Genomic DNA, 113,633 nt, shown 5'->3' with positions numbered 1-113,633 from the left:
ATGGGCCGCGCCGGGAACCGCCAGCGTAAGTTGCTGTCTGTCCATACGGGCCACCCGGCACACCTGCCGCAAGGCGGGAGGCAGTATTTCGCCGGCCGCCTGCTCTATGGCAAGCAGCATACGGGCGGTCGTCAGCACGCTTGCGGCGTGCTGGTCGCTACCCAACCATCCGATCGCCGAAAGATCGGCGTCGGGGGCTGTTTTTTTTCGCGATCGACGCTCGGCGGGCGTAGGCAGCATCTATAGATTTACAGAGGTATCGATACAGTGACATCCACCATTATGCACGGCCCCGCCGGCGAATCCAATTCCGCGTCCAGCCCGAACAAGCCGGCCCGCCTGTTGCGCTCGTTGGCGATGGCCACCGCGCTGGCGGCATCGGCGCTGGCCGGGGCGTGGGTCCAGTCGTATATGGACGCGCCGGCGCACGCCGATACCTTCCAGACCCAGGCGCTGAACAGCCGGCTGACGCGCGATTCGGCCCAGATGCGCGACACCCTGGCCCTGCTGGCCGGCAAGGTGGGCGAGCTGCAGGCCCGCCTCATCGCCATGACTTCCCTGAGCCGGCGCATCGCCAAGCAGGCCGGCATTGCCTATACCGACCCCGAGATCAAGGCCGGCATCGATACCGCCGCGCCGCCCATGGACGACATCGCGGGCGCCTATCCGCAGCCGGATTCGGGAGAAAGCCTCGGGCGCACGCTGGACCGGATGCAGCAGCGCATGACCGAGCAGGGCGAGCGCCTTGCCCTGCTGGATCTCGCCTTCACGCGGCGCGCCGGCATCGAGGCGCGCCTGCCCGATCTGACCCCGGTGGCCTATACGCGCCTGAGCTCGCCCTTCGGCTGGCGCGTCAATCCGGTTACCCATCGCCGTTCCCTGCACGAGGGCATGGATCTGGTGGCGCCGCGCGGCACGCCCATCTATGCGGCTTCGGGCGGCGTGGTCACCACGGCCGGGCGCGAGGCCGGCTACGGCAATATGGTGGAGATCGATCACGGCAACGGGCTGGTCACGCGCTATGCCCATGCGTCCGAGCTGGACGTCAAGGCCGGGGATCTGGTGGAAAAGGGGCAGATGATCGCCCGCGTAGGCACGAGCGGCCGATCCACCGGGCCGCACCTGCATTTCGAGGTGCGCATGGCGGGTACGCCGCTGGACCCCAAGTTGTTCCTGGCCCGGCCCGGGGTCTCGGGGCGCCTGGTGGCCGATGCCTCGGCGCATGCGCAAACCGCGGCTCCCGAGGTGCGTTAAACTGTCTTGTTTTCCCGCGGGCATCGTTTACGCCGCTGCGGGCGTTTCCGTCAACATCAACAGACAGCTTCGGGCTTTGCGCGCAGGCTAGCCGCGGCCCGGCAGCGACGACACGAGAATGGTTCCACTGTTAAAGAAACTGATAGGCAGCCGCAACGACCGCTTACTCAAGCAGTACCGCAAGCAGGTGGCGCGCATCAACGCGCTCGAACCCTCCATGGCCGCCCTGAGCAACGAGCAACTGGCTGCCAAGACGACGGAATTTCGCGAGCGCATCCAGTCCGGAGCCTCGCTCGACGATTTATTGCCGGAAGCCTTCGCGGTGGTGCGCGAGGCCAGCAAGCGGGTCTTCGGCATGCGGCACTTCGACGTCCAGATGCTCGGCGGCATAGCCCTGCACAACGGCAAGATCGCCGAAATGCGCACAGGCGAGGGCAAGACCCTGATGGCGACCCTGCCGGTGTACCTGAATGCGCTGGCCGGGCGCGGCGTGCACGTGGTCACGGTCAACGACTACCTGGCGCGGCGCGACGCCGACTGGATGGCCCGCCTGTACAACTTCCTGGGCCTGACGGTGGGCGTAGTGGTGCCGCAGCAGGAAAACGAGGAAAAGCTCGCTGCCTACCGGGCCGACATCACCTACGGGACGAACAACGAGTACGGCTTCGACTACCTGCGCGACAATATGGAATACCGCGCCGAGGACAGGCGCCAGCGCCCGCTGTCGTATGCCATCGTGGACGAGGTCGACTCCATCCTGATCGACGAGGCGCGCACTCCGCTGATCATTTCCGGCCAGGCCGAAGACAATACCGAGCTGTACGTGCGCATGAACGCCGTGCCGCCGCTGCTCACGCGCATGGCTTCCGAGCCCAAGCCGCAGGAACCCGAGCCCGAGGGCGATTTCTGGGTCGACGAGAAAGGGCAGCAGGTATACATGTCCGAGGCGGGCCACGAGAAGGCCGAGCAGATCCTGGTGCGCATCGGCGTGCTGCCCGAGGGCGAATCGCTTTACGACCCGCGCAATATCACGCTGATGCATCACCTGAACGTGGCCTTGCGCGCCCACAACCTGTATTTCCGCGACCAGCAGTACGTGGTGCAGAACGACGAGGTCGTGATCGTCGACGAATTCACGGGGCGCCTGATGGTGGGACGCCGCTGGTCCGACGGCCTGCACCAGGCGGTGGAAGCCAAGGAAGGCGTCAAGATCCAGAACGAGAACCAGACCCTGGCCTCGATCACCTTCCAGAACTACTTCCGCATGTACGACAAGCTGAGCGGCATGACCGGCACGGCGGACACGGAAGCCTACGAATTCCAGGAAATCTACACCCTGGAAACGGTCATTATCCCGACCAACCGGCCGATGATCCGCAAGGACCAGAACGACCAGGTATTCAAGACCGAAAAGGAAAAATACCAGGCCATCCTGACCGATATCCGCGATTGCCAGGAACGCGGCCAGCCGGTGCTGGTGGGCACTACCAGCATTGAGAGCTCGGAACTGCTGTCGGGCCTGCTCAAGCAGGCCAAGCTGCCGCACGAGGTGCTCAACGCCAAGCAGCACGCGCGCGAGGCCGAGATCGTGGCCGAGGCGGGCAAGCCCGGACGCATCACGATCGCCACCAATATGGCCGGCCGCGGCACCGATATCGTGCTGGGCGGCAGCGTCGACAAGCAGGTCGACCTGGTGCGTGCCGACACTTCCCTCAGCGAGGAAGAAAAGGCGGCGCGCGTCGATTCCATCAAGGCCCAGTGGGTGCCGGACAACGAACGCGTCAAGCAGGCCGGCGGCTTGCGCATCATCGGTACCGAGCGCCACGAGTCGCGGCGCATCGACAACCAGTTGCGCGGCCGTGCCGGGCGCCAGGGCGATCCGGGCTCGTCGCGCTTTTATCTGTCGCTGGACGATTCGCTGATGCGGATTTTCGCCGGCGACCGGGTGCGGGCCATCATGGAAAAGCTGCGCCTGCCCGAGGGCGAGCCGATCGAGGCGCGCATGGTGTCGCGTTCGATCGAGTCGGCGCAGCGCAAGGTCGAGGCCCGCAATTTCGATATCCGCAAGCAGCTGCTCGAATACGACGACGTTGCCAACGAGCAGCGCAAGGTGTTGTACGGGCAGCGCAACGAGGTGCTGGAATCGGCCGATATCGGCGATGTGATCCACAATTTGCGCGACGCGGCGATCACGCAGCAGTTCCGGTCTTATATCCCCGAGCAGACCATGGAAGAGCAGTGGGATGTGCCGGGCCTGCAGGTGGTGCTGGAGGCCGATTGGCAGATCGACATGCCCTTGGTCGATATGCTCGAGAAAGAGCCGAATCTTACGGACGAGGATCTGCTGGAGCGTGTGCTGGGGCAGGCGCGCAGTCTGTACGAGGCCAAGGTGGAACTGGTGGGCCGCGAGAATTGGGCACCGTTCGAGCGCTCGATGCTGCTGCAGGCGATCGATACGCATTGGCGCGGGCATTTGTCTTCGCTGGATCATTTGCGGCAGGGCATACATTTGCGCGGCTATGCGCAGCAGGATCCGAAGCAGGCGTACAAGCTGGAGGCTTTCGAGTTGTTCTCGGCGATGCTGGAGCGCATCCGCGATGATGTGATCAAGGTGCTGATGACGGTGAAGATCCAGTCGCCGGAGCAGGTCGAGACGGAGGAGCCTGCGACACAGCTGGAGAATGTGACTTATCATCATTCGGACTATGACGCGGCTTTGAGCGGCACGGATCCGGGGCTGGACGAGGCCGACGGCCGCGGGGTTCCGTTCGTGAATGCGATGCCGAAGGTGGGGCGCAATGATCCTTGCCCTTGCGGCAGCGGCAAGAAGTACAAGCACTGCCATGGGAAGTTGAGTTGATGTAGTTTTTTCTTCGCGCGTTGTGGCGCGAAGGTTTGATGGGTCTTGGGGCGCTGCCGGGAACGGTGGCGCTTTTTCTTTGGCGGGGTGGTGGGTTTTCGGGTATTTGGCGTGAGTTTGGTATTGGTGCGTCGTTGGGCTGGGTTCTTCTGGCGCGGCCTAGAACGGGGTACCTCCCTGCGGTGCGATACCCCACGCACCTCCGGGAGGTGTCCCGTTCTCTCCGCTTGGGGTGTAGACGGATGGAGGCTATTCGTCGAGGGGCAGAGGCTCTTCGCTTGTATTGTGGGCTAATGCTGGGGGTGGTTTTGGCCGTCGTTGGGCTGGGTTCTTTGGGCGCGGCCTAGAACGGGGTATCTCCCTCCGGTGCGGTACCCCACGCACCTCCGGGAGGCACCCCGTTCTCTCCGCTCGGTGTGTAGGCGGATGGAAGATTTGGGGGCTGGTGCTGGTGCCGGTGGGATTGCCGCTACAGCAGGAAGACGGTGGCCAGGCCCAGGAAGATGAAGAATCCCAGGGAGTCGGTGGCGAAGGTCAGCAGGACCGATGAGCCTACGGCGGGGTCTTTGCCGAAGCGGTCGCGCAGCAGGGGGATCATTACGCCCAGGGCGGCGCCGATCAGCATGTTGCCTATCATGGCGGCCATCATGACGGCGGCGATGGCGGACGAGCCGGAGATGACCCAGGCGAAAATGCCGGTGACGATGCTGCCGCAGGCGCCCACCATGAAGGTGACGGACAGTTCGCGCTTGATGAGCTGCCAGATGTTGGCGCCGGTGACGCGGCCTACGGCGAGGGCGCGGATGATCATGGTCATGGTCTGGTTGCCCGAGTTGCCGCCTATGCCGGCGACGATGGACATCAGGAAGGCCAGGATCACGATGTGGCTGACGGTGTCTTCGAAGCGCGAGGCGATGAAGGATGCGATGGAGGCGGTACAGAGGTTGACGAGCAGCCAGGGGGCGCGGTTGCGCAGCGCGCTGACGACAGGGGCGAAGATGTCTTCTTCCTGCAGGCCGGCGCGCGACAGGGCTTGTTCCTGGGAGTCTTCCTGGATCACGTCCACGACTTCGTTGATGGTGACCCGGCCGATCAGCCGGCCCTGGTCGTCGATGACGGGGGCGGAGACGAGGTCGTAGCGCTCGAAGGCGCCGGCCGCTTCGGCGTCTTCGTCCAGGGGGCCCAGGGTCAGGTAGTCGGTGTTCATGACTTCCGAGACGTCGCTGTCGGGCTCGCTGACCAGCAGCGTGGTCAGGGGCAACACGCCTTGCAGGCGGTCCTGGCGGTCGACCACGAAGATCTGGTCGGTGTGGTCGGGCAGTTCGTGCAGGCGCCTCAGGTAGCGCAGCACGACTTCCAGGGACACGTCTTCGCGCACCCGGACCATTTCGAAGTCCATGATGGCGCCGACGCTGCCTTCGGGGTAGCCCATGGCGGCGATGAGCTGGGCGCGTTCTTCTTCGGTCAGGCCCTTCTGGACTTCGGCCACGACGTCGGGCGGCAGGTCCGGCACCAGGTCGGCGATTTCGTCGGCATCCATGGTGCCGGTGGCGGCCACCAGGTCCTGGCGGTCCATGGATTCGATGAGCGATTCCCGCGCCCAGTCGTCGACTTCGAGCAGCACGTCGGCGGCCTGGTCGGAGGCGACCAGGCGCCACACGAGTTGCCGCTGTTCGACGGGCAGGGATTCGAGGATGAATGCGATGTCGGCGGGGTGCAGGCCCTGGATGACGGCGCGTATTTCGTTTTCGAGCTGGCGCTGCAGTGCGCCGTCGAGCAGATTGGCGCGCTCGTCGTCTTCCGCCCTGTCGGCCTTGTCGGCCAGGGCTTCCACTACCTCTTCGCGTTTGAACAGGGCCTGCAGTTTTTGCAGCGCCTGTTGTGCGTCCTCGGGGTCGAGCCTGCGGGGAATGGTGATGGGTATGGGCTCGGCGTTGGCGGGGGTTTCCTGCATCTATCTACGCGTCCTGCTCAGGCGGTGGGCAGGGGGCGACTGTGGCGCTGCGCGTCTGTGGCCACGTAGGTGAGGGTGGCTTCGGTAACTTTGACGACCTGGGCTTCCAGGCCCTGGCGTTCCGAGTAGACCTCGACGGCGACCGTGACGGAGGTGCGGCCCACTTTGACGATTTCGGCGTAGAAGCTGAGCAGGTCGCCGACGAAGACGGGCTGTTTGAAGGTAAGTGCGTTGACTGCGATGGTGGCGACGCGGCCGCCGGCCCGCCGCGCGGCGGGGATCGAGCCGGCGATGTCGAGCTGCGCCATGATCCAGCCGCCGAACACGTCGCCGTGCACGTTGGCGTCGGCGGGCATGGGCATCACGCGCAATACCGCGTGGCGATCGGGCGGGGGGAGAGGGGTGGAAGTGGCGGTGCTCAAGACGACTGCTCCGGTAAGCTCGCGGCGGCGACCCTGCGCGGGGCCGATGGGTGGGCGTGCCTGTTGGCGAGGCTATTTTACGGCAAGGATGTTACGGCAAGAATGTTACGGCGGATGCGGGCCTGTATCCCCTGTGCGGCTGGAATCGGACGAGGCGCCGGGTAGGCGGCGCAAAGGAACACGGCAAGTGGGGTGGGAGCCGGGCAGCGGGGGACAGGGCGCAGGAAAGACGCGACGGGTAAGCGCGATGGCTGGGGGCGGCAATGCGGGCCGCCGAATCGAAATGCAGTTGGCGCGAGGCGCCAGGGCGGCGGGGGCCGGCCCGGCGGGAAAACGGGGCGGGTTTCAGCGGGCGGCGGCCGCGGCCAGCCAGCGCCGTGCCAGCTCCACCCAATAGGTGGCCCCGAGCGGGATCAGTTCGTCGTTGAAGTCGTAGCTGCCGTTGTGCAGCATGCAGGGGCCCATGCCGTGGCCCGCGTCGCGGTGGTCGCCGCTGCCGTTGCCGATCCAGACGTAGCAGCCGGGTTTTTCCTTGAGCATGAAGGCGAAGTCTTCGGAGCCCATGGACGGGCGTATGTCCTGCAGCACGTTTTGTGCGCCGACGATGGATTTCAGTACTTCGGCGCTGAAGGCGGTTTCTTCGGGGTGGTTGACGGTGGCGGGATACTTGCGGTTGAAGGTGAACCCGATCTTGCAGTTCATGGCCTGGCCGCCCAGTTGCGCCACTTCGGACAGGCGGTTTTCGATGAGGTCGAGCGCCTGGTCGGAGAAGGTGCGGACGGTGCCGCGCATGACGGCGCTGTTGGGGATGACGTTGTCGGCCGAGCCGGCGTGGATCTGCGTGATGCTGAGCACGGCAGGGTCGAGCGGGTCGAGGTCGCGCGTGATGATGGTCTGGAACGACTGGGCCAATTGCACGGCGGCCATGACCGGGTCGGTGCCCAGGTGCGGCATGGCCGCGTGCGCGCCCTTGCCCTCGATTTCGACCTCGAAGGTATTGCTCGATCCCATCATCGGGCCGGGCAGCACGCCGAAGCTGCCCACGGGCATGCCGGGCCAGTTGTGCATGCCGAACACGGCTTGCATGGGAAACAGCCGGAACAGCCCGTCTTCGATCATCTTGCGCGCGCCGCTGAAGCCTTCTTCGGCCGGCTGGAAGATGACGTGGACAGTGCCGTCGAAGTCGCGGTGCTGCGCCAGGTAGCGCGCGGCGGCCAGCAGCATGGCGGTGTGGCCGTCGTGGCCGCAGGCGTGCATCTTGCCCGGGTTATGGCTGGCGTGCGCGAAGGTGTTGAGTTCCTGCATGGGCAGCGCGTCCATGTCGGCCCGCAGGCCCAGGGCGTGGCCGTTTCTGGATTTTCCGTGTATGGTTCCCACCACGCCGGTGACGCCCAGGCCGCGATGGGTTTCGATGTCCCAGGACTGCAGTTTCTCGGCCACCACGTCGGCGGTGCGCACTTCTTCGTAGGCGAGTTCGGGATGGGCATGTATGTCGCGCCGGATCGCAGTGATTTCTTCTTGCCAGGCGACGATGGATTCGACGAGCTTCATGATGGATGTCCCATAATTTATAGTAGTGTCGATGAAACTGTACGCCCTCGGGAAATTATGAACAAGTCGGCCCGGCAGGGGGTAGCGCATGCGGGCTTGTAGCCGGAACGGCGGGCGCGTTGCGCGGGCCCGGCGCGCAAGCCGCAGCGGGTGCCGGACAGCATGTGTTGCCCTACCGCGGCTCAAATGGCGCGGTTATTGTCGTGATCGAAAATCCGTAGCAGGAGCCATATATATATGGAAAATCCGGACAAACCCTGGCTCGCGCATTACCCTCAAGGGGTGCCGGCGCAAGTCGATATGGGGGATTACACCTCGCTGGCGGATCTGCTGGATCGCGCCTGCCGCAAGCACGCGCAGCGGCGGGCGCTGGCCTTGATGGGCGGCGGCCTGAGCTACGCCGAACTGGACCGCCAGGCCGACGCGGTGGCCGCCTGGATGCTGGGGCGGGGCCTTGCGCCGGGCAGCCGCGTTGCCCTGATGATGCCCAATGTGCTGCCCTATATGGCGATTCTGCTGGGCACGCTGCGCGCCGGCATGGTGGTGGTCAATGTCAATCCCTTGTACAGCGCGCGCGAGCTGGAATACCAGTTGCGCGACAGCCAGGCCAGCTTGATCTTCATACTCGAGAATTTCGCCGCCACGCTGCAGCAGGTGCCGGCCGAGGCTCGGCCCGCCGGGATAGTCCTGGTCTCGGTGGGCGATTTGCTGGGGCTGCGCGGCAGGCTTATCGACCTGGCCGTGCGCTATGTAAAACGGCAGGTGCCGGCGTACAGCCTGCCCGGCGCGCTGCGCCTGCGCGGCCTGCTGGAACAGGCGCCGCCCATGCCGGCGCAGCGCCCGCGCCCGTCCATGGACGACGTGGCTGTGTTGCAATACACGGGCGGCACCACCGGCACCCCCAAGGGCGCCATGCTCACGCACCGCAATCTGGTTGCCAATGTGCTGCAAATGCAGGCCGTGGCCCGCCCGGCGCTGGGCGATCTGTCCGGGCCGCCGCTGACCATGCTGGCCGCCCTGCCGCTGTACCATATTTTCGCCTTGACGGTCTGCGGCCTGTTCGCGATGCACGCGGGCATGTGCGGCGTGCTGGTCGTCAATCCGCGCGATCTGCGCAGCGTCATCGGCGCCTGGCGCCGCAACCCCGCGCACATCTTTCCCGCGGTCAACACCTTGTTCAATGGCCTGGCCGGCAAGGCCGAGTTCGCCACCCTGGACTTTTCGGCCTTGAAGCTGTGCCTGGGCGGCGGGGCCGCCGTGCAGAAGGCGGTGGCCGAGAAATGGCAGGGCATTACCGGCAAGCCCATTATCGAAGGCTACGGGCTGACCGAGACTTCGCCGGTCGCGCTGGTGAACCCCACCAATGCCGACACTTATTCGGGTGATATAGGCTTTCCGCTGCCTTCCACAGAAGTGCGGCTGGTCGACGAACATGACCAGCCGGTGGCCGTGGGCGAGCGCGGCGAGGTGGTGATCCGCGGGCCGCAGGTAATGAAGGGCTATTGGCGCCGCTCTGAAGACACCGCCGAGTCTTTTACCGACGACGGCTACTTCAAGACCGGCGATATCGGCATCATGAACGAGCAAGGGCGCTTCAGGCTGGTCGACCGCAAGAAAGACATGATCCTGGTATCCGGATTCAATGTCTATCCCAACGAGGTCGAGGAGGTCGCGGCTTCGCACCCCGACGTGCTGGAATGCGCCGCGGTGGGCGTACCCGACGCCCGCAGCGGCGAGGCGGTCAAGCTGTTCGTGGTGCGCCGCAACCCCGGCCTGACCGAGGATCAACTGCGCGAGTGGTGCGCCGCACGCCTGACGGGCTACAAGCGCCCGCACCTGATCGAGTTCCGCAGCGAACTGCCCAAGAGCAATGTGGGCAAGATATTGCGGCGCGCACTGCGCGACGAGGCGCAGCCGCCCGCGGCTTGAATCCGATGGCCGAGGCCCCTGCGGGCGCAGGGCAGTAGCTCCGCATCGGCAGGCCTGAAAATGGCGGCCGGGTAGCGGCGGCCTCGGGAAACTGCAGCCGAGGGCGCAACTCCGAAGCGGAGGCCCGGTCAGGGCTCCCGTGGGGTTTTCCTCAGGCCGCGGGGCCCAGATGCGGCTGGATCATGGCGTCCAGCGCCACGGCGGTTTGGGGGTTGCCGGCATATACATAGCCTTTCATCGGCCAGGGGTCCTGGTGATGCATGTCTTCAGCCACGCCGCCGGCCTCGCGCACGATGACCGTGCCGGCCGCCACGTCCCAGGGCGCCAGCCCCATTTCCCAATAGCCGTCGTAGCGGCCGCAGGCCGTCCAGGCCAAGTCCAGCGCCGCGGCGCCGAAGCGGCGCACGCCGCGTGAGCCGCGTATGGCATCCTGCAGGGTCGCCATGTACGAATCGGCGAAGGAAAAGTCGCGGAACGGCAGGCCTGTGGCCAGCACCGATTCGGACAGTTCGCGTGTCTGCGAGCATGCGATGCGCCGATCGTTGAGCCAGGCGCCGACCTGGTGCATGGCGGTGAAGATTTCCTCGCGGTTGGGGTCATAGACCACGCCGATCACCGGCTGGTCGCGCTGCAGCGGCTCTTCTTCGACCGCAGTGCCTGCGTGCGCCACCAGGGCCACCGACACCGCGTAGTGGGGAATGCCGTGCAGGAAATTGGTGGTGCCGTCCAGCGGGTCTATGTACCAGGAGGCCAGGCCCGAGGCACTGCCGCCCGATTCTTCGGCGACGATGCCGAATTCGGGCGTGCGCTCGCTCAGCAGGCTGATGATGGCCTGTTCGGCCTCGCGGTCGGCCTGCGAGACCAGGTCATTGCGGGCTTTCTTGTCGATGATCAGTTCGCTGCGGTCGTGGGCATAGGCTTGCAGCACCGCGGCCGCGGCATGGGCGGCGGTGACGGCGGCATCGAGGCATGCGCTGAGATTGAGTTGATTATGGGCCATACGGATTAAGGCAGATTTAGGGTCGGTCCGGAAAAGAACTGGTAAAAACGCCAGTGTACGCAACCGTAGTGTACGCAACATTGCAGCCGGCGTCGCAGCGCCGGCCTCGGAGCCCGGCCGCGCCGGCGCGTGGAGGCGGCAAACGGGCGCTGGACGGCGGGCATGCGGCCGCAGGATTTATGATGCGGGCTTTACAGCAAAGGCGAGCGGCATGTCCTTCGAACCCCTGGTTCCGGCCGTCCTGGCGTACGACGAGGCCGGTACGCCGGTCAGTGAGCGCTATGGCGACGTCTACCACGCCGAAATGGGGGCGCTCGCGCAGGCCGAGCATGTATTCCTGCGCGGCAACGGCTTGCCGCAGCGCTGGCGCGGGCGCGATGTTTTCACGGTATGCGAGACGGGCTTCGGGCTGGGCCAGAATTTCCTGGCCTTGTGGCGCGCCTGGCATGAGGACGGCCTGCGTCCGGCACGCCTGCATGTGGTGTCTTTCGAGGCACATCCGTTCGCGCGCGCCGATTTGCAGCGTGCGCTGCTGCCGCGGCTGCCGGCCGAACTGCAGGCCCTGGCGCGCCGGCTGATCGAGGCCTGGCCGCCCCTGCTGCCGGGCTTGCACCGGCTGGAATTCGAGGGCGGGGCCGTCACCCTGACGCTGGCCTTCGGCAAGATCGAAAAACTGGCGCGCCAGGTCGATGCGCGGGTCGACGCCTATTTCCTGGACGGGTTCGCGCCGCGCAAGAATCCCGAGATGTGGACGCCGCGCCTGTTCGGCCAGATGGTGCGCATGGCCAACCCTGGCGCCACCGCGGCGAGCTGGTGCTGCGCCGGCAGCGTGCGCCGCGACCTGGCCGCGGCCGGCTTCCTGGTGTCCCGCGTGCCGGGTTTCGGGCGCAAGCGCGAAATGATGACCGCCGTCCTGCGCCCGAACTTGTACCGGGACCGCACCCCGCTGTGCCAGCGCGTGCCGGTGCTGGTGGTGGGCGGCGGCCTGGCCGGCGCGGGCATGGCGCACGCGCTGGCGCTGCGCGGGCACGCGGTCACCGTATGCGACCCGGCTTTCGCGGCCGGCCCGGGCTCCAGCCACCGGGGGCACGCCGCGGCGGCGCTGACGCCATTGATTTCCCGTGACGACGACCCGCGCGCCCGGCTCTCGCGCGCCGGCGCGGCACGGGCGCTGCAGCGCTGGCAGCCTCTGCCGGAAGAGGCCCGGCCCTTGCGCTGCGGGACCTTCGAGCCCTGCGCCGACGCGGCGCATGCCGAGATGCGCCGGACAGCCTTGGCGGGCCTGGATTTTCCCCGGGACTGGGTCGAATGGCTGGACGCGCCCGAGGCCGGGCGGCGCGCGGGCCTGGCGCTGCCGCGCGGCGGCGTCTTCTTCCATGACGGGCAATTGCTGCGCCCGCCGCTGCTGATCGAGGCACTGCTCGATCATGCCGCGATCCGGCGCCTGCCCGTCTCCGTAGGCCGCCTGGAACCCCTGCCCGCCGGGGGCTGGCGGGCACTGGATTCTGCGGGACGGGAGCTCGGCAGGGCTCCTGTCGCCGTGCTGGCCAGTGCCATGGGCGTGCCGGCGCTGCTGCGGCAGTTGCCGCAGGCGGCACCCTTGCTGCGGCCGCGCGCCATGCATGCGGTGGCCGGACAGGTGGACTACTACGCCTTGCCGGCAGGGCTCGCGCCGCGGGTGATCCTGGCCGGCGACGGCTATTGCCTGCCCGCAGCAGGGGGCATCAACGTCGCCGGCAGTACGTATGTTCCCAATGCCTCGTCCTGCGCCGCCAGCGCCGAGGGCAGCCGCGAGATACGGGACAAGCTCGGCGTGCTGCTGGATACGTCAGGGGAGTCTCTGGCGGGGCTGCGGCACCCGGCCGGAGGCTGGGGGGGATGGAGGGCGGTGGCGGCGGGGCGCATGCCCCTGATCGGGACGGTGGCGGCCTTGCCGGGGCTGTGGCTGGCCTGCGCATATGGTTCCCGCGGCCTGACCTGGTCGGCGCTGGCGGGCGATGTCGTGGCGGCCACCCTGAACGGCGAACCTTTACCCGTAGAACGGGATTTATTGGGGGCGATTACCGTCCGCTAAAGAGGCTCTCGCGCCCGACAACGGGGCGGCGATTTTATTTTATAGCGTAAATCCGTCAAAATAACACCTTTTGATGCGCCAGGGGCTAGAGCCCGAGGATTGCACTGTGCCGCCCAAGTCCAACCTTGCTCATGTAATGCCGCTTACTTCCTTGAAATTCCTTACCGCGAAAGCGAACCGCGCCGACTTTGCGGTGGACGACCTGCAACTGCAGATCGAGGCACATGCCCCGGGGGTATATCGCCTGCGTTGCGGCGATGGCGCTTCCCTGGAAGAAAAGCCAGCGGGCAGGGGGCGGGCTCCCGCCGCCGAAGCCCTGCTCGCCAGGCCGGAAGCCGTCGGCGAACTAGCGGTCAGTTCCATGGTGCGCGAAGGCGCGCAGGGCTGGCGGCTGGAACAAGGCGACATCGCGCTGGAAATATCTCCGTCTCCCTTGCGGTTTTCCTTGTACAAGGGCGAACACTGCGTGCTGAGCAGCGAGGCCGAAGCCACGCTGGCGCGCGAGGCGGCCGATGATGCATGCCTGTGGCAACTGAGCCTGGAGCTGGATTGCGACGAAGCCCTGTGCGGCCTCGGCGAAACCGCCGGCGATCTGGATCGCCGCGGCCAGTTCCTGGTGTCGGACCTGCCCGCCATGCGCGTGTTGCCGCTGGCCTGGAGTCCGCGCGGCTGGGGCCTTTATGTGAACACCGTGGGGCGGGTCGAGCACGACCTGGCCCATGAATATCCCGATTACTACACGGTCTGTGTCCACGACCGCTTGTTCGATGTGTTCCTGTTCGTCGGCGAGCCCACCGAGATCTTCAACCAGTATTCGGCGCTGACCGGCCGGGCCGGGCAGCCGGGCTTGTGGCCTATGGGGGTCTGGCTTGAGCAGGGTCCGCAGCAGTCGCTCGACGAACTGGGCAAGGCCGCGAGCCAGTTCCGCGCCGAAGGCTGGGCACTGGATGCCGTCAGGCTGGCCGCGCCGGCCCTTTGCGGCTTCCAGGCGGACAAGCCGGTATTCGAATGGGACGCGCACCGGGTTGCCGATCCTCGCGCGCTGGTCTCGAGCCTGCAGGCCTTGAACCTGCAAATGGCTGCGCCCACTTTCCCGGGCGTGCTGGCCGGCACGCCGCTGTTCCACGAATGGGAAGACCGGGGCTGGCTGCTGATCGAGGACGACAGCGGCGAGGCCTACCGCTGCGCGGGCAACGAATATAGCGCGGGCAAGCCTTTCGGCCTGCTCGACCTGACCAACAAGGACGTCTACAAGCTGTGGTCCGAGCGCCAGCGGCAATGGGTCGACGAAGGCCTGGGCGCCCCGGTTTGCGATGCCCAGTACGACATCCCCGACGGAATCACTGCCCGCAGCGGCGAAACGGGCGCCGCCTTGCGCACGCTGTATCCGCTGCTGGCCAGGCGCGCCTTGTTCGATGCGGTGGCGGGCCACAAGACGCCGCAGGAAGGCGTCATTTTCAGCAACGACCTGTTCCCCGCCGCGCAGCGCTTTCCGTGGCAGGCGGGGCCGCGCGTCACGAACGACTGGGCCGGCCTCGAGCACACGCTGCGCACTGCGCTGTCGCTGGGCGCCAGCGGGGTGCCGGTGCAACTGCATGGCCTGGGCTCGGCGCACCATTCCGCCGCGGGCATGACGCCCGAGCTGTATGTGCGCTGGCTGGCCATGAACGTGTTCTCGGCCAATTTCGCGTTCCAGGGCGCGCCGGGGCTGCTGCCGGGCGATTTCGACGAGACCACGCGCGAGCTGGTGCGGCATTGGCTGCAATGGCGCTATCGCCTCGTGCCGTACGTGCTGGGCATCGTCGAGGATGCCGTGCGCACCGGCCTGCCGGTGCAGCGCTCCATGGCGCTGGCTTTTCCGGGCGACCCCCTGGCGCATGCCTGGGATACCCAATACCTGCTGGGGCCGGCCTTGCTCGTCGCCCCGGTGCTGCAGCCGGGCAAAGAGGTCAAGGTATACCTGCCGCACGGCGATGCATGGTGGGACTTGAATACCGGCTGGCGCTATGAAGGCGGCACCACCTGGACGGTCGAGGCCGGCCTGGATACTTTGCCGGTGTTCGGCCGGGAAGGCCACATGCTGTGCCTGGGGCCCACGGCCCAGCATACCGGCGAATTCAATTCCGCCCGCATCCTGGACGAGGTCTGGATGTTCGGCATGCCCGAGCACAGCCCGGTGGTGATGCGCAACAAGATACGCGTCATGCAGATGCAGGGGTCGAGCTACATCAAGGGCCTGGAAGGCTTGCGGATCCTGCCTTCGGAAGGGCTGGAGGTCAAGCGCCGCGGCGCCGAAGTGCGCATTTCGCGGGCCCGCTGAGCATAAGATCGGCGCGCGGCCCGGCGCGTCCGGGCTCCGGCTATGCTGATGCCGGTGCTGGTGCCAATGCCTGCCGATGCTAATGCCGATAAGGGCGTGGGGCGGGCGCAGGCCGGGGGCTCGATTCCTCAGGCGGCCACGTTCCGCTCTATGTCTATGACCAGCCCCGGATCGAAGCGGGGATTCTCGTTCACGCCGTCGCGCGCATAGCCGCGCGGATTGCATACCACCCGCGTGCCGCTTACCCGGTAGTCGAAGCTGTCATGGGTATGGCCGTGTATCCATAAGGCCACGCGATCGCGATCCATGAGGCTGCTCAGGTCCGACACGAAGCACGTGTTCAGGGGGGATTGGGCATAGCGCGGATGAACGCTGCCGGGGGCGGGCGCGTGATGCGTGACCACCACCGTGGGCAGGCCGCCAGTCTCGTCCAGCCTCTGCGCCAGCCAGTCGCGCGATTGCCGGAACAGCGCCTCCGCGTCGCCAGGCGCAAAGAGACGTCCGGCATCGTCGTCCCAGTGGATGCGGCTGAAATCGCGCAGCATCGCCTGCGCCTCGCGATGGGCCTGCTCGCGCACTTGCGCGCCGTACAGCATGAAGTCCGTCCACAGCGTGGCGCCCAGAAAGCGCACCCCGTCCAGTTCCAGCGACTCGTCGTCCAGCACATGGATGGACGTGCCGCGGCACAGCGCCTTCAGCTCGCGCAGCGTACCGCGTATCGAGCCGCCGTAGAACTCGTGGTTGCCGGCCACGTAGACCACCGGCTTGTCCAGCCCCGAGGCCCATTGCACGGCTTGCTGCGGGCGCGCAATGTCGCCGGCCAGCACCACTACGTCGGCATCGGTGCGCGGCAGCGTGAAGCCATAGACGCTCAGGTGCAGATCGGAAAGTATGTGCAGGCGCAGGGGGGCGGGGCGGTGCATGGAAGCTTCCTCGGTATGTGTCCCGCCGGTTCGGCACGTGTCGGGACGGCGGCCGGAACTGGCCGCGGCCGGGCCCTTCCATATTAGCGCCTTGCGGCCGCTCGTAGCCGGCACGGGGCGCGGCGTTAGAATGTTTGTTTCTTGTCTTGTGCCGGCGGGCGGGCGCCCGTGCTGCACAGGCTTCCCACACTGGACACGAGGGGCCCGCGAGGCGCGGCGCCCCGGAGCGATCGATGAACGGCACCATCAATTCGGCAACAGCCAACTGGAACCTGGACGCCATCGTCTCGGACCTGCGCAAGGCGCGCACTCAATGGCGCGAACCGCGCGGGCGCCTGAACCGCCATCCGGGCGGGCGCGAATTCCCTTCGCAGGAAAGCCTGCGCGAGATCATCAAGAGTCTTTCGGGCGCCTTGTTTCCCATGCGCCTGGGGCCGATAGACTTGCGCGAAGAGGTCGAAGACTTCTATGTCGGGCAGACGGTGGGCACGGCGCTCGACGCGCTGCTGCACCAGGTATGCCTGGAACTGCACTACATGCATCGCGAACAGCCGCTGCCCGCCGCGCAGATCGAACAGCAGGCAGTGGACATCGTCCGCGAGTTCGGCGCCAAGCTGCCCTCGGTGCGCCAGGCGCTGGACCTGGACGTGACCGCGGCCTACCAGGGCGATCCGGCCGCGCGCAGCGTCGACGAGGTGCTGCTGTGCTATCCGGGCGTAATCGCGGTGCTGTACCACCGCCTGGCCCATGAACTGTACCTGCTGGGCCTGCCGCTGCTGGCGCGTATCGTGGCCGAGATCGCGCATGCCGACACCGGCATCGACATCCATCCGGGCGCCACCATAGGGCGCAGCTTTTTCATCGACCACGGCACGGGCGTGGTGATCGGCGAAACCGCCATCATCGGCGACCGCGTCCGCCTCTACCAGATGGTGACGCTGGGCGCCAAGCGTTTTCCGCCGGGCGCGAACGGCGAGCTCAAGAAGGGCCTGCCGCGCCACCCGATCCTCGAAGACGATGTGGTCGTGTATGCGGGGGCGACCATCCTGGGCCGCATCACCATCGGGCGCGGATCGACCATAGGCGGCAATGTCTGGCTCACGCACGACGTGCCGCCGGACAGCAATATCACGCAGGCCGGCGCGGTCGACGTCGAGGTGCCCAACTGCGGGCTGGGCGGATAGGATGCCGCGCCCTGCGACATGCGGCTTGCTGCAAGCGCATCGGGCAGGCGCGGGACATTCGATGCGTCGGGGGCCGCCCGGCAAGCCGGCGTCATGCCATGGGCCTGGCATGCCGGCCCCACTTGCCGTTTCGTGCCTGGGAGCCTGGGCAAGTGGCTGAGCTCCCCGACCTGAAGTCCTTTGTCGACAGCCATGAAAGGCTGTTCGTGCTTACCGGCGCGGGCTGCAGCACCGATTCCGGCATCCCCGATTATCGCGATGCCGGCGGCCTGTGGAAGCGTCCGCCGCCCATGGACTTCCGCTCATTCATGGACTACCCCTTGCGCCGCGCGCGCTATTGGGCGCGCAGCATGATAGGTTGGCGCCGCTTCGGCGCGGCGCGGCCCAATGCCGCGCATTTCGGTCTGGCGGAACTGGAACGGCGCGGGCGCGTGGCGCTGCTGGTCACGCAGAACGTGGACGGCCTGCACGAGGCCGCCGGCAGCCGGCGCGTGGTCGATCTGCACGGCCGGCTGGACCAGGTGCGTTGCATGCAGTGCGGCCTGCTGCGGGACCGCGGCGCCGTGCAAGGCGAGCTGGAACAGCTCAATCCGCGCTGGCACGGCCTCGAGGCCGACGATGCGCCCGATGGCGACGCCGATCTCGAAGGCATGGATTTCTCGGACTTCGGCGTGCCGCCTTGTCCGCGCTGCGGCGGCATCCTGAAGCCCGACGTGGTGTTCTTCGGCGAGAACGTGCCGCGCACGCGTGTCGAAGAAGCCCTTTCGGGGCTGAGGCGCGCCGACGCGGTGCTGGTGGTCGGCTCGTCGCTGATGGTGTATTCGGGCTACCGCTACGTCAAGGTCGCGGCGCAGGCCGGCTTGCCTGTCGCGGCCCTCAATCTCGGGCGCACGCGCGCCGACGACATGCTGACGCTGAAGGTGGCGCAGCCATGCACGGCGGCGCTCGCGTGGCTCATGGGTCCCGGCCTGCTGCCCGGTGCAACGGGGCCGCAGGCATCCGCCGCTCTCGTGGCCCGTTCTTGACCGCGATAGCCAGAGGCTTGTTATTCCAGGCGTTTTCGGGAATGTCCGCAGACTATCCCAAGGCTTGTCCACAGAAGCTGGGGACAACTTCGGGCTCGTGCGGCGATTCGTGGCAAGGACGCTGTCCCATAGCCGGGCGGGCGAAGCTCTCTTGCAGGATGATCTCTCTGCCCGATCCCGGGGCGCGGCGCCAGGCGCGGCCGCCATATGCAAAGACCGGATAAGCAAGCACGGATATATTCGTTTGCGCTTGCGGGCTTCATTTTCATAATGGCATTCCCGGGCGGCAAATCTTTGCCGCACATGCAGTACGCCGCGCCCAGGCGCCCGTACTGGCCGATATATGGAGTCCGATATGTCCCCTCGAACTATTGCGCTGCGCCAGCCCCGGCCAGAGGCTGCTGCGCGGAATTTCACAGTACGGCCTTTCCCGGAAGGGTTCGGCGCCGAGATTCTGGGGCTGGATCTGGGGAGGGAGCTCGATCCCGCGGAGTTCACCCGTGTCCGGCGGGCCCATCTGGATCATCACGTGCTGGTATTTCGCGGCCAGCGCATCACGCCGCAGCAGCATATCGATTTCAGCCGGCGTTTCGGCAATTTGATGGTCCACGTGCTGCATCAATTCCATCTGCCCGGGCACCCGGAAATACTCACGGTCTCGAATATCCTCGATGAGGGGCGCCCCATCGGGCTGGGCGATGCCGGCAAGTATTGGCATTCCGATATTTCCTACAAAAAGATTCCCAGCCTGGGCTCGCTGCTGCACGCGCAGGAATTGCCGGCGCAGGGCGGCGACACCTTGTTTGCCGACATGCACCGCGCCTGGGACACTTTGCCTGTCCGCTTGCGCAAGATCATCGCCGGGCGTCGCGCCGTCCATTCCTATCTGGCCAAGTACGAGGATCTGCAGAAAGAGGGCAAGTGGAGGCCGGTCTTGAGCGCCCAGCAATTGGCGCAGGTGGGCGAAGTGTCCCATCCCGTGGTGCGTACGCACCCCGAAACCGGCCGCAGGGCCTTGTTCGTGAGTGAAGGCTTCACTACTCATATCGAAGGCTTGCCCGAGGCGGAGAGCCGGCAGGTACTGCAGGAGTTGTTCGACCACAGTACCCGTCCCGAGCATATCTACCGCCATCGCTGGCGCGATCACGATCTGGTGTTCTGGGACAACCGCAGCGTGATCCATCTGGCCGCGGGATGTCCGGCGCATCTCAGGCGCAAGCTGTACCGCACGACGGTGGAGGGCGACGAGCCTTTCTGACCGGCGCCGCGGCCGCAGGCGTTTCCCGGCAGTTTGTCCCATGTCTCCGGTTTGCGGAGCCAGGCGTAGCTTTGCCCGGCGGCTGGAGATCGCGCCCCGCCCATGCCGTGGCGCTACCCGATATGGCAGTAAAAACGCAGGAGCTTTTTTGATGAGTTTCAACAATATGCACGTGAATAAGAGTAAACGCCCGCGCGTCCTGGGCGCCGTGGCTGTGGCGCTGGCGATGTTCGCCGGCGCATTCGGGCAGGCCCGCGCGGAAGGACGCATACGCATAGCTGAACAATTCGGCATCGTCTACATCCTGTTGAACATAGCCCGCGACCAGGCCTTGATCGAAAAATACGGCAAGGCCGAGGGGCTGGACATCAAGGTCGACTGGGTCCGGCTATCCGGCGGAAGCGCCGTCAATACCGCATTGCTCTCCGGCGCGATCGACGTCGCCGCGGCGGGGATAGGCCCATTGCTGACCATTTGGGACCGCACTTACGGCAAGCAGGACGTCCGCGGCATAGCCTCGCTGGGAGACTTTCCCAATTATCTGGTGAGCAACAATCCCGAGGTGCATACGATCGCCGACTTTACTTCCAGGGATCGCATAGCCTTGCCCGCGGTCGGCGTGTCGGTGCAGGCCCGTTTCCTGCAAATGGCTGCCGCGCAGAAGTGGGGGCTGAAGCAATACGGCAGGCTCGACGGCTATACCGTCGCCTTGCCGCATCCGGATGCAACCGCGGCTATCGTCTCGGGCGGCACCGAAATCACCGCGCATTTCGGCAACCCGCCCTTCCAGGAAGAAGAGCTCGCGCGCAACCCGAAGGCGCATATCGTGCTCAAATCCTACGATGTGCTGGGCGGACCGGGCTCATCGACCGTACTTTTCGCCACCCGGAAATTCCGTGACGACAATCCCAAGACATACAAGGCCTTCATGCAGGCGCTGGCCCAGGCCGCGGAGTTCGCCCGCAAGCATCCGCAGGCGGCAGCCGACGCGTATGTGCGCGTGACCGGAGCCAAGACCGATCGTGCCTTGCTGTTGAAAGTCATAGAGAGCCCCGACGTCCAGTTCAAGATCACGCCGGAAAACACATACCGCCTGGCGCAGTTCATGCATCAGATAGGCGCCATCCGTCGCCTGCCTCTATCGTGGAAAGATTATTTCTTTGCCGATCCCGATACGGCTGGGGGTAGTTGAATGACAGCGCAGCATCCCGGCATAGTGAAGCAGTCCGCGTTGGCTTCCGGCGCCGTCGAGCGGCTGCGCGGCCCAGCGCTGCTGCAAGTCGACGACGTCACGCTCGAATATCGCGGCAAGCAAGGCATTGTCCGTGCCACGCAGCGTGTCAGCTTCGAAGTGGATACGGCGGATCGCTTCATACTGTTGGGCCCTTCGGGTTGCGGCAAATCCACCCTGCTCAAGTCCATCGCCGGGTTTTTGAACCCGGTGCAGGGCAGCATCCGGCTGGACGGACGCCAGGTGGCCGATCCCGGGCCCGACCGGATCGTAGTGTTCCAGGAGTTCGACCAATTGCCTCCCTGGAAGACGGTCAGGCAGAACGTGGCGTTTCCGCTGCGGGTGGCGCGCTCGCTCAAGCGCAGCGAGGCGGACGAACGAGCCATGCACTATCTCGAAAAAGTAGGCCTGGCCTCGTTTGCGGACGCCTACCCGCATACCTTGTCCGGTGGCATGAAACAACGCGTGGCGATCGCCCGTGCGCTGGCCATGCAGCCGCGCATCCTCTTGATGGACGAGCCCTTTGCCGCGCTCGATGCGCTGACCCGCCGCAGGATGCAGGAAGAGTTGCTGCAATTATGGGAAGAAGTGCGCTTCACATTGCTGTTCGTCACGCATTCCATCGAGGAAGCGCTTGTCGTCGGCAACCGTATCCTGCTGCTGTCGCCGCACCCCGGGCGGGTGCGGGCCGAACTGAATGCCCATCAGTTCGGGCTGCACAGCCAGGGAAGCGCGGAATTCCAGGCCGCCGTGGCGCGCATACACGGCCTGCTTTTCGGTACGGCCGCCGAGGCCGGGCCCGACAGGCGCGTGGCATAGGTGCATAAATGACTCGAGCTATTCCCTTGTCCGCAAGTAAGCCGCTATCGGCGGACCTGCGTCCCGAATACGAACTGCAACTCGAGCCCATGGACGGGCGCCGGCTGCCCGAGGGTGGCGCGACGCTGCCCCTGGCCCGCCGCATCTTGGAAAACGGCCTGGCGCGCAAGCTGCTGATCCTGGCAGCATTGATCGCCGCGTGGGCGGGACTGGCTGCCGTGCAGAACAATGCCTTGCTGCTGCCGGGCCCGCTGGACACTTTGCTTGCCTTGTACGGCGACCTGTCCGGGGGCGAGCTGGGGCGGCGCATCTATGTGTCGCTTTCCGTGCTGCTGCGGGCATATCTGCTGGGGGTCTTGCTTGCGCTGGTCCTGACGTCACTGGCGATTTCCAGCCGGATAGGGCGCGACCTGCTGGCACTGCTCACGTCCATGTTCAATCCCTTGCCGGCGATTGCGCTGCTGCCCTTGGCCTTGCTGTGGTTCGGTCTGGGTCAGGTGAGCCTGATTTTTGTCATCATTCATTCCGTGCTGTGGGCGCTGGCCCTGAATACCTATTCGGGTTTTCTCGCGGTGCCGGCGACGCTGCGCATGACCGGGCGCAACTATGGCTTGCGAGGGCCGCGCTACGTGGCGCTGGTGCTGGTCCCCGCCGCGCTGCCGTCGATCCTGGCCGGATTGAGGATAGGCTGGGCATTCGCATGGCGCACGCTGATCGCGGCCGAGCTGGTGTTCGGCACGTCCAGCGGCCAGGGCGGCCTCGGTTGGTATATCTACCAGAATCGCAATGAGCTCTACACGGATCGCGTATTCGCCGGCTTGATTACTGTCGTGCTCATAGGCCTGCTGGTGGAGAACGGGATTTTCGACATCCTGGAACGCTATACCACACGGCGCTGGGGCATGGCCTGACACGGCTTTGCGACGTGCCGGATCGCCCATGCTGCTTCATTTTCCCTGCGACAGGGTCTCGCGGATTTCGTCGCGCGACAGGCGCGGCGCTATCCGTGAAATGAAGTCGTAGGCATACGAACGCAGATAGGCGCCGCGGCGGACTGCCAGCCGCGTGACATTGGGCTGGAACAGGTGAGCGCCGCTGATGGCATGGAGTTGGTGCGCGTTCACGCGCTCCATGGCCATGGAGGCTACCAGCCCGACCCCCATGCCGAGCGCGACATATTGCTGGATCACGTCCGAGTCCATGGCAGTGAGCACGATGTCCGTGGCGATTCCCGCCTTGGCGAAGGCGGCGTCGATATGCCCGCGCCCGGTAAACCCCACGTCATAGGTGATCAAGGGGTAGCGGCTCAGGTCGGCCAGCGAGACTTCCGGCAGCGACGACAGCGGATGGCTCGGCGGCACTACGATGGAATGGCTCCATTCGTAGCATGGCAACGAAACCAGTTCCTCGAAGTCTGCGATGCCTTCGGTGGCGATGCCGATATCGGCCTTGCCGGAAATCACCCATTGCGCAATATGTTCGGGAGAGCTCTGTTGCAGGGCGATGCGCACTTGTGGATAGGCGCTGCGGAAGGCCTGGACCGCGGCGGGCAGCGCATAGCGGGCTTGTGTATGCGTCGTGGCGACGGCCAGCGTACCGTGCGTCTCGTGGGCGTATTCGTGCCCGGCCCGCTTCAGGTTTTCCGCCTCCAGCAGCAGCCGTTCGATGATCGGCAGCATGCCCTTGCCCGGCTCGGTCAGGCCGACCAGGCGCTTGCCGTTGCGCTCGAATATTTCTATTTCCAGTTCTTCCTCGAGTTCGCGGATCTGCCTGCTGACGCCGGGCTGGGACGTGAACAGGGCATTGGCGGCTTCGGTCAGGTTGTAGCCCCGGCGGACGGCTTCGCGCACGGAGCGCAACTGTTGGAAGTTCACGGCGAAAAATGACTCTGGACTATTCAGGGGCTGTACACATAAAAAGGGGCGCCGCGCTCGCTTGCCTGGCCCGGCACACGGAAGCGGCGCTTGCGGCACAGGCGGCAAGCGCCGGCGGCAATCACTCATGTTTGCATTGCCTGCGTCTCGCGGGGAACGATTTTTTTCCCATTTTCATAGATGAGAGAGGCATAAACGGCGCACCCTGCCGGTGTCGCGGTGCATATTTATTTTTCACCTAACCATGCATGTTCTTCTTCGTTGTGTTGTGTGCACCGCATGTTCAAACTTGTTTTTGTCGAGCGGGGAGGCCGTGGTCCGGCATCTCCGCATGCAGCAACGTTCGGACATGAGGAACAGCAAGATGAAGAAGTATCGCAGCGATATGACGCAAACCCCGGATGGCAAGGCGGCCGGCATGAATGGGACTGCCTCGCAGGAGGGCGCTGCGCGGCAGGACGACAAGCCGATCACCAGGCGGCGCTTGCTGCGAGCCATTCCTGGCATGGCTTCGGCCTTGGCCTTTCCGGGCCTGGTTGCGGCCGCCGGCGGCGCCAAGCGATTTTCCGGGACAACCTTGAATGTATCGATATTCAGCCAGGCGTTCCCTACTTTGTTGCGGCGATGGATACCCGAATTCGAGGCGGCCACCGGCGCCAAGGTGAATTACGACACTCCCGCATTTCCCATCTACAACCAGCGCGCCGATCTGGAGTTGTCCACGCACGGATCGGCATACGATGTGCTCAACGTCACGTTCATCTATTCGAATCGCTGGATCAGCGCGGGCTGGTTCACGCCGCTGGACGACTATCTGCATGGGCCGGATACGCCCTCGGACTGGGGCCTGGACGATATCCTGGCCGGCGCGCGGGCGCCTGAGACGGGCAAGGATGGCAAGCTCTATGGCATTCCGTGGAATGTAGAGGTGGTGCTCGGCGGGGCCGCGCGCTTCGACCTGGTGCGCAAGGCGGGCCTGGATTTTCCGCAAACCACCGACGATTTCGTCAAGGTGCTTCGGGCGGTCAACGGCAAAGACGACACGGCCGGCTTCATTGCCGACAACCATTATGGATGGACGTTCCCTCCATACCTGCACGCCTTCGGCGGCGATGTATTCAGGAATGCGCCGGATGATCTGCTGCCCGCATTGGATACGCCCGAAGCGATCGCAGCCGCGGATTATTTCTCGGGCCTGCTGCGCCATTATGGGCCCGACGGCGCGGTGTCCTATACGGCCGACCAGACCTTGCAGGCCTTGAAGACGGGCCGCGTCAATTTTTCCACCATCGGCCAGACCTATCTCGCGCAATTGGGAACATCCAGGAGCGCGGCCACAGCGGCGTTCGGGCTGGTTCCCCAGGGGCCCAAAGGGCGTTTCCCGGGGGTGGCGGTGCATGGGCTGGGCATACCCGCCGGCTCGAAAAACAAGGCGGCCGCGTGGGAGTTCATCAAATGGGCGACCTCCAAGGACATCGTGGCCCGCGCGGTGGCGCAAGGCTATGGCTCCCCGGCCCGGCGCTCGGCGCTGGAATCGCCGCAGTTCAAGCGCAGGCAGGACATCAACGGCTACGACTTGTCCCGGCTCTCGATCGAGTCCGTGGAATTGGCGGGCAAGAAGGGATACATGAAATACCGCACGGTCTCCATCTATCCCCAAGTCGACCAGCAGATCAACAAGGCCATAGAGCTGATCGTATCGGGACAAATGTCCGCCGCGCAGGCCATGAAGCATGCGCAGCAGGAGACTGTTGCCGAGTTGAGGCGTTCCGGAGTGCGTATCTGACATGGCCACGATATCTTCATCCGGCGCGCTTGCCGCGCCACGGATTGCGCGGGGATGGCCGGCACAGCGCAGATTTGCGCTCTCCCTCGGCCTTGCTCCTTCATTGACGGTGCTCGTGGCGATCACGCTGCTGCCCGCGGCGGCGCTGCTCTTGCTGAGCCTCACTCCCTTGAGCCTGCTGGACCCGGTCAAGACCTTCACCTTCGCCGATCCGCTGGTCAATTACCGGAACCTGCTGCACGATCAGCGCTTTCTGCATTCCATCTGGGTGCAGGCCCGGCTCTCGCTGTATAGCGTTACGCTGCAATTGCTGGCCGGCTTGGGAGTCGCGCTGCTGCTCAATGCCAGACAGGCGCTGTTCGGTTTCATACGTTCGGCCTTTCTGATCCCCATGGTGCTGCCGCCCATCGTGGTCGCCCTGATCTGGAAGATCCTCTATACGCCGGACGTCAGTCCCATGCACCGCCTGCTGCGCAGCCTGGGCATGCCGGTGCATTCCTTGATCACCAATCCGGACACGGCACTGGGCGCGATCACCGTCGCCGAGACCTGGCAATGGTTTCCCTTCACGATGCTGATGGTGCTGGCGGCTTTGCAGATGATTCCCGACGATCCGCTGGAAGCCGCCCGGATCGACGGGGCCAGCTCCTGGCAGGTGTTCCGCCATGTCGTCTTTCCGTATATCCGTCCGGTGCTGGCGATAGCCGCCTTGTTCCGCCTCATCGACAGTTTCAAGGCTTTCCCGCTGATATATGTGCTGACCAATGGCGGCCCCGGTTCGGTTACCGAGGTCACCAACTACTACGGCTTCTTGCAGGCCTTCAATTTTTCCTATTGGGGCTACGGCAGCGCCATTGCGGTGCTGATGCTGGCGGGTGTCTTTCTTTTGAGCTGGCTGATAGGACGTCTTGGGGGTGAATCATGACGAATGCCGGTACCATGGCCGGTACGGCCGCGAGCATCGATGCGGTGCTGCAGGATCCGGCGCGGGCCGCGAGCCGTCGCCCGAGACTGCGCCTTCCCCGCGGATTGAGAGCCGCGGCTGCCATATTGCTATTGCTGGCCGTACTCTTTCCTTTTTTCTGGATGGTGCAGCTGGCCCTGCGGCCCGAGTCAGATCCGTTCGGCAGGTCTTTGTTCTTCACGCCGACGCTGGCCTCTTTCGAGGCGCTGCTGCATGGCGACTTCCTGGGCTCGTTTCTCAACAGCCTGATCGTAAGCGCAACATCGACTTCTTTGTCCTTGCTGATAGGCGTTCCGGCCGCCTACACGCTTGCGCGTTCGCGGTCCCGGTCGCGCGGCAGGCTGGCGCTGTGGATACTCGTCACGCGCATGGCTCCGCCTATCGCATTCACGATCCCGTTCTTCCTGGCATTCCGCTGGCTGGGGCTGCTCGATACCGTGGCCGGCCTGTCTATTGTCTACCTGACATTCGATCTGGCCATCGTGATCTGGCTGATGCGGACATTCTTCGAGGCTATTCCGCAGGCGCTGGAGGAGGCCGCCTATATCGACGGTTGCGGGGTGTGGACGGCGTTTTTTCGGGTCACCTTGCCCCTGGCAGGCCCAGGCCTGGCCGCGACCGCGGTGCTGTGCTTCATTTTTTCATGGAACGACTTCTTTTATGCCTTGATCCTGACCCGGACCCATGCGGTGACGGCTCCGGTAGCCATCGTGAACTTCCTGCAGTACGAGGGCTGGGAATGGACCAAGATTGCCGCCGGAGGAACGATGGTGATGCTTCCGGTGGTGTTGTTCACGCTGCTTGTGCGCAGCTATCTCGTCCGCGGCCTGACGGCCGGCGGCGTCAAGGACTGATTTCATGGCTTCGATCACGATACGCAGACTCGAGAAGAATTACGGCGCCGCGCCCGCCTTGCGCGGCATTTCCCTGGATATCGCCGAGGGCGAGTTCATGGCCCTGGTGGGCCCTTCGGGCTGCGGCAAGTCGACGCTGCTGCGCAGCGTAGCGGGGCTGGAGACCGTCGATGCCGGGGAAATCCGGCTGGGAGACGACTTGATCAACGAGGTCGCGCCCAAAGACAGGAATATCGCCATGGTGTTCCAGAATTACGCCCTGTACCCGCACATGACTGTCGCCCGGAATCTGGGCTTTTCCCTGCGGCTCAAGGGTGTTGCCCGCGGGGATATCGAGCGCCGCGTCGCGGAGGTTGCGCAGATCCTGGGGCTTGCCTCCTTGCTGGAGCGCTATCCGCGGCAATTGTCGGGAGGACAGCGTCAGCGCGTAGCCATGGGCCGCGCAATTGTGCGCAGTCCGCGGGCGTTCCTGTTCGATGAGCCGCTGTCCAACCTGGATGCCAAGCTGCGCGTGCAGATGCGCACCGAAATCAAGGCGCTGCACCAGCGCCTGGGCGCCACCATGCTGTACGTCACTCATGACCAGGTGGAGGCCATGACGATGGCGGACCGGGTGGCGGTGCTGCGAGACGGGCGCATCGAGCAGGTCGGCGCGCCGCTGGACTTGTACGACCGGCCGGCCAATGCCTTTGTGGCCGGTTTCATCGGTTCGCCGGCCATGAATTTCATGGACGGGCGCCTGGACCTCAGCGGACGCCACAGCGTCGTGACCGACGACGGTTTGCGCTTGCCCATTACGCGCGCGCCCGAAGACGCGCATGGGCGCAGGGTGACCTACGGCGTCAGGCCCGAGGATTTCCTCATCGTAGCGGACGGCGGAGTCGGCGGGGAGGTGCAAGTGGTCGAGCCCACCGGCTCGGATACACAGATCTCCGTGCGCATCGGCCGCCAGGACGTGGTGGCATCCGTGCGCGACCGCCGTCCCTTGCGGCCCGGCCAGCATCTGGCACTGGCGCCTCGCGAGGGCGGCGCGCATTTGTTCGATGCCGATAGTGGCCAGAGAATCAATTGACGGCGCTTTTATAGAAATCGATTTTCTTCGCATAGCCGGGGAGCCTGCGGGCCTTGCGTCTTATTTGGATCGGCACGGCCGATTTAAAGCGCGCGGGTTCCCGGGCTGCCTGCCCGTGCGGATTTTTTTACCTTTTTACCTTTTGCATGAAGGATGAATCATGACCACCGATACATTGGATTTGATCCCACAAGCCCTGCAGTCCGCAGCCGAACTGGATATTGTCCCCCTGGCTACGCGGATCGGCGCGGAAATACGCGGCGTGCGCCTGTCCGGCTCGCTTTCCGCCGAAGTGTTTCTTGCCATCAAGCAGGCGCTGTTGCGGCACAAAGTCATCTTCTTTCGCGGCCAAGGGCACCTGGACGATGCCGGGCACGAGGCTTTCGGCCGCCTCTGGGGAGATACCGTGCCGCATCCCACGGTGCCGCCGCCGCAGGGCACGACCCTGCTCGAGCTGGATTCCGAACATGGAGGGCGGGCCAATTCCTGGCATACCGACGTGACCTTCCAGGCCGCATATCCCCAAGTGGCGATATTGCGTGCAGTGCTGATTCCGGAGGTGGGCGGCGATACGGTCTGGGCGAACACCGGGGCCGCATACGAGCACCTGCCTCCCGATCTGAAGGATCTGGCCGGCCGGCTGTGGGCCGTGCACGGCAACGACTACGATTATGCCGCCACGCGCAGCGTCGAAACGGAAGACGCGGGCGTGAAACGCTACCGCGAGGTCTTTACCTCGCGCCTGATCGAGGCCGAGCATCCTGTCGTGCGCGTCCATCCCGAGACCGGCGAGCGCACGCTGGTGCTGGGGCACTTCGTCAAGCGCCTGCTGGGATACTCGACCCAGGATTCCCTGCGCCTGTTCGATATCTTCGAGAGCCATATCCTGCGGCCCGAAAACACAGTGCGGTGGCGGTGGCGGCAGGATGATGTGGCGATCTGGGACAATCGGGCAACGCAGCATTATGCAATCAATGACTACGGCGCGAAAAAACGCGTGGTGCGGCGTGTGACCATAGCCGGGGACGCGCCTGTGAGCCTGGACGGCAGGCGCAGCCGGGTGTTGCGGGACGGTATCTGAGCGCCGGCGCCTTGCTGCTGTATCAGGGGTTTTGCGCCGGGAGTTCGATGCGCTGGGACCGCCCGCCTGCCGGGGTGTATTCCACGGCGTGCGCGAATACGAGTATCTGGCTGCCCGCGGGCACGAGGTGCGAGGCCGCTTTCGGCTCCGCTTCGAGCGTGCCGCTTACCCGATAGTCCGCGGCGAGCCTGCAGCCGCGCACGCTGCCGTCGTTCCACAGCGTGGCATCGCCCTGCGCACAAGGCCAGCCCTGGACCGGCTGGCTTTTCGTCAGGCGCACCTGCCAGTATGTATGCGCATGTTCGGCGCGCTGCATGTGCCCGTCCAGCGTTGCCCCGCGCCAAGTCATATCGCCCGGAAGCCGGATCTCGTCCATGTCTTCCTGCGTGACTTTGTCATGGTCCTGCGGCGCACTGAGATAGAGATAGACGACGGCCCCGGCGGGCAGCTCGAGTTCGCCGAACCGCTTCGGCTCGGTCAGTTTCCAGACTGGCCGGCGGGACCGGAATTGCTGCTGTTCGCGGGCGTCCATCAGCGGCCGGGCCGGCAGCGCCAGGACCGACACGGCGAGCGCCGGCGCGCATGCCAAGGAATTGGAGGACGACGAATCCATGATGTCGCAGCTGCCGCAGCCGGCGAGCAGCATCGCTGCCAAGCCTGGCACGATGAATTTGTACATTAGCGCAAGTGGCCGCACTCGGCATGCAAGCCCGTGTTTGATGAGCTTGCCATTATAGGTTGCCGTGCGTAGAGAGGGCGCAAGCCGCACCCATGCCGGCGGCTGCCCATAGCCGCGGCGGCCGCGCAAATCCCGGCGCGCCGGTTGCCGGGGCCGGGCCGAGCCGAGCCAGCCGCGCTGCTTTTTTATTTCTGTTTGCCCCCGCCGAATTGCACGGCCGGCATGGGCTGTTCGTTGACGTGCAGCGAAAAGACATCGGGGCGGGCATAGTGGCCGACGGTGTCCAGGTCGAACTTGCCCTTGACGATGTCGTCCAGGTCGATGTCGGCATACAGGATGGTTTCTTCTTCTCCGGCCGGCCCGGCGAGAATCTTGCCCAGCGGATCGACGATCAGGCTGCCGCCCTTCATCAGGACGGTGGCCGGGTCGTCGCCCAGCTTGCAGTCGTAGTCTTCGGGGTAGGCGCCGCGCGTGATGTACTGGCATGCCGAGAGCACGAAGCAGCGGCCTTCCAGCGCGATGTGCTGCATGCTGGAGGGCCAGACGGGCCTGTCGTCGGCAGTGGGGGCGCAATAGACGCCTATGCCTTTGGCATACATGGCCATGCGTAGCGCGGGCATGAAGTTTTCCCAGCAGATGACGGCCCCGATAGGGCCGACCTCTGTTTCGAGCACCGGCAGCGTAGAGCCGTCTCCGAACCCCCATATCAGCCGCTCGGTCCCGGTGGGCATGAGCTTGCGGTGCTTGCCCAGCACGATGCCGTCGGGCCCGATGAACAGGGCCGTGCAATAGATGGTGTGTTCGCCGCGTTCCATCACGCCGATGACGACATGGGTGCCCGCTTCTTTGGCCGCCTTGCCCAGCAGCGCGGTTTCGGGCCCCGGGACCACGATGCTGCCCGCGTGGTATGCAAAGTATTCTTCGCGAGCTTTTTCGGTCCGGTACCCCACGGGGGTGTCGAAACTGCAGGCTTTCGGGTAGCCCGATATGAACGCCTCGGGGAAAACCACCAGGCGGGCGCCGGCCTTGCCAGCCTGCGCGATAAGCGCGCACGCCTTCTGCACGCTTTTTTCACTGTCGAAGGGAATCGACCCCGCCTGTACTACTGCAGCTTTGTATGTCATGACGTCTACTCGTTGATGAATTGCTTGCCCGATAACTTCCAGCCATGCCGGCAGTCATGCCCGGCCTTGCTTTCAAGTGTACGAGCCCAGCTTGCATCCGAACAGCCCGGGCGGCGGCAGCACGCTCTGGCCGTCGATAATGTCGACGATCTCGCACAGATCGGCCGGGTTCTGCATTTCGGAAGGCTTCTTGCCGCGCACGATGGGGAAGTCGCTTACGCCCTGGTGGTCTTCGGCACGGAACCAGACATCGCCGATCAGTCCCTTGCGCTTTACCTGCTGTTCGTAGGCCTTGATGACGTCCGGCGGATAGAAAGTGCCCGCGCGTTCTACCGCATCGGCCCACAACGCAGTATTCATATAGGCCATGTAGGCTGAGTCGTGCGGCTTGCTGCCGAATTTCTTCTCGAATTCGCTGACGAAATCCTTGACCATGGGGTAGCGGTCTTGCAGCGTCCACCAGAAAGCCATGGTGCCATAGGCCCCCTGGAAGGTTTCCGCGCCCAGTTCCTCGGCCAGGAAGGGCGACAGCACGGGCACCACCAGCGCCATCTTGTCGAGGATGCCGAACTGCTTGGCCTGCTTGATGGAATTGGCGGCGTCCGCGCCGTAGTCGATCACCACCAGGGTGTCGGCGCCGCTGTTGGCGATATTGATCAGGTACGAGCTGTAGTCCTTGGCGCCCAGCGGGTGGACCTGCTGGCCGACGGTCTTCCAGCCTTCTTTTTCGGTGAATTCCTTCATCGAGTCGTAGGTGGTGTGGCCGTAGGTATAGTCGGGCACCAGGTAGACCGCCTTGCGGTTCTTGCCCAGCGATTTCCCCAGCACGGGGGCGATGGCCTTGGCTACGGAATAAACGTAATACCACAGGCGGAAGGCATAGCGCTGGCAGTCCTTGCCGCTGATTTCGTTGGAGCCGCCGATGGCGACCAAGTACAGCGTTTTCTCGCGATTGCAGACTTTCTGCAAGGCGATGGCCACGGCGCTGCTGACGCTGCCCGATACCATCATGGCCTTGTTGCTGTGGATGAAGCGCATTGCCGCCTGCACTGCCGAATTGGGCTTGGTTTCCGAGTCGGCCACTTCATACTTGATTGTCTTGCCCAGCACCCCTTTCTTGGTCAGCGGGGAAATCTTGCGTATTTGTTCCGCGCCGCTGTTCAGTTGTTCGATGGCAAGCTCGTAGCCCTTTTGCTCGTCGGCGCCTTCCGCGGAGTACGGACCGGTGAGATCCAGCGTCAGGCCCACGAAGACGGAGTCGCCCTCGACGCCCTGGGGGTAGTTGCCGATAGGCGGCTTGTCGCCGGCCGGGGCGGCCAAGGAAACGCCGGGCAGCGCCGAGGCGCCGGCCGCCCCCAGCCCGATTTTGAGTAATGAGCGCCGCGTGCGGCTGTTCTGCGGGTGCTGGTCGATCTGGGTGTCTTTCATTATCCTCTCCTGGTCTGGATGTCTGGTCTGGCCCGAAGCCGCCGGGCGTGCGGGGGCGCATCGGCGCAAGCGTGGCTTGCGTTCCGGCCCTGGCAGTGCGTTGCGGGGTTTATCGGGGGCTGGCCTTGCGGTCGGGCTTTTGTTCGTCGGCGCCGGTGGCCGTCGCGCTTTCGCTCGGTATCGGTTCGGGCGCGGCGGTGCCGTCGGCATATTGCAGGGGCTGCTGCGTGCGGCGATTGATGCGCAGGTCGAAGATGTCGAAGCGGTTGTAGTGGCCGACGATATCGTGCATCTGGCGCGGCTGTATGCAGCGGACCAAGTCCACGTCTGCGTAGACGATGCCTTCGTCGTCGATGAGCGGCTCGCCCACCACGCGGCCGTCCGGCCCAATCACGCCGGAGAAGGCGCTGTTCTTGCGTTCGAATTGTTCGCGTATGCCGGGATGGGCGGGTTCGAAGGCCCTGATGATTTCTTCGGAGATCGTGGAGCACGACACCACCGTGTAGACCTTGCCCTCGAAAGAGTGCGCCATCGATCGTACTTTGATGGCTTCCGACATGTCGTAGTCGGGAGGAGCGACGGGCAGCGCGATGTAGGCGGCGACATGCAGCAGTTCGCCCTGGGCCAGCAGGCTGAATCGCGCCAGGGTATTGGTGTTTTCTCCGCAGGCCAGGCCGCCCAGCTTGCCGACCGTGGTGTCGAACACGCGCAGCGACGAGCCGTCGCCATTGGCCCACGTCAGTTTCTCGGCCCAGGTCGGCACCAGCTTGCGGTGCTTGCCCAGAATGGCGCCGTCCGGGCCGATGAACACCAGCGTGTTGTAGAGCGTGCCTATGCCATGCGGGCTACGTTCGTTGACGCCGATTACCACATGGACGCCGTGCTGCCGCGCCGCCTGCGCGACCTCGTTGATCTCGGGGCCGGGGACTTCGATCGAGGCCATGCACAGTTTCTCGAACCAGGGGCTGCCCTGGACGGGAGTCATGATCCAGTTCCAGTAGGGATAGCCGGGCACGAATACTTCCGGGAACGCGATCATCTGCGCCCCGTGCGAGGCGGCTTCGGCGATCAGCGCGCACGCCTTGGCAATGGTGGCCTGGGTGTCCAGGAATACCGGCGCCGCCTGTACGGCTGCGACCTTGACGGTGGGCAGGTTCAGCATTGCTTCCTCTCTTTGCCGGGCGCGAGCGTGGGCCGGCGTGCCCGGCAAAGAGACCGGCCGGGTCGTGGCCAGTGCTGCGGGCGATTTTATGGCTTGTTGACGAAAATTTTAGACACTTCTAGCTCTAGTCTAAGGAGATATTTTTTGTAAAAAAACTAGGGTTAATACTGATAAAAATTGGATTTTTCCGGAAATAAGCTGGTGAGAATGATAGATTTCACGTAAATATAAAAATATATGTCTATAAAAATAGACATAAAACTGAAGAAGCCAGGGCGAGAGCGAGGCCAGATTAAAATAGGCCGCTGCATACACACGAGGCGGTCTGCCCCTGCTATGGACATCGCAAACAAACTCGCCAAAATCGGCATATCCGGGGTTCTCTACAAGCTGTACGCGGCCGCCATCGAACTGGGCGTGGCGCCCATTTCAACGGTCGCGGCACGTGCCGGAGTCGTGCGCACTTCGGCCTACAACGCCTTGGGCCGGCTGGAACAGGAAGGGCTGGTGACGCTCGAAACCCGCGATGGGCAGCGCTGCGTGATCGCGCACGACCCCACCGTACTGCTGGAACGGGTAGAAGGGCGGCGGCAGATGCTCAACGAGCTCATGCCGCAACTGCGCTCGATGTACAACCGGGCATTGGGCAAGCCCCAGATACGCTTCTACGAAGGCGAGCAAGGCATATTGACGGCCCTCTGGGACACGCTGACCATCACCAGCGAGCCCAAGGTGCTGCGCGGCATATTGTCCATGGACGAACTCATGCAGACGCCCGGCATGGCCGAGATGGATCGCTTCATCGAGGGCCGCGTCAAAAAGAATATCTGGCTGAATGTGATTCGTTCCGAGCAGAAGGACACGGAACCCACCTGGCCCTCGACGACCAGCCAGTTGCGCGAATTGCGTTACGCCCCGCCCGACATGCTGTTGTCCATGACCACCTTCATCTACGACCACCGCGTGTGCTTCATTTCGTCCAGGAAAGAGAACTACGGCCTGATCATCGAAAGCGAAGAGTTCGCCACGCTGCAGACGGTGATGTTCGAGGGCATCTGGAAGCTCAGCCGGCGTACTTCGGGGGCATGAGCCGGACGGGCTGTGCGATAGCCCATGCAAGACGGGCCGTCCGCGGCGGGCGGGAGAGGGCATGCCTGCCGCAGGCAAGGCCCGCTACGGCCGGGCATCCCTTATAGTCTTGCACAGGCTTTCAATTTGACAGCCCTGGCCCGATTGAGCATAATTTCGCTCTTTCGCCCAGTTGTTTCTCTGGCACCAGGGGTCGTTAGCTCAGTTGGTAGAGCACCGGACTTTTAATCCGTTGGTCGCGCGTTCGAGCCGCGCACGACCCACCAAAAACACCGGCGGAATCAAACATCTAGCCCACCATTCGGTGGGCTTTTTGTTTTTCGATGCTGCGCTTTGCCCGCGCCCGGTCAGCGCGATACCCGCAGGGTGCGGGTCGCGCTCAGGCGCTTGTTGCTGTCGGTCAGGCGCACGGTTACCTGACGGGCGGTGAAGGCTTCGGGAAGCTGGACGCTGCCGCGCACGAATACGTATTGCTGCAGGCTGGTATCGCCGATGGGCAGGGTGATGTTGGCGTGCTTGCCGCTAGGATAATTGCCGGCCACGACCAGTTCCAGCGTGCCTTGGTAGGTAGCTGATTTTTTCGACGGATCCTGCATGAGCAGGATCTGGTAGTCCAGGTTGCCGGCGTTGTTCTTGAAGTCGGCCGAACGTATGCCGGGCGAGGTGCCGCGCGGGTCGGGCGGCATGGCGTTGATGAACATCTGCAGGTCGCTGGCGGCCTTGGTGGACTGGGCCTGGGCCTGTTGGACTTGCGTCGACTGGGCGGTGATCTTGGCGCGGGCCTCGTTCAGGTCGTGCGTGGCCTGGTTCAGTTGCGATTGCAGGCGTTGCTTGTCCAGATTGATGTTGTTCAGGTCGTTGTGCAGTTGTTCGGACTGCTCGACCGTGAGCCGCGGCGGCCCGTAGTTCTTCTGCAGGAACAGCAGGCCGCCCGCGCCCAGCACGACGCCCGTCAGCAGCAGGACCAGCCAGCGCGGCACGCGGCGCGGCCGGCGTGTGCTGCCGTAGGCGGTGGGTTTGAAGACGGGGCGCTTGGAAGAACCAAAACCGGGCATTGTAGAAATCCTGTATTGCTTGCGGCATGCCCGTCCGATGGGATGCCGAAAAATTTTTGAAGCATAGTCTGGAATTGGGCGCGCAGGCAGCGGCAGATGGCTTTGCTTGCGCTTTGCCGGATTTCGATACATCCCGGCCGGCCGCAATCCCGCCAGTTTAGCGTTGCCGGCGCGCGAGATCCACCTTTGCGCCCATGCTGTCGACTTCGCGCAGCCGTTCGGGCGTGCCGACGTCCATCCAGACCCCGTCATGGACCCGGCCTGCGACCCGGCCGGCCTGCATGGCCTGCCTGAGCAGCGGGCCGAGCGGCGCCGGCTGGCCTTTTTCCATGCCGGCAAAGAGTTCCGGCCGGTAAACGCCGATGCCGGAAAAGGTGTATAGCGGCGTGTCCGGCCCGGCGCCGGCTTGCGGCGCCAGGGCGCCGGGGTCTCGCAGCGAGCCGTCGGGCTGCAGCGCGAAATCGCCCCGGGGATGATGCGGCGGATTGGGCACCAGCAGCAGCCAGGCCAGCCGGCCCTGCGCCGCCAGCTTGGGGCCCAGGCGCAAGGCCTCGGCCGGGTTCCAGTCGCACCAGATGTCGCCGTTGACGACCAGGAATGGCTCGCCGCGAAAGAAATCCAGGGCCTGGACGATGCCGCCGGCGGTTTCCAGGGCGCGGGTTTCCGGCGAATACGAGATGCGCGCACCGTAGCGCCGGCCGTCGCCCAGGTGTTCTTCGATGAGTTGCCCAAGCCAGGCATGATTGATGACGATGTCGCGGATGCCGGCGGTCACCAGCCGCTCGATGTGCCAGGCGATCAGGGGCTTGCCCGCCGCCGGCAGCAAGGGCTTGGGCAAGGTGTCGGTCAGCGGGCGCATCCGTTCGCCCCGCCCTGCGGCGAGGATCATGGCACGCATCAGAAGCTGTACCCGGTGGTGACTTGGCGTTCGTCGATGCGGTCGAGCAGGCGCAGCAGGGGAAAGAAGGTGCTGTAGCGCGAGGCGACCTGCCGCACGTAGGCGTTGACGCGGTCCATGTGCTGCAGATAGTGGCGCTTGCCGTCGCGGTATGCCAGTCGCGCGAAGACGCCGAGTATGCGCAGGTTGCGCTGCAGGCTCATCCATTCGTAGGCGCGATGGAAGTCGGCGAAATCGGCGGCGACGCCGAGGCCGGCCGCCCGGGCGGCTTCCCAGTAGCGGATCGCCCAGTCGAGCTGCTGCGGTTCTTCCCAGGTGGTGCGCGCGTCCATGACCAGCGAGGCGATGTCGTAGGTGATCGGGCCCGCCAGGGCGTCCTGGAAATCGATGATGCCCGGGTTGGCGCCGTGGCGCGGTTCTTCGCACACCATCAAGTTGGGGGAATGGAAGTCGCGGTGCACCAGCACGCTGGCCTGGCGGGTGTTGTCGGCGATCAGCGCGGCAAAGGCCTGCTGCAGCACTTCCTGGTCTTGCGGGCCGAGTTCTGCGCCGCAGTGCCTGGCCGCATACCATTCCGGGAAAATGGCCAGTTCCTGGGCCAGCCTCTGGTCGTCATAGGCCGGCAGGCCGGTGGTGGCCGCCTGCTGCATTTGGGCCAGCGCCTGCAGGGCCTGCCGGTACAGCGTTTGCAGGCGCATGTCGTCCAGGCCGTCCTGGATGGCCTGGTAATATGTTTTTTCACCTAGATCGCTCAGCAGCAGCAGGCCCTGCTGCAGATCTTGCGCTAAGATGTGGGGCACATTCAGGCCGGCATCCCGCAGCAGGCCGTCCACGTGCAGGAAGGGGCGGCAGTCTTCGTGTTCGGGCGGCGCGTCCATGACGATAGCCGTGCGTCCGTCCTGTCCGTGGACGCGGAAGTAGCGGCGGAAGCTTGCGTCGCTGGAGGCCGGCTCCAGGCTGTCGGCGTTCATGCCGTGGGCCGGGGCGACATGCCGCAGCCAGTTCTTTACGCCGGCGAGTCGTGGGTCTGGGCTGGAATTCAAAGTCACTCCAAAAAAGGGACGCCCTCCAGCGGGAGGCCGCAGCCGGGGTCGGCTGGTCCAGGGCTCCTCTGGGGCGCGTTGTTCTCTATAATACCGGGTCGCCGAGCGTTGCGGGCGGTGCCGGGGCCGCGGCGGGTGTCGGTTCATTCTTGGAGACGTTAGGCTCGTGCGTTGGGTTTGGTGGATGCTATTTTTTGCCCTGGCGGCCCTGCCGGCGGCGCGGGCCGAGTCGCCCGCGGCCGGGGGTAGCGGGGCCGCCACGCTGCCCGAACTCGCCGTCTCGCCCGATCTGCAACTGCACAAGAAGCTGAACGAAGACCAGATGTCGGTGTTCCTGGTGGGCGACAAGGTCGAGTCCGATCCCGACGGCAAGGTCACGCTCACCGGCGCGGCGGAAGTGCGCCGCATCGATTCCGTGGTCAAGGGCGACAGCATCCAGTACCAGCGCTCGACCGGCGAGGTGCATGTGGTCGGGCACGGCCTGATCATGCGCGATGCCAGCGTCGTCACGGGCCCCACGCTGAACTACAACGTCAACAGCAAGACCGGGCAGGTGAACGATCCGAATTTCTGGCTCGGCGCCAACGGCGGCTCGGGCACCGCCGAGCGCGCCGACATCCTGAGCCGCAGCAAGATGCGCCTGGCCCACGTCGTGTACAGCGGCTGTCCGTGCCCCGATCCGGCCTGGTACATCAAGTCGCCCAAGGTCGACCTGGATTTCGACGCCAACGAAGGGGTTGCGCGCAACGGCGTGCTGTACTTCAAGGACGTACCCATACTGGCTTCGCCCTACCTGACCTTTCCCATCAAGAAAGAGCGCAAGTCGGGCTTCCTGCTGCCGACCTACGGCACCACCAGCAACAGCGGCTTCCAGTTCTCGCTGCCGTATTACTTCAACATCGCGCCCAACTACGACGCGACCGTGACCCCTAAATACATGAGCAAGCGCGGCCTGCAGATGGGGGGCGAATTCCGCTATCTGGGCAATAGCTACAGCGGTTCGCTGACAGGTACATACCTGGCCAAGGACCAGGACACCGGCAATCCGCGCTGGATGTACATTGCGCAGCACACGCAGAACCTGGGCGGCGGCTTCAGCGCCATGTACGATCTGCGCCGCGTGTCGGACGACAATTATTTCCGGGATTTCACTTCTTTCGGCCTGAACGACGCCATCACCAACACGGTGCCCAGCGTCGCGCAGATCAACTGGAGCGGCCTGAAATACTGGAACGCCTACCTGCAGACCTACACCTACCAGACGCTGCAGGATTCCACGGCTTCCTATACGCTGCCGCCCTATGACAAGCTGCCCGAACTGCATGTGCAGGGCGCGCGCTACGATTGGGGCGGTTTCGACGTGCAGTCGGACAACTACGTGACGAAGTTCCGCTCGCCGGTGTATACGGGCGACATCGCCGCGTTCGGCAGCGCTTATTACAACGGCCGCCAGATCTACGGCAACCATGTGATGCCGGACGGCACGCGCTTCACCTCGTACGACACCATCTCGTATCCGATCGTGCATGCGGGCTGGTATCTCACGCCCAAGGTCGGCCTGCACATGAGCCAGTACAACACCGATTGGTACGGCCTGGCCGATTACCCGCGCACGCAGTCGCGGATCCTGCCCATCATGTCGGTGGACGCCGGCATGACGTTCGAGCGCAATACCAGCCTGTTCGGCCACGATTCGATCCAGACCCTGGAGCCGCGCATCTATTATCTGCGTGTCCCGTACCGCGACCAGTCGCAGCTTCCCGTGTTCGACACGGCGCTGGCCACCTTCAACTTCGCGCAGGCCTTCAGCGAAAACCTCTACAGCGGCGGCTGGGACCGCATCGCCAACGCCAATCAAGTCACCCTGGGCCTGACCTCGCGCTGGCTGGACGAAAAGACCGGCCTCGAGCGCCTGACCTTGCAGGCGGCGCAGCGCATCTATTTCGAGGACCAGCAGGTCACGCTGCCCGGCGAAACCCCGCGCACCAACACCAAGTCCGATTTCCTGCTGGGCGCAGGGGCCGCGCTGACCGACACCTTGAGCACGCGCTTCGATGCTCAGTTCAGCCCCTACACCAGAGAGCGCGACGAAATGTCCGCGGGCTTCAAGTGGCAGCCCAAGCGGCTGGCCATCCTGACGGCGTCGTACCGCTACCAGCGCGACCCGGCCCAGGTGACCAACCCCAACATCGTCAATTCGCTCGGCTATGTGGACAACAGCACCCATCAGTTCACCGTGTCCGGCCAGTGGCCCATCACTAGTAAAATCTACGGACTGGGGCGCTGGGATTATTCGCTGCAGGACAAGCGCACCACCCAGGCGGTCGTAGGTCTGGAATACAAGGGCGACTGCTGCTGGGCGGCGCGAGTCGTGTTCCAGCGCTATGCGATATCGGCCGGCGAAGCCAACACGGCCTTGTTCTTCCAGCTGGAATTGTCCGGCCTGGGCTCGCTGGGCACCGACCCCATGAGCCTGCTGGGCAAGACGATCAACGGGTACCAGCCTGTCACTCCGCCCATTACACCAAAAACCACCTTCGAGAGGTATGAATGATGCATAGTCCGGATACGAGGCGCTGGCTCGCGGCGCTGTGGATCCCGGTGCTTGGGGCGTTGGCTTGCGGGCCGGCGCAGGCCGCCACGCACAAGGCGGCCGCGCATCATGCGCCGGCCAAGCCCGCCCAGCAGGCTCCCCAGTCCGAACAGTTCGTCGACGGCATCGCGGCGGTGGTGAACAAGAGCGTGATCACGCTGGGCCAGGTCGATCAGCAGGTGCAACTGGCCGCCGCGCAGCTCAAGCAGCAGAAGATCGCCGTGCCCGACTACAAGACCTTGCAGAAGCAGGTGCTGCAACGCATGATCACCGACGAGCTCCTGCGCGAAGAGGCCAGGAAGGTGGGTATCAGGGTTACCGATGCCGACTTGCAGGCGGCCCTCGAGACGGTGGCCAAGCGCAACAACATCAGCGTCGACCGTTTGCGCCAGGAAGTGCCCAAGGCCGGCATCCCTTGGGACCAGTACATCGTCAACCTGCGCCAGGAAATCCTGGTCGACCAGTTGCGCCATCGCGAGGTCGACTCGAAGATCGTAGTGTCCGACGCCGACGTCGATTCTTATCTGCAGAACCAGGGCAACCAGCCCATCCCGGCGAGCCCGCCCGTGGCGCCTCCCGCCGCGGCGCCCGCACAGCCCGAGCCCGCTCCCGAGCCGCCGGTGCAAAAGGGGCCGCGCGTACTGGGCCTGGCGCAGATACTGGTGGCGGTGCCCGAAGGGGCCTCGGCCGAGCGCGTGGCGCAACTGCGCCGCAAGGCCGAATCCGTACTCGCCAAGCTGCGTTCAGGCGCCAATTTCGCCAACGTCGCGGCCGCTTCGTCCGACGATGCCCAGGCCATGCACGGCGGGGTCCTCGGGGTGCGGCCAGTGGACGGCTGGCCCGACCTGTTCATCAATGCCACCAAGGGGCTGCAGGTGGGCCAGATCAGCGGCATCATCCAGAGCGGCAACGGCTTCCACATACTGAAAGTATTGACGCGCGGCCCGGTCGGACAGCGGCCCAAGAGGGCGGCGGCCCCCGCGGCGCCCGAGCCCGCTCCCGGCCCCGGCCCTGAACAGGCCCAGCCGCAAGCCCTGCCCAATGGGCCCATGATGGTGACGCAGACGCACGCGCGGCACATCCTCATCAAGGTCACCAAGGTCATGTCCGACGCCCAGGCCCAGGCCTTGCTGGAGCGCCTGCGCCAGCGCATCGAAAGCGGCGAGAAATTCGCCGATCTGGCGCGGCTGTATTCGCAGGACGCCACTGCGCCGCAGGGCGGCGACCTGGGCTGGCTCAGCCCGGGCGAAACCGTGCCGGCCTTCGAGCAGGCCATGAACGCCTTGCAGCCGGGCCAGGTCAGCCAGCCGGTGCGCTCGCCCTTCGGCTGGCACCTGATCGAGGTCGAAGGCCGCCGCAGCAAGGACATGTCCAAGGAATACCGGCGCATCCAGGCGCGCCAGATCCTGTTCCAGCGCCGCGAAGAGCCCGCCTACGACGATTGGCTCAGCCAGTTGCGCGGCAAGGCCTACATCGACAACAGGCTCGATCCCGAATCGAGCCGGCGTCCCGGCTGACGGCAGCGTGGCCGGGCACCAGGCGCGCAAGCGCTTCGGCCAGCATTTCCTGGTCGATGACGCGGTGGTCGAGTCCATCGTGCGGGCTATCGCCCCGCGGCCGGACGATGCCATGGTCGAGATCGGCCCGGGCCTGTCCGCGCTCACGCGTCCGCTGCTGCAGGCCCTGCCGCGCCTGACCGTGGTCGAAATCGACCGCGACCTGGCGGCGCGGTTGCAGCGCGAATATCCGCCTGACCGCCTGCATATCGTGCTCGGCGATGCGCTGGCGGTGGATTTCTCCGCCCTGGGCGCCGGCCTGCGCATCGTCGGCAATCTGCCCTACAACATCTCCAGCCCGCTGCTGTTCCATCTGACGCAGTTCGCCGACGTGGTGCTTGACCAGCATTTCATGCTGCAGAAAGAGGTCGTGGATCGCATGGTCGCCGCGCCCGGCTCGGGCGACTACGGGCGGCTGTCCGTGATGCTGCAGTCCCGTTATGCCATGTACAAGCTGTTCGACGTGCCGCCCGAGGCCTTCGACCCGCCGCCGCGCGTGCAGTCCTCGGTGGTGCGCATGAAGCCCCTGGGGCCGGAGCGTCCGCAGCCGTCCAGCCAGGCGGCTTTCGAGACCGTGGTAGCCAAGGCCTTCGCCCAGCGCCGCAAGATGCTGCGCCGCGCCTTGGGCGACTGGACCCAGAGTCTGGATTGGGATGCCCTGGGCATTCCCGCCACTGCCCGTGCCGAAGAGCTCTCGGTGGCGCAATTCATTGCGCTGGCCGACCGGCTGTGCGCCGATGGGGTGTTGCGGGGCTGAAGGCTCGCATTGTTCCTCGCTGCGAGCCGGGGACCCCGTAGGAGTCCGAAGCGCAGGCGAGTCTGCCGAGCATCGGAACTCCGCAGGGCAGCCCCGGCGGCTCAAGAACCAACCATCGCTGCAATACACCGAATCCTTGGGTCACAGAGTGAACTCTTGGGCTACTGGGTGCAGTTTTTAAGCCGCTGAGGCTGCCCTGCGGAGTTCCGATGCTCGCCCAAACTCGGGCTGTGCTTCGGACTCCTCCGGGGTCCTCAGCTCGCGCCACGGCATGCAGCGGGTTTAATCCGTTTTTAAACCACGGCTGGTTTAGAAACGGGATAGCAACCGTACAGGATGTCTGGTTGCGAGCCGGGGAACCCGTAGGAGTCCGAAGCGCAGGCGAGTCTGCCGAGCATCGGAACTCCGCAGGGCAGCCCCGGCGCCTCAAGAACACAAAATGAACACCAAATCACTGCCAAGTAAACTCGACACGCACGCTGCCTCGATCACTACTGCAAGGCCGCATCAGCCGAAGAACCAATAACTGACCCCGATCGAGGCCAGCACCCCCGCCACATCGGCCAGCACCGCACACCCCACGGCATGCCGCGCCCGCTGTATGCCCACCGCGCCGAAATACACCGCCAGCACGTAGAACGTAGTCTCGGTGCTGCCCTGGACCGTCGCCGCCAGCAAGGCCGGGAAACTGTCCACCCCGTAATGCTGCATAGTCTCGATCAGCATCGCCCGCGCAGCACTGCCCGAGAAGGGTTTGACCAGCGCCGTCGGCAGCGCGTCCACGAAGCGCGTATCCAGGCCCGCCGAATGCACCGCCCAGCGTATCAGGTCGAGCGCCGCATCCAGCGCCCCCGAGGCGCGCAAGACCCCCACCGCGCAGAGCATCGCCACCAGATAAGGCAGCAAGTCCCGCGAAATCGCGAAACCTTGCTTGGCGCCTTCCACGAAAGCGTCGTACAGCGGCACCTTGCGGCGTGCGCCCGCCAGCAGGAACAACATGATGATGCCGAACATCGTCAGATTGCCCAGCAGCGACGACAAGGCCTCGACTGCTTGTGCCGACAGCGTGTAGAGCAGCGCCATGAAACTGCCCAGGCCCAGCACCAGGGCGCCCAGCCACGCCAGTACCACCGGATCGCGCAGCCGCAGCTTTTGCATGAACGCGACCGCCAGCAGGCCCGCCAGCGACGATGCCGTGGTGGCCAGCAGTATCGGCAGGAACACCAGCGTGGGGTCGGTTGCGCCTTGCTGCGCGCGATACATGAAGATCGTCACCGGCAGCAGCGTGAGTGAAGACGAGTTCAGCACCAGGAACAGGATCTGGGCGTTGGTGGCCGTGTCGGGCGTGGGGTTGAGCGTCTGCAGCTCGCGCATGGCGCGCAGCCCTATAGGCGTGGCGGCGTTGTCCAGGCCCAGGGCATTGGCGGCGAAATTCAAGGTGATCAGGCCCAGGGCGGGGTGGCCGCGCGGCACTTCCGGCATGAGGCGCGTGAACAGCGGGGCCAGCAGCCGGGCCAGGCGGTCTATCAGCCCGGCCAGTTCGGCGATGCGCAGGAAGCCCAGCCACAGCGTCAGCGTGCCGAACAGCAATATCATCAGGTCGACCGACAGCTTGGCCATGTCGAACAGGCTTAGCACCAGCCTGGAAAAGACCTGGGGATCGTGCAGGAACAGCCAGTGATACAGCCCCGACGCGCAGGCGACCAGGAAAAATCCGAACCAGAGGGGGTTGAGCATGGGTCGAACCAGGCGTAAGCCGTTTCTCGGGTAAAGCCAGATTGTCGCAGAGTCCGGCCGGCCGGGCACGCCGGCGGCGATGCCGAGATGATGGCCGGCATGTGTTGCGGCGCGCTTGCCGTCACGGATACCCGCGCGGATTGCCGCGGATTGTCGCGGATTGTTGAACGGCGCGCCTGTGCGCGATAATGGGCGGGCGCGCCCGCGCGATCTTTCTTTTGCGGTGCCGGCGGCCCTGCGGGTTTGCGCCGGGCCGCCGCGAAGCAAGCCGCGGTCTCGCATGCACGAACAAACGGCTGTTGCCGAATAAAGGGGAATCATGGACTGGAGAGCCTGGCGCAAGCGCTGGATTACCGAACCCTTGTACCGCAAGGCTCGCGCGGCCATGCCCAGCCTGTCGCCCACCGAGCGCGAAGCCATAGACGCCGGCGACGTGTGGTGGGACGCCGAGCTGTTTTCCGGTGCGCCCGACTGGCAGTCCCTGCTGGAAGTCGCGCCGGCTGCATTGAGCCCCGAAGAGCAGGCCTTTCTCGACGGCCCCGTGGCGGAATTGGGCGGCATGCTCGACGACTGGGCCATCTCCTGGCGCGACTACGACCTGCCGCCGCAGGTGTGGGATTTCCTCAAGCGCAATGGTTTCTTCGGCATGATCATCCCGCGGCAATACGGCGGCCTGGGTTTTTCCGCGTATGCCCATTCCGAAGTGGTGCGCCGCATTTCACTGCGCTCGGTGACCGCAGCGGTCACGGTCATGGTGCCCAACTCGCTGGGGCCAGGCGAACTGCTGCTGCAGTTCGGCACGCAAGCGCAGCGCGACCATTGGCTGCCGCGCCTGGCCAAGGGAGAGGAAATCCCATGCTTCGGCCTGACCAGCCCGGCCGCCGGCTCGGACGCCGCCTCCATGGTGGACACCGGCGTGGTGTGCCGCCGCGAGGTCGACGGCGTCGATACATTGGGCATACTCCTGAACTGGCGCAAGCGCTACATCACCCTGAGCCCGGTGGCGACGGTGCTGGGCCTGGCCTTCAAGCTTTCCGATCCGCAAGGCCTGCTGGGTGGGCCGGCCGACATAGGCATATCCGTGGCCCTGGTGCCCACGCATCTGCCCGGCGTGCGCATAGGGCGGCGCCACCTGCCGGCCCTGCAGGCCTTTCAGAACGGCCCCAACGAAGGGCATGACGTCTTCGTGCCCCTGGACGCGCTCATAGGCGGGCCGGCAAAGGCCGGACACGGCTGGCAGATGCTGATGAGCGCACTGGCCGCGGGGCGCGGCATTTCCCTGCCGTCGCTGTCGGCAGCGGCATGCGCCTTCGCAGCCCATACCTCGGGGGCCTACGCCAGGGTGCGCACGCAGTTCGGCATCCCGGTGGGCAGGTTCGAGGGCGTCCAGGAAAAGCTCGGCCGCCTGGCGGGCAACGCCTATCTGGTCGAGGCCGCGCGGCGGCTGACATGCGCGGGGCTGGACATGGGCCGCAAGCCCGCAGTCATTTCTGCCATCATGAAACTGCACGCTACCGAGCGCATGCGCGAGTCGGTCGATGCGGCCATGGACGTGCACGCAGGCAAGGCGGTGATAGACGGGCCGCGCAACTACCTGGGAGGCCTGTACCGCGCGGTGCCCGTCGCCATCACCGTCGAGGGCGCCAACATCCTTACCCGCAGCCTGATCGTGTTCGGGCAGGGCGCCATACGCTCTCATCCCTATTTGATGCAGGAAATCTCGGCGCTGGGCGACAGCGACCAGGATGCCGGCGAACGCGCCTTCGACGCCGTCGTCTGGAAGCATGCCGCGCACAGCGCCAAGAACGTCTTCCGGGCGCTGGGTTTGGCATGGACGGGCAGCCTGGCGGCCCGCGCGCCGCGAGCCGCGGGGGCGGCCGCCGGCCACTACCGGCGCCTGGCCCGCTACGCCTCGGCCTTTGCTCTGGTGTCCGAGGCGGCCTTGTTTTCGCTGGGCGGCTCGCTCAAGCGCAAGGAAATGCTTTCGGGCCGCCTCGGCGATGCGCTGGCCGAGCTGTACCTGCTGTCGGCCGTGCTCAAGCGCTGGCAGGACGAAGGCCGGCACGATGCCGACCTGCCCCTGGTGCAGTGGTGCGTCGACAATGGCTGCGCCATCATAGAACGTCGCCTGGACGAGGTGCTGCGCAACTTCCCGCTGCGCTGGCTGGCATTCCTGCTGCGCATCATCGTGCTGCCGCCCGTCGCACGGGCCAGGCCGCCCAGCGACCGTGACACCGCGGCTTGCGCGCAAATACTGCTGGAGCCTTCCGACGCGCGCAATCGCCTGGTCGGCGGCGTGTGGGAAAGGCTGGAAGCCCGGAGCGTACAGACGCTGGAGCGCGCCTTCCTCCTGGCGGTGGAATCGCAGCCGCTACGCGACCTGGTGCATCGCTCAGGCGTGCACGACTGGCGCGAGGCCCACGCCAAGGGCGCCATCAGCGACGAGCAGGCGCAGTTGCTGCAGCAGGCCGAAGAAGCCGCTGCGCAGGCTATCGAGGTCGATGATTTCCCCGCAGGTGCCTTTGCCCGGCCGGGATTCGATGCGCAAGAATGATGGTGGTGTTGGTGGACGGATGCGTCAAGTAGCAGTTGCAGAGGGTGGTGGAGGCACAGAGAGGTGGGGGCGACAAGTGATGGATATGCTGCTTGCTCGTTTACGCGGTGTTTCTTGTGCCTTGCGCCATCGATATGCTTACTTAAGCCGCCGAGGCTGCCCTGCGGAGTTCCGATGCTCGGCAGACTCGCCTGCGCTTCGGACTCCTCCGGGGTCCTCGGCTCACGTCGCGGCTTGCGGCGGGCTTGAAAACCTATCAATTGACCTGCTTGGCAACCGGAAGGCCGGTGGGCATCAACGAAAAAAAGTAAACATCGACGCAAAATGCAAGGGGCTTGAAAACCCCCCAGGATGCCTGGCTGTGAGCTGGGGACCCCGTAGGAGTCCGAAGCGCAGGCGAGTCTGCCGAGCATCGGAACTCCGTAGGGCAGCCCCGGCGGCTTAAGAAAGTAGCCCTGGTGTCTCAAGAAGACAGCCCGGCGGCTTGAACTAAACAGCGCCACGCCCCGATTGGCGGCTATGGAGCCGCCGCAACTCGCTTGCTTCAGCGAAGAAAAAATCAATGCTGGATCAGCTCGATCTTGTAGCCGTCCGGGTCTTCCACGAAGGCGATGACAGTCGTACCGTGCTTCATGGGGCCGGCTTCGCGCGTCACCTTGCCGCCGCGCGCCTTGATCTCGGCACAGGCCTTGTACGCATCGGGCACTTCCAGCGCAATGTGGCCGTAGCCATTGCCCAGGTCATACGAAGACGTGTCCCAGTTATAGGTGAGCTCGATCGCCGCGCCCTCGGACTCGTCCTGGTAGCCCACGAAGGCCAGCGTGAACTTGCCGTCCGGATAATCCTTGCGGCGCAGCAGCCGCATGCCCAGGACCTCGGTATAGAAGGCCAGCGAGCGCTCCAGGTCGCCGACCCGCAGCATGGTGTGTAGAAGACGCATTGATTACTCCTTGAGTCGCATTGCCGCATTCATCGGAATCGCAATCCCGAAAGAATAACAGCGCAGCCTGGTTTTTCGTACAAGTGGCGAGCGAGCCCGTGCCGCATGCCTTGCCGTCCCGGCACGCCTGCGGCCGCGTCGCGCGATTCCTGCATACATGGTTTCCGTTCGCCGGCCCGGCGGCCGCATGCCCGCCTCAGATCAGCGGCAGCGTGGCCGGATCGTGCTGGCGCAAGGCATCGCGCGCGCGTTCGAAGCCCGGCAATATCCGTCCCACTTCGCGCCAGAAATCCTTGCTGTGGTTCATTTCGCGCAAATGGGCGATTTCGTGCGCCACGACATAGTCGATGATATCGCGTTCGAAATGGATCAGGCGCCAGTTCAGCATGATGTTGCCGTCGCTATTGCACGAGCCCCAGCGCGTCGCCGCCGAGGACAGCCGCCAGCGCCGCAACTGCAGCCCCTGGGCCGACAGGAAATGAAGCAGGCGCTGCTCGAACCAGGTGCGGGCCTGCTGCTGCAGCCAGGCATGGGCGGCATCGCGGATGCGGGCGTGGTCGGCATCGCGCGGCAGCGCCAGGCTCAGCACGTCGCCGTCGCGCGGCTCGAATTCCGCGCCCAGCAGGCGCGTGCGGCCCAGCGTGTCGCCCAGCCGCAGCACGATGCGCCGACCCATGTAGGGTACCGAGCCGCCGTCCTGCCAATGCGTGTCGGCCATCGCCAGTTGGGCCCTGCGGTCGTACCAGGCGCTGAGCTTGTCGAGGATCCAGTTCGATTTCTCGATCACGACTTCGTCGATCTGGGCCAGCGTCACCCAGTTCGGGGCGGTCACCAGCAGGCCGTCGTCGTTGATGGTCAGGCCTATGCTCTTGCGCCGCGAGCGCTTGAGCACGAAGCCTATGGATTGAGTGCTGGCGCGCACCTCGCGCCAGCGTGTGCCGGACGCCAGCGATTGCGGGCGCACCGTGGGCACGGTCGCGTCGCCGCGGGACGCACGGGGTTCGCGGCGTGCCGGCGGCCGGGGCGTCGTGGGTTCGGGGGGCGGGGCATCGATGAACAGATCGAGCTGCCTACTCTCGTTCATAGCGTTCGGGGTTGAGTTGACGCATTTCGTTTTCGATCCAGTCCCGGACCTTGCCATTGAGCGTATCGGCGTCGAGGCCCTCGCTGGCGATCATGGGACCGATCGATAGTGTAATCAAACCCGGCTTCTTGATGAATGCGTTGCGCGGCCAGCACTCGCCCGCGTTGTGCGCGATGGGGATGACTCCGGCGCCGGTGCGCACCGCCAGCATGGCGCCGCCCAGCTTGTAGCGTCCGACCTTGCCGGGCGCTATCCGGGTGCCTTCGGGAAACAGCACCGGCCAGCGGCCCTGGCTCAGGCGTTCGCGGCCCAGGCGCACGATCTGCTCGAAGGCATCGCGGCCCTTGGACCGGTCGATGGGGATCATGCGCAGCAGCGCCAGGCCCCAGCCGAAGAAGGGCACGCGGTGCAGTTCTTTCTTGTAGACGAAGCACACGTCGCGCGGCATGTGGGCCGGCAGGAACAAGGTTTCCCAGGCCGACTGGTGCTTGGACAGCAGGATGGCAGGGCCGTCCGGCAGGTTTTCTATGCCCTTGATGCGCCAGCGTATGCCGACGATGGCTTTGGCGCCCCAGATCGCCAGCCTGGGCCAGCCCGCGGTCAGCCGGAAGCGCCAGTGCAGGGGCAGCGGCGCCCACAGCATGCACGCCAGCGCGTAGGGAATGACGGTGACGATCAGGAACAGCAGGTAGATCGCGGAACGCAGCGCGGCCATAGGCGGTCAGGCCTCCTGCAGCCAGGCGTCGACGGCGGTCGCGAGGTCTTCCACCACCTGCGTGCCGGCCGGCAAGTCGCCCTTGTCCCAGGTCTTGCGGCCATTGCCGGTGAGCACCAGCCAGGGGGCGCAGCCCGCCGCGCTGGCGGCCTGCAGATCGCGCAGCGAGTCGCCGGCTGCCGGCACGTCGCGCAGCTCGGCGTCATAGCGCTGTCCGATGTCCAGGAACAGCCCCGGCTTGGGTTTGCGGCAGGCGCAGCCTTCGTCCGGGCCATGGGGGCAGATGAAGATCGCGTCGATGCTGCCGCCCGCGGCGGCCACTTCCTTGCGCAGCTTGGCGTGGATGGCGTTCAGGGTTTCCATGGTGAACAGGCCGCGGGCCAGCCCCGACTGGTTGCTGGCCACCACCACGCGCCAGCCGGCGCGCGACAGGCGCGCGATGGCTTCCAGGCTGCCGGGCAGGGCGACCCATTCCTCGGGGCTCTTGATGTAGTGCTCGCTGTCGTGATTGATCACGCCGTCGCGATCGAGTATGGCGAGCTTCACTGTGCCAGCCTCGAGATGTCGGCGACCTGGTTCATGATGCCGTGCAGGCCCGCCAGCAGGGCCAGGCGGTTGGCGCGCACGGCGGGATCTTCGGCCATGACCATGATGTCGGCGAAGAAGGCGTCGACCGCGTCGCGCGCCTGCGCCAGCGTGGCCAGGCTGGCGGCGAAGTCGCCGCGGACGAACTGCGCCTGCGCCTCGGGCTCGAGGCGCGCGATGGTCTGCGCCAGGGCTTGTTCGGCGGGCTCGGCCAGCCGCGCCGTGTCGACCTTGCCGATTTCGCCCTCGGCCTTCTTGAGCAGATTGGTGATGCGCTTGTTGGCGGCCGCCAGGCTTTCCGCCTCGGGGCGCCGGGCGAAGCCGGCGCAGGCCTGCACGCGCGCCAGCACCTGGTGCAGCGGCGGCTCGACCGCCAGCACGGCGTCGACCACATTGCGGTCGTAGTCGTTGATCAACTGGTTGCGGTAGCGCTCGTAGATGAAGTGCTGAACTTCGTCGGCGGTGCCGGCCGCGATGGGATGGGCGTCGAAGGTGGCGGCCGTGAAGGCCAGCAGTTCGGGCAGGGCCAGGCGAGCGGCATGGCTGCCCGACAGGTAGCCCCCGGCGTCGAGCTGTTCGTAGGCGCTGATCAGGCCCAGCGCGGCGCGGCGCAGGCCATAGGGGTCGCGCTCGCCGGTGGGAACCAGGCCTATGCCCCAGATGCCCATCAGCGTCTCGGCGCGTTCGGCCAGGAACAGGATGGCGGCGGGCAGGCTGACCGCGTCGACCGGCGTGTCCAGGCGGATGCGGTACTGCCCCTTGAGGGCCTGCACCACTTCGGGCGGCTCGCCGTCGGCCGCCGCGTAATAGGCGCCCATGATGCCTTGCAGTTCGGGGAATTCGGCCACCATGCTGGTGCCCAGGTCGGCCTTGGCCAGCAGCGCGCTGCGCTCGGCGAGTTGCGCGTCGGCGCCCAGTTGTTCGGCGATATAGCGCGCAACGCGGCGCACGCGTTCGACGCGTTCGAGCTGCGTGCCCAGCTTGTTGTGGTAGACGATGTTTTCCAGGGACTGCACGCGCGAGGACAGGGGCGCCTTGCGGTCGGTGTCGAAGAAGAACTGGGCGTCGGCCAGGCGCGGGCGCACGACCCGCTGGTTGCCTTCGACGATATTGTGCGGATCGTCGATCTGCATATTGCTGACGATCAGGAACCGGTGCGTGAGCCGCCCCGTGCCGGGCTCGAACAGCGGGAAATACTTCTGGTTCAGGCGCATGGTCAGGATCAGGCATTCCTGCGGCACCGCCAGGAACTGCGGATCGAACTGGCCGACATAGACGGTCGGGTGTTCGACCAGGGCAGTGACTTCGTCGAGCAGCGCTGCGACCTCGGGATCGTCGCCCACCGTCGCGCCGAGCGCGGCTTCGTGTTCTTGCAGTTGTGCGGCGATAGCGTCGCGGCGCGCTTCGAAGGAGGCGATGACCTTGCCTTGGTCTTCGAGCTGGCGCTCGTAGGACAGCGGCGTTTCAATGTCGATGGCGCCCGCCGACATGAAGCGGTGCCCTTGCGTCTGGCGTCCGGCTTCCAGGCCCAGGGCGCGCACCGGCACCACGTCGGGCCCCCAGAGCGCCACCAGGCGGTGCGCCGGGCGCACGAACTTGACGCTGGTCACGCCGTCGGCCAATTGGTAGCGCATGACCTTGGGAATGGGCAGCCCGGCGATGGCGGCATCCAGGGCTTCTTGCAGCCCGGCCTGCAGTGTTGCGCCTTCGGCCACGCCGCGCGCATAGAGATAGTCTTGCTTGCCGTCGGATTCGCGGATCAGGTCGGCCGCGCCCAGGTGGCCCAGGCCCTTGGCGGCGAGCTTCTTGGCCAGCGCGGGCGTCATGGCGCCCGCGGCGTCCAGGCCGACTTTGGCCGGCATGAGCTTTTCGGTGTATTCCTGTTGCGGGGCCTGGCCCAGCACGGCGTCCAGGCGCAGCGCCAGGCGCCGCGGTGTCGCGTAGGCTTGCAGCCCGCAGCCGGCGGCCAGCAGGCGCTGCTTGTCGAGCACGGCGCGAGCGCCTTCGGCAAAGGCCTGGCCGAGCGCCTGCAGCACCTTGGGCGGCAGTTCTTCGGTGAACAGCTCGAGCAGCAGGGGCCGCGGGGACAGGGAATCGGAGGCCATCATGCTGCCTCCTGCTTGCGGTGATTGCCTAGCATGGGAAAACCTAGTTTCTCGCGTGAATCGTAGTAAGCCTGGGCCACTGCGCGCGACAGATTGCGGATGCGTCCGATATAGGCGGCGCGCTCGGTCACGCTGATGGCGCCGCGGGCGTCGAGCATATTGAAGGTGTGCGCGGCCTTGAGGGTGGCCTCGTAGGCGGGCAGGGCGAGCGGCACTTCGATCAGGCGCTGCGCCTCGGCCTCGTAGTCGCCGAAGTGCGCGAACAGCATCGCGGTCGATGCATGCTCGAAATTGTAGGCCGACTGCTCGACCTCGTTCTGGTGGAATACGTCGCGGTACAGCACGCGCTGGCCGCCGGCGCCTTCGGTCCAGACCAGATCGTAGACGCTTTCCACGTTTTGCAGGTACATGGCCAGCCGTTCCAGCCCGTAGGTGATCTCGCCGGTGGTGGGCAGGCAGTCCAGGCCTCCCACTTGCTGGAAGTAGGTGAACTGGGTGACTTCCATGCCGTTGAGCCAGACTTCCCAGCCCAGGCCCCAGGCGCCCAGCGTGGGGTTTTCCCAGTCGTCTTCCACGAAGCGGATGTCGTGCTGCGCGGGGTCTATGCCCAGCGCCCGCAGCGAGCCGATATACAGGTCGAGGATTTCGGGCGGGGCCGGCTTGAGCACGACCTGGTATTGATAATAGTGTTGCAGCCGGTTGGGATTGTCGCCGTAGCGGCCGTCCTTGGGGCGGCGCGACGGCTGCACATAGGCCGCGCGCCACGGCTCGGGCCCGATCGAGCGCAGAAAGGTCGCCGTGTGCGAGGTTCCCGCGCCGACCTCCATGTCGTAGGGCTGCAGCAGCGCGCAGCCCTGTTTGTCCCAATATTGCTGCAGGGTCAGGATGATTTGCTGGAAGGAGAGCATGAGTCGGAAAGCCGCCGGCGAGGCCGCGAAAGTTGGCTGCAAAATCCCATGATTTTAACTGGTTCCGCGCCAGGGGAAGCCTGCGGCGATAGCCCCGCGCCGGATGCGCCCGCCGGAGCCGGCGCGGGCCGCGGCCGCGCGGATCCGGGGCGGCGGTGATTGGTCGTATGATAGCGGCTGTCGATAAATTCAATGTTTGCGCGTATCCGCGCCTGTATTTTTGGGGGAGAAGTACATGTCTGATTTGGTCAAGGTGCAGGCCGAGGACCGGGTGCTGGTTATCACCGTCAATCGCCCCGAGGCCCGCAATGCCATCAATTACGAGACCGCCGTCGAGCTCGCCGCCGCCCTGGACCGGCTCGACCAGGATCCCGGCATCGTCCTGGGCATACTCACCGGCGCCGGCAACACCTTCTCGGCCGGCATGGATCTCAAGGCGTTCGCCGCCACGGGCCAGCGCCCGCTGATAGAAGGGCGCGGCTTCGCCGGCCTGTGCGAGCGTCCGCCGTCCAAGCCGCTGATCGCCGCGGTGGAAGGCTATGCCCTGGCGGGCGGCTGCGAAATGGCCCTGGCCAGCGACCTGATCGTGGCGGCCAATAACGCCAATTTCGGCCTGCCCGAAGTCAAGCGCGGGCTGGTGGCCGGCGCGGGCGGCATGCTGCGCCTGCCGCAGCGCATCCCCCATCACATCGCCATGGAAGTCATACTCACCGGCGAGATGCTGCCGGCGCAGCGCGCCTACGACCACGGCCTGGTGAACCGCCTGGTCGAGCCCGGCCAGGCGCTGGAAGGGGCGCTGGCCCTGGCGCGCGTCATCGTCGAGAACGGCCCGCTGGCGGTGCGCACCGCCAAGCGCGTCGTCACCGAGTCCAAGGATTGGCGCCAGGCCGACATGTTCGACCTGCAGCGCCCGCGCGTGGCCCATATCTTTGCCTCGGCCGATGCCAAGGAAGGCGCCCTGGCGTTCGCCGAAAAACGCAAGCCCGTCTGGCAGGGCAAATAGCCGGCCGGCGGCAACCCCAGCGGCCGGCCCCGCGGGGCCGCGCATAGTCCACGAGCCGCGGCCCGTTCCAGACCGGCCGCGGCAGCCCATCAGTCTTACTTCGTTCCAGCCTTTTTCTTCATGACTACCATAATCCGAGAAAACGACCTGATCCAGTCCATTGCGGACGCGGTGCAGTTCATCAGCTTTTATCACCCCGCCGACTACATCCGCCATCTGGCGCGCGCCTACGAGCGCGAGCAGAGCCCGGCGGCCAAGGACGCTATCGCCCAGATCCTGACCAACTCGCGCATGTGCGCCGAGGGGCACCGGCCCATCTGCCAGGATACCGGCGTAGTCAACGTCTTCCTCAAGGTCGGCATGAATGTGCGCTTCGACACGCAGCGCAGCCTGCAGGAACTGTGCGACGAGGGCGTGCGCCAGGGCTATACCAACCCCGACAACCCGCTGCGCGCCTCCATCCTGGACGACCCGCTGTTCGAGCGCCGCAATACGCGCGACAACACGCCCTGTATCGTCAGCGTCGAGCTGGTCGCCGGCGACCGGGTCGACGTGCAGGTGGCCGCCAAGGGCGGCGGTTCGGAAAACAAGTCCAAGTTCGCGATGCTCAACCCCAGCGATTCCCTGATCGACTGGGTGCTCAAGACCGTGCCGCAAATGGGCGCGGGCTGGTGCCCGCCCGGCATGCTGGGCATCGGGGTCGGCGGCACTGCCGAGAAGGCCATGCTGATGGCCAAGCAGTCGCTGATGGACGACATCGACATGTACGAGCTGCTGCAGCGCGGCCCCCAGAACAAGCTGGAAGAGCTGCGCATCGCGCTCTACGAGAAGGTCAACGCCCTGGGCATAGGCGCGCAGGGGCTGGGCGGCCTGACCACGGTGCTGGACGTCAAGATCAAGACCTTCCCGACACATGCCGCCTCCAAGCCCGTGGCCATGATTCCGAACTGCGCGGCCACGCGCCACGTGCATTTCGAGCTGGACGGCTCCGGCCCGGCCGCGCTCACGCCGCCGCAGCTGTCCGACTGGCCCGATGTGCACTGGGCCCCCGACTACAACAAGTCGCTGCAGGTCGACCTGAACACCCTCACCAAAGAGCAGGTCGCGAGCTGGAAGCCCGGCCAGACGCTGCTGCTGTCGGGCAAGATGCTCACTGGCCGCGACGCGGCGCACAAGCGCATCCAGGAAATGCTGGAGCGCGGCGAACCGCTGCCCGTCGATTTCCGCAATCGCGTCATCTATTACGTAGGCCCGGTCGATCCGGTGCGCGACGAAGTGGTGGGCCCTGCCGGCCCCACCACGTCCACCCGCATGGACAAGTTCACCGACATGATGCTGTCGAGCACTGGCCTGATCGCCATGATAGGCAAGGCCGAGCGCGGTCCGGTGGCGATCGAGTCGATACGCAATCACCAGTCGGCCTACCTGATGGCTGTGGGCGGCTCTGCCTACCTGGTGTCCAAGGCCATCCGCGGCGCCAAGGTCGTGGGCTTCGCCGATCTGGGCATGGAAGCCATCTACGAGTTCGACGTCAAGGACATGCCCGTGACGGTGGCGGTCGACGCGCGCGGCACGTCCGTGCACCAGACCGGTCCGCGTGAATGGAAGGAAAGAATCGCCACCATCTCGCTGGTGCCGGTCTGACGACCCGTGCGCCGTGATCGCCCGGCGGCTGGAGCGGCATGCGGCGGCCGGCCCGCGGGCGAGATGGCGCCGGGGCGGGGCGCCGCAATCGGCCCGGCGGATCGGGCGATGGGTGCGCGCCGTCCGTCCGGGTTTGCCGCCAGCCAAGGCGGCCTTGCAAAAATATGAATTGCCAGCCGCCTTTGCCGCGGGCATTGTGTGGTGATTTTCATTTGGCGGTCTTGCCCGCGCATTGCATATGACAGACCTAGATCCCATGGCCTGGAAGGGCCGCAGCGAAACTTGCCCCGACAACCTCGATGCCGGACACGCCCAGCGCGTCGCCCTGGCCCTGGGAGAGACGGCGCCGGCCCCCGGCGAGGCCCTGCCGCCCTTGTGGCACTGGGCGTTCTTCGTCGCAGCGCTGCCTTACGACATGCTGGGCGAGGACGGACATGCCCGGCGCGGCGGCTTCATGCCGCCGGCTGCCAATCGCAACCGCATGTGGGCCGGCGGCCGCGTGAAATTCCCGCAGCCGCTGCGCGTCGGCGAGCCGGCCGAGCGCAGGTCGACGATCGCCGAGGTGGTCGAGAAAGAAGGGCGCACCGGCAGGCTGCTGTTTGTCACCGTGCGGCACGAATACCTGCAGGGCGGCCGGCTGTGCGTGGACGAAGAGCAGGATGTCGTCTACCGGGAACCTTCACCGCCGAAGCTCCAGGGCTCGCAGGCGGCGCCGGAGCACGGCTGGTTGGAAACCATCACGCCCAGTACAGTGATGTTGTTCCGCTATTCGGCCGTCACATTCAACGGCCACCGCATTCATTACGACGACCCGTACGTCCGGCAGGCCGAAGGCTATCCGGGCCTGGTGGTGCACGGGCCGCTGATCGCCACCTTGATGGCGCGTGCCTATGCGCGTGCCAACCCGCAGCGGCCCATGAGCGCATTTTCGTATCGCGGCCTGCGCCCGCTGATCGCGCCGCGCCCCTTCCAGGTGGCCGGCCGGCTCGACGGCGACGGCGCGGCCTCGCTGTGGGCCGAGCAGGACGGCATGCTGGCCCACCAGGCGCATGTCGAATATGGGGCGCCGCGATGAGCGGCGCGCAAATGGCTTGTGCCGCAATGGCCGGCACGCAGGCCGCCCGCGCCGGGTCGGCCGGCATGGGCATCGGCAAGCCCGCCATCAGCATGGCCGGCGCATGAATAATCCATACACAACAGGGACAGTACAGCTATGAGCAATACCGCCACGCGCCTGCGTACGGCGCTTTTCGTTCCCGGCACGCGCCCCGAGCGCTTCGCCAAGGCCCTGGCCAGCGGGGCCGACGCGGTCATCGTGGATCTGGAGGATGCCGTCGAGCGCCATCTGAAGGACGAGGCGCGCGGCAATATGCAGCGCTATGCCCGCGAGCACCCCGAGGCGTCATTCATGGTGCGTGTCAACGATGCCTCCACGTCATGGTTCGCCGACGACATCGCCGCCTGCCGGGACCTGCCCAATGTCACGACCGTCATACTGCCCAAGGCCGAGTCCGCGGAGCAGGTGAGGCTCGCGGCAGCAGCGGGCAAGCCGCTGTTCCCGGTGGTGGAAAGTGCACGCGGCGTGCATGTGCTGGACGAACTCGCGGCCATGCCGGGCGTCCAGCGTCTGAGCTTCGGCGCGCTCGACTTGTTGCTGGACCTGGGCGTGGCGACCGATACCGAGGCCGCTGCCGTGGTGCTGGATCATTTGCGCGTGCGCGTGCTGATATTGAGCCGCCTGCACGGCCTGAGCGCCCCGCTCGACACGGTCTATCCGGATTTTTCCAATACCCGGGGGCTGGCCGCCGCGGCGCGCCGGGCCTGCGACATGGGCTTCGAAGGCATGCTGTGCATACACCCGGCGCAGGTCGCGGTGGTGCACGAAGCCTATGCCCCTGCGCCGCAAGAGCTGGACTGGGCCCGGCGCGTGGTGGCGCAGGCCGAGGCCAGCGGTTCTTCGGCCTTCAAGCTCGACGGCAAGATGGTCGATGCGCCGGTGATCATCCGGGCCCGGAAAATACTCGAGCGGGCGGGCTGAAACCGCCCGCCCCGGGTCACTGCGCTACAGGAACCATCCCACCCGCTCGCAGTCGGCCAGTCCCCATACCTGGGCGATGAGCCTTGCGACTTCCTCTTGCGTGGCCGCGCCCTGGTAGCAGCCCAGGCGCAAGGCCTTGTCCTCGATTTCGGCGCGGCTCAATGTGTTGTCCGGGTCGCCTTTGGGGGTGTCCACGCGCGATTCCAGGCTGCGGCCGTCGCGGGTGCGCACGGTGACTTTCCCGATCCAGCGCCGGGGATAGGCGGCGTCGATTTCGGGATCCAGCCGCATGCTTACGCGCTGGCGGAAATCGGCGATGGCGGGGTCGGACAGCGCCTCGTCGAATTCCGGCAGGCCGGCGCGGCGATGCCGGGCGATCAGGCCCAGCACCACACCCATGCAGAATTTGGACTGGTGGACGCTGACCGGGTCGACCACCGGGCCGAGCACGTCGATGGCGCCCTGGTGCACATGCGCGACCACGTCTCCGATGTCCTCGATATGCAGGTCGTGTTCGGTCACCAGCGCCAGCAGCGCGTCGGCCGCCGGATGGGTGTGGCGGCACGAGGCGTGGTACTTGAAAGAGGTTTCCAGCAGCGCCCAGCGCGTGCCCAGGCCGTCGGTCAGCCGCGCGGGGTCGGCGTCGCGCGACATGCCCGCGGCCATGCCTTGCGGGCCTTCCAGGATGCGGGAGGCGCCGGTGAAGCCGTCGCGCGCCAGCCAGGCAGCCATCATGCCGTCGGCGGCAGCCTTGGCGGTATGCAGTTGCTTGGAATCGGCGCCGTCGCGCAGGAATTCCCACAGGCCCGCGGCCTGGGTGCCGGCCGAGCCCAGGGCGTGCAGCATCTGCGCAGGGTCCAGGCCCAGCAGGCGCCCGGTGGCGACGGCGGCGGCCAGCGTGCCTGCTGTGCCCGTGGTGTGGAAAATGGTGTAATGCGTGCGGCCGAGGAATTCGCCTATGCGGATGCCTGCTTCGTAGCCCGCGACCGTGGCGGCCAGCAGGTCGCGGCCGCTGCGCCCCAGCGCCTGCGCCGTGGCGATGGCCGGAGGGAACACCACGGCTGCCGGATGGAATACCGAGCCGTTGTGCACGTCGTCCTGTTCCACCATATGGGTCGCGGCGGCGTTGACCATGGCGGCGAACACGGGACTGGTGCCGCGCCGCGCCGCCATGTCCTGGGCCGGCCCTTCGGCGGGGCCCATGGCGCGGGCGTACGCGGCAATACTCAGCACGGGGCGGCCGTGCGACCCCGCCAGGATGGATGCCAGGGTGTCGAGCAGCAGCTCTTCGGCGCGGCGCAGCACCGGTTGCGGTATGGACTCGATGTCGAGCTCGGAGACGTAACGGGCCAGTTCGGCGCTGGGATGTGTCATGGGCGTGGGGGAGGAAAAAGTTTCCAGGATGGGCGCCGGTTTCGCGCGGCGCCCGCTAGTGTTAATGTCCTCAACTCAGGACACAGGGTCGTCGGGTGACTATGCACGCAAGTCGCCGGTTTGCCAATTGCGCATTGTTTAAGTGCGGCTTAAATTTTCCGAAGGAGGCGGGCGCGGATGCCGATGCGTTTCGATCTGACCGATATGCAGCTCATGGTCAATGTGGCCAGCGCCATGAGCCTGACCAAAGGGGCCGAATACAGCTTTCTGTCCTTGCCCGCCGCCAGCAATCGCGTCAAGAACCTCGAGAGCGCCCTGGGCACGGCGCTTTTGTACCGCAGCAGCCAGGGCGTGACCCTGACGCCTTCGGGCGAGGCATTCGTGCGGCATGCACGCATCGTGTTGCGCCAGCTCGAGCACCTGCGCGGCGACCTGCAGGAATATGCTGCGGGGGTCAAGGGCGTGGTGCGCATCTGCGCCAATACCACGGCCATGAACGAATTCGTACCCGCGGCGCTGGAGCGTTATCTGGTCGACCATCCCGACGTCAACATAGAGCTGCGCGAACGCCTCAGCTACCAGGTGGTGAAGGCGGTGGCCGAAGGCGCGGCCGACATAGGCATCACGGCGCAGGACAGCGGTGCGAGCCTGGAATTCCTGCCCTACCGCAGCGATCGGCTGATACTGGTGACTCATGCGGCGCACCCGCTGGCCAGCGCAAAGACGCATGCCTTCGCCGACACCCTGGACTACGACCATGTGTGCCTGTTCGAGTCCAGCGCCATCCATTCTTTTCTGCTCAAGGCGGCCGAGGACAGTGGGCGCCTGCTCAGGGTACGGGTGGAGGTCGGCAATTTCGAGACGTCCTGCCGCTTGATCGCCGCGCAGGTGGGGATAGGCGTGGTGCCCGAATCGGCGGCGCGCCGCTACGAGCAGGTCATGCCCTTGAAGTTGATTCCCCTGACCGACGCCTGGGCCTTGCGCCGGCTGCACATCTGCGTGCAATCGGTGGACAGGCTGCCGGCCTTCGCCCAGGAACTCGTGACCCAGCTGCTGCAGGACGCGGCCGCCGAATCGCCGGCCCAGGGCCTACCCTAAGCGAAGGCTAAGCCGCGCTTAAAGAAATCGGAATTGCGCCAGGGGCGGGAATCGATCAATCTATCGGGCTGATGGGCTGATGGGCTGATGGGCTGATGGGCTGATGGATCGGCTTGCCTGCGGCCAGCCCGCCCGCGGGTCGTGCCCGCCACGATGCCCACAAGCCCCATGCGTTTTTGGTTTAGATATAACAAGGACCCCGAATGTCGAATCCTGCCGGAAAATACCAGGACATCCGCGATGCGGTGCGCGACCTGTGCGCCGAGTTTCCCGACGAATATTTCCGCGAAGTCGATGCGCGGCGCGGCTATCCCGCCGAATTCGTCGATGCGCTGACCCGCGCCGGCTGGCTGGCCGCGCTCATTCCGCAGGAATACGGCGGCTCGGGCCTGGGCCTGACCGAGGCTTCGGTGATCATGGAAGAGATCAACCGCGCCGGCGGCAATTCGGGCGCCTGCCACGGCCAGATGTACAACATGGGCACGCTGCTGCGGCACGGTTCCGAGGCGCAGAAGCGCCAGTGGCTGCCGCGCATCGCCTGCGGCGAGCTGCGCCTGCAGTCCATGGGCGTGACCGAGCCCACCACGGGCACCGACACCACGCGCATCAAGACCGTCGCCGTCAAGAAGGACGGCCGCTACGTGGTCAACGGCCAGAAGGTCTGGATCTCCCGCGTGCAGCATTCGGACCTGATGATATTGCTGGCGCGCACCACGCCGCTGGACCAGGTGCGCAAGAAGTCCGAGGGCATGTCGATCTTCCTGGTGGACCTGCGCGAGGCCGTGGGCAAGGGGCTGACGGTGCGGCCCATACCCAATATGGTCAACCACGAGACCAACGAGCTGTTCTTCGAGAACCTGGAAATTCCCGAAGAGAACCTGATCGGCGAAGAGGGCAAGGGCTTCGGCTATATCCTGGACGGGCTCAACGCCGAGCGCACGCTGATCGCCGCCGAATGCATAGGCGACGGCCACTGGTTCGTGGACCGCGTCACGAAATATGCCAACGAGCGCATCGTGTTCGGCCGGCCCATAGGCCAGAACCAGGGGGTGCAGTTTCCCATCGCGCGCGCCTATGTCAATGTCGAGGCCGCCAGCCTCATGCGCTTCGATGCCTGCGCGCGCTTCGACGCGCACGAGCCTTGCGGGGCCCAGGCCAATATGGCCAAGATGCTGGCTGCCGATGCGTCCTGGGAGGCGGCCAACGCCTGCCTGCAGTTCCACGGCGGCTTTGGCTTCGCCTGCGAGTACGATGTCGAGCGCAAGTTCCGCGAGACGCGCCTCTACCAGGTGGCGCCGATCTCCACCAATTTGATATTGTCGTACATCGCCCAGCACGTGCTGGGCCTGCCGCGTTCTTTCTGAAGAGGACCCCATGCTGCCTTTGCAGGACATCACCGTCGTCACCCTGGAACAGGCGATCGCCGCGCCTTTCTGCACGCGCCAGCTTGCCGATCTCGGCGCGCGCGTCATCAAGATCGAACGGCCCGGCAGCGGCGACTTCGCCCGCGACTACGACGAGCGCGTGCGCGGCCTGTCCTCGCACTTCGTCTGGGTCAACCGCTCCAAGGAAAGCCTGACGCTGGACCTGAAGCATGAGGCGGCCGCGGATGTGTTGCGGCGGCTGCTGGAGCGGGCCGACGTGCTGGTGCAGAATCTGGCGCCCGGCGCGGCCGCGCGCCTCGGGCTGTCCTTCGATGCCCTGCATGAACGCTATCCGGGCCTGATCGTCTGCGACATCTCGGGCTACGGCAGCGACGGTCCTTATCGCGACAAGAAGGCCTACGACCTGCTCATCCAGAGCGAATCCGGCTTCCTGTCGGTGACCGGCACGGCCGACGAACCGTCCAAGGCGGGCTGCTCGATCGCCGACATCGCGGCCGGCATGTATGCCTACAGCAATATCCTCGCTGCGCTGATCGAGCGCGGCAAGACAGGACGTGGCCGGCGCGTCGACGTGTCCATGCTCGAGAGCATGGCCGAATGGATGTCCTATCCGATGTACTACAGTTTCGAGGGCGCCAAGCCGCCGGCGCGCAGCGGCGCGGCGCACGCCACCATCTATCCCTACGGCCCTTTCGACACCGGCGACGGCGGCACGGTGATACTCGGCCTGCAGAACGAGCGGGAATGGCAGGTCTTCTGCGAGCAGGTGCTGCACCGTCCCGAGCTGACCGCCGACCCGCGCTTTTCTTCCAATTCGCGCCGCTCGCAGGCGCGCGGCGAATTGCGGGCCCTGATCCTGGAGGTTTTCGCCGGGCTTACGCTAGAACAGGTCGTGGCCCGCCTGGATGCCGCGAAAATCGCCAATGCACGCATGAACGGCATGACCGAACTCTGGAACCACCCGCAGCTCGCGGCGCGTGCGCGCTGGGCCGAGGTCGGTACCCCGGCCGGCCCGGTGCCGGCGCTGCTGCCGCCGGGCGTGCCGGATGCGGGCGCCGCGCGCATGGATCCCGTGCCGGCGCTGGGCGAACACACGCAGGCCATCCTGGCCGAGCTGGGCTACGGCGAGCAGGCCGTGGCGGAACTGCGGGCCGGCGCGGCCGTCTGAAGCCCAGGTGGCGGGGGCTCCGGATGGCGCGTCCGCATTCAAAATCGCCCCGCCGCATCGTCGCATCGTCGCATCGTCGCGGGGCGCAAAGTCCGGCCGCGCTCGATCACGGGTGGCTTCGAGTAAAAGGCGCTGCGGCACAGGAGCGCTTCGGCGTACATCTGGAATCCCCCGATGGACGGGGGGCTTGCGGGGTCCATAAAATTCCCGGAAATATTCTGGACGGAGCCATCGCATGAAAATCCGAGCCGCCGTGTTGCGGGAAATGGGCAAAGCCGCGCCTTATGCGCAAAGCCGCCCGGTCGAAATCACCGAAATCGATCTCGATCCTCCCGGCTTCGGAGAAGTCCTGGTCCGGACCCGCGTCGCGGGGCTGTGCCACTCCGATCTTTCAGTGATCAACGGCGACCGGCCGCGCGGCGTACCTATTGTCCTGGGGCACGAATCATCCGGCGAGGTCGTCGAGGCCGGGCCGGGCGTGGCCGACCTCGCGCCCGGTGACCATGTGGTTTCCGTGTTCGTGCCCAGTTGCGGCGGCTGCGCACCCTGCATGCAGGGGCGCCCCGCGCTGTGCGAGCCGGGGGCGGCAGCCAATACGCGCGGCGAGCTGCTGGGCGGGGCGCGGCGCCTGCACCGGGGCGATGAGCCCCTGAATCATCATCTGGGCGTGTCCTGCTTTGCCGAATATGCGGTGCTGTCCAGGCGTTCCTGCGTCAAGGTCGAAGCGGGCCTGACGCATCGCGAGGCGGCGCTGTTCGGCTGCGCGGTGCTGACCGGGGCGGGCGCGGTCATCAACCGGGCGGCGCTGCGGGCGGGCCAGACCATAGCCGTTGTGGGGCTGGGCGGGGTGGGCATGAGCGCCTTGCTGGCGGCGGCCGCCGCCGGCGCGCAGCGCATCGTCGCCGTCGACCTCAGCGATGAAAAACTGCGCCTGGCCGGCGAGCTCGGGGCCACGCACCTGATAAACCCGCGCTCGCTGACACAGGACGGCGATCTGCTCGATGCCGCCGGCGGCCCGGTCGACTTCGGCTTCGACGCGGCCGGCGGCGTGGCGGCCTTCGAGACCGCCTACCGGTTGACGCGGCGCGGAGGTTCCACCATTACCTCGGGGCTGCCGCATCCCAAATCCAGTTTTTCCCTGCCCCTGTCGCAACTGGTGGGCGAAGAACGCGAGATCCGCGGCAGCTACCTGGGTTCGGGCGTGCCCGCCGTCGACATTACGCGCTACATCGAACTCTACAAGCGCGGGCGCCTGCCGGTGGACAAGCTGCTGGGCGAGGCCTTCACGCTGGACCGGATCAACGAAGGCTTCGACCACCTGGCCTCCGGCTCGGGCCTGCGCGACTGCGTCGTCTTCGGTGGCTGAGGCCCGCCGCGGCAAGGCTGTAGATACATAGGCGCATATGCGCAAACGGGTAGAGAGTTGGCAAGCAAAACGGTATATGATTAAGTCAAATTCTGTCGTGAGGTCATGATCGATGATGCCGCGGATCCGAATCGCCAATGCTGCAGCCTCCATGCGCCGCCCGTTTTTCCCGGCGCGGCGTGTGCCGCGTGGTGCTTCGATGTGCGCTCCCAAAAACGCAATGCCCGACGCCTCCCGAGAAAAAATCGCGGCTCTTGACTACGTCAAGAGCTTTTTTTATATGGAATCGAGCAGGTCGCGCGCCTCATATGCGGCCTGATCTCAGGGATGCGCTCCGGGCGGCGGTTCGTCCCGGCTCGCACGATCTATAGCTGGTGTCAGTCCGTGCAAGGCGGTCGAGATCATCCGTAGAACCTTGTGTTAGACCTTTACAGGAGACAAAAGAATGGATTCCCCTAGCAAAAATAAAACCGGCTCCGTCATCGACGTGCGTACCGGCCGGCGGAATTTCCTGCGCACCGCGGTGATCGCGGGCGCGGCGCTGCCTTTCCCGGGCCTGGTGCTGGCCAAGGGCGATGACGCGTGGCCGTCTTATTACCCGTCCGACTACCATTCCATCGTCGAGGGCTCGAAAAAAGAATCGGGCCTGGCTATTTATTCCAACATGGATACCTACAACTGGGACCCTATCCTCAAGGGTTTCCAGAAAAAGTATCCCTGGGTCAAAAGCATAAAGTCCAACAACCTTAGCAGCGCCGAGGTTTTCGAGCGCTACTACAGCGAATCGGCAACCGGCACGTCGCCCGCGAGCCTGATGGTGTCCGGCGACCCGACCAACTGGGTGCGCATGGCGAAGAAGCAGGCATTGCTCGACTACAAGTCGCCCGAGGTGGCCCACCTGCCCGATTTCGCCGAGCCCATGCCGAACCTGTACACTTTTTCGGCCGACCCCATCCTGATGGCCTACAACACGGCGCTCCTGTCCGAAAAAGAGCGCCCGCAAGGCATAGGCCCGCTGGTCGATCTGATCACCAAAGACCCCAAGCGCTTCAAGGGCAAGATCACCACTTACGACATCGCCGTCAGCTTCGGCTTTGCGATCTTCTACAGCTGGCTCAAGAGCAACCCGGATCACGGCTGGGACACTTTGGGCAAGCTGCTGTCTATGACCCGCCCGGAACGTTCCTCGGGCCCCATGGTCAACAAGCTGCAGACCGGCGAAGACCTGGTGGGCTATTTCGTGTCGAGCACGGTGGTCATTCCCCAAGCGACCAAGAGCGCGGGCCTGCTGGGCTGGAGCTACATCTCGGACGGCACGCCGATGTTCCTGCGCGGCATGGGCATCCCGAAAACCGCGCCGCAGGTCAACACCGCCAAGCTGATGCTCGACTACATCCTGTCGCAGGAAGGGCAGATCAGCGTGTATGACGGCGGCTTCACGCCCTACCGCAATGGCCTGCCGGCCAAGGCCGCGCCGCGTACCTACGAGTCCATCGAGGCCAAGCTGGGCAAGAAAAACATGATCATCATCGGCTACGATGACGTGTCCAAGGAAGACGCGCAGAAGCTCACCCAGAAGTGGAAGAGCTATCTGAAGTAATTGCGGCAGGAAACCCGGCCGTTTTGCCGTGTGCGGCAAGCAAAGCCGGCGGGATTGCAGCGGGGGCCTGCGGGCGCCCGCTGCGGTTCTTCGCGGCTTGCGCCGGCCGGCCAATGTACAGCATAGCAATGGGGAGCCGCTGTGACTGAAACGATAGCAAAGAGCGCGCCCGGCGGGCCGTACGGCTCGGTGACTTACCGGCGCTTCCTGGGCAGGGGCAAAGGCTTCTGGATCCAGGGCGCGGTTTTCATCGTCGTCGTCTTTTTGGTCGTCGGCGCGATATTTCCCATTATTTACCAGTCCTTCATAGACCGGCCGCTCTATGAGGCGGGGCAGCATTTCACCTTGCAGAACTATGTGCGGCTGTTTGAAGACGCCGGGTTCTGGCTGGTGGCGTTCAACAGTTTCGCGTTCGCCGTGATGACCACCGTGATCGCCCTGGTGATCGCGGTGATTTCGGCGATCGTAATCGTGCGCACCCGCGTGCCTCTCAGGGGCTTGATGGATGCGTGCCTGCTGTTGCCCACCTATATTTCGCCGCTGGTGCTGGCGTTCAGCTGGGTATACATATATGGCCCGGCGGGGTATGCCACGCTGTTCGTCCAGTCCATGGTCGGGGCCACCCCCTGGAACCTGTATACGCTGGTGGGCATGGCCGTAACCGAATCGGTGGCGCTGGTTCCCATCGGCTACCTGTATTGTTCCGGGGCGATGCACCAGCTCGACTCTTCGCTCGAAAGCGCCGCGCGGACTTGCGGTGCCGGGCCCTGGACGGTGTTGCGGCGGGTGATCTTGCCGATGATACGGCCACCGGTGCTTTACGCCGCGCTGCTGATATTCAGCACCTCGCTCGAGACACTGAGTATCCCGTTGTTGTACGGCGGCCCGGTCAACATAGAGCTTTTCGCCAGCTTCATCTATACCAAGGGCCTGCTGGACCCGCATCCGGATATCGGCCTGCTGGGCGCCGCGTCGGTGCTGGTGCTGTGCGTGATGGCGGTGCTGGTCGTGATCCAATACTTCGCGCTGAAGAACGGCAAGCGCTTCATCAGCGTCAGGGGCAAGGCGGCTCGCCGCAGCACGCTGAATCTCGGCGCCATCCGCTGGCTGGGCTTCGCCTTCGTGGCCCTGTATTTGCTGCTCGGCCCTGTATTGCCCATGCTGGGGCTGGTGGTGCGGGCTTTCACGCAGGTCCTTACGCCGCTCATCGCCCCGTACAAGGTGCTGACGCTGGGCAATTTCCTGACGATCTTTTCGGTTGAACAGTATGTGGACTCCATCTGGTACAGCGTCGTCATAGCCCTGGTCGGCGGCGTGGCGACGACGCTGCTTGCCACTCTGGTCGTGCTCACTACCAAGCGTTCGCGCTTCGTGCTGGCCGGGCCGCTGGAATTCGTCGCCCTGGCTCCGCAGGTGGTTCCGGGCATCATCCTGGGCCTGGGGTTCTTCTGGATGTTCGCCCTGGTGCCCGGAATGCGGGTGCTCAACGGCACGCTGATCGGCCTGATGATCGCCTTCGGCATTCGCGCATTCCCCATGGCCTTCGGCGCCATTGCCCCCATTGTCATGCAGATCGGCACCGAGCTCGATGCCGCGGCCCGTACGATAGGCGCCGATTGGTGGTGCACTTTCAGGCGCGTGCTGCTGCGCATGCTGGTGCCCGGCCTGTATGCGTCTTTCGTGCTGCTGTTCGTGCAGATGGTCAAGGAATTCACGCCCGCCATCTTCCTGGGGTCTGCCGACAACCAGGTCATCGGCACGACCATGCTGCAGATGTGGCTCAACGGCAATACCGGGCCGGTGGCGGCGCTGTCCCTGATGCAAATCCTGATATGCGTACTGTTTGTGGTGGTGGCGAAGAAAGTCCTCAAGGTGAACGCGAATGAATGAACTGGTGATAGACGGCGTCAGCAAAACTTTCGGCAAATACTCGGCGCTGCGCGATATCAGCTTCACGGTGGCCGAGGGCGAATTCTTCACTCTGCTGGGCCCCAGCGGCTGCGGCAAGACGACGATGCTGTCGTGCATCGCGGGGCTCGAAAAACCCGACCGCGGGATCATCCGGGTGGGCGACATGGTCTACTGCGATGGCGCGACAGGGCGGTTCCTGCAGCCCGAAGAACGCAACCTGGGCATGGTGTTCCAGTCGTACGCGCTGTGGCCGCACATGTCGGTGGCGGAAAACATCGCGCTGCCGCTGCAGTTGCGCAAGGTCGCCAAGGCCAAGCAATCGGACCTGATAGATTCCGTGCTCGAGCAGGTCGGCCTGCTCGAGCAGCGCGAGCGCTATCCGCATCAGTTGTCGGGCGGCCAGCAGCAGCGCGTGGCGCTGGCCCGCGCGCTGGTGTATTCGCCGTCCCTGCTGTTGCTGGACGAGCCCCTGTCGAACCTGGACGCGAAGCTGCGCGACAGCGCACGGCTATGGCTGAAGAAGCTGCAGAAAGAGGTCGGCGTCACCACTATCTACGTGACTCACGACCAGGCCGAAGCCTTGTCGCTGAGCGACCGCATTGCCGTCATGAGCACCGGCAACATGCTGCAGGTCGACACCCCCAAGCGCATCTACGAGCATCCGGTGTCCGAACGCGTGGCGGACTTCATCGGCCACTGCAACTTCTTTTCTGCGCGGGTCGTCGACAAGCGGCCGGACCAGAGCGTGCTGCAGGTGGGAGAGCACATGCGCTTCGGCGTCTCGTCCGACAAGGACATCCCGGCCGGCGAAGAAGTCCGTATCGGGATACGGGCCGAAAAGCTGGAAATCCACCCGCGCGACGGCAGCGGCCCGCAGGCCGGCGCCGTGACGAACCGGATCCCTGCCCGTCTCGATGAAATCGCCTATGTCGGCGACCATTACGAGTACCGGGTGGACGTGTATGGCCAGAAGATACTGGTAGAGAGCGCCCAGGAATTCCGTGCCGGCGAGGTCACTATCGTCATCCCCGAGAACGATGTCTACGTATTGAGGGCCGACAAGAATTCTCCGTGACATCCGGGCAAAACCCCTAAAAACGGCCCGGGCCCGCGGCCCCTTCAGGGGACGGCGGCCGGGTCGAATTGTTCATGGCTGCGGCGGGCAGGCGTGGGCGCAACAGGCCGAGGTCGACGTGTATGAAAAGTAATAGCGATGTGTCCGGCGCGCAAGAACAGGCGGGGCCTGGTCCCCTGGGCGGCGTCAGGGTGGTGGATCTTTCCAGGCTGGTGGCGGGCAATCAGTTGACGATGCTGCTTGCCGATTTCGGCGCCGAGGTCATCAAGATCGAGCAGCCCGGGCAGGGCGACCCCTTGCGCCATTGGCGCACGGGCGGCGAGCCCCTGCACTGGGAGGTATACGGGCGCAACAAGAAAAGCGTGGCGCTCGACCTCAAGAGCGCCGAAGGGCGCGAGTCGCTGCTGCGCCTGGTGGCCGGCGCCGACGTGCTGGTGGAAAGCTTCCGCCCCGGTACGCTCGAGAAATTGAATCTGGCGCCGGCCGAATTGCACAAGCACAACAGCCGGCTGCTGATCGTGCGGATCTCGGGCTGGGGGCAGACCGGCGAATTCGCCGGCAGGCCGGGGTTCGGAACGCTGGTGGAGGCCATGTCGGGGTTCGCGGCCATGAACGGGTTCGAAGACCGCGAACCGGTCCTGCCGCCCAATTCGCTGGCGGACATGGTGGCGGGCACTTATGGCGCGTTTGCCGTGGCCGCGGCGCTGCGCCAGTCCGAGGGCCGGGACGGCTCGGGCCAGGTCATGGATCTTTCGCTGTTCGAGCCGCTGTTCTCCATTCTGGGCCCCTTGGCCGCGGCGTACGAGGCCACCGGGGAAATCAAGCAGCGTGCCGGCAGCCGGTCCCAGACCGCCGCGCCGCGCAATGTGTACAAGACGAAAGACGGCAAGTGGCTGGCCCTGTCCTCGTCGACCCAGGCCATGACGGAGCGGCTGTTGCGCACGATAGGCCATCCGGACCTGATCGACGATCCGCGATTCGCCAGCAATTCCGTGCGCCTGCAGCATGCCGATGAGCTGGACGTGGTCTTGAACGGGTATTTCAGTGCCCGTACTGCCGACGAAATCCTCGATGTGATGGGCGCAGCCGGGGTGACGATGGCGCCGGTAATGGCCATAGACGAGCTCTTGCAAAGCGCGCTGTTCCGCAGCCGGGACGTGGTCGTGAAAGGGCCGGCCCGCAAGGACGGCACGTCCGTGCTGATGCACAACGTCGTGCCGCGCCTGTCGCGGACCCCGGGCACTCTCAGGACCCCTGCCCCCGAGCTCGGCGAGCATAATCGGCAATACCTGGATTGACGGGGTCGGGGGCGGCCCGGCAGGCGGCGGCCGGCTTGCGTATCCGGCATCCGGGTCGGGCAGACACTACATACATTGAAATCATGGAAAGGTGCGATATGGCAACAGAATTATCCTGGCGTTCGCTGCTTTATGTGCCGGTGACCGCAAAGCGCTTCGTGGAAAAAGCGCATACCCGCGGGGCCGATGCGATCCAGCTGGATCTCGAAGACAGCATTCCCGCGGCGCAGAAGGTGCCGGCGCGCGGCCTCCTGGCCGAATGCGTCGAATTCCTGAGAGACAAGGGCGTCGATATCGTCGTGCGCATCAATAATACGGAAGAGCTGGTGCGCGACGACCTCAGGGCCTGCGTGCTGCCGGGCGTCAAGGCCGTGGCCATCCCCAAGGTTGCGTCCGCGGCCTCGGTGCGGGAATACGACGCGCTGGTGCGCGCACAAGAGGCGCGCATGGGCCTGGCCGAAGGGTCTATCCGCTTCATCATCATGATAGAGACTGCCCTGGGGTTTTGCGACATGGACGAGATCGCGCGGGCGTGCCCGCGCATATGCGCGATGACCCTGGGGTCCGAGGATTTCGCCACCTCGATCGGCATCCAGCCGGAAGCCGACCTGTTGCGCGGGCCGAAGCTGCGCTGCGTCATCGCTGCCCGCGCGGCGGGCATCGTGCCGCTGGGCCTGGCGGGGTCGGTCGCCGGCTACCAGGACGAGGAAGCCTTCCGGGCGCTGGCCCGCGAGTCCCGACGGCTGGGTTTCGTCGGCGCGAGCGCCATACATCCCAAGCAAGTGCCGATCCTGAACGAAGCCTTCATGCCGGGCGCGGACGAAGTCGAGCAAGCCAGGGAAATCGTGCAGGCCTATGCGGAATCCGTGGCGCAGGGCGTGGGCGCCATCGAGGTCGGCGGGAAGATGGTCGACGAGCCTATCGTCGAGCGCGCGCGGGCGGTGCTGAGATTGCACGAGCGCCTGTCCGGCCGCGGGCATTGAGCCTGGAACTTGGAGCGAGCTTAGGGCGTTGCATCCAAGGGCTCCTAAGGTTCGATCAATCGGATTGTGTCAGTCCAGGCGCTCGATGGCCTGGCCGGCGCATTGCCGCAGCAGTTCGGGCAGAGATCCCTGCGCCAGCCGCAAGCCCGGCTCCAGGTCGGCCAGCGGCGCCAGCACGAATGCCCGTTCATGCATGCGAGGGTGCGGCACGACGAGATCGGGTTCTTCAATACGCTCGTTGCCGTAGAGCAGCAGGTCCAGGTCGAGCGTGCGCGGGGCGTTGCGGTACGGACGGGTGCGTCCGTATTGCAGCTCGATGCGCTGCAGCTCGCGCAGCAGTTCCCGGGCGGGCAGGGCGGTGCGCAGCGCCGCCACGGCATTGACATAGTCGGGGCCGCCCGAGTCGACGGGCGCGCTGCGATAGAAGGGCGACAGGCGCAGGCCGTCTACTCCGGGAATACGCGCGATATCGGCCGCGGCGCGACGCAGCGTCGCTCCGGCGTCGCCCAGATTGGCTCCCAGGCCTACATAAGCCGGCGTCATGATAAGCGTGTCGTGATCAGCATCTGGTTGAGCTTGCCCTGGCCTCATACGTATCCGCAATCAAAAAAATAAAAATTCATGCGAGGGATTCTTATCTCTTTGAAAGTCGATGGGTATCAGGCCAGCGTGGGCTTTGGGGGCGGCTCGTCTTTATGCTGCCCCGGCCCTCAGCCGGCCGGGAGGCCGGTGCGCCCCGGTTTTCGGCTTCGGCCAGCTCTGCCGTCAGCCCTGGCCCTGCGGGTTCTCGCCGCCTTGCACCGTGCGGTCGCCTTCGCCCTGGCCGGCCGTCTTGCGCCGCGGGCGGCGGCGCTTGCGCGCGGGCCCGGCCGCGCTGCGCTGCTGCCGGCTCTGCTGCATATGGGATTCGATCATCTCGGCCCGCTGCCCATCGTCGGCGTCGGCCAGGTCCATCCACCACTGGGCCTGCACGCTGTCGACTTCGTGCGCTTCGGCCCGCAACTGCAAGAAGTCTACCGCCGCGCGGAAGCGCGGCTGGTCGAGCATGCGCCAGACGGCCTTGCCGCTGGCCCGCTCGAAGCGCGGCTGCATGAACCAGATCTCGCGCATGTCGGACTGATAGCGCCGCTGGATGGCGAGCTTGCGGGTCTGTTCTTCCATGACCGAGTCGGCCGCCTGGGTCAGCGCCTGCAGCGAATGTTCGCCCGCGGCCACGGTCTGCTGCCAGCGCTTGTCCACCAGCTTCCAGAGCAGTGCGGCGAACAGGAAGCTCGGGCTCACCGTCTTGGCCGCGCGTACCCGGGCGTCGGTGCGTTCCAGCGCCAGTTCGACGAATTGCTCGCCGCCGGATTCTTCGAAGATCAGGTCGATCAGGGGCAGCAGGCCCTGGTGCAGGCCGGCCGTGCGCAGCATGCGCAGGCAGTCCATCGCGTGGCCGCAGGTCAGCAGCTTGAGCATCTCGTCGAACAGGCGCGAGGCGGGCACGTTCTCGATCAGTCCCGCCAGCCGGCGTATGGGTTCTTTGGTGGCCGGATCGATGGTGGCGTTGAGCTTGGCGGCGAAGCGCACCGCGCGCAGCATGCGCACCGGGTCTTCCCGATAGCGCGTTTCGGGGTCGCCGATCATGCGCACGACGCGCTTGCGCAGGTCGCTGACGCCATTGTGGAAGTCTATGACTTCTTCCTTGATGGGGTCGTAATACAGGGCGTTGACGGTGAAATCGCGCCGCGCCGCATCTTCTTCGTGCGTACCGAAGGTATTGTCGCGCAGGATGCGGCCGTATTCGTCGGTTTCCTGGTCGGCGCTGGAAGGCGCGCGGAACGTGGAAGTCTCGATGATTTCCTGGCCGAACACGACGTGCACGAGCTGGAAGCGCCGGCCTATGATGCGCGCCCGGCGGAACAGCGGGCGGATCTGTTCGGGCGTGGCGTTGGTGGCCACGTCGAAATCCTTGGGCTGCAGGCCGACTATCAGGTCGCGCACCGCGCCGCCGACGATATAGGCGGCGTAGCCATGCTGGTGCAGCACTTCGCAGACTTTGATGGCGTGCCGCGAGACGTTGCGCCGGTCTATGCCGTGCTTGTCGCGCGCCAGGCGCAAGGGGCCTTTCGCGGGGGAGGCGAAGAGCCGGCTGACAAAGTTTTTTATTGTTTCTGCAAGCATGAGGGTGTGTCAGAGTGGTGTGGCCGGGCGCGGGGGCGCTTCGTCGGCGGAGCCGGCCAGCAATTCCCGCAGCAGGGGCAGCGTGATGGCGCGCTGCTTTTCCATGGAGTAGCGGTCCAGCGCGTCGAGCAACGCCGTCAGTTTACCCATGTCGCGCGCATAATGGGTCAATACCCAGTTCAGCACTTCGGCCGACAGCTGCAGCCCGCGCTCGGCTGCACGGCCGGCCAGGGCCGCGGCGCGCTCCGCGTCGGACAGCAGTTCCAGGCGGAAGCTCAGGTCCCAGCCCAGGCGTGTGCGCAGGTCTTCGCGCAGCGGCATGGCCATGGGAGCCCGGTCGCCGGCAACCAGCACCGCGAAGGCCTGTGCGGTTTGCGCGGCGGCGCGCCAGCGATTGTACAGCGCGAAGACCGCAGCCTGGCCCTCGGGGCCGAGGCTGCCGATATCGTCCACGGCCACCAGCCGCGGCGGCGCGGCATCGCCCGTGGCCAGTTCGGCCAGCGGCCCGGGGTCGCTCGCGGCGGTGGCGTACAGGCAGCCCGGGGCCTCGCCCAGGGCGCGCAGCAGATGCGTGCGGCCCGCGCCCGGCGGGCCCCAGAGATAGATCGCCCGGCCCGGCTGCAGTTCCCGCAGGGCCTGCAGCACGACGCCGTTGCCGCCGGGAACGAAATTTTCCAGCGTGGGCCGGGGCGGCGGCAGCAGGTCCAGTATGAGCTGGCGGCTCATCGGAGGCTGGCCGCCCGGCGGCGGCTGGGCCGGCATGTCGCAAACATCGTAAAATTGCTTCCTTCTGCCATTCGGCTATGTGGCTCCGCTTGCCGGTGGGCGGGCGGCCCGCCGGCTGCGTCGCGATTTCGCTCAACACGCAATTCTTGCACATCCCACGGCTTTTCTCATGACGAACAAAAAGACAGCTTCCCTGACATACCGCGACGCGGGGGTCGACATCGACGCGGGCGAGGCGCTGGTCGACCGCATCAAGCCGCTGGCCGCGCGCACCATGCGGGCCGGCGTAATGGCCGGAATCGGCGGCTTCGGGGCGCTGTTCGAGGTGCCGCGGCAGATGCGCGAGCCGGTGCTGGTATCGGGTACCGACGGCGTCGGCACCAAGCTGCGCCTGGCCTTCGACTGGCAGCGCCACGACACGGTGGGCATCGACCTGGTGGCCATGAGCGTCAACGACATACTGGTGCAGGGCGCCGAGCCGCTGTTCTTCCTGGATTACTTCGCCTGCGGCAAGCTGTCGGTCGACACTGCTGCGCGCGTGGTGGGCGGCATCGCCAAGGGCTGTGAACTAGCCGGCTGCGCCCTGATCGGCGGGGAAACTGCCGAAATGCCGGGCATGTACCCCGAAGGCGAGTATGACCTGGCGGGCTTCGCGGTGGGCGCGGTCGAGAAGTCCCGCATCATAGACGGCGCCTCGATCGCCGTGGGCGACGCGGTGCTGGGCCTGGCCTCCAGCGGGGCGCATTCCAACGGGTTTTCGTTGTTGCGCCGCATTCTCAAGCATGCCAACGCCAAGCCGACCCAGGACCTGGGCGGCAGGCCCATGCTGGACGTGGTCATGGAACCCACCCGCATCTACGTCAAGCCGGTGCTGCATGCCCTGGCCGAGCACGGTACCGACATCAAGGGCCTGGCGCACATCACCGGCGGCGGCCTGCTGGACAACGTGCCGCGCATCCTGGCCGACGGGCTGTGCGCCCGCCTGCATCGCGATGCCTGGCAGATGCCCGAGCTGTTTTCCTGGCTGCAGCGCAACGGCGGGGTGGCCGACGCCGAAATGCACCGCGTCTTCAATTGCGGCATAGGCATGGTGATCGTGGTGCCGGCCGAACGCGCCGACGCCATCGCCGCGACGCTGCGGGCCCAGGGCGAGCAGGTCAGCCGCCTGGGCGAAATCGTCGAACGCGAGCCGGGCGGGCCCCAGACCGTCGTGGTCTGATCCACCTCATGGCCGCCTCATTCGGGCTGTAATCCATTCGGCGGCCGCCGCCGCGCGGCCCGGCATACCGGGTGGCTGGCGGTCGACGACGCGCCGTTCGGGCGTCCGCGCTGCGGGCTGTTTGCTGGACCGCCCGCTGCCCTGGCACCCGCCGCCTCAGTTGGCGCGGACGTCGGCGGCCTTGGCGATCTTGCCCCAGCGCAGGGTTTCCGACTTCATGAAGGCCTCCGCGGCTGCAGGCGAAGCCTGGATATAGGGTTCTATGCCCAGCTTGCCCAGTTGGGCAATCACCTGCGGGTCTTTCGCCGCCTTGGCCAGCGCCGCATACAGCGTATCGACGACGCCGTCGGGGGTCTTGGCCGGCGCCATGACCGCGAACCAGTTGAAGGCCAGCAGCTTGGGCAGGCCGCCTTCCGCGGAGGTTGGCACCTTGGGCAGCACGGACGAGCGTTTTTCGTGCGTGACCGCCACGGGCCGCAGCTTGCCCGCCTGGACCTGGGAGTACAGCGCGGGCACATCGACAATGATGCCGTCCACGTGGCCGCCGACGGCGTCGGTGATCGCGGGAGCCGCGCCCTTGTAGGGCACGTGCACGATGTGGCCGCCCGATTCGAGCCTGAACAATTCGATGGCGAGATGGGGCAGGCCTCCCGCCCCCGATGACGCCAAGGTTACGTTCCGGGTCTTGGACAGCTTGACCAGTTCGGCCAGGGTCCGGGCGGGCACCTTGGGGTTGATCGCCAGCAATTCGGGGGTCTGCGCCACCGTGGTGACGGCGCGCAGATCGGTCAGCGGATCGTAGGGCAGGTTTTTATAGGTGTGCGGGCTGATTGCCAGCGGGCTTGCGCTGCCCAGGGTGACGGTATATCCGTCCGGCTTGGCGCGTACCGTATATTCCGTGCCTATGGTGGCATTGGCTCCCGCCTTGTTCTCGACGATCACCGGCACGCCGAGCGCCTCGGAAAACTTGGGCGCGATGATGCGCGCAACGATGTCGTTGGAACCTCCGGGCGGAAAGCCGACGACCAGCGTCACTGCCCGCGACGGGAACTTCGCCTGGGCCGCGGCCCCGGTGGCAAGCAGGACGAGGCCTATGGCCAGGGCCGTTTTCCTGGCCGCGCCTTGCAAGCGGGACGAGAGTCCGGCGCATGGGTACGTTTTGCTCGATTGCATAGTTGTCTCCTTGTTTTATGTTGCAAATGGCGCCCGTCCCGAGCCTGGCCGGCGAGCCGCGCGCGCCGCAAGGCGCGACGCGGGCATCTCGTGCCGGGCAAGGGGTCATGCCCCGCGCTTGCCGAGCTCCCTCTAGGCTGCGAGGCCTTCCTGCCCGGGCTGCAGCAGGGCCATCAGGTCGCGGACATTGCCGCAATGCTCTATATCGGCCACGCAATCTGCAATGGCGGTCGCCCGTTCCTGGCCCAGCACCGGAATGACGAGGCTGTCGAACTTGGCTCGCAGCTCCGCGTCGTTCATCGGGTTTTGTATGGAGCCCTTGGGGTAGTCGACTTGGGCGGTGTGGCGCGTGCCGTCTTCCATGATTGCCGTCATGCGGCAGGACACGCCGCGCGGCAATGTTTCGTCCACGGTGATTTCGACTGCGGCGGCCAGCCTGCGGAGCTCGGGCTGCGTGAGCCGCGCGTTGTCGTACTGGGCGAAGAGCGCCTGGCCGTCGCTGAGCGCCACCGCGACGGAATAGGGCAGGCTGACCTGGGCCTCGTGGTAGGTGAGCGGCTTGGCGTTCTGGTGGTAGTGTGCCCAGTCGGGATGCCTTTCCATGAGAATGCGGGAAATCTTCTTCAGGTCGGGCGCATGGCGCTTGCGTATTTCCAGGGCGCAGTCAATGGCGTTGTGGATGGGCCGCGCGCAGGAATAGGGCTTGAATTCGATATCGAACTGGTAGGCCTGGTCCAGCCCCTCGGTCAGGCGCTCGGGGAAATTTTCGTCGGTGAAAGCCGCCAGGAAGCCCCGTTCGCCTTCGAAAATAGTGGCCGCGCCGGTAAAGCCCAGTTGCGCGATCGTCGCCGCGGTGACGCCATTGCGAGAGGCCGGGCCCGGGTTGAAGCGCTTCTGCATGGATGGGCCGTACATCTCCATCAGCCCGCCTGCCTGCGCCCCGGCCAGGCCCAGCGCCGATACGGTTTCGTCCGCGGACAGGCCGAGCATCTTCGCCGCGGCGATCGTTGCCCCGAATGTGCCGCAGGTCGGGGTCGTATGGTAGCCGCGGTCGCGCAGCGACGAGTTGGCCGCCTTGCTCAGGCGTTCCATCATTTCGCAGCCGGCGGCCAGGGACACGAGCAGATCCTTGCCGCTGGCCGAGCGCTGCTCGGCGGTTGCCAGCGCCGCCGAATAGACGGGGGGGCTGAAGTGGAAAAGCGCCAGTACGTCGATGTCGTCGAGCTCGACGCTGTGCGAGGAAATGGCATTGGCGAAGGCGGCCATTTCGGCGGGCGCGCGGCTCGATCCGCCGATCAGCGCGGCCTCGGGCCTGCCGCCCGTGCTCAGCGCATACGCCCCGGCCACGCGGCCCGGGCCGGTCTGGCTGCCCGAAACGGCTACCCCCAGGTAATCGAGCAGCAGGCGCTTGAGCGCCTTGCGAGAGGCATTGCCCAGGCTGTCGTAGTCGAGGGCCTGGAAGTGGGCGGCCAGTTGTTCGGCGATGGTGGCGGAGGGCGCTAGGGATAGATTCACTATGGTCTCTTCTTGCGGGTCGTATGAATGTCGAGGGCTTGTATGCTGCGGATTTGCGTGGCTCAGGGCCGGGCCGCGGCCAGGATATCCAGCAAGGGCCGGATGTCGTCGAGCCGATCCAGCGTGCGCGAGAGCTCGATGACTTTCTCGACGTCAGGTGCGCTCAGGCAGGAGCGCGCCACGTGGCGGAACTTGTGCTCGATGTCGGGCTGCTGCAAGGGGTTTTCGGGGCTGCCGCGCCGATGCAGGATCTCCGCCTCGAACCGTTCCCCCTTGCGGGTGGTGACGGCGACGCGGGCGGCGTGGCGAAAAGCCGGCCCCATCGCGTCTATGTCCGCATCGACACGGGCATCGATGCGTGAAATGAAGTCGAGTATTTTGGGATCGCCGAGACGTTCCTCGCGGTACTGGTCCACGAAAGCCATGCCGTCGAAGGCAATGACGGCCAGGCCGTAATACAGGTTCATTTGCGCCGCCGTCACGCCCTGGGCCTTGTAGGGCCATGCGCAGTGCACGTGCGTCATATGGCTGACGCCGACATCCAGCGCGGCGATGTCGTCCGCGGCCAGTTCGTGATCGAGCATGATCTGCCTCAGGGCATCCAGGGCCGCGTGTATGCTGGTGACGCTGGCATGCGGCTTGTAGCCGACCGTTCCCGTTTCCCATACCTGCCCCAGGCCGTCGGTCAGGCGGCGCGCGTTGGGTTCGCCGGAGTACGAGCTGAGATAGCCGCCGTAGGGGGCTTCGAGCACGTCCACGATGCCGGTGAAGTCGGCCCCGGCCAGTTGCGCGGCGTAAACGCCGCTTTGCGCCGCGCGGCCCGAATGGAAGCGCTTGACCATGGCGCCTTCTTGCGCCGCCATGAGGCCGCCGGCCTGCGAGCCGACGATGCCCAGCGCATGCTGCATGCGCTGCGCGTCGAGACCCAGCATCCGTCCCGCGGTGGCCGCCGCCACGAACACGCCGCTCGTGCCCTGGGGATGGAAGCCCCTGAAGAACAGGCTCATGGTGGCGGCATTGCCCACGCGCGTGCCTATCTCGTAGCCGGCGGCCATGGCGGTGATCAGGTCTCGCCCGCTACGCCTGCCCGTCGTCTCCGCCAGGGCGACCGCTACCGGCAAGGCGATCGAGCCGGGATGCAGGATAGATTCTTTGTGGATGTCGTCGAGCTCGAAGGCATGGCCCGCCGTGGCGTTCACGAGCACGGCGCCGGCCGCCGAAGTCTTGCGCCCGCTGCCGAATAGCGAGGCGGCCGGGCGGCTGCCTTCGGCCTCGACCATGGCTTGTACCTTCTGTGTCCAGGGCAATGTGGCGCCGAACAGGCAGCAGCCTATGCTGTCCAGCGCGCTGGTCTTGATCCTGTCGACCACTTGCGCGGGTATGCGCTCGAATTCCAGGCCTGCCGCGAACGCCGCCAGGTCGCGCGTGGCGCCTTCAAGAAGAGGTGGAGTTGATTGGCTCATGCATGACTTCCCATGTGTGTGCTTGTTCGAGTTCGTGCCGGAAGTTCCGGCGGCGGCTGGCCGGCTGGCGCTACGTCCCGCGCAATGGAGGCGGCAGCACCGGGCGCCTACTGCGCGGGGGCCTGGTCCAGCCGTACGGCGATGCCTTCCAGGGCTGCCGATGCCTGGGGGTAGCGCTGCATGACCAGGGGGTCATGGCCCGGCACGATGTGCCGCGGCGATTGCGCCAGCGCCTGCAGCTTTTCATAGCCGTCGATGGCCTCGCCTACGTTGAACACCGTCGTGAAGACGCGCTTGCCTTCGAAATGCTCGTAGAAGTGGCTGGCGTCCGAAGCCAATACGACCCAGCCGCGCTGCGTGTGGACGCGCACGCATTGCAGGCCGTGGGTATGGCCGCCTATCCTGTGCAGACTGACTCCGGGCGCGAGCCGGGCGTCGCCTCGGTAAAAGTTGACCCGGTCTTTGAACACCATGCGCACCATGCCTACGACTTCCTCGACCTCATAGCCGTGGTTGAACTGGCGGTGGCGCATGTGGCGGCCGGTGGCATAGGCCATCTCGTCGTCCTGCAGGTGGAACTGCGCGGCGCCGAAGGCGTCGAAGGTGCCGATGTGGTCGTAATGCATATGGGTGACGATCACGTCCTTGACTTCGGCTGCATCCACGCCCAGCAGCGCCAGGCCTTGCGCGGGGGTGCGCAGCAATTGGCGCCCGCGCTTGCTGGCCGCCTCGGGGCCGAATCCGGTATCGACGACAAAAGTCCTGTCCTCGTTGCGGATGAGCCATACGTAATAGTCCATGGACATAGGGGCATCGTGCGGATCGCCGCCTATGAAGTAATTCCGGCGGGAGCTCTCGCGCGTCGCGTAGCGGATCGCGTAGACCTCGTATTCGGGCAGCGCTTCGTCCATCCTTGTCGTGTCCTCGTGCTGGATAGAGCCTGTTCTTGCGCGCGGAGGCATAGAGCAGGATCGAGTTCTTGTCAGATAGCTTGTGGGAAGTCTAATATCAGTGCTTTCACTGATCAATTAGCTAATATTCAGAATATTGGTGAATCAAAGTCACTAGTCAAGCATGGCACGCAGAGCGATGCCGGCGATCGCCATGTATCGGCGGCACATTCCGGGGCGGGCGACGGACGGAGACAGTTCCCATGGAAAACCTGAACTCGCTGCGCGTGTTCGTGCGCGTGGCGGAGGCGCGCAGCTTTGCCAAGGCGGCCAAGCGCCTCGGCCTGACCGGGTCGGCGGTCAGCAAATCGGTCACGCGCCTGGAAAAAGAGCTGGGCGTGCGCCTATTGCAGCGCACGACGCGCTCGGTCGGGCTGACCGACGACGGCCAGAGTTTTTTCGAGCACTGCCAGCAAATCCTGATGGATATCGAGCATGCCGAGAACATGCTCAGCAAGATTTCTTCCGCGGCATACGGCCGCTTGCGGCTGCACATGCCGGTGGCCTTCGGCCGGCGCGTGATCATTCCCGCCATTCCGGCGTTCCTGAACAAGCATCCGAACCTCGTGCTGAACGTGGAGCTGAGCGACCGGACTATCGACATGGCCTACGAAGGCGTCGACGCGGCGGTTCATATCGGCGAGCCGGCCGATGCCCGCCTCATCGCGCGCAAGCTGTGCAATCTGCGCTTTGTCGCTTGCGCCTCGCCCGAATACCTGGCCCGGCACGGCGAGCCGCGCACGCCCGACGACCTCGACCATCACCACTGCCTGGCCTACGTGATCCTGCATTCGGGGCGGTATCGCGAATGGCTGTTCCAGAAAGACGGGAAGATATTCGGCAAGACGGTATCGGGCCGGCTGAACGTCAATAACACCGAGACCTTGCTGGAAGCCGCCATCGCCGGCCTGGGAATCGCGATGATCAGCAACTTCACGGCAGCCGAGGCGATCCGGTCCGGCAAGCTGCGCCGCATACTGACCGACTATGCCGCCATCGGGCCGCAGGTATCGGTGATATACCTGCCCAACCGCAACCTTTCGCCCAAGGTCCGCGCGTTCGTCGAGTTCCTGCAGGAACTGCTGCCGCCCAATCCCGATTGGGACAAGATCACGCTGTCCTAGTGCGGAAGATTTCGCAAGCGTGTCGATATTTGCGGCCGCATCCCTGTCCCCGCACCTTAGGGGCGCAGGGGTGGCACCGCGCCCAGTATCCTGTCCATGGCCGCCGCTACGCGGTCCGGCGCGTCGGGTGCCAGACAGTCGATGACGTGCCGTTCGGGCTGGGCGCGCAGCCAGGTGAGCTGGCGCTTGGCCAGTTGGCGCGTGGCGGCGATGGCGCGTTGGACCGCCGACTCCAGGTCCGTTGCACCGTCCAGGTAGTCCCAGATCTGCCGGTAGCCCACGCAGCGTATCGAGGGCAGCCCAGGGTGCAGGTCGCCGCGTTGATATAGCGCGCGCACTTCCTCGACCAGGCCGGCGTCGAGCATCTGCCGGTAGCGTGCGGCGATGCGGGCATGCAGAGCCAGGCGATCCGAGGGTTCCAGGCTGATCGTGAAGTATTGATAGGGGCCGTCGGGTTCGCGGGCGGCATCTTCCGCGAGCAGGGCCGACATGGGGCGGCCGGTGATGCGGTAGATCTCGATGGCGCGCTGCAGGCGCTGGCTGTCGTTGGGGGCCAGGCGTTGCGCCGTGTCCGGATCGAAGGCCGCCAGGCGCCGGTGCAGCTCGGGCCAGCCGTGCTGCCGGGCCTCGGCGTCGATGGCCGCGCGCACGGCGGGGTCGGCCTGCGGCAGGTCGCTCAGGCCGTCCCTCAGCGCCTTGTAGTACAGCATGGTGCCGCCGCACAGCAGGGGGATGCGGCCGCGGGCGTGGATTTCCGCGATCAGGCGTAGCGCATCGTCGCGAAACTCGGCCGCGGAATAGCTTGCGGCGGGGTCGCGGATGTCGAGCAGATGTTGCGGCACTTGCCGCCGTTCGGCGGGGGTGGGCTTGGCCGTGCCGATGTCCATGCCGCGGTAGATGACGGCCGAATCCACGTTCACGATTTCGATCGGCCAGCGCTGCGCCACGGCCAGCGTGGCGGCGCTCTTGCCGGCGGCGGTGGGGCCGGCAAGGCAGACTATCGGCGTCTTCATTGGCCGCGCATGAACAGCCGGTCCAGTTCCGCCAGCGGCCACTGGATCCAGGTCGGGCGTCCATGGTTGCATTGGTCGGCGCGTTCCGTCTGTTCCATGCGGCGCAGCAGCGCGTTCATTTCTTCCAGGGTCAGGCGTCGGTTGGCGCGCACCGAGCCATGGCAGGCCATGGTCGACAGCAGTTCGTTGCGCTGCTCGGTCAGGCGCGGCGAGCTGCCCACATTGCCGAGATCGCGCAGCACCTCGCGGGCAAGGGATTCGATGTCGCCCTGGGCGAGCAGGGCGGGCACGGTGCGCACCGCCAGCGCGGCCGGGCCGGCGGGGCGGATGGTCAGGCCGAGCTCGTCCAGCATGGCTTCGTGTTCTTCCGCCAGGCCGATTTCTTTTTCCGTGGCGCTGAACACCACCGGCACCAGCAATTCCTGGCGCGGCAGGCTGCTCGCGTCCATCGCCAGCTTGAGCTTTTCATAGACGACGCGCTCGTGGGCCGCGTGCATGTCCACTAGCACCAGCCCCTGCCGGTTCTGGGCCAATATATAGATGCCGTGCAGTTGGCCCAGCGCCATCCCTAGCGGGAATTCATCCGCGCCGGCTGCATCCGTATCGGCCGCGGCTCCGCTCGCGGGAACGGCCGGCTCGGGCAAGGGGCGATACAGCGTCTGCCAGCCGGCCGCCCCGTCCGGCGCGGAATCGCGCAGGCTCAGCGCGGCCTGGCGCATGGCTGGCCCCGGGTAGGCCTGCCCGCGGGACGGGGGCGCGGCATAGGGGCGTGCGGAATAAGGAGACGCGGGGTCGGCCGGCCCTGTGCGTCCTGCTTCGGGGGCTGCCGATGCAGGCGGGTATCCGGAGGCCGGGTGCGAGACAGCGCCGCCGGCGCCCTGCCATGACGGACTGGGCAGATGCGCGGAGTCTTGCGCGGCGCCGCCGGAAGCCGCCGCGCCATGGGGAAGAACTTGCGGCGAAACCGGCTGTGCGGCGCCCGGCGCTTGCGTTTCGCCGCCTGTCAGCGCCAGCGCGTCGCCCAGCGCCCGCGCCACGAAGCCGTGCACGGCCCCGCTGTCGCGAAAACGCACCTCGTGCTTGGCGGGGTGCACGTTGACGTCCACCATGGCCGGGTCGATGTCCAGGAACAGCACGTAGGCCGGCTGCCGGTCGCCGTGCAGCACGTCGCTGTAGGCCTGGCGCACCGCGTGCGAGACAGTGCGGTCTTTCACATAGCGGCCGTTGACGTACAGATATTGCTGGTCGGCGCGCGCGCGGGCATAGGTGGGCCGGGTGATGAGGCCGCGCAGCGCGATCAGGCCATGCTCGGCCCGCACGTCCAGCCCCTGCGCGCAGAATTCGTCGCCGAGCACATCGCGTATGCGCTGCTGCATGCCCGCGGCGCGCCATTGGCGCTGCGGCTTGTCGTTGTGGAACAGGCGCATCGCGATGTGGGGATGCGCCAGCGCAATGCGCCCGAGAATTTCCACGCAGTGGCCGTACTCGGTCGCTTCGGTGCGCAGGAACTTGCGCCGCGCCGGCACGGCGTCGAACAGCAGGCGCACGTCCACCGTGGTGCCCAGCGGCCCCGAGGCGGGTTCGGGTGCCTGTGCGCCGCGCCCGATCTGCCAGGCGTGCTCGGCCTGCGCCGTGCGCGAGGTGATCGTCAATTGCGCGACCGATGCGATCGAAGCCAGCGCCTCGCCGCGAAAACCCATGGAGGCCACCGATTCCAGGTCCTGCAGGCTGGCGATCTTGCTGGTGGCGTGGCGCGTCAGGGCCAGCACGAGCTCGTCGGGCGGAATGCCGGCGCCGTCGTCGCTGACGGCCACCCTGCGTATGCCGCCGCCCTCGAGCCGCACATCGATGGCGCGCGCGCCCGCGTCGACGGCATTTTCCAGGATTTCCTTCAGCACCGAGGCGGGCCGTTCTATCACCTCGCCCGCGGCAATCTGGCTGACCAGCAGATCGGGCAGGGTGGCGATGGGGCGGCGATCGGGCATGGGAATTCCTCTGGAAACTGGGCGCGCAGGCGTGGCGGGCGGCGACGTAGAGGCCTGGGCCCTTGCTGCGGCCTCGGCCCACGATTGCGGATGGGCAGGGGCGCCTGCAGCCGCCGCAATCGCCTCTTTCGATTTTAGCCTCGGTCGCCGCGCTTGGCCCGCTCGAGGAGCCAGAGTACGCTATATTGCTATATTTTCCGCCGCCGGTAGCTCTCCATGCCCGATATCCTCAGCATGATCCTGCACATAGACCAGTTCCTCGGGGCCTGGGTCTCGCAGTACGGGGCATGGATCTACCTGGTGCTGTTCCTGATCATTTTCAGCGAGACCGGCCTGGTGGTGCTGCCTTTCCTGCCGGGCGATTCCCTGCTGTTCATCGCCGGCGCGTTCGGCGCTTCGGGGCTCATGGACACCGGCCTGCTGACGGGCTTGCTGATCGTGGCTGCAGTGACGGGCAATACCGTCAACTATGCCGTCGGCCGCTACATAGGCCCGCGCGTTTTTTCCAGCAATTTTCGCTTCCTGGACCACCACGCCCTGATAAAGACGCACGAATTCTACGAGCGGCATGGCGGCAAGACTATCGTGCTCTCCCGCTTCCTGCCGCTGGTGCGCACCTTCGCGCCGTTCGTGGCCGGCGTGGGCAGCATGAATTTCCTGCGCTTCCAGCTGTTCAACATCACGGGGGCGGTGCTGTGGGTGGGGGGGCTGATCCTGCTCGGGCACTTCTTCGGCAACGTGCCCATCATCAAAGAACACCTCAACACCATTGTGCTGATAGGCGTATGCGCGGCCGTCGTGCCGGTGGCGCTGGGCGGCCTCTGGAAGCTTTTCAGGCGCAAGAAAGCGCGCGCCTAGGCCTGCGGGCCTCTTCCTTTGTATGGCGAGTCTATGCCCCCGGGGGGGCGTTTCGTTCGCGGCAAGTGAACAGGGGGCGGAGGCCGCCCGCCTGTGGGTTCATTGTGCCGGAGCCCGATGACGCCGGTGGGCGCCGCCGCGGCGAGGCCGGGTGGCCTCGACCGAGCCCCGGTCAGGCGCGACGGTTCAGCGGCGGATTCGAGGCGAAGTAGCCGTTGATGCCGCCCAGGATGGCGTGAGCCACCTTGTCCTGGTAGGCGGGGCTGCGCAGCCGCCGTTCTTCTTCCGGATTGCTGATGAAGGCCGTCTCGACCAGGATGGACGGGATGTCCGGCGCCTTGAGCACCGCGAAGCCGGCGCGTTCGACGCGGCTGCTGTGCAGGCGGTTGAACTTGCCGATCTGGTCCAGCACATTGGCGCCCAGCTTCATGGCGTCGTGGATCTGGGCGCTGGTGGACAGGTCCAGCAGCACTTGCGCGACCTGCTTGTTGTGCGAACCGAGATCCACCCCGCCGATCAGGTCGGCGTCGTTTTCGCGCTTGGCCATCCAGCGCGCAGCGGCGCTGGTGGCGCCGTGCTCGGACAGGGCGAACACCGATGAGCCCCGGGCGCTGGGCTTGATCCAGGCGTCGGCGTGTATGGACACGAACAGGTCCGCCTTGACCCGGCGCGACTTCTGCACGCGCACATGCAGCGGCACGAAGAAATCGTTGTCGCGCGTCAAGTAGGCGCGCATATTGGGTTGCGCGTCGATGAGCTTCTTCAGGCGCCGCGCGATGAGCAGCACAATGTCTTTTTCGTGCGTGCCGGCGCGGCCCGTTGCACCCGGATCTTCGCCGCCATGTCCGGGGTCCAGCGCGATCAGCAGCGGCCGGTCGGCGCTGGCGGTGCGCGGAGGCTGCGGCTGCGCGGGTTGCGTGCGTGCGCTGCGCGGCAGTTCCTGGCCTTGCACCGAGGGTATGGGGGCCTGGTCGGGCGAGTTGCGCGCCAGGTTTTCCAGCACCTCGGCCAGCGGATCTTTGTCGCTGCCGCTGCCGTTGTCCATGATGGCCATCAGCGGGTCCTGGGCCACCTTCGGATACAAGTCCAGCACCAGCCGGTACTTGTAGCCGCCCACCGGCTTCAAGGTGAAGACCTGCGGCGCGACGGCCTGTTTCAGGTCGAACACCAGGCGGATCACGTCCGGCCGGTTTTGCGCCACGCGCACCGATGCGATGTAGGGGTCATTGGGGCGCACCTTGGACACCAGGTCGTTGATGGCGCTGTTCATGGTCAGCCCGTCGATGTCGACCACCAGCCGGTTGGGGTGTTCCAGCGTGAAGTGCTCGGCCTTGAGCTCGGTGTCCATTTCCAGCGTGACCCGGGTGTATTCGTCGGCGGGCCAGGTGCGCACCGCCAGGATGGTGCCGGCCATGGCCAGGCGCGGGATGACGGGCAGGACGAGCAGTGTGGCGGCGGTGGCCACGAGGCGGCGCCGGGATTGTCCCTGGCGAGAGATTCCTACAGGGAGGGGGCAAGTGTTATCAGCCATGATAGTCCTCTGGTGCTGTGCGCGGCTAAGCGGGCGTTGCGGCCGATGTCTGCGTACTCGAGGCTGATTTCGAGGTCGGGGGGAGGTAAGGAGTTACCTGCTTGCTCTGGCCATTCGATCAAAACCACAGCTTCTTTCTGCAAAATCTCTCTGAATCCGGCATCTAGCCATTCACGTGGATCTCTAAATCTATAGAAATCAAGGTGATAGAAGTATAAGTTAGAAAGTTTATAGCTTTCAAGTAGCGCGTAGCTCGGACTCTTGATTCTTCCCTGTATTCCTGCCGCCCTCAGGAAGGCGCGCGCGAAGCTGGTCTTGCCGGTGCCGAGATCGCCGCGCAGGTGTATGCGCCCCCCGGGCGCGGCGGATTCCAGGCGCGGATCGGTGCCGCAGAGCATCGGGGCGAGCTGGGATGCCAGCGCGATCGTGTCGCTTTCATCGTTCAATTTTAGGGAAATCGACTTCAGTTCGTGATCATCTGCCATGATGTTCGCCTGGTTTCGTCAATGTGGCCCGATCATGATCCAGAACGGGATCGTGATCGCCGACAGCAAGGTGCCCAGGGACATGATCAGGGCCACGAGGCGGCCGTTGCCGCCCATGCGGGCCGCCAGGACATGGGCCGAGGAGGCCGTGGGCAAGGAGCCAAATAGCAACAGTGCCTGCCGCTCGACCAGCGTCAGATGCAGGGCCCAGCCTATGAAAATCGCCGCGATGGGGGTGACGAGCAGGCGCACGGCGATCATCCAGCTCGCCAGCTTCAACTGGCCCCGGCCGCCGGACAGCGACAGCGTGGCGCCGACGCACATCAGGCCGATCGCAATGGCGCAGGCGCCGAGCCTGCCCAGCGTTACCGCCAGGGGCTTGGGCACGGGGATGCCCAGCAGATTGACCAGCAGGCCCAGGACGGTGGCGATGATGAACGGATTGCGCAGGATTTCGCGCAGCGCCTTGCCGCCATTGGTGCGCGCCAGCGCGTGCACCGCCGCCATATTGCTGATGGGCACCGCTATCCCCGCCAGCACTGCCATGGTCGTCTGGCCCGCCGCTCCGGCGACCGAGCCCGCCAGCGACAGTCCTATATAAGTATTGAAGCGGAATGCGCACTGTGCCACCGAAGCGTGCGAAGCCGGGTCGGGGCGCAGCACCGGCACGGCCAGCCAGGCCATGGCGATGCCGAATGCCATGACCGCCAGCGAAGCCTCGGCCAGCGTGGAGGCGCTGCCCAGGCTCAAGGGAGTCTGGGTGATCGAATGGAACAGCAAGGCGGGGAACAGCACGAAATACACCAGTTGTTCGGCGCCGTGAAAGAATTCCGCGGAAAATTTGAGTTTGTGGAACAGCAGCCAGCCCAGGCCTATCAGCAGAAAATCGGGCAATACAAGCGGAATGACGGACATGAAACCGTGCGTCCGCAAGCGATGCAGACGGTCTTAGGGTAATTGCTGCGTAGCCGCAGAAGGAAATAATGGTTATTCTCGCGCCTTTGTGGCCGCGGGCGCTGCGTTCGAGGCGCGCGAGCGTCCGGTGATTATATATGCCTAGAGGAGAAGAACTGATGGCTGCCAAATCCCTGAAGAAGCTTGGTGCGTTGACCCTGATCGCCGGGTCCCTTTCCGTGCTGGCCCTGCCCACGCAGGCCGCCGGCTACCCCGATCATTCCATTCGGGTCATCGTGCCCTTTGCCCCGGGCGGCTCCACCGACATCGTTGCGCGTATCGTCACGCAGCGCATGAGCCAGATCCTGGGCCAGCCCATGGTCATCGAGAACAAGGGCGGTGCGGGCGGCGCCATCGGCGCGGCCGAGGCTGCGCACGCCAAGCCCGATGGCTACACCTTGTCGATCGCCACGGTCTCGACCCTGGCCGTGAACCCGGCTTGCCGTCCCAAAGATCTCAGCTACAAGCCGCTGACCGACTTCATGCCGGTCACCAACTTTGCCAACGTTCCCAACGTCATCGAGGTCAATCCCAAGTTCCCGGCCAAGAACTTCAAGGAATTCGTCGAGGTGCTCAAGAAGAACCCGGGCAAGTATTCGTTCGGCAGCTCGGGCACTTGCGGCGTGCTGCACTTGTTCGGCGAGGCCTTCAAGCTGGCCACCGGCACGCAGATCGTGCACGTGCCCTACAAGGGTTCGGGTCCGGCCGTGACCGACGCCGTCGGCGGCCAGATCGAGATCATGTTCGACAACATGCCGTCGTCCATGCCCCAGATCCAGGCCGGGCGCCTGCGCGCCATGGCCATCGCATGGCCGAAACGCCTGAGCGAGCTCAAGAACGTCCCCACGCTGGCCGAAGAAGGCTATCCCCAGTTGAACCAGCCCGCCTGGTACGGCCTGCTGGCGGTCAAGGGCACTTCGCCGGAAATCATCAACAAGCTGCATGAAGCTGCCGTGCAAGCGCTGAAAGATCCCAAGATCATCGAGGCCTTGCAAAAGCAGGGCGCCGAGCCCTCGGGCAATACGCCGGCCGAATTCGGCAAGGAAATCAAAGAGCAATACGACTGGGCGCACGATGTCGTGGCCAAGGGTCATATCGAAATGAAATAAGCGGCATGGCCGCCGGCGCGGGTTCACCCGTGCCGGCCGCGCGGCGGCAGTTCCGCCCGCGGCTTCGAGCCCGGCAGCGCAGTTCGCGCCCGCCGGGTTTTTTCTTTGCGCCGGTGTGACAAGGCCATGCGTGCGGCGAGGTTTGCCGCGAGGCTTGCGTGGTGTTGCGGATGGTTTGCTGCCGGTTTGGCGTGGGCGTGCTGCGGGGTCCGATGCCGGCTGTAGACCCGCCGGGCCTGCGCCCGCCGCGCCCCGGAAAGCGCGGCACTTCTTGCTATACTTCGTCCCGAATACGTCTCCATAGTTAAATGGATATAACTTTCCCCTCCTGAACAATTGGGCACCCGGCGCCGAAAGGTCCGGCGTGAATGCGCTTAACGTCGGTGAACCCCCTGTGCAAACGAGGCAATACCGAGCGAAGCCTGCCGCCGGCAGGAACGTGTAGAGACTCGACAGGCGCAACCTGCAGCCCGCCGCGCGCGGCGGGCATGGTTAAGATAGAGTCCAGACCACAAACCGCAAGGGCGATGAAAATCGTAGTGGCATGAAGGGAAGATTGCAGGTTCGATTCCTGCTGGAGACGCCAGTTACATGTTCATAAGCGTTCATCAGCGTACAAATAATTCCAATTAATCAAATAGATACGCTTTTTTCCTGTTCCAGAGCATCCACAGACTGTGCACCAGTGTTGCACGCTTGCCGTACCATCGGTCGTACCACTAGACTTTAGCCATGTTCAATTTTGGTTCGGTGGTACGACATGGCAGAGGCAAACCTAACGGACAAGCAGGTCAAGGCAGCGCGGCCTGGGCAGGTTCTGGGGGACGGCGGCGGGCTTTGGCTCCATGTGGCGAAGTCGGGGAACGGGAGAAGCTGGATATACAGGTACACCGATCCAATCAGCGGGCGAGTGCGGAAGATGCCGTTCTGGTGGACTACCAGGACTATCACTAGGAGAAAATTATGCGTATGCACAATCCAGCACATCCAGGTCTGGCACTGCGCGAATTCCTGGGCGAGCTGACCGTCACAGAAGCGGCGGAACGCCTGGGCGTCACCCGTACTGCCCTGTCTCGCATCCTCAATGGATCAGCCGGCATCTCGGCAGACATGGCTCTGCGTCTTCGTGACGCGCTAGGAACCAGCGCCGAAATGTGGGTCAACATGCAGGCCCAGTACGATCTATGGCAGGCTGAGCAAAAGCCTCGGCCCGTCGTCGCATCCTTTCGGGAGCCGGTTCATGTGTGAGTCATGAAAAAGGGCGGCCTGTCAAAGCCGCCCTTAGTGCCGTTTACGACCCATGCCTTGCCTCGGCTAGCCTTGCCTCGCCGTAGCTCGCCAGGCCCCGCCACAGCCCGTCATACCAGGCCAAGCCTTGCCTCATGAATCGGGCGGCTTGGCAGAGTCGCCGCCGGCTCGCACCGGCGGGCGCCTGCCGCTTACTTCACCTTGAAGATCTTCGGTGCGACAGTATCGAAGGTGTGCTGGATGCCTTCGGCCTCTTTCTGCATCGCAGCGCCGTGGACATCCGAAATGCTCATGCCGTGGTCGTGCGTGAACCGCTTGTAGGCATCGCTGTTCACGGCCTTGGACACCAGTTCTTCCATCTTGGCCAGCCGATCCTGCGGCACGCCCGCCGGGGCCACCAGGTAGGTCACTTGCTCCATGTCGCCGTACGGGAACACGTTGACATGGTGCTCCTCGAAGGTCGGCACGTCGGGCAGGGCGTCGATGCGCTGGTGCGCGAATACACCGATCGGCTTCACCAGCCCCGACTTGATCTGTCCTATGCTTTCCGAGGGCTTGACCACGCCCGCGTCGATCTGTCCGCCCGCCACGTCCATCAGCACCTTGGAGCCGCCGGTGTAGGGCACGTCGGTGTAGTCGACGTTGGCTGCTTTGGCCAGGCTGGATGCGAAGATCTGGTTGACGTTATTGGCTCCCGGAATGCCGATGGACACGCCGGCCGGCTTGGTCTTCATCAGTTTGACGAAATCCTCGACGCTATTGGCCGGACTGGATTTCGGCACTACCAGCATCAGCGGATCGACGCCGACCTTGTTCAGCGCGACGAAGTCGGCCTGTGTCAGTTGGGTCGTCTTCAGGGCGATGGCGCCCATCAGCGAGGGCGTCGCCAGGCCCAGGGTGTATCCGTCGGGCTTGGAATGCGCGACGCGGCCCAGGCCGATCAGGCTGGAGGCGCCCGCTACGTTCTCGACGACGACGGTGAGGCCGTCTTTCCCCAGCAGTTCGGCGAGCTTGCGTCCGGTCACGTCGATGGCGCCGCCGGCGTTCCAGGGCACGATCAGCGTGATCGGATGATCGGGATACGTCTCGGCGGCCGATGCGTTGGCCGCCATGAGCGTGGATGCGGCCATGCCTAGGGCGGCTGCGATTCGATGCAGGGTTTTCATGCTTGCTCCTGTGCGTTATTGAGTTTGTGGAATAGGGATGTGGGATCTGTGGCGTTGCGGCGGGCTTTGTCAGGCGCCCGCGATGATGGCCGAGGGCTCGTAGGCGGTCGTCGTCAGGCCTTGCGAGGCGCAGAATTGCAGCAGCAATGCGGCGCCGGTGCGGCTCCAGGGCGCCGGATCGCTGCCGTCCGCCAGGCGGCGCGCGCGTTCGAACAGCGCAGCCAATTCCGCGGCCAGCCAGTCGTGCCGTTGCAGCAGTTCCGACTTCACCGCCAGCAGATGATTGATGGGCTGGGCCTGGTGGCGAGCGAACCAACTGCGCATGACTTGTTCGGCATCCGCAATTACGGTGCGGATATTGGGGTGCGAGCCCAGGTGCAGCGTGATGGCCGCATCGGCCACGCCGTCGGCCAGGGCGTCGTAGAGCTGCATGTCTTGCGCCAGCGGCTGTTCGTTGGGCTGCGGGCCGAGCTGCGCCACATGCGAGTCTTCCTGGGTGAGCCAGGTCACTTCGCCGGGCTTGACGCCGTATTCGGTTTCGAGCAGGCCGCGGATCCACACCGCGGTGGTCTGGCTGTATGCGCGCGCGGCGATGCGCCGGCCGCGCAGGTCGGCAGGCTGGCGTATCGGCGCATCGCGCAGGCAGACCAGGTTGGGCAGGGGATATTCGCGCAGCAGTATGGCCGGCACGCCCGTTATCGGGATGTCGTAGCGGCGCGCGACCGCGAGCGTGGCCAGCGCCATTTCGCAGGCGTCGAACTCCAGGTCGCGCGCCATGCGGCGAAACGCGCGGGTGACCGGCTTGACGCTGACGAATTCGAAGTCGATCCGCTCCGAGGCGACCGTGCCGTCGAACAATGCTTCGGTATAGGGTGTGCGGTCAATGGCGATTTTCAGGGTAAGTGCGTTCATGTTTCGATGTTGCGATATGAAATCCCCGGCGCGTGTCCGGGGTTGTCGCTACGTGTCGGCCGCGGGCACGGCCAGGCGCGAATGCGTGCCGCCCAGCAGCCGGGTCAGTTCCTCGCCGGCATCGCGCACCAGGCGCACGGCCGAGCCGATCGCTTCGTCGCTGGCTCGGAACAAGGGTATGGAAATGCCCACGGCGCCGCAGAAATGGCTGCCCGACTGCCATACCGGCGTGGCGATCGAGGCCAGGTCGGGCACGCGTTCGGCGCGCGTCACGATGGGGATAGCCACCGGTTCTTGCGGCTCGGCCCCGCCGAAAGCTTCGATGACACGGCCGAAGGCGCCCATGGGCAAGGGCAGCAAGTCGCCCACGCGCACGTGCTCGCGGATGGTGCTGCGGGTTTCCTCGCGCACCAGGCAGCGGCGGAAATTGCCTTCCTTGACGAACAGCGAGGCGCTTTCTCCGGTGGCCTGCACCAGGCGTTGCAGGATGGGCCGGACGATGGGGGCGACCTCCAGCGCGTCGGCGAACAGGGTCCCCAGGCGCAGCACTTCCGCCCCCAGCGTGAACGCGCCCGACGGCGCGCGCGCGATCATGCCGTGCGATTCCAGGGTTGCGAGCAAGCGCAGCGCGGTGGCCTTGTGTATGCCGGTGCGGCGGGAAATCTCGGCCAGGGTCAGGCCCCGGTCTTCGGCCCCGTAGCATTTGAGTATGGTCAAGGCCCGCTCGACCGAGCGGTTCAGTACGTCAACCACGGGCGCTTCCCGGCGCGGCCGGGCGCCGCCGCGGCATGCCGCAGCGGCGATACGGCATGCGCCTCAAGCCTGTCGCCCCGGACGGCCGCGCGACGTCAGCAACTTGTCCAGCCGCGGATATACGCGGCGGGCGTTGCCTTCGAAGATCTTGTAGCGGTCGTCGTCGCTGAGCGCGGGCAGCGCATCGACATAGCGCTTGGTGTCGTCGTAGTTGTGGCCGGTTTCGGGATCGATGCCCTTGACGGCGCCCAGCATCTCGGAGGCGAACAAGATGTTTTCCGCCGGGATCACCTTCGCCATCAGTTCCACTCCGGGCAAGTGGTACACGCAGGTATCGAAGAATACGTTCTTGAGCAGGTATTCGGACAACAGCGGTTTCTTCATTTGCTGGGCCAGGCCGCGGTAGCGCCCCCAGTGGAAAGGCACCGCGCCGCCGCCATGCGGAATGACGAATTTCAGGCCCGGGAAGTCCTTGAACAGATCGCCTTGCAGCAGTTGCATGAAGGCGGTGGTGTCGCCGTTGATGTAATGCGCGCCGGTGTAGTGGAAGGCCGGATTGCACGAGGACGACACGTGTATCATCGCCGGGACTTCCAGTTCCTGCAGCTTCTCGTACAGGGGATACCAATAGCGGTCCGTCAGCGGCGGATCGGTCCAGTATCCGCCCGTGGGATCGGGGTTCAGGTTCACGCCGACGAAGCCCAGCTCTTCGACGATGCGCACCAGTTCCGGGATGCAGTTTTTCGGCGCCACGCCCGGATATTGCGGCAGTTGGCCGACCGGCGCGAAGTTATCGGGAAACAGCGTGCAGACGCGGTGGATCAGGTCGTTGGAGATCGTGGTCCACTGCTTGCCTGTTGCTTCCGTGCCGACATGATGCGCCATGCCCGAGGCCCGGGGCGAAAAAATCGTCAGGTCGCCGCCGCGTTCGTGCTGCAGCTTGAGCTGCGGAGCCACGGATTCGCGCAGGGCGTCATCGGAAATGCCCAGCTCGGTAGTAGTGGGCCGTCGCGACGGATCGGCCAGCCCGGCGAGCTGCTTGTCGCGGAATATCTGTACCGCCTGGGGCTCGGTCGTGTAGTGGCCGTGGATGTCGATGATGAGAGGGGATTTTTTCGAGTCGGTCATGTAGCAATTTCCGAGTGTTGATGTATATACAGTATGTATACGTACACGCCTGAGGGTAATGAGGCCGGTCTGGCGGCCTCGGCCGTTTCGTGCGCCGAGATCGCTGGATAAGGTAATCCCCGGGCGGCCGGGGCCGGTGTCCGGCTCGCGTCTGCCTAGCAATGGGGATTTTTGCTGCGGTTACTGCCTCGAAACTGAAACATCGTTTCATGCAGTGAGACTATATATTAGCCGAGCTCCAGTCGGAAAGGCAATGCCGGGCGTGGTGTCCTGTCCGCGAAAGCATGTTTTTCAGTACTCTTCAATTGCTTATGAGGCGTACGAAGCACGAAGCGGCGCATGCGCTGCAGGCCTGCCGGGCAGAGCCCGATTTCGCAGCCGTGCCGTATTCCCCTGTTTCGAGCGAATCGAATGTATCAATTGATGGCATGAATGGTATACCATAGAATCCTAATTGTGCAGCTAGCCTCCGGTTTTCGAGCCCACGATGGCGGCGCGGCCGGCAGGGAAGAAGCCTGATTTCGTCCGGGGGCAAGCAAAAATCCAAGGGTAGACATTCGGGAGGCAAGACAATGAGCAGGATTTGGATACGGCTGCTGGTGGCGGCGGCGCTGGGGTTCGTCTGTGGCGTCAGCTCGGCGCAGCAGGCATCGGGGCAACAGGCCTCGGGCTATCCCGACAAGCCCATACGGCTGATCGTGCCGTTCGCTCCCGGCGGCGGCAACGACACCATCGCGCGCACCGTGGGCGACAAGCTGTCGCCGCTGCTGGGCCAGCAGATCGTGGTGGAAAACCGCGCCGGCGCGGGCGGCACGATAGGCGCGGAACTCGCGGCCAAGTCGGCGCCCGACGGCTACACGCTGTTCCTGGGCGGCGTGGGCAGCCTGGCCATCAACCCCAGCATGCGCAAGAACCTCAAGTACGATCCCATCAAGGATTTCGCACCGATCACGCTGTTGGCCAAGTCGCCGCTGGTGCTGGTGGTGCATCCGAAGCTGCACGTGCATACCGTGCAAGAGCTGATCGCCCTGGCCAAGCAGAAGCCGGGCAAGATCAACTATGCCTCCAACGGCAACGGTTCGTCTTCGCAACTGGCCGCGCTGCTGTTCGCCTCGATGGCGGGGGTAAATATGGTGCACATTCCCTACAAGGGCTTGAGCCCTGCGCTGACGGGGCTGATCGGCGGCGAAGTGCCGATGATGTTCAGCAGCGTGGTGGCGATACTGCCGCATATCCAGAGCGGCAGGCTGATCGCCCTGGGCGTCAGCGGCACGAAGCGCCTGGCGGCCTTGCCGAAGGTGCCCACCATCGCGGAAACCGGGCTGACCGGCTACGAGGCCAATTCCTGGTACGGAATCCTCGCGCCCGCGGGCACGCCGCGCGCCATCGTGCTCAAGCTCAATGCGGCGATAGACAAGGTGTTGCAGATGCCCGATGTGCGCAAGCGCCTGGACAGCGAAGGCGCCGAAATCGTCGGCGGCAGCCCCGAGCAGTTTGCCGACTATATCAAGCAGCAGAAGCAGGAAATGGGCGAGATCGTCTCCAAGGCGGGCTTGAGCCTGAACTGATTCACCCCTGCGCCAGCGCGTCCTTCAAGTGCTGCACGAACATGCGCAGCGCGCGCGGCACGTAGGCGTTATAGGGGCGTATCGCGTAGATGGCGTCGCCGAACACGCTGGCCGGCTTCCATGACGGCAGCAGGTGGCACAGGCGCCCGGCGGCCACGTCCTGCTCGGCGCTGAAATCGGGCAGCAGCGCCACGCCCTGGCCCGCCAGCACCAGTTCGCGCAGGGCCTCGCTATTGTTGGCGCAGAAATTGCCATGTATGGGGACGCTGCGTTTGTCGCGCTTACGTTGGGCCGGCTCGAATATCCATACTGGCGGCAGCCCCGGGCGCAGGTACGACAGGCAGTTGTGGCTGCCCAGGTCCTCGGGCCGCCGCGGGGTGCCGTGGCGCGCAAGATAGGCCGGCGCCGCCACCAGCAGCGTCTTGCTGGGGCGCAGGCGCCACGCCACATGCGTTTCGGGCACGTTCGACGTATGGCGTATGGCGAGGTCGAAGCCTTCGCGGGCGAGCGAGCTCAGGTGGTCGGAAAGCTCGATCTCGATGCGCACTTCGGGGTGCTTCATCAAGAAAGTGCCTATCGTGGGAATGATCTTCTGGCGGCCCAGGGCCATGGGCGCGGTCACACGCAGGGTGCCGCTGGGGCTGTCCGCGAGGTCGCGCACGTTGGAAAAACCCTGTTCTATGGACTCGAAGCCATGGCGCGTCTGCTTGACCAGCGATTCGCCGGCCTCGGTCAGGCGCACGCTGCGGGTGGTGCGGCTGACCAGGGTAACGCCGGCGGCCTGTTCCAGTTCGGCGATGCGCAGGCTGACGGCGGCTTTGCTGACGCCCAGGTGCCGGGCCGCGGCGGTGTAGCTGCCCGCCACCGACAGGGCGTTGAGCCAGTAGATATGCGACCAGAGAGGTTCCTTGCCGTGTTCTTTCATGATGGCTTCCTTGCGGCGGGTATCCGCGTGCGTGCTTATTGTCAATTTTTTTGAACAATGAGTCCAATGTTACGGCATTGAAGAGGACGCGAGCCAAACCTATACTGGGCCGCATACGCCATTGTCGGCCGCCAATCCAGGCAGCCGCGGCGGCAGTTTTCCGCGGCCCGGAATCCCTGGGCCAAACTCCAGACAGGACCAGAGACCCGCCATGAATGCTCCCCAGCCTTATACCGACGGCAAGGATGTCGTCAATTTCATCAACGGCGCGCGCGTGCCCGGCAGTTCGGGGCGCAAGCAGGACGTGTTCAATCCGTCCAGCGGCAAAGTGGCACGGCACCTGGTGATGTCCACGGCGCAGGACGTGGATGCGGCCGTGGCGGCGGCCAGCAAGGCCGCGCCGGCCTGGGCCGATACGCCGCCGGTGCGCCGTGCGCGCATCCTCAACCGCTTCCTGGCCCTGATGCAGGAAAACACCGACAAGCTGGCCGCGATGATCACGGCCGAACACGGCAAGGTCTTCACCGATGCCCAGGGCGAAGTGGCGCGCGGCATGGACGTGATCGAGTTCGCCTGCGGCATTCCGCAATTGCTGAAGGGCGGCTATACCGACCAGGTCGCCAACGGCATCGACAACTGGACCATGCGCCAGCCGCTGGGCGTGGTGGCCGGCATCACGCCGTTCAACTTTCCTTGCATGGTGCCGTGCTGGATGTTCCCGGTGGCCATCGCCGCGGGCAACACTTTCATTCTCAAGCCCAGCGAGCGCGACCCCAGCGCTTCCTTGTTGATGGCCGACCTGCTCAAGCAGGCGGGCCTGCCCGACGGCGTGTTCAATGTCGTGCAAGGCGACAAGGTGGCGGTCGACGCCCTGATCGAGCATCCCGATGTCGCCGCGGTCAGCTTCGTGGGCTCGACGCCCATCGCCCATTACATCCACGAGCGTTGCGCCCATTTCGGCAAGCGCGTGCAGGCGCTGGGCGGCGCCAAGAACCATATGGTGATCATGCCCGACGCCGACCTGCCGCGCGCCGTCGATGCGCTGGTGGGGGCTGCTTACGGCTCGGCCGGCGAGCGCTGCATGGCGATTTCGGTGGGGGTGCTGGTGGGCAGCGTGGCCGATCGCATCGTCCCCTTGCTCGAAGAACGTGCCCGCAGCCTGAAGATCAAGGACGGCATGAACCTGGACGCCGAAATGGGTCCGGTCGTCACGTGCCAGGCCAAGGAGCGCATAGAAAACTACATCGAGGCGGGCGTGAAAGAGGGCGCCGAACTGAAGGTGGACGGCCGCGGCTACAAGGTACCCGGCCACGACGATGGCTTCTATGTCGGCGGCACCTTGTTCGATCGCGTCCAGCCCGAGATGAGCATCTATCGCGAGGAAATCTTCGGCCCGGTGCTGGCCTGCGTGCGCGTGGACGACTTCGGTCAGGCGGTCGATCTCATCAACAACCACGAGTTCGCCAACGGCGTGTCGTGCTTCACCAGCGACGGCCATATCGCGCGCGAGTTCGCGCGCCGCATCCACGTCGGCATGGTCGGCATCAATGTGCCCATCCCGGTGCCCATGGCCTGGCACGGCTTCGGCGGCTGGAAGCGCAGCCTGTTCGGCGATACCCATGCTTTCGGCGAAGAGGGCGTGCGCTTCTACACCCGCCAGAAGTCGGTGATGCAGCGCTGGCCCGAGAGCATCAGCAAGGGCAACGAATTCGTCATGCCGACGGTTTGATTGCAGGCGCGGCGGTGCAGCGCGCCGCTGCGCCGCCGTGATGCGAGCTTGCGCAGGCCTCGCGCAGGCCTGTTTGAAAGTAAATGTAATCGATATTGATGGCTGAATTTTTTTTGCCTAACATTCTTCCATAAAAATAAAATAAAAATTCGCAATCCGAATTATTTGCCATGAATCATCACGGATGGCTTATGCGAGCGATGGAGACACAAGATATTTTCGGTTCGTTCTCATATAAAATAAAAATTCGTAATCCGAACAAAAAGGCATATGCAATGACCGACACCACCCATGCCAAGCGGCTTGCCGCGGCCGACGACGGCCGGCCTGCCGCCAAGAACACCGTGCTGTCGCTGGCCAAGGCTTTCAGGATTCTGGAAGCCTTCACGGCGGCTCAGCCCGAATTGACTATGGCCGAGGTGGCGCGCAAGGCCGACGTGGACAACGCCACTGCCTTCCGTTTCCTGAACACGCTGGTCAACCTGGGTTATGTGAAAAAAGTCCCCGACACGCGGTTGTTCCGGCTGTCTTTCAAGGTGCTGGACCTGGGGTTCAACGCTATCGCGCATTCCGACCTGCGCACCCATGCGCGCCCGGTGCTGCGCGGCCTCGTGGGAGAAGTGCGCGAGGTTGCATCCATAGGGGTGCTGGAGGATTCGCAGGTGTTGTATGCCGAGCGGGTGCAGGCCGGCCTGACCCGCCTGGGCGTGGACATCCGCATAGGCAGCCGCATCCCGGTGTATTCGTCGGCTATCGGCCATGCCTTGCTGGCCTGGTGCCCGCGCGACTTGCAGGTCCGGGTGCTGGAGTCGTCTCCACGCAGAAAACTTACGCCCACCACCTTGGTGGACTTGAACGAGTTGTTGCAGCGCCTGGACGAGGTCAAGGACAGGGGCTACGCGGTTTCCGACCAGGAAAACGTATCGGGGCTATACGTGGTGGCCGCGCCCATCCTTGACGTGGACGGCATGCCGGTGGCTGCCGTGAGCGTGGCCGCGCCGGCGCTCAATACGACGCTTGCCCAGTTCAAGGAGGATGCGATAGGGCCTGTCGTAGAAGCCTCCGTGGAGTTGTCCAAGGCCCTGCGGTCCAACGGTAGCTTTACCTTGCCGCACGCCACCTGAGGCGGCGGTTTTATTCAATTGATAGACGAGTGCTCTCGAGGAGTCATTGTGGCGAACTTCAATTTCCACGGCATCATTCCGGCCATAGCCGTACCGTTCAACGACGATTTCAGCGTCGACGAACCCGAGTTGCGGCGCTACGCACGCTGGCTCGCACGGCAGCCGGGCATCGTCGCATTGATGACCAACGGCCACACGGGAGAGGTGTTTTCCCTGACGGCGCGAGAACGGGCGGGCGTGACGCGCGTCGTCGCCGACGCGGTCAAGGATATCTGCCCGGTCATTTCATCCGTGGTCTGCGAGGGCATCAATGAAGCTGTCGAACATGCCGCCATGGCCAAGGAGGCGGGCGCGCGTGCGCTGGACATCATGCCCCCGCACCATTGGCTGCGCTTCGGTTTCCGGTCCGAACACTGCATTGATTACTTCACTGCGATAGGCAAGGCCAGCGGCTTGCCGCTGGTGGTCCACGTATATCCGGCCTGGACGCGTGCGTCGTTCCCCAGTGCTCTGCTGGCCGAACTGGCGCGCCTGCCTTATGTGCAGGCGTTCAAGATCGGCACGCGCGAGATGAACAAATACGCGCGCGACCTGAAGGCGATCCGCGAGGCGGATCCGGCCAAGGCGCTGCTGACCTGCCACGACGAATATCTGCTGGCTTCCATGGTGCAGGGCGTGGATGGCGCCCTGGTCGGTTTCGCGTCGCTGATTCCCGGCCTCATCCACGACCTGCTGCAGGCCGTGGCCGATGGCGACCTGCGCAAGGCAATGCAGGTGCAGTCGCTGATCGATCCCTTGAAAGACGCGGTATATGGCGCCGGAGAACCGACGGGCGAAGCGCACGGACGCATGAAGGCAGCAATGGCGCGCGCCGGAATACTGCGCAGCGCCACGGTGCGTCCGCCCACGCAGGCGCCGTCGCGTTCCGAACTGGATGCCATCGATGCAGCCTTGCGGCACGCGGGGCTCCAGCAGCGCGACGCCGCATAAGGAGCTTGCCGGGATTGCGGGCCGTGGCGCAGGGCGCGTGGTATGGGCACCGGAGCGCCGTCGCGCGGAGGTCCATGAAAACGAATCCGGCGGTAAGCCGGGCAGGAGGAGTGCATGTCTGAACTGATGGAACCCCCGGTTCGGAGCCTGGATTCGGCGCGAGGCGCGGCGAATCCGGTCATCCGTATTCAGGACCTGAGCAAGATCTACCACACCTCGTCGGGCGACGTACATGCCTTGCGCGGTATTTCCCTGGACATCGCCGAAGGCGAATTCGTCACCATTGTGGGGCCTTCCGGTTGCGGCAAGAGCACGCTGCTGCGCATGCTGGCGGGCTTGGAGCCTTGCGAGCAGGGCGGCCTTTACCTGGACGGCAGGCAGATACAGGGCCCGTCGCCGGACGTGGGCATGGTGTTCCAGGCGGCCAATCTGCTGCCTTGGTTCACCGTGCGCCAGAACGTGGCGCTGCCGACCCGCGTGGGCGGCTACAAGGGTGTCGGCGACGCAGATGTCGACGGCCTGCTCGAGATGACCGGCCTGGCGGAATTCGCCGGCAAGTATCCCTACGAGCTATCGGGCGGCATGCAGCAGCGCGCGGGCATCTGCCGCGCCCTGGTGCGCAATCCGCGCATTCTGTTGATGGACGAACCGTTCGGGGCGCTGGACGCGCTCACCCGCGAGCGCATGAACCTGGAGCTGCAGCGCATCTGGAGGGCCAGCCACAAGACGGTGGTATTGATTACGCACAGCATTTCCGAAGCGGTATTCCTGGGCGACAGAGTGGTCGTGATGTCCGCCAGGCCGGGCGAGATACTGAGCGTCCTGGATGTGAAGATCGAGCGTCCCAGGGCTTTCGAAACCATATTGGATTATCCGGCGTATGCCGAACTGTCCGGTCAGATCCGCAAGCTGCTCAACGCGGAAGGGGGAGTGGAATGAACGCGATCGCATCCCGCGCCGGCTCGGGCGTCGCCGGTACCGTACGCGCCGCGGGCGCGCCCGACGTGGGCCAGGTTACGAATATCGCCAGTACGTCGGACGCGGCGAATGCCGGGCATGCCGATAGGGGCGCCGTGGCTTCCGGCCCGGGAGCGACAGCCGGGGGACCGAGGCCCGCCGGCCGCGAGCGCAAGGGCATCAACGGTCCGCTGGTCACTTCTATCGGCCTGGTCGTGCTCGTGGTGGTCTGGGACCTCAGCGTGCGGCTGTTGCACGTGCCACGGTACATCCTGCCCTCGCCCGAATCGGTGGCCTACGCGCTATGGTCGGGCCTGGCCGTGGCCCCTGACAACCCCGTGGGCTATTACCTGCCGCTCTGGAGCACGTTTTCCAATGCTGCCCTGGGCTTCCTGATCGGCACCATGACGGGCCTGGTGCTGGGGTCGTTGATGGCCGAGAGCCGCAGCGTGGAAAAACTGTTGATGCCGTACGCCTTTGCGCTGCAAAGCCTGCCGAAAGTGGCGATCGCGCCGCTGGTGGTGATCTGGCTGGGATTCGGCGATGGCTCGAAGATCGCGATCGCCGCGTTGCTGGCCTTTTTCCCCGTGCTCATCAATAGCTTCAGCGGCTTGCGCTCGGTCGAGCCGGAACGCATCGACCTGATGAAGTCGATGTCGGCTTCGCCCATGGAAACCTACCGGCTGGTCAAGCTGCCCGGTGCCGCACCGTACATCTTCGCCGGCCTGGACATGGCGGTGGTGTATGCCCTGCTGGGCACCATTGTTGCCGAGTTCCTGGGCGCCCAGCAAGGCATGGGCGTGGTCATCACACAGGCTCAGGCGGTAACGGACGTGGCTGGCGTGTTCGCGGCCCTGATCATCCTGGGTGCGATGGGTATTGCTTTGCATGCGGTGGTGCACCGCATCGAGCGGCGGGTGGTGCACTGGACCGAGCGCAATAAGAAATGAATGCGCCCGAATCCAGCGCAACTGTCAGATAGCGTATGAACGAATAATCGGCTTTCAAAAAAAGGAGACGGACATGGCTGTTACGCGTAGGGAATTCATGATGGCCTCGGGCGCACTGGCCTGCGGCCTGGCATTGGGATCCGCCAGGGCTCAGACCGCGGCGGGCTTGAAGAAACTCAAGCTGGGAGTGGGGCTGAAGTCGATGAGTCCGATCGTCATCAACCTGGTGGTCGGCGAAATCCTCGGCTACAACAAGGCCGAAGGCCTGTCGGTTACCACCCAGGCCCTGGGGACTAACGCCAATGTGCAGGTGGCAGTGGACCGCGGCGACATCGATTTCGGCGTCGGCGTGCCTTCTTTCGGCTTGCCCGTGCTATCGCGCGGCGAATGGAAGCAGTCGGTCAATTTCTACGAGTACACCTATCCATACAAATGGGACGTGGCGGTCCTGCCCAAGTCGGACATACACAGCTATGCCGACCTGAAGGGCAAGCGCATCGGCGTCTCGGGCTTCGGAGCCACCGACTACCCGGTAACCCGCAATGTGCTGCAGTCCATGGGCTTCGATCCCGACAAAGACTTCAAATGGGTCGCCGTGGGCGGGGGCGTGCCCGCCGGGGTGGCGCTGGAGCGCGGCCAGATCGATGCATTGGCGTATTACGACGTGGGCTTCGGCCTGATCGAATCCGCCGGCCTGCCGTTCAGGCTGCTGCCGCGGCCGCCCAAGCTGCCGCTGATCGGCGGCCAGTTCCTGGAGACCCGACGCGAACGCATGGAGAAAGACAAGGCCGAGGTAATAGGCGTTGGGCGCGCGGTATGCAAGGCCTCGCAATTCATCCTGGCCAACCCCAAGGCGGGGGCGCTGGCGTTCCTGCGCATGTATCCCGAGGCGGCGCCGCGCGGCAGCAGCCAGGAGCAGGCCGTGGAAGCGATCTACAAGGCCATAGGCCGCCGCATCAAGCTCTATGTGCCGCCTTATCCGCACGCCAAGATGGGCAGCATCAACGTCAAGGAATTCGAAACCGAGGCCGCGATGAACCACTGGAAGATCGCCGACTACAGCCCTTTCTACACCAATGACCTGATCGACGCGATCAACGATTTCGATCCGGCCAAGGTGCGCAGCGACGCCATGAACTACCGTTGATGGGTCCCGGCATGAGCACGCAGACAGGGCCGGCGCCGCGCCCTCGGGATCGACATTGCGCGCAGGACGGCCGCCGGCACGCGCTGGTCACGGGTTGCGCTTCCGGAATAGGCGCGGCCATCACTGCGCGGCTGCTTACCGGCGGCTGGCGGGTTACCGGCGTCGACCTGCGCGCGCCGCGGCAAGACCCGCCCGGCGATTTCCGCTACGCGCAGGCGGACCTGGCGGCCACCGACGAGGTCTTGCGGCTGTGTGCGAACTGCCCGGATGTCGATACACTGGTGCACGCGGCGGGCTTCATGCGCGTCAATCCCGTGGGCGCGTTCCGGCCCGAGGACGGCGAGGCAATGTGGCGTGTGCACGTACAGGCGGCCGAGACGTTGATCGACGCCTTGGCTGCTCGCATGCCGGACGGCGGCAGGATTGTCCTGATCGGTAGCCGCACCGCGGCAGGCGCAGCGGGGCGCGGGCAATATGCGGCGACCAAGGCGGCGTTGCTCGGCTTGGCGCGTTCCTGCGCAGCGGAGCTGGCGCCGCGCGGCGTCACCGTGAACGTGGTTGCGCCGGGCGCCACCGACACTCCCATGCTTGCAGACCCCACGCGTGGAGGCAGCCCTCCGCGCCTGCCGCCGATAGGGCGGTTCATACGCACGGATGAGATCGCCGAATTGGTGGCCTATTTGCTCGGCCCCTACGCGGCCGCCATCACCGGGCAGCAGATCGTTGTCTGCGGCGGCGGTTCCCTCTGAATTCCCCGTTGCTTTATATCAAGAGACAAGCGCCATGCAGATACTCGAAATCCGTGAAGTCACCAAGCCTATAGCGTCACCGATCCGCAACGCCTACATCGATTTCTCCAAGATGACCAGCAGCCTGGTGGCGGTAGTCACCGATGTGGTGCGCGACGGCAAGCGGGTGGTGGGCTACGGCTTCAATTCCAATGGCCGCTACGGGCAAGGCGGCTTGATTCGCGAGCGATTCATGCGGCGCGTTGCCGAGGCAGATCCGGCCTCGCTGCTCAACGATGCACAGGACAACCTCGACCCCGACCGCGTCTGGGCGACGCTGATGAGCAACGAGAAGCCCGGCGGCCATGGCGAGCGTTCGGTGGCCGTAGGTACCATAGACATGGCGGTATGGGATGCCGTGGCCAAGATCGCCGGCAAGCCGCTGTTCCGCCTGCTGGCCGAGCGCCACGGCCGCGAGGCCGACCCCAGGGTCTTCGTGTATGCGGCCGGCGGCTACTATTACCCCGGCAAGGATTTGTCGGCGCTGCGCGCCGAGATGCGCGGCTATCTGGACCGCGGCTACAACGTAGTGAAAATGAAGATCGGCGGCGCGCCGCTGGCCGAGGACGCGCGCCGCATCGAGGCGGTGCTGGCCGAAATCGGCAGCCAGGCGCAACTGGCGGTGGACGCCAACGGCCGCTTCGATCTGGACACTGCCATCGCCTACGCGCGTGTGTTGCGCGATTATCCGCTGTTCTGGTACGAAGAGGCCGGCGACCCGCTGGATTACCGCCTGCAATCGGTGCTGGCCGAGTATTATCCCGGCCCGATGGCCACCGGCGAGAACCTGTTCAGCCACCAGGACGCACGCAATCTGTTGCGCTACGGCGGCATGCGGCCGGACCGGGACTGGTTGCAGTTCGATTGTGCACTGTCCTATGGCTTGTGCGAGTATTTGCGGACCTTGCGCGAACTGGAAATAGCGGGTTGGTCGTGCAGCCGTTGCATACCCCACGGCGGCCACCAGATGTCGCTGAACATCGCCGCCGGGCTCGGCCTGGGCGGCAACGAAAGCTACCCGGATCTGTTCCAGCCCTACGGCGGCTTCCCCGACGGCGTGCGTGTGGAAAACGGCCACATCGTCATGCCCGAACTGCCCGGCATCGGCTTCGAGGGCAAGCAGGATCTGTACAAGGAAATGCGCGAGCTCGCGCAATAGCACAGCAAGAGTCGGGGCGAGGGCGGGCTTGCACGTCGCTGCGCCCGCAGGCCTGGCGTCCAGCCAGGGCGGCGCCATGTTCCACGTGGCGCTTTTGCCTCACGTTGGTAACGCGATATGTCACATACGGGCGGCCTTCGTTGTTCCGTAACCCGGCGAAATAACTGCCAGAATGCAGGCCCGCGCAGCGCGCGCACGGCCGCTTATGATCGAGGCGTCGAGCGATGGCTCGTGCGGATAGCGCCCGCGGCAATTGGGCCGCAGGTTGCAAGCCCCGCAACTCCAAGGAGTTTCACGATCATGAAAAAAGTACTCATGGCCGCCGCGCTGCTGTCCTTGCTGGCCGGCTGTGTGGTAGTGCCGACGCGCAGAGGCTATGTGGCCGCGCCCGCAGTAATAGCGCCGCCGGTAGTGGTCGTGCACCCCGCCTATCGGCCTTATTATTATTGATTGCCGGATCACCGGATTGCCGGATTGCCGGGTCGCACGATTGCCCGGCAGTCCAATTGGCGAACTGATGAAGTGGTGAACTCCGGGCCGACATTCCGGCGCATCTTCGGCCCACGGCGTGGCCGGTGTCCCGGCTGCCGGCCCGCCTCATGCTTTTCATGGCTGCACTCAGGCGTCCCGTTTGGCCTCATGCCTTCCGTGGCGCCGCTCAGGCATCTCCTTTCGATAGCGCCGCCCGCACCGGCCGCGCCTGCAGCAGGTCTACCAGCGCGGCTGGCGCCAGGCTGATCAGATAGCCGCGGCGCCCGCCGTTCAGGTAGATCGACGGATAGTCCAGCAGGCTCGACTCGATCCATACTGGCATCTTCTTGCGCGTCGCGAAAGGCGAGGTGCCGCCCACCAGATATCCCGAATTCTTTTGCGCATTGTCTGGCGTGCATGGCGCCACTTTCTTGGCGCCGATCTGGCGCGCCAGGTTCTTGGTGGAAACTTCGCAGTCGCCGTGCATCACGACCACCAGCGGATGGCCGTGTTCGTCTTCCATGATGAGAGTCTTGGCGACTTGGTGCAGGTCGACGCCGAGCTGCCGGGCCGCTTCGGCGGCGCCGCCGTGATCGACATATTCATAAGGATGTTCGCCAAAGGCGATGCGATGCTTCTTCAGCATCTGCGTGGTGGGCGTTTCGGATACGTGGCGGGTCTTGGCGTTCATGGCTTGGGTGCGCGGTCTATGCGCGCGGGTGATGGCGCGCGTGCAAGGCCTTGAGCCTTTCCCGGGCGACGTGAGTGTAGATCTGGGTGGTGGAAATATCGGCATGGCCGAGCAGCATCTGCACCACGCGCAGGTCGGCGCCGTGGTTCAGCAAATGTGTGGCGAAGGCGTGGCGCAGCACATGCGGGGACAGCGGCGTGTGGATGTCGGCTTGCGCCGCGTATTTCTTGACGATCAGCCAGAAGGACTGGCGCGTCATGGGGGCGGCGCGGGAGGTGACGAACAGCGCGTCGCAGTGGCGGCGTCCAAGCAGGGCGGGGCGCGCGCCGGCCAGGTATTGTTCGAGCCAGTGCAGCGCCTCGGCGCCCAGGGGCACCAGCCGGTCCTTGCCGCCCTTGCCCATGATCACGCGCACCACGCCTTCTTGCGGATTCATGTCCAGCAGCCCGAGATTGACCAGCTCCGAGACGCGCAGCCCGGTGGCGTACAGGGTTTCCAGCATGGCGCGGTCGCGCAGCCCCAGGTCGCTGTTCACGTCGGGCGCTTGCAGCAAGTCGTCGACTTGTGATTCCGACAGCGTCTTGGGAAAACGCGCCGGCTGTTTGGCGGAGTGCAGCGTCAGGCACGGATCGGCGGCGACACGTCCTTGGCGCAGCGCCCAGAGATAGTAGCGTTTCAGCGCCGCCAGCCGCCGGTTCGAGGTGCTGGCCTTGGAGTGCGCGTGCAGGGCCACGAACCAGTCCTGGATATCGGCGGACTGGGCCTGGTCGATATCCTTGCCCATCTTGTCGTGCAGCCAGCGGGCATAGGCGCTCAGGTCGCGCCGGTACGCCGCCAGGGTGTTCTCGGCCAGCCCGTCCTCCAGCCAGACGGCGTCGAGGAAGGCGTCTATCGAGGCGGGGGCGGAATACATGGCGTTGCGCCCGCGCGGGCGTGTGGGCGCCCGTGGAGTAGAGAGTGGCGGCGAGGGTAGGGATGCATGGGGAGCATTCTATATCCCCGAAGGGGCGGGCATGATGCCCCAAGCCCCATAGCCCCATAGCCCCATAGCCCCATAGCCCCATAGCCCCATAGCCCCATAGCCTCATAGCCTCATAGCCTCATAGCCTCATAGCCTCATAGCCTCATAGCCTCATAGCCTCATAGCCTCATAGCCTCATAGCCTCATAGCCTCATAGCATCGCAGTGGTAACAATTTGACTATCGTTATATAGGTATATATATTTCGGTGAGAGCGCTTGGCGGCCGCAACGGCGAGGCCGGCGCAGCCGGTAGGCCTGCCGGATCTGCTGTCGTCGACAGCCGGCAGCGCGCAGCCTCACCGGGAACATCAAAGGAGAACATAGTGAAAGCATGGATGTATGCGGCCGTCGTTGCCGCGGGATTGGCTGTGGGCACCCCTGCGGCCATGGCCGATGAAATCGTGGTGTCGGCTGCGGCCAGCCTGACCAACGCCTTCAAGGACGTTGCCAAGCAGTTCGAGGCCAAGCATCCCGGCACCAAGGTGCTGACCAGTTTCGGCGCCTCGGACGTGGTGCTGCAGCAGATCGTCAACGGCGCGCCGGCCGACGTATTCGCCTCGGCCGACGAGAAGGCCATGGACAAGGCCGTGGCGCAGAAGGCGGTCGATCCCGCCACGCGCAAGGATTTCGCCCGCAATGGCGTGGTGCTCATCGTGCCGACCGACAGCAAGCTGGGCTTGCATGACGTCAAGGACCTGAAGCGCGCCGACGTCAAGCGGCTTACTTACGGCAACCCCGCTTCGGTGCCGGTGGGCCGCTATACCGAGGCGTCCCTCAAGCAAGTGGGCATGTGGCAGACGGTGCAGCCCAAGGCCGTGCTGGCGCAGAACGTACGCCAGGCGCTGGACTACGTCGCGCGCGGCGAGGTCGATGCAGGCTTCGTCTTCGGCACCGACGCGGCCATCATGCCGGACAAGGTCAAGGTGGTGCAGGCGCTGCCTTCCCCCAAGCCCGTGCTGTACCCGATTGCCGTGGTGGCGCGCAAGGGCGTGAACCCGCATGCCGGCGAATTCGTCAAGTTCGTGCTGTCGGCGCAAGGCCAGGAGATCCTGGCCCATTATGGCTTCAAGAAACCCTGAAAGCCTATCGAACCGGCCGCCGTACGTAGTTCGTAGTATTCTCCGGCAAGGCCGTAGCGGGTCCGCGGAATGTTTCACGGGCCCGGCGCGGCCGCTATGTCTTTTTTCGGGGCTAGCTCCCATCACCCGCGTGCCGGGGTTCGCCGCAGCCATGGCGGGCCCGGCTCCGCGACATCACGCACACACCGCGCAAAGCCATGACGGGATTGGTCGTTCCCCTGCTGCTGTCGCTCAAGGTGGCCGGCTGGGCCACCTTGTTTGCCGCCGTATTGGGCACGGCGGCCGCGTTCGGGCTGGCGCATTGGCGCTCGCGCTGGTGCAACTTCGTCGATTCCGTCCTGACCCTGCCGTTGGTGTTGCCGCCGACGGTCATGGGCTATTACCTGCTGGTGTTGTTCGGCCGCAGGGGCTGGCTGGGCGTATGGCTGGCGCATTGGAACATAGAGCTGGTGTTCACCTGGCAGGGCGCAGTGCTGGCTGCGACCGTGGTGGCATTCCCGCTGGTGCTGAAGTCGGCGCGCGCGGCCTTCGAAGAGGTCGATCCGCAGTTGTGCAATGCCGCGCGCGTGCTGGGTTCCAGCGAGGCGGCGATTTTTTTCCGTGTGGTGCTGCCGCTGGCTTCGCGCGGCATACTTGCCGGCGTGTTGCTTGCCTTCGCGCGGGCGCTGGGGGAATTCGGCGCCACCTTGATGATCGCAGGCAATATTCCGGGCCGCACCCAGACCTTGTCCATCGCCATCTACGAGGCGGTGCAGGCGGGCAACGACGATCTCGCCAATATCCTGGTGCTGGTGACTTCGGTCACATGCATTGTCGTGCTCTGGCTGGCGGGCCACTTCCTGCCGGCATACGGCCGCAGGGGCTCGAAGCGATGAAAGGCATATGCATGGCGGCCCCTGCAAGGATTCCGGCGAAGAGGGCGAATTGCGGCAGCGCAAAGGCGCAAGCGGCCCAGGCGCCGATGGCGTGGACGCCTGGCATGCCGGGCGTCGCGTCTTGCCGCGACGGGAGGGCACCCTCATGAGCGTGCGCGTGCATATAGAGCATCGCCTGCTGTCCGGCCAGCGCGAATTCCGGCTGGCTGTGGACTTCCAGACCGAACAGCGCCGGCTGGCCCTGTTCGGGCCTTCGGGCGCGGGCAAGACGATGACGCTGCAGTCCATCGCCGGCCTGATGCGGCCCGAGCGCGGCCACATCGCCTTGAACGGAACGACCCTGTTCGATTCCGAGCGGGACATATGCCTGCCGCCGCGCGAGCGCCGGCTTGCTTATCTGTTCCAGGACTATGCGCTGTTTCCCCACTTGACCGTGGCGCAGAACATCGGCTTCGGCCTGAAGCCCGGCTGGGCCAATCCCAGCCGCCGCCGCTTGCCCGCGGCCGCGCGCCGCTGGGTCGATGCGTTCGAACTGGGGCACATACTCGAGAGCTACCCCTGGGAAATTTCGGGCGGCCAGAAGCAACGGGTCGCGCTGGCCCGCGCCCTGGCCCTGGAGCCGCGTGCGCTGCTGCTGGACGAGCCTTTTGCCGCGCTGGACACGGCATTGCGGCGCAAGATGCGCCAGGAACTCGCGGCCCTGCAGCGGCAGCTCGAGATTCCCATGATCCTGATCACCCACGACCCCGACGATGTGGCCGAACTGGCCGATGAGGTCTATGAGATCCGCGCCGGCGCCATCATCGGCACCGTGGATCCGGCCGCGCTGGCCTTGCGCGGCGACCCGCGAGTTCAGGCCGCCGCCTGAATCCCGGTCCTGCGGCTGTGCGGCGCCCCGATGGGCGAGCCCGCGTGGCTCATTCCAGAATGCCGCTTTGTTTCGCGCCCATGGAACATCGCCCGGATTTGTCGAGCCTTATTCCATTTCTAAACCAATCATGCACTTTGTCAGCTTCGCTTGTCGTACTGGGTGTACTGTCTGCGCTTCGCTTTCGTGTTCACGATCGATTAAATATGGAATTATTCCATGACCCCCAGCAGCACGCTGGACGCCTTGATGACGGCCAATACCTCGGTGCCTTCCTGCAACTGCAGCGTCTTGGCGCTTTCCATGGTGATGATGGCCGCCAAGCTGCGCCCCTGGGGAAGCTCGATGCGGACTTCGCAGTTGACCGCGCCCGGGACGACCTGGCTGACGCGGCCCCGCAACTGGTTGCGGGCCGATAGCTTCAGGCGCCCGCCATCGGCGCCGCCGCCGGGCAGGCCGACCATGACGGAAGAGGCCTTGATGAAGGCCAGCGCCTGCTTGCCGGGCGCGACACCGAGATTGCGCGCGCTTTCGCGGGTGATGATGGCTACGAGTTCCTGGCCTTCGCCCAGGTCCAGCACGATTTCGTCATTGACTGCGCCCTGGACTACGCGGCTGACGGTGGCAGCGAGTTTGTTGCGGGCCGAGGTCTGTATCATCATTTGCTGTATTAATTTCAGGTGGTGGGTGGGATCGCGCCCGGCCTTGGCCAGGGCGGCGAGAAAGCGCTGGTGTTCGGCGTTCAAGGCCTGGTAGACCTGCAGCAGCTCGATGGCGCGCGGGGTCAGTTGCGCGCCGCCGCCGCGCTGGCCGCCGGTGCTGCGCAGTACCAGCGGCTCGCCGGCCAGATTGTTCATGGCATCGACCGCGTCCCAGGCTGCCTTGTAGCTCAGGCCGATCTGCTTGGCCGCCGCCGTGATCGAGCCCGCTTCGCCGATCGCCTCCAGCAGCGCCATGCGCTTCTGGCTGCCCCAGGCATGGGTGCCGGAACGCAGCGCGATGGAGCCGGCCAGCTCCACCGGCGTTGCGGTCGCGGCTGCGGGGCGCCGGGCGGATGCTTGCGCGGATGGGCGGGACGGCGGCGGCTGGGTGGGGGCGCCCGATGACTGTTTTCGCGGGCGCCGCGCTGTATCCGGCGCGGTTTCCTGTGCCGGGGCTGCGGCGCGTCCGGAAGGCTTGCGCGCGGCGGTTTTGCTCACTGTCTTGCTCCGTATTCATGGTGTACAGTGCGGGATGGCCGGAGCGGGCGCTGGCCGGGCCGCGGCCCGGGCGCGCACGTGGCCGCTACACAATATTCTAATTCGTAGCCCGTACAAAGCGCAGCCGGCAGGGGCGGGCGGCGGCTGCCCCGCCGCATGATGCACCCGTGTGCGGCCGCGGCACGCGGCATGCAAGAAACGATGGACGACACATACGACCCGATATCCCTGGAGGCGCTGGCCGGGCTGCCCGGCGAGGAAACGCTGGTGCTGACGGTCAACAACCGGCTGGCGCGCCGCATTCTTGCCGAACTGTCGCGCGGGCTGGACGCGCGGCGCCAGGTAATGGCCGTGCCGGCCATCGTGCCGCTGGGCGCCTGGCTGCGCCAGGCCGCGGAACAACTGTCTTTCGATGCGGACGCGGGCAGCGCGGCCCATGTGCTGGATGCCTTTGGCGCACGCCAGTTGTGGCGGCAAGTGATACAGGCCGCCGAGGCCGAGCACGTCCTGCTGGATACGGCCCAGGCGGCGCGGCTGGCCTACGAGGCCGACTGGCTGATGTCCGACTGGCGCATCGTGGTGGCCGAAGGGCTGGAGACCCCCGAATACCTGCGCTTCAGGACCTGGCGCAAGCGCTATCGGGAACTGCTCGACAGCCTGGACGCCGAAGACGAAAACCTGTCCTGCGAACGCGTCATGCAGGCCGTGCTCGACGGCGGCATGGCGCTGCCGGCGCGTACGCTGGTATTGGCCGGCTTCAACGAATTCTCGCCGCGCCTGGCTTTGTTGTTGCGCGCCCTGCGCGAGCAAGGCATGGACGTCCTGCAATTACGGGAACCGCGGCCGGCTGCCGTCGATGTCGTGCGTGTGCTGGCCGATGAGCCCGATGCGGAATGGCGCCTGGCTGCCCGCTGGGCCGTGGATTGCATGAATCGCGATCCGCAAGGACGTTATGCCATTGTCTCGCCTAGGCTGCAGGACGACGTGGTGCTGGCGCGCCGGGTCATGCATGTCGAGCTGGCGTCCCCCGACGCCGCGGCGCCGCTGGCCTGCAATATCGCGGTGGGCCGGCCTTTGCGCGACTGGCCCGTGGCGCGCGCCGCGCTGGCATGGCTCGACGTCCTGGCCGACTATGCGCGCGGCGCGGATTGCGGCCCGCAGCAGCTCGGGCAGGCCTTGCTGGCGGGGCACTGCGCAGGGGGCGGCGCCGAAGCGGCGGCGCGCGC

95 protein-coding genes, 1 tRNA gene and 2 pseudogenes (1 of these 98 running past the window's edge) are annotated in these 113,633 nt (G+C 65.4%); 55 read left to right on the top strand and 43 right to left on the bottom strand.

The window, feature by feature from the left end:
* Positions 1-120 carry the 5' end (the start) of a DciA family protein gene (locus KVP10_RS17605; RefSeq protein WP_246600799.1) on the bottom strand. Its footprint begins 249 nt before the window's first position, so only the first 120 of its 369 coding nucleotides appear in the window; it begins with the start codon at positions 118-120; its stop codon lies off the left edge, out of view.
* A 147-nt stretch (positions 121-267) separates the two neighbouring features.
* Between KVP10_RS17605 and KVP10_RS17600 the strand changes: the two genes are divergently transcribed.
* Together KVP10_RS17600 and secA are read left to right on the top strand one after the other, a co-directional pair.
* The gene (locus tag KVP10_RS17600) at positions 268-1,254 is read left to right on the top strand and encodes a M23 family metallopeptidase (RefSeq protein ID WP_343218762.1); all 987 of its coding nucleotides are present in this window, start codon (positions 268-270) and stop codon (positions 1,252-1,254) included.
* Between the two features lie 118 nt (positions 1,255-1,372).
* Positions 1,373-4,114 carry a preprotein translocase subunit SecA gene (secA, locus tag KVP10_RS17595; protein ID WP_217966006.1) on the top strand — a complete coding sequence of 914 codons (2,742 nt, stop codon included), beginning with the start codon at positions 1,373-1,375 and terminating at the stop codon, positions 4,112-4,114.
* A gap of 469 nt (positions 4,115-4,583) precedes the next feature.
* Here secA and mgtE read toward each other — a convergent pair whose 3' ends face one another.
* The 3 genes from mgtE to KVP10_RS17580 all read right to left on the bottom strand — a co-directional run bounded on the left by mgtE (position 4,584) and on the right by KVP10_RS17580 (position 8,041).
* Entirely contained in the window at positions 4,584-6,068 is a 1,485-nt protein-coding gene (gene mgtE / locus KVP10_RS17590; protein ID WP_217966004.1) for a magnesium transporter, read from the bottom strand.
* A gap of 17 nt (positions 6,069-6,085) precedes the next feature.
* On the bottom strand, positions 6,086-6,430 hold the full coding sequence (locus KVP10_RS17585) for an acyl-CoA thioesterase (RefSeq protein ID WP_217966062.1): 345 nt from the start codon (positions 6,428-6,430) through the stop codon (positions 6,086-6,088).
* A 405-nt stretch (positions 6,431-6,835) separates the two neighbouring features.
* A complete protein-coding gene (locus KVP10_RS17580; RefSeq protein ID WP_217966002.1) occupies positions 6,836-8,041 on the bottom strand; it encodes a M20 aminoacylase family protein in 1,206 nt (401 codons plus the stop codon).
* A 237-nt stretch (positions 8,042-8,278) separates the two neighbouring features.
* On the opposite strand from KVP10_RS17580, the gene KVP10_RS17575 reads away from it, so the two are divergent.
* Entirely contained in the window at positions 8,279-9,970 is a 1,692-nt protein-coding gene (locus tag KVP10_RS17575) for an AMP-binding protein (protein WP_217966000.1), read from the top strand.
* A gap of 151 nt (positions 9,971-10,121) precedes the next feature.
* Here KVP10_RS17575 and KVP10_RS17570 read toward each other — a convergent pair whose 3' ends face one another.
* Positions 10,122-10,970, bottom strand: a complete 849-nt coding sequence (locus tag KVP10_RS17570; protein ID WP_217965998.1) for an inositol monophosphatase family protein — start codon at positions 10,968-10,970, stop codon at positions 10,122-10,124.
* Between the two features lie 211 nt (positions 10,971-11,181).
* On the opposite strand from KVP10_RS17570, the gene mnmC reads away from it, so the two are divergent.
* Together mnmC and KVP10_RS17560 are read left to right on the top strand one after the other, a co-directional pair.
* Positions 11,182-13,044, top strand: a complete 1,863-nt coding sequence (gene mnmC / locus KVP10_RS17565) for a bifunctional tRNA (5-methylaminomethyl-2-thiouridine)(34)-methyltransferase MnmC2/FAD-dependent 5-carboxymethylaminomethyl-2-thiouridine(34) oxidoreductase MnmC1 (RefSeq protein WP_217965997.1) — start codon at positions 11,182-11,184, stop codon at positions 13,042-13,044.
* A gap of 106 nt (positions 13,045-13,150) precedes the next feature.
* Positions 13,151-15,364: a glycoside hydrolase family 31 protein gene (locus tag KVP10_RS17560; protein ID WP_217965996.1), complete on the top strand. Its 2,214-nt coding sequence runs from the start codon at positions 13,151-13,153 to the stop codon at positions 15,362-15,364.
* Between the two features lie 128 nt (positions 15,365-15,492).
* On the opposite strand, the gene KVP10_RS17555 is transcribed toward KVP10_RS17560, so the two are convergent.
* Positions 15,493-16,287: a metallophosphoesterase gene (locus tag KVP10_RS17555; protein ID WP_246600797.1), complete on the bottom strand. Its 795-nt coding sequence runs from the start codon at positions 16,285-16,287 to the stop codon at positions 15,493-15,495.
* Between the two features lie 233 nt (positions 16,288-16,520).
* On the opposite strand from KVP10_RS17555, the gene epsC reads away from it, so the two are divergent.
* The 6 genes from epsC to KVP10_RS17525 all read left to right on the top strand — a co-directional run bounded on the left by epsC (position 16,521) and on the right by KVP10_RS17525 (position 22,715).
* Positions 16,521-17,471 carry a serine O-acetyltransferase EpsC gene (epsC, locus tag KVP10_RS17550; protein ID WP_217965993.1) on the top strand — a complete coding sequence of 317 codons (951 nt, stop codon included), beginning with the start codon at positions 16,521-16,523 and terminating at the stop codon, positions 17,469-17,471.
* A 98-nt stretch (positions 17,472-17,569) separates the two neighbouring features.
* Positions 17,570-18,496: an NAD-dependent protein deacetylase gene (locus KVP10_RS17545; RefSeq protein WP_217965992.1), complete on the top strand. Its 927-nt coding sequence runs from the start codon at positions 17,570-17,572 to the stop codon at positions 18,494-18,496.
* Between the two features lie 355 nt (positions 18,497-18,851).
* A complete protein-coding gene (locus KVP10_RS17540) occupies positions 18,852-19,754 on the top strand; it encodes a TauD/TfdA dioxygenase family protein (RefSeq protein WP_246600795.1) in 903 nt (300 codons plus the stop codon).
* A gap of 226 nt (positions 19,755-19,980) precedes the next feature.
* Positions 19,981-20,946 (top strand): ABC transporter substrate-binding protein, encoded by a 966-nt coding sequence (locus KVP10_RS17535; protein ID WP_246600806.1) that lies wholly within the window; start codon positions 19,981-19,983, stop codon positions 20,944-20,946.
* On the top strand, positions 20,947-21,804 hold the full coding sequence (locus KVP10_RS17530; protein WP_217965988.1) for an ABC transporter ATP-binding protein: 858 nt from the start codon (positions 20,947-20,949) through the stop codon (positions 21,802-21,804).
* Between the two features lie 8 nt (positions 21,805-21,812).
* Positions 21,813-22,715 (top strand): ABC transporter permease, encoded by a 903-nt coding sequence (locus tag KVP10_RS17525; protein WP_217965986.1) that lies wholly within the window; start codon positions 21,813-21,815, stop codon positions 22,713-22,715.
* Between the two features lie 36 nt (positions 22,716-22,751).
* Here the strand turns inward: KVP10_RS17525 and KVP10_RS17520 are convergent, their stop codons facing one another.
* Positions 22,752-23,678: a CysB family HTH-type transcriptional regulator gene (locus tag KVP10_RS17520; protein ID WP_217965984.1), complete on the bottom strand. Its 927-nt coding sequence runs from the start codon at positions 23,676-23,678 to the stop codon at positions 22,752-22,754.
* A gap of 349 nt (positions 23,679-24,027) precedes the next feature.
* On the opposite strand from KVP10_RS17520, the gene KVP10_RS17515 reads away from it, so the two are divergent.
* From KVP10_RS17515 to KVP10_RS17495, 5 genes are all read left to right on the top strand, one after another.
* Positions 24,028-25,464 (top strand): ABC transporter substrate-binding protein, encoded by a 1,437-nt coding sequence (locus KVP10_RS17515; RefSeq protein WP_246600793.1) that lies wholly within the window; start codon positions 24,028-24,030, stop codon positions 25,462-25,464.
* Position 25,465: 1 nt separating this feature from the next.
* On the top strand, positions 25,466-26,389 hold the full coding sequence (locus KVP10_RS17510; RefSeq protein WP_217965982.1) for a carbohydrate ABC transporter permease: 924 nt from the start codon (positions 25,466-25,468) through the stop codon (positions 26,387-26,389).
* Positions 26,386-27,282, top strand: a complete 897-nt coding sequence (locus KVP10_RS17505) for a carbohydrate ABC transporter permease (protein WP_217965980.1) — start codon at positions 26,386-26,388, stop codon at positions 27,280-27,282. The genes KVP10_RS17510 and KVP10_RS17505 overlap by 4 nt, the downstream gene beginning before the upstream one ends.
* 4 nt (positions 27,283-27,286) lie before the next feature.
* Positions 27,287-28,354: an ABC transporter ATP-binding protein gene (locus KVP10_RS17500; RefSeq protein ID WP_217965978.1), complete on the top strand. Its 1,068-nt coding sequence runs from the start codon at positions 27,287-27,289 to the stop codon at positions 28,352-28,354.
* Between the two features lie 160 nt (positions 28,355-28,514).
* Positions 28,515-29,435 carry a TauD/TfdA dioxygenase family protein gene (locus KVP10_RS17495; protein ID WP_217965977.1) on the top strand — a complete coding sequence of 307 codons (921 nt, stop codon included), beginning with the start codon at positions 28,515-28,517 and terminating at the stop codon, positions 29,433-29,435.
* 22 nt (positions 29,436-29,457) lie between these two features.
* On the opposite strand, the gene KVP10_RS17490 is transcribed toward KVP10_RS17495, so the two are convergent.
* The 4 genes from KVP10_RS17490 to KVP10_RS17475 all read right to left on the bottom strand — a co-directional run bounded on the left by KVP10_RS17490 (position 29,458) and on the right by KVP10_RS17475 (position 33,828).
* The gene (locus KVP10_RS17490) at positions 29,458-30,081 is read right to left on the bottom strand and encodes a hypothetical protein (RefSeq protein ID WP_217965975.1); all 624 of its coding nucleotides are present in this window, start codon (positions 30,079-30,081) and stop codon (positions 29,458-29,460) included.
* A 218-nt stretch (positions 30,082-30,299) separates the two neighbouring features.
* Positions 30,300-31,238 (bottom strand): carbon-nitrogen hydrolase family protein, encoded by a 939-nt coding sequence (locus KVP10_RS17485; protein WP_217965974.1) that lies wholly within the window; start codon positions 31,236-31,238, stop codon positions 30,300-30,302.
* Positions 31,239-31,310: 72 nt separating this feature from the next.
* Positions 31,311-32,666: a substrate-binding protein gene (locus tag KVP10_RS17480; protein WP_217965973.1), complete on the bottom strand. Its 1,356-nt coding sequence runs from the start codon at positions 32,664-32,666 to the stop codon at positions 31,311-31,313.
* A gap of 109 nt (positions 32,667-32,775) precedes the next feature.
* Positions 32,776-33,828 (bottom strand): carbon-nitrogen hydrolase family protein, encoded by a 1,053-nt coding sequence (locus KVP10_RS17475; RefSeq protein ID WP_217965972.1) that lies wholly within the window; start codon positions 33,826-33,828, stop codon positions 32,776-32,778.
* A gap of 336 nt (positions 33,829-34,164) precedes the next feature.
* Between KVP10_RS17475 and KVP10_RS17470 the strand changes: the two genes are divergently transcribed.
* Both KVP10_RS17470 and KVP10_RS17465 read left to right on the top strand, forming a co-directional pair.
* Positions 34,165-34,917, top strand: a complete 753-nt coding sequence (locus tag KVP10_RS17470; RefSeq protein ID WP_217965971.1) for a TrmB family transcriptional regulator — start codon at positions 34,165-34,167, stop codon at positions 34,915-34,917.
* Positions 34,918-35,107: 190 nt separating this feature from the next.
* Positions 35,108-35,183 (top strand) — tRNA-Lys (locus KVP10_RS17465).
* An 81-nt stretch (positions 35,184-35,264) separates the two neighbouring features.
* Here KVP10_RS17465 and KVP10_RS17460 read toward each other — a convergent pair.
* The 3 genes from KVP10_RS17460 to KVP10_RS17450 form a co-directional block, all read right to left on the bottom strand.
* On the bottom strand, positions 35,265-35,972 hold the full coding sequence (locus KVP10_RS17460; protein ID WP_217965970.1) for a hypothetical protein: 708 nt from the start codon (positions 35,970-35,972) through the stop codon (positions 35,265-35,267).
* Between the two features lie 157 nt (positions 35,973-36,129).
* Entirely contained in the window at positions 36,130-36,870 is a 741-nt protein-coding gene (murU, locus tag KVP10_RS17455; RefSeq protein WP_217965968.1) for an N-acetylmuramate alpha-1-phosphate uridylyltransferase MurU, read from the bottom strand.
* Positions 36,870-37,913, bottom strand: coding sequence for an aminoglycoside phosphotransferase family protein (locus KVP10_RS17450; protein ID WP_246600791.1), 1,044 nt, complete (start codon positions 37,911-37,913; stop codon positions 36,870-36,872). Before KVP10_RS17450 ends, murU begins: the two co-directional genes overlap by 1 nt.
* Positions 37,914-38,097: 184 nt before the next feature.
* Here KVP10_RS17450 and KVP10_RS17445 point away from each other — a divergent pair, with 184 nt between their 5' ends.
* From KVP10_RS17445 to rsmA, 3 genes are read left to right on the top strand one after another with little or no spacing between them, the layout of a single operon-like run.
* On the top strand, positions 38,098-40,467 hold the full coding sequence (locus KVP10_RS17445) for an LPS-assembly protein LptD (protein WP_217965965.1): 2,370 nt from the start codon (positions 38,098-38,100) through the stop codon (positions 40,465-40,467).
* Positions 40,464-42,023 (top strand): peptidylprolyl isomerase, encoded by a 1,560-nt coding sequence (locus KVP10_RS17440; protein WP_217965964.1) that lies wholly within the window; start codon positions 40,464-40,466, stop codon positions 42,021-42,023. The genes KVP10_RS17445 and KVP10_RS17440 overlap by 4 nt, the downstream gene beginning before the upstream one ends.
* Positions 42,024-42,030: 7 nt before the next feature.
* On the top strand, positions 42,031-42,819 hold the full coding sequence (gene rsmA, locus KVP10_RS17435) for a 16S rRNA (adenine(1518)-N(6)/adenine(1519)-N(6))-dimethyltransferase RsmA (protein WP_217965963.1): 789 nt from the start codon (positions 42,031-42,033) through the stop codon (positions 42,817-42,819).
* 507 nt (positions 42,820-43,326) lie between these two features.
* Here the strand turns inward: rsmA and KVP10_RS17430 are convergent.
* A complete protein-coding gene (locus KVP10_RS17430) occupies positions 43,327-44,556 on the bottom strand; it encodes a nucleoside recognition domain-containing protein (protein WP_217965961.1) in 1,230 nt (409 codons plus the stop codon).
* A gap of 319 nt (positions 44,557-44,875) precedes the next feature.
* Here KVP10_RS17430 and KVP10_RS17425 point away from each other — a divergent pair, with 319 nt between their 5' ends.
* On the top strand, positions 44,876-47,110 hold the full coding sequence (locus KVP10_RS17425) for an acyl-CoA dehydrogenase (RefSeq protein WP_217965960.1): 2,235 nt from the start codon (positions 44,876-44,878) through the stop codon (positions 47,108-47,110).
* Between the two features lie 559 nt (positions 47,111-47,669).
* Here KVP10_RS17425 and gloA read toward each other — a convergent pair.
* The 6 genes and pseudogenes from gloA to glyQ all read right to left on the bottom strand — a co-directional run bounded on the left by gloA (position 47,670) and on the right by glyQ (position 53,447).
* Positions 47,670-48,050: a lactoylglutathione lyase gene (gloA, locus tag KVP10_RS17420; protein WP_217965959.1), complete on the bottom strand. Its 381-nt coding sequence runs from the start codon at positions 48,048-48,050 to the stop codon at positions 47,670-47,672.
* Between the two features lie 196 nt (positions 48,051-48,246).
* Positions 48,247-49,134: a M48 family metallopeptidase gene (locus KVP10_RS17415; protein WP_217965958.1), complete on the bottom strand. Its 888-nt coding sequence runs from the start codon at positions 49,132-49,134 to the stop codon at positions 48,247-48,249.
* On the bottom strand, positions 49,121-49,849 hold the full coding sequence (locus KVP10_RS17410) for a lysophospholipid acyltransferase family protein (protein WP_217965956.1): 729 nt from the start codon (positions 49,847-49,849) through the stop codon (positions 49,121-49,123). The genes KVP10_RS17415 and KVP10_RS17410 overlap by 14 nt, the downstream gene beginning before the upstream one ends.
* Positions 49,850-49,855: 6 nt before the next feature.
* A pseudogene (gene gmhB / locus KVP10_RS17405) lies at positions 49,856-50,446 on the bottom strand (D-glycero-beta-D-manno-heptose 1,7-bisphosphate 7-phosphatase); the annotation flags it as partial.
* Complete coding sequence (glyS, locus tag KVP10_RS17400) at positions 50,392-52,539, bottom strand: glycine--tRNA ligase subunit beta (protein WP_217966056.1); 2,148 nt, start codon at positions 52,537-52,539, stop codon at positions 50,392-50,394. The gene glyS and the pseudogene gmhB, both read right to left, overlap by 55 nt.
* A complete protein-coding gene (gene glyQ, locus KVP10_RS17395; RefSeq protein ID WP_217965954.1) occupies positions 52,539-53,447 on the bottom strand; it encodes a glycine--tRNA ligase subunit alpha in 909 nt (302 codons plus the stop codon). Before glyQ ends, glyS begins: the two co-directional genes overlap by 1 nt.
* Before the next feature lie 235 nt (positions 53,448-53,682).
* Between glyQ and KVP10_RS17390 the strand changes: the two genes are divergently transcribed.
* From KVP10_RS17390 to KVP10_RS17375, 4 genes are all read left to right on the top strand, one after another.
* A complete protein-coding gene (locus KVP10_RS17390; protein ID WP_217965953.1) occupies positions 53,683-54,450 on the top strand; it encodes a crotonase/enoyl-CoA hydratase family protein in 768 nt (255 codons plus the stop codon).
* A gap of 120 nt (positions 54,451-54,570) precedes the next feature.
* Positions 54,571-56,094: a fumarate hydratase gene (locus KVP10_RS17385; RefSeq protein WP_217965951.1), complete on the top strand. Its 1,524-nt coding sequence runs from the start codon at positions 54,571-54,573 to the stop codon at positions 56,092-56,094.
* A 238-nt stretch (positions 56,095-56,332) separates the two neighbouring features.
* A complete protein-coding gene (locus KVP10_RS17380) occupies positions 56,333-57,169 on the top strand; it encodes an HTD2 family dehydratase (protein ID WP_217965949.1) in 837 nt (278 codons plus the stop codon).
* 138 nt (positions 57,170-57,307) lie between these two features.
* Positions 57,308-58,132, top strand: coding sequence for an HpcH/HpaI aldolase/citrate lyase family protein (locus KVP10_RS17375; RefSeq protein WP_217965948.1), 825 nt, complete (start codon positions 57,308-57,310; stop codon positions 58,130-58,132).
* A gap of 24 nt (positions 58,133-58,156) precedes the next feature.
* Here KVP10_RS17375 and KVP10_RS17370 read toward each other — a convergent pair whose 3' ends face one another.
* Positions 58,157-59,506 (bottom strand): MmgE/PrpD family protein, encoded by a 1,350-nt coding sequence (locus KVP10_RS17370; RefSeq protein WP_217965947.1) that lies wholly within the window; start codon positions 59,504-59,506, stop codon positions 58,157-58,159.
* 177 nt (positions 59,507-59,683) lie between these two features.
* Here KVP10_RS17370 and KVP10_RS17365 point away from each other — a divergent pair, with 177 nt between their 5' ends.
* From KVP10_RS17365 to KVP10_RS17325, 9 genes are all read left to right on the top strand, one after another.
* Entirely contained in the window at positions 59,684-60,604 is a 921-nt protein-coding gene (locus tag KVP10_RS17365) for a LysR family transcriptional regulator (protein ID WP_217965946.1), read from the top strand.
* Between the two features lie 203 nt (positions 60,605-60,807).
* On the top strand, positions 60,808-61,968 hold the full coding sequence (locus KVP10_RS17360) for an acyl-CoA dehydrogenase family protein (RefSeq protein WP_217965945.1): 1,161 nt from the start codon (positions 60,808-60,810) through the stop codon (positions 61,966-61,968).
* A gap of 10 nt (positions 61,969-61,978) precedes the next feature.
* A complete protein-coding gene (locus tag KVP10_RS17355) occupies positions 61,979-63,157 on the top strand; it encodes a CaiB/BaiF CoA transferase family protein (protein ID WP_217965943.1) in 1,179 nt (392 codons plus the stop codon).
* A 235-nt stretch (positions 63,158-63,392) separates the two neighbouring features.
* The gene (locus KVP10_RS17350) at positions 63,393-64,523 is read left to right on the top strand and encodes a zinc-dependent alcohol dehydrogenase family protein (protein WP_217965942.1); all 1,131 of its coding nucleotides are present in this window, start codon (positions 63,393-63,395) and stop codon (positions 64,521-64,523) included.
* Between the two features lie 445 nt (positions 64,524-64,968).
* Positions 64,969-66,123: an ABC transporter substrate-binding protein gene (locus tag KVP10_RS17345; RefSeq protein ID WP_217965941.1), complete on the top strand. Its 1,155-nt coding sequence runs from the start codon at positions 64,969-64,971 to the stop codon at positions 66,121-66,123.
* Positions 66,124-66,264: 141 nt separating this feature from the next.
* Positions 66,265-68,013: an ABC transporter permease gene (locus KVP10_RS17340; RefSeq protein ID WP_217965940.1), complete on the top strand. Its 1,749-nt coding sequence runs from the start codon at positions 66,265-66,267 to the stop codon at positions 68,011-68,013.
* Positions 68,006-69,109, top strand: coding sequence for an ABC transporter ATP-binding protein (locus KVP10_RS17335; RefSeq protein ID WP_217965939.1), 1,104 nt, complete (start codon positions 68,006-68,008; stop codon positions 69,107-69,109). The genes KVP10_RS17340 and KVP10_RS17335 overlap by 8 nt, the downstream gene beginning before the upstream one ends.
* A 122-nt stretch (positions 69,110-69,231) precedes the next feature.
* Positions 69,232-70,407 carry a CaiB/BaiF CoA transferase family protein gene (locus KVP10_RS17330; RefSeq protein ID WP_217965938.1) on the top strand — a complete coding sequence of 392 codons (1,176 nt, stop codon included), beginning with the start codon at positions 69,232-69,234 and terminating at the stop codon, positions 70,405-70,407.
* Between the two features lie 98 nt (positions 70,408-70,505).
* The gene (locus KVP10_RS17325; RefSeq protein WP_246600789.1) at positions 70,506-71,390 is read left to right on the top strand and encodes an HpcH/HpaI aldolase/citrate lyase family protein; all 885 of its coding nucleotides are present in this window, start codon (positions 70,506-70,508) and stop codon (positions 71,388-71,390) included.
* 69 nt (positions 71,391-71,459) lie between these two features.
* Here KVP10_RS17325 and folK read toward each other — a convergent pair whose 3' ends face one another.
* The 3 genes from folK to hda all read right to left on the bottom strand — a co-directional run bounded on the left by folK (position 71,460) and on the right by hda (position 74,279).
* Positions 71,460-71,933: a 2-amino-4-hydroxy-6-hydroxymethyldihydropteridine diphosphokinase gene (gene folK, locus KVP10_RS17320; RefSeq protein ID WP_217965935.1), complete on the bottom strand. Its 474-nt coding sequence runs from the start codon at positions 71,931-71,933 to the stop codon at positions 71,460-71,462.
* A gap of 222 nt (positions 71,934-72,155) precedes the next feature.
* Positions 72,156-73,553, bottom strand: coding sequence for a polynucleotide adenylyltransferase PcnB (pcnB, locus tag KVP10_RS17315; RefSeq protein WP_217965934.1), 1,398 nt, complete (start codon positions 73,551-73,553; stop codon positions 72,156-72,158).
* Between the two features lie 9 nt (positions 73,554-73,562).
* Positions 73,563-74,279 (bottom strand): DnaA regulatory inactivator Hda, encoded by a 717-nt coding sequence (hda, locus tag KVP10_RS17310; RefSeq protein ID WP_217965933.1) that lies wholly within the window; start codon positions 74,277-74,279, stop codon positions 73,563-73,565.
* Between the two features lie 169 nt (positions 74,280-74,448).
* Here hda and purM point away from each other — a divergent pair, with 169 nt between their 5' ends.
* Positions 74,449-75,498 (top strand): phosphoribosylformylglycinamidine cyclo-ligase, encoded by a 1,050-nt coding sequence (gene purM / locus KVP10_RS17305; RefSeq protein WP_217965932.1) that lies wholly within the window; start codon positions 74,449-74,451, stop codon positions 75,496-75,498.
* A 156-nt stretch (positions 75,499-75,654) separates the two neighbouring features.
* Here the strand turns inward: purM and KVP10_RS17300 are convergent, their stop codons facing one another.
* The 4 genes from KVP10_RS17300 to KVP10_RS17285 form a co-directional block, all read right to left on the bottom strand.
* Complete coding sequence (locus KVP10_RS17300; RefSeq protein WP_217965931.1) at positions 75,655-76,671, bottom strand: Bug family tripartite tricarboxylate transporter substrate binding protein; 1,017 nt, start codon at positions 76,669-76,671, stop codon at positions 75,655-75,657.
* A 132-nt stretch (positions 76,672-76,803) separates the two neighbouring features.
* Positions 76,804-78,186, bottom strand: a complete 1,383-nt coding sequence (locus tag KVP10_RS17295) for an MmgE/PrpD family protein (protein ID WP_217965930.1) — start codon at positions 78,184-78,186, stop codon at positions 76,804-76,806.
* A 62-nt stretch (positions 78,187-78,248) separates the two neighbouring features.
* Positions 78,249-79,649: an MmgE/PrpD family protein gene (locus KVP10_RS17290; protein WP_217965928.1), complete on the bottom strand. Its 1,401-nt coding sequence runs from the start codon at positions 79,647-79,649 to the stop codon at positions 78,249-78,251.
* A gap of 107 nt (positions 79,650-79,756) precedes the next feature.
* Entirely contained in the window at positions 79,757-80,560 is an 804-nt protein-coding gene (locus KVP10_RS17285) for an N-acyl homoserine lactonase family protein (RefSeq protein ID WP_217965926.1), read from the bottom strand.
* Between the two features lie 242 nt (positions 80,561-80,802).
* On the opposite strand from KVP10_RS17285, the gene KVP10_RS17280 reads away from it, so the two are divergent.
* Entirely contained in the window at positions 80,803-81,723 is a 921-nt protein-coding gene (locus KVP10_RS17280) for a LysR family transcriptional regulator (protein WP_217965923.1), read from the top strand.
* Positions 81,724-81,779: 56 nt separating this feature from the next.
* Here the strand turns inward: KVP10_RS17280 and miaA are convergent, their stop codons facing one another.
* Together miaA and mutL are read right to left on the bottom strand one after the other, a co-directional pair.
* Positions 81,780-82,736: a tRNA (adenosine(37)-N6)-dimethylallyltransferase MiaA gene (gene miaA, locus KVP10_RS17275; RefSeq protein ID WP_217965921.1), complete on the bottom strand. Its 957-nt coding sequence runs from the start codon at positions 82,734-82,736 to the stop codon at positions 81,780-81,782.
* Entirely contained in the window at positions 82,733-84,721 is a 1,989-nt protein-coding gene (mutL, locus tag KVP10_RS17270) for a DNA mismatch repair endonuclease MutL (RefSeq protein WP_217965919.1), read from the bottom strand. Before mutL ends, miaA begins: the two co-directional genes overlap by 4 nt.
* Positions 84,722-84,937: 216 nt before the next feature.
* Here mutL and KVP10_RS17265 point away from each other — a divergent pair, with 216 nt between their 5' ends.
* Positions 84,938-85,579, top strand: a complete 642-nt coding sequence (locus tag KVP10_RS17265) for a VTT domain-containing protein (protein WP_217965917.1) — start codon at positions 84,938-84,940, stop codon at positions 85,577-85,579.
* 172 nt (positions 85,580-85,751) lie between these two features.
* On the opposite strand, the gene KVP10_RS17260 is transcribed toward KVP10_RS17265, so the two are convergent.
* Genes KVP10_RS17260 through KVP10_RS17250 form a run of 3 tightly spaced genes read right to left on the bottom strand, consistent with a single transcriptional unit; the run spans position 85,752 to position 88,510 of the window.
* Entirely contained in the window at positions 85,752-87,110 is a 1,359-nt protein-coding gene (locus tag KVP10_RS17260; RefSeq protein ID WP_217965914.1) for an N-acetylmuramoyl-L-alanine amidase, read from the bottom strand.
* Entirely contained in the window at positions 87,080-87,595 is a 516-nt protein-coding gene (tsaE, locus tag KVP10_RS17255) for a tRNA (adenosine(37)-N6)-threonylcarbamoyltransferase complex ATPase subunit type 1 TsaE (RefSeq protein WP_217965912.1), read from the bottom strand. The genes KVP10_RS17260 and tsaE overlap by 31 nt, the downstream gene beginning before the upstream one ends.
* A gap of 18 nt (positions 87,596-87,613) precedes the next feature.
* Positions 87,614-88,510, bottom strand: a complete 897-nt coding sequence (locus KVP10_RS17250; RefSeq protein ID WP_217965909.1) for an AEC family transporter — start codon at positions 88,508-88,510, stop codon at positions 87,614-87,616.
* A gap of 158 nt (positions 88,511-88,668) precedes the next feature.
* On the opposite strand from KVP10_RS17250, the gene KVP10_RS17245 reads away from it, so the two are divergent.
* The 3 genes from KVP10_RS17245 to KVP10_RS17235 all read left to right on the top strand — a co-directional run bounded on the left by KVP10_RS17245 (position 88,669) and on the right by KVP10_RS17235 (position 90,906).
* A complete protein-coding gene (locus KVP10_RS17245) occupies positions 88,669-89,658 on the top strand; it encodes a tripartite tricarboxylate transporter substrate binding protein BugE (protein ID WP_217965906.1) in 990 nt (329 codons plus the stop codon).
* Between the two features lie 760 nt (positions 89,659-90,418).
* The gene (locus tag KVP10_RS21535) at positions 90,419-90,682 is read left to right on the top strand and encodes an Arm DNA-binding domain-containing protein (RefSeq protein WP_217965904.1); all 264 of its coding nucleotides are present in this window, start codon (positions 90,419-90,421) and stop codon (positions 90,680-90,682) included.
* Entirely contained in the window at positions 90,622-90,906 is a 285-nt protein-coding gene (locus KVP10_RS17235; protein ID WP_246600787.1) for a HigA family addiction module antitoxin, read from the top strand. The genes KVP10_RS21535 and KVP10_RS17235 overlap by 61 nt, the downstream gene beginning before the upstream one ends.
* Positions 90,907-91,097: 191 nt before the next feature.
* Here the strand turns inward: KVP10_RS17235 and KVP10_RS17230 are convergent, their stop codons facing one another.
* The 4 genes from KVP10_RS17230 to KVP10_RS17215 all read right to left on the bottom strand — a co-directional run bounded on the left by KVP10_RS17230 (position 91,098) and on the right by KVP10_RS17215 (position 94,865).
* Positions 91,098-92,072, bottom strand: a complete 975-nt coding sequence (locus tag KVP10_RS17230) for a Bug family tripartite tricarboxylate transporter substrate binding protein (RefSeq protein WP_217965901.1) — start codon at positions 92,070-92,072, stop codon at positions 91,098-91,100.
* A 69-nt stretch (positions 92,073-92,141) separates the two neighbouring features.
* On the bottom strand, positions 92,142-92,984 hold the full coding sequence (locus tag KVP10_RS17225; RefSeq protein WP_217965899.1) for an ABC transporter substrate-binding protein: 843 nt from the start codon (positions 92,982-92,984) through the stop codon (positions 92,142-92,144).
* A gap of 48 nt (positions 92,985-93,032) precedes the next feature.
* Positions 93,033-93,737 (bottom strand): IclR family transcriptional regulator, encoded by a 705-nt coding sequence (locus KVP10_RS17220; protein ID WP_217965898.1) that lies wholly within the window; start codon positions 93,735-93,737, stop codon positions 93,033-93,035.
* A 63-nt stretch (positions 93,738-93,800) separates the two neighbouring features.
* The gene (locus KVP10_RS17215; RefSeq protein ID WP_217965896.1) at positions 93,801-94,865 is read right to left on the bottom strand and encodes an amidohydrolase family protein; all 1,065 of its coding nucleotides are present in this window, start codon (positions 94,863-94,865) and stop codon (positions 93,801-93,803) included.
* Between the two features lie 572 nt (positions 94,866-95,437).
* Between KVP10_RS17215 and KVP10_RS17210 the strand changes: the two genes are divergently transcribed.
* Complete coding sequence (locus KVP10_RS17210) at positions 95,438-96,433, top strand: Bug family tripartite tricarboxylate transporter substrate binding protein (RefSeq protein ID WP_217965894.1); 996 nt, start codon at positions 95,438-95,440, stop codon at positions 96,431-96,433.
* A gap of 1 nt (position 96,434) precedes the next feature.
* Here the strand turns inward: KVP10_RS17210 and KVP10_RS17205 are convergent, their stop codons facing one another.
* Positions 96,435-97,358, bottom strand: a complete 924-nt coding sequence (locus KVP10_RS17205) for a LysR family transcriptional regulator (protein WP_217965892.1) — start codon at positions 97,356-97,358, stop codon at positions 96,435-96,437.
* Positions 97,359-97,569: 211 nt separating this feature from the next.
* On the opposite strand from KVP10_RS17205, the gene KVP10_RS17200 reads away from it, so the two are divergent.
* Positions 97,570-99,087: a CoA-acylating methylmalonate-semialdehyde dehydrogenase gene (locus KVP10_RS17200; protein WP_217965891.1), complete on the top strand. Its 1,518-nt coding sequence runs from the start codon at positions 97,570-97,572 to the stop codon at positions 99,085-99,087.
* On the opposite strand, the gene KVP10_RS17195 is transcribed toward KVP10_RS17200, so the two are convergent.
* The gene (locus KVP10_RS17195) at positions 99,071-99,259 is read right to left on the bottom strand and encodes a hypothetical protein (RefSeq protein WP_217965889.1); all 189 of its coding nucleotides are present in this window, start codon (positions 99,257-99,259) and stop codon (positions 99,071-99,073) included. The two genes, KVP10_RS17200 and KVP10_RS17195, sit on opposite strands and share 17 nt — an antisense overlap.
* 103 nt (positions 99,260-99,362) lie before the next feature.
* Here KVP10_RS17195 and KVP10_RS17190 point away from each other — a divergent pair, with 103 nt between their 5' ends.
* The 8 genes from KVP10_RS17190 (at position 99,363) to KVP10_RS17155 (ending at position 106,652) form a co-directional block, all read left to right on the top strand.
* Positions 99,363-100,211 carry an IclR family transcriptional regulator gene (locus tag KVP10_RS17190; protein ID WP_217965888.1) on the top strand — a complete coding sequence of 283 codons (849 nt, stop codon included), beginning with the start codon at positions 99,363-99,365 and terminating at the stop codon, positions 100,209-100,211.
* Positions 100,212-100,259: 48 nt separating this feature from the next.
* The gene (locus KVP10_RS17185; protein ID WP_376810976.1) at positions 100,260-101,201 is read left to right on the top strand and encodes a dihydrodipicolinate synthase family protein; all 942 of its coding nucleotides are present in this window, start codon (positions 100,260-100,262) and stop codon (positions 101,199-101,201) included.
* Between the two features lie 114 nt (positions 101,202-101,315).
* Positions 101,316-102,140: an ABC transporter ATP-binding protein gene (locus KVP10_RS17180; RefSeq protein WP_246600785.1), complete on the top strand. Its 825-nt coding sequence runs from the start codon at positions 101,316-101,318 to the stop codon at positions 102,138-102,140.
* A complete protein-coding gene (locus KVP10_RS17175) occupies positions 102,137-103,108 on the top strand; it encodes an ABC transporter permease (RefSeq protein WP_217965885.1) in 972 nt (323 codons plus the stop codon). Before KVP10_RS17180 ends, KVP10_RS17175 begins: the two co-directional genes overlap by 4 nt.
* A gap of 73 nt (positions 103,109-103,181) precedes the next feature.
* Complete coding sequence (locus KVP10_RS17170) at positions 103,182-104,255, top strand: ABC transporter substrate-binding protein (protein ID WP_217965882.1); 1,074 nt, start codon at positions 103,182-103,184, stop codon at positions 104,253-104,255.
* 11 nt (positions 104,256-104,266) lie between these two features.
* Positions 104,267-105,004 (top strand): SDR family NAD(P)-dependent oxidoreductase, encoded by a 738-nt coding sequence (locus tag KVP10_RS17165; RefSeq protein WP_217965881.1) that lies wholly within the window; start codon positions 104,267-104,269, stop codon positions 105,002-105,004.
* A 34-nt stretch (positions 105,005-105,038) separates the two neighbouring features.
* Positions 105,039-106,202, top strand: coding sequence for a mandelate racemase/muconate lactonizing enzyme family protein (locus KVP10_RS17160; protein WP_217965880.1), 1,164 nt, complete (start codon positions 105,039-105,041; stop codon positions 106,200-106,202).
* A 300-nt stretch (positions 106,203-106,502) separates the two neighbouring features.
* Positions 106,503-106,652, top strand: a complete 150-nt coding sequence (locus KVP10_RS17155) for a hypothetical protein (RefSeq protein WP_217965878.1) — start codon at positions 106,503-106,505, stop codon at positions 106,650-106,652.
* Positions 106,653-106,860: 208 nt separating this feature from the next.
* Here KVP10_RS17155 and ybaK read toward each other — a convergent pair whose 3' ends face one another.
* Both ybaK and xerD read right to left on the bottom strand, forming a co-directional pair.
* Entirely contained in the window at positions 106,861-107,364 is a 504-nt protein-coding gene (ybaK, locus tag KVP10_RS17150; RefSeq protein ID WP_217965875.1) for a Cys-tRNA(Pro) deacylase, read from the bottom strand.
* A gap of 16 nt (positions 107,365-107,380) precedes the next feature.
* Positions 107,381-108,277, bottom strand: a complete 897-nt coding sequence (gene xerD, locus KVP10_RS17145) for a site-specific tyrosine recombinase XerD (RefSeq protein ID WP_217965874.1) — start codon at positions 108,275-108,277, stop codon at positions 107,381-107,383.
* A 444-nt stretch (positions 108,278-108,721) separates the two neighbouring features.
* On the opposite strand from xerD, the gene modA reads away from it, so the two are divergent.
* From modA to KVP10_RS17130, 3 genes are all read left to right on the top strand, one after another.
* Positions 108,722-109,465, top strand: coding sequence for a molybdate ABC transporter substrate-binding protein (gene modA, locus KVP10_RS17140; RefSeq protein WP_217966049.1), 744 nt, complete (start codon positions 108,722-108,724; stop codon positions 109,463-109,465).
* Positions 109,466-109,662: 197 nt separating this feature from the next.
* The gene (gene modB, locus KVP10_RS17135) at positions 109,663-110,340 is read left to right on the top strand and encodes a molybdate ABC transporter permease subunit (RefSeq protein WP_217965873.1); all 678 of its coding nucleotides are present in this window, start codon (positions 109,663-109,665) and stop codon (positions 110,338-110,340) included.
* Positions 110,341-110,485: 145 nt separating this feature from the next.
* The gene (locus tag KVP10_RS17130) at positions 110,486-111,208 is read left to right on the top strand and encodes an ATP-binding cassette domain-containing protein (protein ID WP_217966047.1); all 723 of its coding nucleotides are present in this window, start codon (positions 110,486-110,488) and stop codon (positions 111,206-111,208) included.
* A 212-nt stretch (positions 111,209-111,420) separates the two neighbouring features.
* Here KVP10_RS17130 and KVP10_RS17125 read toward each other — a convergent pair whose 3' ends face one another.
* Positions 111,421-112,227: a TOBE domain-containing protein gene (locus tag KVP10_RS17125; protein ID WP_343218763.1), complete on the bottom strand. Its 807-nt coding sequence runs from the start codon at positions 112,225-112,227 to the stop codon at positions 111,421-111,423.
* A gap of 369 nt (positions 112,228-112,596) precedes the next feature.
* On the opposite strand from KVP10_RS17125, the pseudogene KVP10_RS17120 reads away from it, so the two are divergent.
* Positions 112,597-113,633, top strand: a pseudogene (locus KVP10_RS17120) (PD-(D/E)XK nuclease family protein); the annotation flags it as partial.

This window comes from Candidimonas humi (genome assembly GCF_019166065.1).
GTDB lineage: Bacteria > Pseudomonadota > Gammaproteobacteria > Burkholderiales > Burkholderiaceae_B > Candidimonas > Candidimonas humi.
This window is presented reverse-complemented; position numbering and strand designations above follow the sequence as displayed.

What these genes read in the sequence shown, in the direction of transcription:
- KVP10_RS17225 (WP_217965899.1), bottom strand. Translation starts at nt 92,984, where the DNA reads ATGAACGCACTTACCCTGAAAATCGCCATTGACCGCACACCCTATACC.
- KVP10_RS17385 (WP_217965951.1), top strand. Translation starts at nt 54,571, where the DNA reads ATGACTACCATAATCCGAGAAAACGACCTGATCCAGTCCATTGCGGAC.
- pcnB (WP_217965934.1), bottom strand. Translation starts at nt 73,553, where the DNA reads ATGCTTGCAGAAACAATAAAAAACTTTGTCAGCCGGCTCTTCGCCTCC.
- KVP10_RS17485 (WP_217965974.1), bottom strand. Translation starts at nt 31,238, where the DNA reads ATGACATACAAAGCTGCAGTAGTACAGGCGGGGTCGATTCCCTTCGAC.
- KVP10_RS17200 (WP_217965891.1), top strand. Translation starts at nt 97,570, where the DNA reads ATGAATGCTCCCCAGCCTTATACCGACGGCAAGGATGTCGTCAATTTC.
- KVP10_RS17480 (WP_217965973.1), bottom strand. Translation starts at nt 32,666, where the DNA reads ATGAAAGACACCCAGATCGACCAGCACCCGCAGAACAGCCGCACGCGG.
- KVP10_RS17415 (WP_217965958.1), bottom strand. Translation starts at nt 49,134, where the DNA reads ATGAACGAGAGTAGGCAGCTCGATCTGTTCATCGATGCCCCGCCCCCC.
- modB (WP_217965873.1), top strand. Translation starts at nt 109,663, where the DNA reads ATGACGGGATTGGTCGTTCCCCTGCTGCTGTCGCTCAAGGTGGCCGGC.
- KVP10_RS17505 (WP_217965980.1), top strand. Translation starts at nt 26,386, where the DNA reads ATGACGAATGCCGGTACCATGGCCGGTACGGCCGCGAGCATCGATGCG.
- KVP10_RS17175 (WP_217965885.1), top strand. Translation starts at nt 102,137, where the DNA reads ATGAACGCGATCGCATCCCGCGCCGGCTCGGGCGTCGCCGGTACCGTA.
- KVP10_RS17355 (WP_217965943.1), top strand. Translation starts at nt 61,979, where the DNA reads ATGCTGCCTTTGCAGGACATCACCGTCGTCACCCTGGAACAGGCGATC.
- KVP10_RS17390 (WP_217965953.1), top strand. Translation starts at nt 53,683, where the DNA reads ATGTCTGATTTGGTCAAGGTGCAGGCCGAGGACCGGGTGCTGGTTATC.
- mnmC (WP_217965997.1), top strand. Translation starts at nt 11,182, where the DNA reads ATGTCCTTCGAACCCCTGGTTCCGGCCGTCCTGGCGTACGACGAGGCC.
- KVP10_RS17325 (WP_246600789.1), top strand. Translation starts at nt 70,506, where the DNA reads ATGGCAACAGAATTATCCTGGCGTTCGCTGCTTTATGTGCCGGTGACC.
- KVP10_RS17245 (WP_217965906.1), top strand. Translation starts at nt 88,669, where the DNA reads ATGGCTGCCAAATCCCTGAAGAAGCTTGGTGCGTTGACCCTGATCGCC.
- KVP10_RS17170 (WP_217965882.1), top strand. Translation starts at nt 103,182, where the DNA reads ATGGCTGTTACGCGTAGGGAATTCATGATGGCCTCGGGCGCACTGGCC.
- KVP10_RS17445 (WP_217965965.1), top strand. Translation starts at nt 38,098, where the DNA reads ATGCTATTTTTTGCCCTGGCGGCCCTGCCGGCGGCGCGGGCCGAGTCG.
- KVP10_RS17380 (WP_217965949.1), top strand. Translation starts at nt 56,333, where the DNA reads ATGACAGACCTAGATCCCATGGCCTGGAAGGGCCGCAGCGAAACTTGC.
- KVP10_RS17555 (WP_246600797.1), bottom strand. Translation starts at nt 16,287, where the DNA reads ATGCACCGCCCCGCCCCCCTGCGCCTGCACATACTTTCCGATCTGCAC.
- KVP10_RS17535 (WP_246600806.1), top strand. Translation starts at nt 19,981, where the DNA reads ATGTTCGCCGGCGCATTCGGGCAGGCCCGCGCGGAAGGACGCATACGC.
- KVP10_RS17195 (WP_217965889.1), bottom strand. Translation starts at nt 99,259, where the DNA reads ATGGCAAATAATTCGGATTGCGAATTTTTATTTTATTTTTATGGAAGA.
- KVP10_RS17290 (WP_217965928.1), bottom strand. Translation starts at nt 79,649, where the DNA reads ATGAGCCAATCAACTCCACCTCTTCTTGAAGGCGCCACGCGCGACCTG.
- KVP10_RS17330 (WP_217965938.1), top strand. Translation starts at nt 69,232, where the DNA reads ATGAAAAGTAATAGCGATGTGTCCGGCGCGCAAGAACAGGCGGGGCCT.
- KVP10_RS17425 (WP_217965960.1), top strand. Translation starts at nt 44,876, where the DNA reads ATGGACTGGAGAGCCTGGCGCAAGCGCTGGATTACCGAACCCTTGTAC.
- KVP10_RS17540 (WP_246600795.1), top strand. Translation starts at nt 18,852, where the DNA reads ATGTCCCCTCGAACTATTGCGCTGCGCCAGCCCCGGCCAGAGGCTGCT.
- folK (WP_217965935.1), bottom strand. Translation starts at nt 71,933, where the DNA reads ATGACGCCGGCTTATGTAGGCCTGGGAGCCAATCTGGGCGACGCCGGA.
- KVP10_RS21535 (WP_217965904.1), top strand. Translation starts at nt 90,419, where the DNA reads ATGGCAGAGGCAAACCTAACGGACAAGCAGGTCAAGGCAGCGCGGCCT.
- KVP10_RS17235 (WP_246600787.1), top strand. Translation starts at nt 90,622, where the DNA reads ATGCGTATGCACAATCCAGCACATCCAGGTCTGGCACTGCGCGAATTC.
- KVP10_RS17490 (WP_217965975.1), bottom strand. Translation starts at nt 30,081, where the DNA reads ATGCTGCTCGCCGGCTGCGGCAGCTGCGACATCATGGATTCGTCGTCC.
- mgtE (WP_217966004.1), bottom strand. Translation starts at nt 6,068, where the DNA reads ATGCAGGAAACCCCCGCCAACGCCGAGCCCATACCCATCACCATTCCC.
- murU (WP_217965968.1), bottom strand. Translation starts at nt 36,870, where the DNA reads ATGCGTGCCATGATCCTCGCCGCAGGGCGGGGCGAACGGATGCGCCCG.
- KVP10_RS17510 (WP_217965982.1), top strand. Translation starts at nt 25,466, where the DNA reads ATGGCCACGATATCTTCATCCGGCGCGCTTGCCGCGCCACGGATTGCG.
- epsC (WP_217965993.1), top strand. Translation starts at nt 16,521, where the DNA reads ATGAACGGCACCATCAATTCGGCAACAGCCAACTGGAACCTGGACGCC.
- glyQ (WP_217965954.1), bottom strand. Translation starts at nt 53,447, where the DNA reads ATGCTCTCCTTCCAGCAAATCATCCTGACCCTGCAGCAATATTGGGAC.
- KVP10_RS17180 (WP_246600785.1), top strand. Translation starts at nt 101,316, where the DNA reads ATGTCTGAACTGATGGAACCCCCGGTTCGGAGCCTGGATTCGGCGCGA.
- KVP10_RS17545 (WP_217965992.1), top strand. Translation starts at nt 17,570, where the DNA reads ATGGGCCTGGCATGCCGGCCCCACTTGCCGTTTCGTGCCTGGGAGCCT.
- KVP10_RS17250 (WP_217965909.1), bottom strand. Translation starts at nt 88,510, where the DNA reads ATGTCCGTCATTCCGCTTGTATTGCCCGATTTTCTGCTGATAGGCCTG.
- KVP10_RS17155 (WP_217965878.1), top strand. Translation starts at nt 106,503, where the DNA reads ATGAAAAAAGTACTCATGGCCGCCGCGCTGCTGTCCTTGCTGGCCGGC.
- KVP10_RS17300 (WP_217965931.1), bottom strand. Translation starts at nt 76,671, where the DNA reads ATGCAATCGAGCAAAACGTACCCATGCGCCGGACTCTCGTCCCGCTTG.
- KVP10_RS17440 (WP_217965964.1), top strand. Translation starts at nt 40,464, where the DNA reads ATGATGCATAGTCCGGATACGAGGCGCTGGCTCGCGGCGCTGTGGATC.
- KVP10_RS17165 (WP_217965881.1), top strand. Translation starts at nt 104,267, where the DNA reads ATGAGCACGCAGACAGGGCCGGCGCCGCGCCCTCGGGATCGACATTGC.
- KVP10_RS17215 (WP_217965896.1), bottom strand. Translation starts at nt 94,865, where the DNA reads ATGACCGACTCGAAAAAATCCCCTCTCATCATCGACATCCACGGCCAC.
- KVP10_RS17525 (WP_217965986.1), top strand. Translation starts at nt 21,813, where the DNA reads ATGACTCGAGCTATTCCCTTGTCCGCAAGTAAGCCGCTATCGGCGGAC.
- mutL (WP_217965919.1), bottom strand. Translation starts at nt 84,721, where the DNA reads ATGCCCGATCGCCGCCCCATCGCCACCCTGCCCGATCTGCTGGTCAGC.
- KVP10_RS17575 (WP_217966000.1), top strand. Translation starts at nt 8,279, where the DNA reads ATGGAAAATCCGGACAAACCCTGGCTCGCGCATTACCCTCAAGGGGTG.
- KVP10_RS17375 (WP_217965948.1), top strand. Translation starts at nt 57,308, where the DNA reads ATGAGCAATACCGCCACGCGCCTGCGTACGGCGCTTTTCGTTCCCGGC.
- KVP10_RS17160 (WP_217965880.1), top strand. Translation starts at nt 105,039, where the DNA reads ATGCAGATACTCGAAATCCGTGAAGTCACCAAGCCTATAGCGTCACCG.
- KVP10_RS17190 (WP_217965888.1), top strand. Translation starts at nt 99,363, where the DNA reads ATGACCGACACCACCCATGCCAAGCGGCTTGCCGCGGCCGACGACGGC.
- KVP10_RS17500 (WP_217965978.1), top strand. Translation starts at nt 27,287, where the DNA reads ATGGCTTCGATCACGATACGCAGACTCGAGAAGAATTACGGCGCCGCG.
- KVP10_RS17265 (WP_217965917.1), top strand. Translation starts at nt 84,938, where the DNA reads ATGCCCGATATCCTCAGCATGATCCTGCACATAGACCAGTTCCTCGGG.
- KVP10_RS17335 (WP_217965939.1), top strand. Translation starts at nt 68,006, where the DNA reads ATGAATGAACTGGTGATAGACGGCGTCAGCAAAACTTTCGGCAAATAC.
- KVP10_RS17230 (WP_217965901.1), bottom strand. Translation starts at nt 92,072, where the DNA reads ATGAAAACCCTGCATCGAATCGCAGCCGCCCTAGGCATGGCCGCATCC.
- KVP10_RS17365 (WP_217965946.1), top strand. Translation starts at nt 59,684, where the DNA reads ATGCCGATGCGTTTCGATCTGACCGATATGCAGCTCATGGTCAATGTG.
- KVP10_RS17570 (WP_217965998.1), bottom strand. Translation starts at nt 10,970, where the DNA reads ATGGCCCATAATCAACTCAATCTCAGCGCATGCCTCGATGCCGCCGTC.
- KVP10_RS17360 (WP_217965945.1), top strand. Translation starts at nt 60,808, where the DNA reads ATGTCGAATCCTGCCGGAAAATACCAGGACATCCGCGATGCGGTGCGC.
- KVP10_RS17530 (WP_217965988.1), top strand. Translation starts at nt 20,947, where the DNA reads ATGACAGCGCAGCATCCCGGCATAGTGAAGCAGTCCGCGTTGGCTTCC.
- KVP10_RS17515 (WP_246600793.1), top strand. Translation starts at nt 24,028, where the DNA reads ATGAGGAACAGCAAGATGAAGAAGTATCGCAGCGATATGACGCAAACC.
- KVP10_RS17580 (WP_217966002.1), bottom strand. Translation starts at nt 8,041, where the DNA reads ATGAAGCTCGTCGAATCCATCGTCGCCTGGCAAGAAGAAATCACTGCG.
- KVP10_RS17285 (WP_217965926.1), bottom strand. Translation starts at nt 80,560, where the DNA reads ATGGACGAAGCGCTGCCCGAATACGAGGTCTACGCGATCCGCTACGCG.
- KVP10_RS17410 (WP_217965956.1), bottom strand. Translation starts at nt 49,849, where the DNA reads ATGGCCGCGCTGCGTTCCGCGATCTACCTGCTGTTCCTGATCGTCACC.
- xerD (WP_217965874.1), bottom strand. Translation starts at nt 108,277, where the DNA reads ATGTATTCCGCCCCCGCCTCGATAGACGCCTTCCTCGACGCCGTCTGG.
- glyS (WP_217966056.1), bottom strand. Translation starts at nt 52,539, where the DNA reads ATGGCCTCCGATTCCCTGTCCCCGCGGCCCCTGCTGCTCGAGCTGTTC.
- KVP10_RS17260 (WP_217965914.1), bottom strand. Translation starts at nt 87,110, where the DNA reads ATGGCTGATAACACTTGCCCCCTCCCTGTAGGAATCTCTCGCCAGGGA.
- KVP10_RS17585 (WP_217966062.1), bottom strand. Translation starts at nt 6,430, where the DNA reads ATGCCCATGCCCGCCGACGCCAACGTGCACGGCGACGTGTTCGGCGGC.
- KVP10_RS17470 (WP_217965971.1), top strand. Translation starts at nt 34,165, where the DNA reads ATGGACATCGCAAACAAACTCGCCAAAATCGGCATATCCGGGGTTCTC.
- KVP10_RS17280 (WP_217965923.1), top strand. Translation starts at nt 80,803, where the DNA reads ATGGAAAACCTGAACTCGCTGCGCGTGTTCGTGCGCGTGGCGGAGGCG.
- KVP10_RS17495 (WP_217965977.1), top strand. Translation starts at nt 28,515, where the DNA reads ATGACCACCGATACATTGGATTTGATCCCACAAGCCCTGCAGTCCGCA.
- KVP10_RS17430 (WP_217965961.1), bottom strand. Translation starts at nt 44,556, where the DNA reads ATGCTCAACCCCCTCTGGTTCGGATTTTTCCTGGTCGCCTGCGCGTCG.
- KVP10_RS17130 (WP_217966047.1), top strand. Translation starts at nt 110,486, where the DNA reads ATGAGCGTGCGCGTGCATATAGAGCATCGCCTGCTGTCCGGCCAGCGC.
- miaA (WP_217965921.1), bottom strand. Translation starts at nt 82,736, where the DNA reads ATGAAGACGCCGATAGTCTGCCTTGCCGGCCCCACCGCCGCCGGCAAG.
- KVP10_RS17210 (WP_217965894.1), top strand. Translation starts at nt 95,438, where the DNA reads ATGAGCAGGATTTGGATACGGCTGCTGGTGGCGGCGGCGCTGGGGTTC.
- KVP10_RS17475 (WP_217965972.1), bottom strand. Translation starts at nt 33,828, where the DNA reads ATGCTGAACCTGCCCACCGTCAAGGTCGCAGCCGTACAGGCGGCGCCG.
- KVP10_RS17460 (WP_217965970.1), bottom strand. Translation starts at nt 35,972, where the DNA reads ATGCCCGGTTTTGGTTCTTCCAAGCGCCCCGTCTTCAAACCCACCGCC.
- secA (WP_217966006.1), top strand. Translation starts at nt 1,373, where the DNA reads ATGGTTCCACTGTTAAAGAAACTGATAGGCAGCCGCAACGACCGCTTA.
- KVP10_RS17345 (WP_217965941.1), top strand. Translation starts at nt 64,969, where the DNA reads ATGGATTCCCCTAGCAAAAATAAAACCGGCTCCGTCATCGACGTGCGT.
- KVP10_RS17370 (WP_217965947.1), bottom strand. Translation starts at nt 59,506, where the DNA reads ATGACACATCCCAGCGCCGAACTGGCCCGTTACGTCTCCGAGCTCGAC.
- hda (WP_217965933.1), bottom strand. Translation starts at nt 74,279, where the DNA reads ATGAGCCGCCAGCTCATACTGGACCTGCTGCCGCCGCCCCGGCCCACG.
- gloA (WP_217965959.1), bottom strand. Translation starts at nt 48,050, where the DNA reads ATGCGTCTTCTACACACCATGCTGCGGGTCGGCGACCTGGAGCGCTCG.
- modA (WP_217966049.1), top strand. Translation starts at nt 108,722, where the DNA reads ATGTATGCGGCCGTCGTTGCCGCGGGATTGGCTGTGGGCACCCCTGCG.
- purM (WP_217965932.1), top strand. Translation starts at nt 74,449, where the DNA reads ATGACGAACAAAAAGACAGCTTCCCTGACATACCGCGACGCGGGGGTC.
- KVP10_RS17350 (WP_217965942.1), top strand. Translation starts at nt 63,393, where the DNA reads ATGAAAATCCGAGCCGCCGTGTTGCGGGAAATGGGCAAAGCCGCGCCT.
- tsaE (WP_217965912.1), bottom strand. Translation starts at nt 87,595, where the DNA reads ATGGCAGATGATCACGAACTGAAGTCGATTTCCCTAAAATTGAACGAT.
- ybaK (WP_217965875.1), bottom strand. Translation starts at nt 107,364, where the DNA reads ATGAACGCCAAGACCCGCCACGTATCCGAAACGCCCACCACGCAGATG.
- KVP10_RS17205 (WP_217965892.1), bottom strand. Translation starts at nt 97,358, where the DNA reads ATGAAAGAACACGGCAAGGAACCTCTCTGGTCGCATATCTACTGGCTC.